We start from the raw sequence: 108895 nt of genomic DNA, 5'->3' as shown, positions 1-108895 counted from the left end.
GCGCGGTCCGCTTAGACGCAACGATAGGTCATGTCGTTCCTGCTCTCGCTGCTGCTTCTCCAGGCCGCCGTCCCCCAGACGCCGCCGCTTACCCCCGCGGTCAAAACCGCTCCGTCCACGTCGAAATGGCCGGCACGCGACGCGCGGTTCACGGTTCGCCGCTTTCGCTTCCGCTCGGGCGAGACGCTGCCGGAACTGCGCCTCAACTATACGATGCTGGGGCAGCCGCACCGGAATGCCCGGGGTGAAATCGACAACGCGGTGATGGTCCTGCACGGTACGGGTGGCACCGGCCGCCAGTTCCTCAGCCCGCAGTTCGCCGACGAACTCTACGGCCCGAGTCAGCCACTGGATATCACGCGCTACTGGATCATCCTTCCCGACGGGATCGGCCACGGCAAATCCTCCAAGCCATCCGACGGGCTGCACATGCGCTTCCCGCACTATGATTATGACGACATGGTCGAGGCGCAGTACCGGCTGCTCCATGACGGTCTGGGCATCCGCCGCATGCGGCTGATCGTGGGAACGTCGATGGGCTGCATGCACAGCCTGGTATGGGGCGAGACGCACCCCGAGTTCGCCCGTGCGCTCATGCCGCTCGCCTGCGAACCTGTCGAGATAGCCGGGCTGAACCGCATGTGGCGCAAGCTCGCGATCGACGGGATCAAGGCCGATCCGGCGTGGGCGGGCGGCGAGTACCGGACGCCACCGGTACAGGGCCTGCGCACGGCCGCCAGCCTGCTGTTCGTCGCTGGTGGTGCGCCGCTATTTTTCCAGCAACAATATCCCGGGCGCGATGCCGCCGAGGCCTTTGCCGAGCAGCGGGTCGGAGCCTCGATCGACGGGACGGATGCCAATGACCTGGTGTATCAACTCGATGCCTCGCGGACCTATGCGCCATGGTCGCGGCTGGAGGCGATCACCGCGCCGACGACCTGGATCAACTCGGCCGACGATTTCATCAACCCGCGCAATCTCGATTACCCGCAACGCGCCGTTGCTCGCATGAAGAACGCGCGATTCCGGATGATTCCGGAGAGCACCGACACGCGCGGCCACGGCACCCACACCGCGGCGCGGTTCTGGAAGCAGGATCTGGCCGACCTGCTGCAACGCACCGAATAGATGCCGGAGGACGCAGAGACAAAAATTGCGTAGTTCAGCCGTGCGTTATCGCCTGCGTGGCAATCGAGCCGTCAGACGCAAGATGGGAAATGACATGCGATTTGTTCAGATCGAGATCCTGCCGCAGGGCAAGGCGCTGGTAGATATCGACAAGCTGACCCACGCGGTACCCGAGGGTAATGGGTCACGCCTGTTCCTGGGGGCGCAGCATATCGATGTGCCGCATTCACTCGCCGAACTCGAGAACGTCCTGGCCGGTCGCGAGCGAACCGACGATGGCGCGAACAGCACGGCGGGGTTCGGCATCCGGTAGGCTGACGCGACGGCGCGCGCTGGTGCAGATTTGATCTGCCGCCGCCGTCGTCATCGGTCGCGTTACGACCAGATGGTTGCGTATCAGGCCGTCGCCCGACGCATCAGGCCTCGTCGGTGGAGATCGGCTTCCTCGCCGCCAACTGGACCGGCTTGCCGATGACGGGACGGCCAGATGGCCATCGTCGCGCGATGCAGCGGTCCTTGGCGATCCGGGCTACGCTGACGGTATCGCCCTGGTTGCCGCCGAGGACGTGATACGCGGTTGCGTCTTCGCCGACATAGAACCCGACATGCCCACCCCCCGGACGCTCGAACACCAGCACCGCGCCGGGAGCCAACCGCTCCGGCCGCAGTGACGAGCCCCATGTCGACCATGACGTTGCGCGCACCGCGATAGCGACCGGCTCGATACCGTCTTCCTGAAGACAATAGGCGACGAACACCCCGCACCACGGGACGCTGTCGGCATTATAGACCATCCCCAGGACCTTCGTCCCCAGCCGCTTCGCCCAACCCAGGATCGTCGCGCTGTTGGCCGATCCGGCAGCTTCCTTCGTGCCCAGCTTCGCGCGCGCGGCTTTCAACCATTCGGGCTCCGTCACCATGACTCACTCGGCCTCAAATCTGAAATCCGGGAACGCCCGTGGTTGCGCTCGAACACGGGCACTACAGCATCCGCTCCACGGTCGGCAGGATCGCCGCGACCACCGCTGCGATCGCCGCGGCGTTGGGATGCACCCGATCCGCCAGTACCATATCGGAATGTCCCAACACGCCGGGGGGAAAGAATGGCCAGACGGTCGCGCCATGCTCGGCAGCCAACCCCGCATGGATACCCAGATACGCCGCAGCGCGGTCACGGATGAACGCCGGGGGATCGACGGTGGTCAGCAACACGGGAATGCCACAGCTACCCAGGCTCAGCAGGATCTGCTCGAGGTTCGCCCGCGTACGCGCCACCGGAATCTGCCGCAGGACATCGTTCGGTCCCACCTGAACGATCGCGAGTACGGGCCGCTGGTCGAGCGCGGATAACAGGCGAGGCAGGCGCTGCAGGACGTCGGCGGTGGTATCGCCCGACACCCCGGCGTTCACCACGCGGGCGCCGGGACATGCCGTCTGCAGAGCTGCCTGCAACCGTGCGGGAAAACTATCGGCAGCCTGCAGGCCGTAACCGGCAATCAGGCTGTCACCTATTGCCAGGATCAAGGGTCGGTCGGTCGTCATGCGTTGCCGCGAGATAGTTCACGTTCGACGCATTGTAAGACGTTCGGGTAAGATGCCCAGGGTCGGGCGTCGGATCGCTATCGCGCCGAACCTTTGACGCTGGTGCTCGTTCCTACGTGATGACAGACGAACGGACGTCGCGGCACTCATGAGCGTATTCTTCACGGCCGACACGCATTTCGGCGATCATCGCACGATCAACATCTCGCGACGACCGTTTGCCAACACCGCCGAAATGGATGCGGCGTTGGTCGAGCGCTGGAACGCCGTCGTCGGCCCCGATGACGTGGTGTGGCACCTGGGCGACGTGGCACGTCGCCCGACGGATGTCGCCGAACTGCTCGCCCGACTGAACGGGAGCAAGCATTTGCTGCGTGGCAATAACGATCCGGATGCGACGCTGGCGGCTGACGGATGGGCGAGCGTCGGCGACTATGCGGAAATCGAGCTGGATGGCCGACGGCTTGTCCTGTGTCATTATCCGTTCCGAAGCTGGAACGGGCAGCACCGTGGTGCGCTGAACCTGCACGGGCACAGCCACGGCCGGCTGAAACCGATGCCGCGCCAGTTCGACGTCGGCGTCGATGGCCACGACTTCGCACCGATCCTGCTCGACAGCCTGATCGACGCACGCTGATACACGTGCATCTGACATCGCGTCGCTCCGGGAGCCGACCTCGGCATGCGCGCGATCAGGCGCGCATTGCCGTCACGAAGGCCTGGAAGGCGGCGGTGGGTTGGCGTCGGCTAGGATAATAGAGATGGTTCGGTGCCAGGGTCGGTGCCCAGCCGGCCAGCACCTCGACCAGGCTGCCTTCAGCCAGTTGCAGCGCGGCGTGCGGCAGCGGCAGGCAGGTTACGCCTAGCCCCGACACCGCGGCGTCGCGCATCACGTCGATGTCGTTGGTCGTGAAGTCGCCGCGGACCGATCGCTCCAACGTCCGGCCATCCCGTTCGAATTCCCAACGGTGGACGATACCCGACGACGTGTACCTGTAACACAGGCAACGATGCGCCGAGAGATCGTCGGGATCGACCGGTGCAGCACGCCCGGCGAGATAGGATGGGGCGGCGACGAAGACGAGCGGCACCGGCGCGCTGATCCGGACCGATATCATGTCGGCTTGCAAACTCTGCGCGTGGCGGACTCCGCAATCGAAGCGGTCCGCGACGATGTCGACGAACCCGTCGTCGACCACCAGTTCGACGGCGATGTCGGGATAGGCGCGCGCAAAGTCAGCCAGCCGCGGAAGGATGGCGTAGATCGCCGCGACCCGGTGCGCGCTGACCCGGATCCGTCCTGCCGGTCGTTCGCGGGCATTGTCGAGATCGGCCAGCGCGCCCGCGACCGAGGCGATCGCCGGCCTCAACCGCGCCAGCAGTTCCTCGCCTGCGGGCGTCGGCGCCAGCGACCGGGTGGTACGGTCGAGCAGTCGAACGCCCAGTTTCGTCTCCAGCGATCGCATCGCATGGCTCAAGGCAGAGGCCGACAGTCCAAGCCGCGTCGCCGCCCGTGCGAAACTGCCAGCCTCGACGATCGTCTCGAACACCGCGAGACCGGACCAGAGATCGCGATCCATTCGTGAACATCCTTCAGCAACCCATGCGCCCCAGACGACCTAATCCTCGGGCGGTCCGGCGTCCATCTGGAGGCGACACAGTGCAGGATGCCATCATGAACCTCGACACCTATCGTCCGCTCGGCCGCTCCGGCCTGCTCGTCAGCCCGCTGGCGCTCGGCACGATGACCTTCGGCACGCCGCGCTGGGGGTTGGACGAGCGCGGCAGCCGCGCGGTGTTCGATCGCTACACCGATCTCGGCGGCAATTTCGTGGATACCGCCGACGTCTATGCGGGGGGCCGATCCGAAGAGATGGTCGGCGCGTTCGTCGCCGCGCAATCGTCGCGCAACCGGATCGTCATCGCGACGAAATCTGGGTTCGCTACCGGCCGCGGCTATCATGCGGGCGGCAATGGCGCGCGCCACATTATGGCCTCGGTCGAGGGTTCGCTCCGCCGGCTCAAGACGGACTTCATCGACCTGTACTGGGTGCATGTCTGGGACGGCGTCACCCCTGCCGACGAATTGCTGCGGACGATGACCGCGCTCGTCGCAGCGGGCAAGATCCGCTATTGGGGCATATCCAATACGCCTGCGTGGTATGTCGCCGAACTCGCCACCCTGGCCCGCGTCCAGGGTCATCCGGCGCCGATCGGCCTGCAATATTTCTACTCGCTGGTCGAGCGTGGGGTCGAGGCCGAGCACCTGCCGCTCGCGCGGTCGGCGGGCATGGGCCTCGTTCCCTGGAGCCCCCTCGCCTATGGCTTGCTGACCGGCAAGTACGACCGTGCCACCGTCGAGGCGGGTCCGAAGCGGGCGGGTGGCGTCCCCAACCAGGCCGGCGCGGACGACACCGCGCGGCCCGCGGACGACAAGCGGCTCGACGGCGACAATCCGTTCGGCGACACGCTGTTCACCGAACGCAACTGGCAGATTCTCGAAATACTCAAGCGCATCGCAGGCGAAATCGGCGAAACGCCGGCACGTGTCGCACTGTCCTGGGTGGTCGGACAGCCGGGGGTCGCATCGACGTTGATGGGCGTGAGCCGGCCCGAACAGGTGACCGACAATGTCGCCGCACTCGCCCTTCGCCTGCCGCCGGAACACCGGGCGGCGCTCGATGCGGTGAGCGGCGGCAACCTGCCGTTCCTCTACGGCCTGTTCCAACCTGCCGTGCGCAACCAGGTCGTCTTCGGTGGCGGAGATGTCCGAAGCTGAAGCTTCATCCTGGAGCCGGCAACGTGGGACGAAATCTGCGCCCGTCCGGCTCCAATCGACAATCTTCGCGTTTGAGGATGTCCGGTCCGCTGCACGCTGGGATGTTGCGCGCCGGCACGGGGGTATCATGCGGATTGGGATCATCGGCGCGGGAATGGCGGGCCTGTCTTGTGCGCATGCGCTACGCGACCAGGGTCATCGCCCGGTCCTGTTCGACAAGGGTCGCGGGCCCGGCGGCAGGATGTCGACGCGCCGGATCGACACGCCGCTGGGCGAGGCCGCGTTCGATCACGGCGCGCAATATCTCACGGCGCGCGATCCCGCCTTCGTCGCGCAGGTCGATCGTTGGGCGCAGGCGGGCCACGTCGCCCGCTGGTCGCCGGCGGGGCCCGATGCCTGGGTCGGGACGCCGGCGATGAATGCGCCGGTCCGCGCGATGGCGGGCGACCTGGATGTTCGATGGAGCACGGCGATCGACAGCGTCTCGCATGACGGCGAATGGTGGATCGGCAGCGAGCGGTTCGACGTGGCGATCGTCGCGGTACCTGCAGAACAGGTCGCGCCCCTGATCGCGGCTCACGACGGTGCGCTCGCCGATGCGGCCCGCTCCGCGGTGTCCGATCCCTGCTGGACCGTCATGGCGGCGTTCGATGGTCCGGTGCCGCTCGCGTGCGACCGGGTGACGGACCTGGGGGCCATCGGATCCGCCGTCCGCAACTCGGCCAAACCCGGGCGGACCGGACCGGAGGCGTGGGTGCTTCAGGCCAGCGCAGACTGGTCGCGCGCGCATCTCGAAGATACGCCGGACGTCGTCGAACAGGCATTGCTCGCAGCCTTCGCCGACCACATCGGTGCCGCGTCGCCTGCCGTCGTAGCGACCAGCGCGCATCGCTGGCGGTATGCAAAGACCAACGCGCTGGACCGCGGTGCGTTCTGGAATGCGGACATACAACTGGGTGCATGCGGCGACTGGCTCCTCGGCCCCCGGATCGAAGCCGCTTGGCTATCCGGGCAGCGGCTCGCGTCGCTCGTTGGTCCAACCGGATCAACTGCCGCTGAAGGATGTCAATGAGACCTACCTTGCGCTGTTGAAGCGCCCTTCCCCGCCTGAACCATGTCGATCGGTGCGGGCTGGAGAAGCCGACCGAAATCGCGGCACTGCCGCCACTATCGGTGTTCACGAACTACGACCTGTGATCTTTACCTCGGTATGCCGGGTATTGGATCCGGGTCGCCGCAGCTATGCCGCAACCGCAGATTGGTCACATGCGCTAGCGCCACGAAGATGCCGCCAGTCACCGTGACGGCAATTTCGACGCCGCCTTCCCGCAGTGCGAAGGCCCCTATCGTCATCAGACCCAGCCCGGCGGCGCCAAGGAACAGCGGCCACGATGCCGCGTGGCGCGCGCGTCCGCCGACCAGTGCGATCACCGCCATCGGTGCCGCGAACAGCAGCACCCAGCGGTGGAAGCTCTCGGGTATGACGATGAACGCGGACACGGCCGGTAGTGCTGCCAACAGGAGCGGCAACGCGAGGCAGTGAACCATGCACGCCGCCGATCCCGCCATGGCCGCACGATCGAGCCAATCCATTCCGTACGTCCGCATCGTTCTCATCTTGCCACAACCACCATCACCATCGTAATGATACATCATATCATAACATATGAGGTTGGTCGATGGTGCAAGATGCAAAGCTGCTGTTACCGGTGACGGTCCTGTCCGGGTTCCTGGGTGCCGGCAAGACGACGCTCCTCAATCACATCCTCGCCAACCGGGAAGGTCGGCGCGTGGCGGTGATCGTAAACGACATGTCGGAGGTGAACATAGACGCCGACCTGGTACGCAGCGGCGATACGGCCTTGTCGCGCGGCGAGGACACGCTAATCGAGATGACCAATGGCTGCATCTGCTGCACGCTGCGCGAGGATCTGCTGGTCGAGGTGCGCGCGCTGGCCGATGCCGGGCGGTTCGACTGCCTGGTGATCGAGAGCACCGGTATCTCCGAGCCGTTGCCGGTCGCTGCGACCTTCTCGTTCGAGGACGAGCAGGGTGAAAGCCTGTCGGACGTCGCGCGGCTCGACACGATGGTGACGGTGGTCGACGCCGCCAATTTGCTGCGCGACTATGCGAGCACCGACTTCCTTGCCGACCGAGGCGAGGCACTTGGCGACGACGATCGCCGCAGCCTGGTCGGGCTGCTCGTCGAGCAGATCGAGTTCGCGGACGTGATCGTCATCACCAAGGCCGATCTCGTCGATGCCGCGCAACTGGCGACCGTCCGCAAGCTGGTGGCGTCGCTCAACGCCGATGCGCGCATCGTCGAGGCACGCCACGGACACGTACCGCTCGACTCGGTGATCGAGACCGGCCTGTTCGACGACGAGAAGGCGGAACTGCACCCGCTCTGGGCCAAGGAACTCTACGGCCATGCCGATCATCGTCCCGAGAGCGAGGAATACGGCGTCGAGAGCTTCGTCTACCGGGCGCGCGCGCCGTTCGATCCGGTCAAGTTCCACGCGTTCGCACGCGGCGGCTGGCCGGGTGTGGTCCGCGCCAAGGGACATTTCTGGCTCGCGACACGCCCCGACTGGTGCGGCGAACTCGCGCAGGCCGGAGCGCAATCGGTGACGGAGGCGCTGGGCCGCTGGTGGGCATGCGTACCGGAAACGAAGCGCCCGAGCGGCGACACGTGGGACCGGATGGTGGCGGCGAAATGGTCGCCGATCTGGGGTGACCGGCGGCAGGAACTGGTCTTCATAGGCATCGACATGGACGAGGCCGAGATCAGGCGTCGCCTCGATGCGTGCCTCGTGCCCGCCGCCGCGTTCACGCCCCGGCTGTGGGAGGGGCTGCCCGATCCGTTCCCCGCCTGGGGCGTGCGGGAGATGGCGTGATGAACGGCGCAACGATACTCGCGCCAGTCCGATCGCACGTTCACCGCGCGCGGACCGTCGAGGCTTTCGCGGCGATCCTCGACCCCGACGTGAATCTCGCGATCTGGGAGCGCCCTTCGATGCCGTCGGTCGCATCGCTGGACGGTTTCGGCACGATCCAGATGACGGCAACGGTCGATCGCGCGCATGCCGCACTGATCGATGCGTTCGCGCAGCAGCCGCCCGCCGCCTGGCATGCGGACATCGCCGCGGACATCGCTGCGTTGGCTCAGTCCTTCGCTGCGATCATGAACCTGTCGCACGTCGTGATCCGGCTGGAGCGCGTGGTGAGCGACGCCTGCAAACGCTGGCACGCGGATTACGTGTCCGTCCGGCTGATCTGCACCTATCGCGGGTCGGGGACGCAGTGGATCGAACGGTCGGCAGAGACCGCCGATGCGCCGGCGGTCGAGACACTGCGATCGCTCGCTCTCGGTGCGGTCGGCCTGTTCAAGGGCCGTATCCTCGCCGGCGAACAGGCGATCGTCCACCGTTCGCCGCCGATCGCGGGTACCGGCGAGGAGCAGTTGCTGTTCGTGATCGACGGTCCGCCGCCAGCGGAGACTGCTGCGCTGTGGGAGCGGGCGATGCAACGTGGCTGACATATTCGCGGCCCATCATCGTCACGCGATCGGTGGGTACCCTCTCACGTCTCCCATGATCCAAGCCATCAGGATGCCGACCGCATGACCCGTTTGCCGCTTATCCTCGCCGTCACGCTTGCAAGCCTCGGTGCGGTCGCCGGTGCGCAGCAGGTACTCGGGCCGTCGGGGTATCTAAAGCCGGACGCGTTCGATGTGCTGGCCGTCCTGCCGCCTGCGCCGAAGTCGACCGATCCTCGCGGTATCGCCGACCGCGCGATCTTCAAGGCGACGCGGGCTTTGCAGGGCAGTCCGCGCTGGGCGATGGCCACGAGCGATGTGAAGTCCGCGCCCGCCGACCTGTTCCGCGACTTCAGTTGTGCCATGGGGATCGCAATGACGCCTGAAAATGCGCCGCGGACCGCCGCGCTGCTGCGGCGCGCCATGTTCGACACCGGGCGCCAGACCGGCATCGCCAAGACCTTCTACAAGCGGCAGCGGCCGTTCCTGATCGACCGCGGACCGATCTGCCAGCCCGCCGACGAGGTTGCGGACAGCTATGATTATCCGTCGGGCCATACGACCGCCGGCTGGACGATGGCGACCTTGCTCGCGCAGATCGCGCCCGATCGTGCAACCGCGCTTCTCGCGCGCGGTCGGGCGTACGGCGAAAGCCGGATCGTGTGCGGCGTCCACAATGCCAGCGCGGTCGATGCGGGGCGGCTGTCGGCCTCGTCCACGCTGACCGCCATCCAGGGCGATCCGGCCTTCACCGCCGATCTCGCTGCGGCCGGACAGGAGATCGCGACGCTCCGACAGACCGGCGGCGCGCCGAAACCCGATACCGCCCAGTGCACACGCGAAGCGGCACTCGTCGCCCAGCCCCTCTACTGACGAGACACTCATGACCGACACGACCGGCTCGCGCCTGCTGCTCAATCGCCGCACCATGATCGGGGCCACTGCCGCGATGATCGGCGCCCCCGCGATCCTGCGCGCGCAGCAGCTGTTCTCCGCCTACCCGTTTCGACTCGGTATCGCGGCGGGCGATCCGGCTGCGGACGGCTTCGTCATCTGGACCCGGCTCGCCCCCGATCCGCTGGCCGAGCATGGCGGCATGCCGATGCAGCCGGTCGAGGTGGAGTGGCAGGTTGCGACCGATCCGCGCTTTGCGACCCCGGTGGCCGGCGGCAAAGCGCTGGCGCGTCCCGAACTCGCGCACTCGGTCCATGTCGAGGTTGCCGGACTGCAGCCGGATCGCCCTTATTGGTACCGTTTCACGGTCGGCAACGAGCGTTCGACCGCAGGATGCGCGCGCACCCTGCCGATCGCCGGCGCGTCGCTCGACCGGCTGCGTTTCGCGGTCGCCGGCTGCCAGAATTACGAAGACGGGCTCTATACCGCCTATCGTCACCTGGCGGCTGAGGAGCCGGCGTTCGTCTTCCACTATGGCGACTATATCTACGAGGGCCGGAGCGCGCCGATGCCGGTCGGCTATGACGGCAAGCCCCGCCGCTTCGTCCGCGAGCATGCCGGGCAAAAGCTGTTCGATCTCGCCGATTATCGCCGCCGCTACGCCCAGTACAAGACCGACCCCGACTTGCAGGCTGCGCATGCCGCAGCCGCATGGTTCGTGACGTTCGACGACCACGAGATCGAGAACAACTGGGTCGGCGAGATCGACCAGGAGAAAGATCCGCCCGAAGTGTTCGCGCTGCGCCGGGCCGCCGCGTTCCAGGCCTATTACGAGCACATGCCGCTACGCCACTCGGCCTTTCCGGGCCCCGCTGGCATGCAGATCTATCGCCGGGCGACGATCGGCAATCTGCTCGACCTGCATCTGCTCGACACGCGGCAGTTCCGGACCGACCAGCCGTGCGACGATGGCTTCAAGACCCGCTGTGCCGGCTGGGCCGATCCCGCCGCCCAGGTGATGGGACGGACCCAGGAGGCATGGCTCGCCACCGCCGTGAAGCAGAAGAAGGCCCGCTGGAACGCGCTGGCGCAACAGGTGATGATGATGCCGCTCGACCGGCGGACCGGCGACGAACCCGCACCGATACGCAACATGGACAGTTGGGGCGGCTACGACGCGCCGCGCGAACGCGTGCTGAAGATGGTCGAAGGGCTCGGCAACATGGTCGTGCTGACCGGCGACGAGCATCAGAATTATGCAGGCGTGCTGCGTACCGAAGGCGGCCAGGGGGATGCCGTCGCGGTCGAGTTCGTCGGCACGTCGATCACTTCAGGCGGCGACGGCGCGGACCGGCGGGTGGGCGAGGATCGCATCCGCGCGCGCAACCCGTTCCTCGCCTGGACCAACGACCGGCGCGGATATCTGCTGTGCGATGTGAATGCCGACCAGTGGAAGACAAACTTCCGTACCGTCGATACCGTCACGCGGCCCGACGGCGTGATCAAGACGTCCGGTACGGCGATCGTCGAGCACGGCCGTGCCGCCGTGACGATGACCTGAACGCACCTCGATAGCATAACCTGAACCTCGGTCCGCGGCGCGGAGTGGGGCAAAGATGTCGCGGTGTCCGGCAAAAACGCATCGGGCTTAACCCCGCCTATTGCCGCGCGTTACAGCGGTGTTACCGATTGGCGACGGATCCGGGTCACACGGATCGACGCAGGAGGATGTTCGAAACCCAAGGGGGGACCATCCATGATTCGCTTGCCCGTTCGTACGTCTGCCATCGCCCGCCTGCTCGCCGCCAGCGCGCCGCTGCTCGTTTTCGCCGTGCCCGCCATCGCACAGGAACAAGTGCCGGCTGCACAAGCGGTGAGCGATCCGGCGAGCGACCAAGGCGTCGGTGAGATCGTCGTCACCGCGACCCGCCGCCGGGAATCGTCGAAGGACGTGCCGCTCGCGGTCACCGCGATCAGCGGCGAGAAGCTCGACGTGCTCAATTCGAGCGGCCTCGATATCCGGTTCCTCGCCGGGCGCACGCCGAGCCTCCAGGTCGAGTCGTCGTTTGGTCGCACCTTCCCGCGCTTCTACATCCGCGGTCTCGGCAATACCGACTTCGACCCCAACGCCGCACAGCCGGTGTCGGTGGTGTACGACGACGTCGCGCTCGAGAACCCGATGCTGAAGTCGTTCCCGGTCTTCGATCTGCAAAGCGTCGAAGTGCTGCGTGGTCCGCAGGGCACGCTGTTCGGGCGCAACACGCCCGCGGGCGTCGTGAAGATCGACTCCGCCAAGCCGAACCCGGACAAGGTCTCGGGCTATGCGACCGGATCCTGGGCGACCTACAACACGATCAACGGCGAGGCGGCGCTGAACCTGCCGATCGGCAACGGCTTCGCCTTCCGCGCGTCGGGCATCATCCAGTCGCGCGACGATTGGGTGAAGAACGATTCCACGACGGGCAATGCGGACCGCAAGCTGGAGGGCTATCGCGACGTCGCCGGCCGCTTCCAGCTCGGCTATACCAGCAGCGATTTCAATGCGTTGCTGAACGTCCACGTCCGCGACCTGACAGGCTCGCCGCGCATCTTCCGCGCCGGTTTGTTCAAGCCGGGCACCAACGACTTCAACACCGGCTTCGACCCCAAGCACGTCACGCTCGACGGTTACACCAGCCAGAGCCTCACGCAGTGGGGTACCAACCTCCGGCTCGACTATCACCTCGACGGCATCGGCACCTTCTACTCGGTCACCGGATACGAGCAGGCCAAGGTCGAGAGCACCGGCGATGTCGACGGTGGCAACAACTACACGTTCCTCGGCGGAACGATCGGCACGATCGGCGTCGGACTGTTCCCGTCGAACACCGGCGGCCTGACCAAGCCCAAGGAGTTCAGCCAGGAGCTTCGTTACGCCAGCGAGGACATGAACGGCATCCGCCTGCAGGGCGGCCTGTATTATTTCCACCAGACGCTGCGCTACCACCAGTATGACTATGCGTTCGGCGGTACCGGATCGCGCGCGACCGATCTCGACCAGGATATCTACCACGACAACCGCAACGAGAATTACGGCGCGTTCGCCTCGATCGAGACCAAGCCCATCGACCTGCTGACGTTGCGCGCGGGCGTCCGCTATTCGCACGACTATCGCAACGACCTCGTCACTGCGCCGATCCCCGGCACCGGGATCAGCGACACGTTGCCGGCGCGCGCGGTCGTCCGCGGTTCGAACGTCACCTGGGACGCGAGCGCGACCTATGAACTGACGCCCGCGATCAACGTCTATTCGCGGCTCGCGACCGGCTATCAGGGCCCGGCGATCCAGGACCGCGTGACCTTCGGCAGCGTCCAGAGCACGGCGCCCAAGCAGACCACCTTCTCGGGCGAGAGCGGCTTCAAGGGGACGCTGCTCGATCGGAAAGTGAACTTCTCGCTCGATGCCTATTGGTACAGCACCAAGGACCTGCAGATCACCGCGGTCGGCGGCAGCAGCAATTCGGCACGGCTGATCAGCGCGAACAAGGCGATCGGCTACGGCGTCGAGGGTGAATTCGAGGCGCGGCCGGTTCCCGAACTGACCCTGACCGCGAGCGGCAGTTACAACTTCACCGAGATCCGCGATCGCGGCATTGGTGTGGGCGTGTGCGCGACCTGCACCGTGCTCGATCCGATCGTGAACGGGTTCGCGGTGATCGACGGTAACGATCTTCCCCAGGCCCCGCGCTGGATCGCCAACTGGACCGCACGCTACGGCATCCCGCTCGCCAATGGCGGTGAGGTCTACGCGTACACCGACTGGGTCTATCGCAGCCGCATCAACTTCTTCCTGTACGAAGCGGTCGAGTTCACCGGCAAGTCTTCGCTCGAAGGCGGGCTCAAGGTCGGCTATAAATCGCCACAGGGGTATGAGGTCGGCGCGTTCGTCCGCAACATCACCAACCAGTATCGCAGCATCAGCGCGATCGACTTCAACAACCTGACGGGCATGATCAACGAACCGCGGATCATCGGCGGTCAGTTCAAGGTCGCATTTTGAGATAAGACGCCGGACTGAGCGCTTTACGAGCAATTTTGGTGCGCAAGCGAGCCGAGGCACCGTCGCCTGACGTACCACTATGGCGGGCCGGTGCTTTGCCTCGCGGAGGGCTCCGGAGTGGTTTCCGGCTCCCTAGGTTCTTCCATCCGTCTCGTGAGTTGGGAATGGCAGCATGACAGCTGTCACCACCTCCACCGGGATGGGTTCAGGAGGACGGGAAGTTCGAGGGCTCGATTTGCCGCGCCGAAGCGATCTGAGCCCCGTCGAGACGGTGTTCGAATTCCTCCTGTTCTTTGTTTTCAGGCATGTAGCCGCGCGGTAGACAGTCGCCATGAGCCCGCCCCCTGCGACCGATCTACGTGACCGATATGCCGACCAGGACGCGAAGCTAACCCTTCTTCGAACGGTGCTGGCTAGCGAGGGGGGTGGCCAACTCGGACCTCGCAAGGATGTCTTGTTTTCAGCCATCCAGACTTCGCAGATGCCGATGATCCTCACCGATCCGCATCAGCCCGATAACCCGATCATTTTCGCCAATCGTGCCTTTGCGTCACTGTCGGGCTACTCGGCCAACGAACTGATCGGCAAGAACTGCCGCTTTCTGCAGGGTACCAACACGAACCCGGAGAATGTCGCCAAGTTACGCGACGCCATAGCTGGGCGCGAACCGATTGCGATCGACATCGTCAATTACCGGCGGGACGGGTCTGAGTTCATCAACGAGCTGTACGTAAGCCCCATCAACGATCCTGATGGAAACCTGCTGTATTTCTTCGGCAGTCAGGTCGACGTCACGACCTTCAGGTCGGCAAGCCGGCAGCTACTGTTGAGCGGTGAGAAATATCGCTCGATCTTCGAGGCCATCGATGAAGGCTTCTGCGTCATCGAATTCATCGACGGCCCGCACGGTCCGTTGAGCGATTATGTCCATCTCGAAGCCAATGAGGCCTACGCACGCAATGCAGGCATCACGGACGTCGTAGGTCGGAACGTTCGCGATCTATTTCCGGACGAGGCGGATAGCTGGGTCGCCGTCTTTGGCGAGGTGCTGCGGACTGGTGAACCGGCTCGCTTCGAACGCGAACTCGACGCTACCGGGCGCCATCTGGAACTGTCGGCTTTCCGCATCGAGCCTGCCAGCAACAACCAGGTCGCGGTCCTGTTCAAGAACATCACCGCGCGCCGCCAGACGGAGAACGAACTCCGTGAACTGACCATACGCCTCGACGCGCTGGTCCGATCATCGACCGAGGTCCGCTATCTCATCAACGCGGACTGGACCGAGCTGGCAGAATTGTCCGGCGGCGGCTTCCTGGCGGATACGCCCGCCGCAAACGCCAACTGGCTCAACGACTATGTCCCGCCGGAAGGCCGGGATGCCGTGCGAGCCGAGTTCGAGCGTGCGATCGAGGCTCGCGATACATACAGGATCGAACATCCGGTCTACCTGGCCGACGGATCGCTCGGATGGGCCCAGGTTCAGGCCGTGCCGCTGTTCGACGATCATGGTGAAATCACCCATTGGTACGGCGCGGCATCCGACATCACCGACCGTCGCAAGGCGGAAGCCGAGCTTCATGAACTGGCGGTCGAACTCAGCCATCTCAACGGCACACTCGAAGCGCAGGTTGCCGAGCGTACAGCCGAACGCGACCGCGTCTGGCGTCTGTCGCGCGACATGCTGGGCGTTGCCGATACGCAGGGACGCTGGACGAGCATCAACCCGGCATGGTCGCGTATCCTTGGCTGGAGCGAGGACATGTTCATCGGACGGACGTCCGAGTGGCTCGAGCACCCCGACGATCATGAAAAGACTCGCGCCGAGATAGCGCGGCTCGCGGCCGGCCTGGAGACTGCAGCGTTCGAGAACCGCTTCCGGCACCGGGACGGGACCTATCTTTGGCTATCCTGGACCGCGGCGCCGGAGAACGGTCTCCTCTATTGCGCGGGGCGTGATGTCACCGCCGAAAAGGAGCGTCAGATCGAGCTCGACGCGGCGCAGGATCAGCTTCGCCAAGCGCAGAAGGTCGAGGCGGTGGGGCACCTAACGGGCGGCGTGGCGCATGACTTCAACAACCTCCTCACCGTCATCCGTGGGTCGGTCGATCTTCTGCGCCGGCCCAACCTGACGGACGAACGCCGCGAACGCTACATTCAGGCGATCGCGGAGACCGCCGATCGCGCGGCCAAATTGACGAACCAGCTGCTCGCCTTCGCGCGACGCCAGGCCCTGCTGCCTGAATCCTTCGACGCCCAGGAAAGCGTTCGGGTGCTGGCGGACATGGTGCGAACGCTTGCCGGTTCGCTCATAGAGGTCGCGTTGGAGTCGGCGTCCTGCCCCTGCCATATCCACGCCGATCGCAACCAGTTCGACACTGCGATCATCAACATGGCGGTAAACGCGCGCGATGCGATGAATGGCGACGGGCGTCTTACCATCCGTGTCGAGTCGGTCGACGGCATGCCGTCCGTGCGGTCGCACCCAGCCGTTGCCGGTGACTTCATCGCGATCTCGCTCACCGATACGGGCGAAGGCATTTCCGCCGATCGGATCGATCATATCTTCGAGCCGTTCTTCACGACCAAGGATGTCGGGAAAGGAACCGGGCTTGGCCTCAGCCAGGTGTTCGGCTTTGCCAAGCAATCGGGCGGCGAGGTCATGGTCGAAAGCGAGGTCGGCACCGGCACGACCTTCACGCTGTACCTGCCGCGCATGATGGGAGAGCAGACCGCGATCGTTCGCGACGACACTCCCCGGCAGGTCGCGTCGGGTGATGGCGCGTGCATTCTCGTCGTCGAAGACAACCCACAGGTCGGAGAGTTTGCCCGGTCGGCCTTGGCCGAACTCGGCTACACCACGGTGCTGGCCAAGGACGCCGCCCATGCGCTTGGCGAACTGGAAGCCGCGGCCGACCGGTTCGACGCCGTCTTCTCCGATGTCGTCATGCCCGGAATGTCAGGCATCGAACTGGGTCAGGCGATACGGATCCGATATCCCGACCTGCCGGTGGTACTGACCAGCGGATACAGTAACGTGCTCGCGCAGGACAGCAGCCACGGGTTCGAGCTGATCCACAAGCCCTACTCGATCGACCAGTTATCGAGTGTGCTGCACCGGGTCATCGCGATGCGGTGATACGATCATCTGACGGGGACTTGTACCGAGCGGGACGTCCCCTCGCCTGTTTCGTCGCTACCGACAGCGCGCCGTACTGCAGATATTGATCACCAAGTTGGGTCGTATAGTCGACAAGAGGTTCGGATAGCAGGCAAAATCTGCGCGTTGCCTGCCGTTAGAGAGGTGGTAGTGGACCACTGGCGCACCTCCCAAGACAGAAACCGGACCATTGGCAAACCTCGACGAGTTCAACGATTCCGAGCGGCACCGGCTGGCGGCGTTGGCATGCTACGACGTGATGGACTCGCCACGCGAACGGTCGTTCGACGAGCTGGCAGCGCTTACTGCCAAGCTCTGCGATGCCCCCATTGCCGTCGTGAACCTGGTCGGGGACGGACGGCAGTTCTTCAAGGCGGAAGTCGGCCTCGGCGTGCGCGAGACGCCGCTCGAAAGTTCGTTCTGCGTCAAGGCGCTGCTGGAAGACGATCTCCTCGTCGTTCCCGACCTGACCAAGGATCACCGGTTCGACTGCAATCCCCTGGTTACCGGGGACCCGCACATCCGTGCCTATGCCGGCGCGTTGCTCAAGACCGCGGACGGACTGGCGATCGGGACGCTCTGCGTCCTGGATCATCGTGCGCGGGAATTTACCGAACTCCAGCAGGAGACTCTGCTCGTCCTGGCGCGGCAGGTCATGGCTCAGCTCGATCTGCGGCGCACCGTCGCGGACCGTAATCGCCGCTACGACGAGCTTCAGGTCAGCCGGGAGCAATTGACCCACAGCGACGCGCGCTATCGTACGCTGTTCGATTCCATCGAATCCGGGTTCTGCATCGTCGAGGTCGACCTTGGCGATGCCGCAGCACCGATCGACTACCGCGTCATCGAGGCGAACCCGGCCTTCTATCGCCAGACCGGCTTCGTCGAGGCGGTCCGGGGCCGTTGGTTGCGCGACGCGGTCCCCGATCTGGAGGAGCATTTCTACGAGATCTACGGACGGGTCGCGCGGACCGGCGAACCGGTTCGCTTCGAGGAGGGCTCCGCGGCGCTCGGTCGCTGGTTCGATGTCTACGCCTTTCGCGTCGGCGATGCGACGGATCGTCGGGTCGCGATCCTGTTCAACGACATCTCCGCCCGCCGTGCGGCGGAGGAGGCATTGCGCGACCTCAACGAAACGCTCGAGGATCAGATCGACAAGCGAACCGCCGAACGCGATCGCATGTGGGATACCTCGCCCGACCTGATGCTGATCATCGATTTCGATGGCGTCTTTCGTCGGGTGAATCCTGCGTGGACGACGGTGCTGGGCTATAAGCACGACGAGCTGGTCGGACGTCATGTCAACGAGTTCGTCCTTCCAGACGATCACCAGGACACGGTCGACGCCTATCAGGCCGCGAAGGCTGGCGAGCAGCCCCATATCCAGAACCGCTATCGCCACAAGGACGGCTCGTTCCGATGGATCGCGTGGGTTGCCGCGCCCGCCGGCGACCTGACCTATGCGACGGGTCGGGATATCACCGCGGAGAAAGCGCGCGAGGCGGAACTCGCGCATACCCAGGATCAACTTCGCCAGGCGCAGAAGATGGAGGCGGTCGGTCAGCTTACCGGCGGGCTCGCGCATGATTTCAACAATCTGCTGACCGGCATGATGGGCAATCTCGAGTTGCTCCAGATGCGCGTCGCACGCGGGCGGCTCGACGATCTCGACCGCTTCGTGCTGGCGGCGCAGGGCGCAGGACGGCGCGCGGCGTCGCTGACACAGCGCCTGCTGGCGTTCTCGCGACGCCAGACGCTCGATCCGAAGCCCACCGAGGTGAACCGGTTGATCGCCGGCATGGAAGACCTGCTTCGCCGGACGGTCGGGCCCGCGATCGATATCGAGGTCGTCGGTGCGGGCGGTCTCTGGCCTGCCTGCATCGATGCGGGCCAGTTGGAAAACGCTCTCCTCAACCTCAGCATCAATGCCCGCGACGCGATGCCCGACGGCGGGCGGCTGACGATCGAGACCGCCAACAAATGGCTCGACGATCGTTCGGGCCGCGAACGCGATCTGCCGCCCGGCCAATATCTCTCGATCTGCGTCACCGACACCGGCACCGGAATGAGTGCGGAAACCATCGAACGCGCCTTCGAACCGTTCTTCACGACCAAGCCGCTCGGCGAGGGTACCGGTCTGGGCTTGTCGATGATCTACGGCTTTGCCCGCCAGTCCGAGGGTCAGGTCCGGATCTATTCCGAGCTGGGGATCGGAACGACGATCTGCATCTACTTGCCGCGCCACTACGGCGATGCCGGTCTGGCTGAGCAGGAAGCCGCGATCGCTACCGCGACGACCGTGGGCAGAGGAACCGTTCTGGTCGTCGACGACGAGGCGACCATCCGTCATCTGATCGACGAGGTTCTTGGCGAAGCGGGCTACACCGTGATCGGTGCGGCCGATGGTGCAGCCGGGCTCAAGATGCTGCAGGCGGGGACCCAGATCGAACTCCTCATCACCGACGTCGGGCTGCCCAACGGTATGAACGGGCGCCAGGTCGCCGATGCCGCGCGATCGTTGCGGCCGGGTCTGAAGGTGCTCTTCATCACCGGCTATGCCGAGAACGCCGCAGTCGGAAACGGCCATCTCGAACCCGGCATGGAGCTGTTGACGAAGCCGTTCACACTGGAAGCGCTGACGGCCAAGGTCGCCGGGATGATGAAAGACGCCGCACGCTCTAGCTAGGATCGTGCGGGCATGCCGCTATCGGCTAGCCGCAATCGCGTGCGCCGCCGCACCTACGTCGCGCGCAACCAGCGTCGGCTGCGGAATGCCGTCCAGAACGAGGGGCGCGTTCACGCGGCGCGTGACCAAGGCGGCCTTCCATCCGAACGCCTGCGCACCGATCGTGTCCCATGTGTGTGCCGCGATCAGCCAGGTCGTGTCTGGTGTGGCCTTCATGGTGTCCTGTACCAGTTGGTACGTTGCCGGCGTCGGCTTGAAGCGCTGCACGGTATCGACCGTAAACCGCTGGTCGAACATCGACCCCAGACCGGCCCGGTCGAGCACATCGGGCCCGGCACTGTTCGGCGAGTTGGTAAGCGTGACGATCGAGAACCCGGCGTCTTTCAACACGGCCAGACCGGCAGCGACATCGGCGTGTACCGGCATATCCGTCATCAGCGCACCAAGCTGACGCACATGATCGTCCGTCACCGCGACGCCGTGGATCTGGCCAAGCATGCGCAAGACACCGCCGCCCAGCTTGCCGAACGGAACGTAAGGCCCGGCCAGCGACAGCGCCTCCGAATACAAGATCAGCTGCGCAAACCATTCCCGCATCCGACCGGGGGCTGCGAAAATGTCGGCGAAGAGAGGCTCGAGAATGTTTATATCGAGCAACGTCTCATTGACGTCGAATACAATCAGCGGTCGATCGGTCATTTTGCGTCGGTCCCCGGGAAAGCGGTTCAGCATGTACCCTCACCCAACGATCGTCGGAAGCGTCCCGATCCATGATCTACGGTCGACCGGTATCGCAACCTCCTGATCTTGTGGCACAATCAGCAAAGTTCGGGGTTAGACCCCTGCGGGCCGAATGCATCGACCCGCCCGTTCAACACCGAACACAGGAACTGCAATGTCGGGCAAGGTCGTCATCGTCACGGGGGCATCGCAAGGGTTGGGAGAGGGCATCGCCCGCGGCTACCGCGAGCGCGGCTGGCGCGTCGTCGGCGTGTCGCGCAGCATTGCCCCCGCGGATGAGCCCGACTGGCTAACCGTGGCAGGCGACGTCGGTGATCCGGCGACTGCGGAGGCAGTAGCGGCCCGAACACTCGACCGGTTCGGCAGGATCGACACGCTGGTCAACAATGCCGGCATGTTCATCGGCGAGGCGTTCACCGACTATTCCGATGAGCAGTATCGACAGATCCTCGCGACCAACCTCGATGGCTTCTTCCACATGACGCGGCACGCTCTGCCTGCGATGGTGCGCAATGGCGGCGGTCATGTCGTCCAGATCGTTACGACGCTTGCCGAGCACGCCAACGCAGAGTTTCCTTCGGTCCTCGCCTCGTTGACCAAAGGTGGCCTTGCCGCTGCAACGCGCAGTCTGGCGATCGAATATGCAGCGCGCGGTATCCGCGCGAACGCGATTTCGCCCGGGATCATGGAGACGCCGATGCATCCAGCCGAGACGCGTGCCAAGCTCGGCGGATATCACCCGCTCGGACGCATGGGCACCGTCGCCGACGTGGTGCAGGCCATTCTCTACCTGGAGGACGCCAAGTTCGTAACTGGCGAAATCCTGCATGTGGACGGTGGGCAGGTTGCGGGCCACTAGGACGCCCGGTCGAGAGACGGTCAGGTTGCCGCTAGCTAGCACGGCCCGCGATCCTCGAAGAGGTGGCTCGGATCAAGGCGGTCGCGGATCGTCACGTGTGAGCATGAAGGCCGCCGGTCTCCGGTTCCCGCTGGCGAACCCGGCGGTGGCGGCCGTCATTCCCGGTGCCAGCCAGCCGAGCCGGCTCGCCGAGGATCGGGCAGCGCTCGCCGAGACCATACCCGGCGCGTTCTCGCATTACCTTAGTCATGCTGGTCCGGTCGCTCCTGGCTAGGAAGCGGCATTTCGCGAATCAAATCCGATCAGATCGCCTCGAACGCCAGCGTGACGGTGAAGCTGGAATACGCATCCGCCGCGCCCGGCGTGGCCGCACGGTGCCGCACGAGCATCAGGTACCGCCCGGCATCGGACGGGGTCAGCGTCACCTTGCCGGCCTTGTCGCTGTTCACCGTCGCGACCTGCTTGCGTCCGTCATAGAACCCCGCCTCGCGGAACAGCGTCACGGGTTCGCCGGCGAGCGGCTTGCCCTCGTACAGGATTTCGAACGCGGCCGCTGAACCCGGCGCGTAGCTGCTCGGATCGCCGAGCGGGTGGATCTCCAACGCTTTGCCACGCGCCGCCAGCGCCCCCGAGGCGCCCGGCTTGCCGCGCACCACATAGGCGTCGGCCAGCGTCGTGCTGCGCACGTCGACCGACGTCGCGCCGGGCGGAGGCGTCTTGCCTTCGCCGACGATCGTCCAGGCCTCGCCGATCCGGTACATCTTGCTCAGACGGCCGATCCGCTGCCCGGACGACAGCCGGTACACGCCGTCCGCCGGTAACGCCGCCTCGACGATCGCCTGGTCCGTGGTCAGCGTCGGTGCGGCCAGCTTGACGGTCTTTCCATCGGGGCCGGTGATCTCGAACGGTGCGTCCTTCATGGCGATCTCAGGCCGGAAGCGTCTTCGGTGAACGATGCTTGGAGCGTGACGCGATCACGTCCTGCCGCGTCGAATACGCTCGGCAGCACATACGGCATATGCGCCGCCGACGGCCCCGACACGAGGGCAAGTGCGGTAGCGATAGCAGGAGCCAGAGCCCCGGTCGCTCGCGCCGTCCGCCAATTTCCCCTGGTCTTCGTCATCACGATGCTCCTTTTCGATGGCACTTGATAACGAGAATGATTCTCACTAGCAAGCCGGCAGACCGTGGGGACAACGAACATGACATTGACCAAATTACTGGCGGGCATCTCGCCGATTGCCCTGATGATCGGCGCCGCCGGCCCTGCCGCTGCAGAGCCCGCTCTCGCAGAAGCTGCGCCTGCTTCGGCGGCCGATAAGCCGACTGCCACCGCGCCTGCCGCCGAGCCGGAGGGTCAGGACAAGGTCATCACCGTCACCGCGACGCGCACCGAAAAGGCGGTGGAGGACGTGCCCGCGACCGTGTCGGTGATCGACGCGAAGACGATCGAGGATCGCTTCATCTCCGACATCAAGGATCTGGTGCGCTACGAGCCGGGCGTCACCGTCCGCCGCGCACCGTCGCGCTTTACCGCCGCCGGATCCTCGACCGGGCGCGACCGCGACAGTGGGTTCAACATCCGCGGGCTCGAGGGCAACCGCGTGCTGATCACCGTCGACGGCGTCCGCGTCCCCGACGCGTTCAGCTTCGGCGCGCAATCGGTGGGTCGCGGCGATTACGTCGATCTCGACCTGCTCAAATCGGTCGAGATCCTGCGCGGCCCCGCCTCCGCGCTCTATGGCAGCGACGGCGTCGCGGGCGCGGTCAGCTTCATCACCAAGGACCCACGCGATTTCCTCGCCGATGGCAAGCTCGTCGGCGGCGGGCTTCGTTCCAGCTATGATTCCTCGGACGACAGCTGGACCAACGGCTTCGTGGTCGCGGGCAAGACCGGCGATATCGAGGCGATGGTCGCCTATACCCGCCGCGACGGTCACGAGACCGAGACCAAGGGCAGCAACGACACCGCAACCACCGACCGAACGACGGCGAACCCGCAGGACATCGAGTCCAACGCGCTGCTCGGCCGCCTCGTCTGGGCGCCGAACGATGCCAACCGGTTGCGCCTGACCTACGAGCATTTCTCCTCCGTCGTCGACACCGACGTGCTCAGCGCGATCGCGAAGCCTCCGCTCGCGGCGACGTCGGTGATCGGTCTCACCGCGCACGACACGACCGAGCGCAACCGCGGCACAATCGACTATCGCTACATCGGCGACGGCATCGTCAGCGGTATCCGCGCCGCCGGCTATTACCAGAAGAGCCTCACACTCCAGGCCGCGGCGGAGAACCGCAACACCGCTGCCGATCGCACGCGCATCAACCGCTTCGACAACGAAGTGTACGGCGGCACGCTGCAACTCGAGAGCCGCGCCGCGACCGGGCCGTTGACGCACCTGTTCGCCTATGGCGCCGACTACTCGCACACCCGCCAGACGGGTGTGCGAGACGGCACCGTCGCGCCTGCGGGCGAAATCTATCCGACCCGCGCCTTCCCGACGACCGACTACACGCTGGTCGGCGTGTTCGCACAGGACGAGATTGCCATCGCAGACGGGCTGCTGACGCTGTTCCCGTCGATCCGCTACGATCACTACAAGCTGAACCCACAGAATGATCCGCTGTTCACGACCTTCGTACCGCGCGAGCAGAGCGGATCGAAGGTGACGCCGCGGATCGGTGCGGTCGCCAAGCTCACCGAGGGCGTCCGGCTGTTCGCCAACTACGCACAAGGCTTCAAGCCGCCCGAGCCGAACCAGATCAACAACGGCTTTGCCAACATCACGCAGAATTACCGCTCGGTCCCCAATCCCGACCTCAAGCCCGAGACGAGCAACAGCGTCGAGGGTGGCATCCGGTTGAGCGGCACGGGCTGGTCGCTGAGTGGAACCGCGTTCAGCAGCCGCTTCCGCAACTTCATCGATCAGGTCCAGGTCAGCGGCGCCTTCACCGCGGCCGACCCGGCTGTGTACCAGTATATCAACCGCGGCCGCGTCAAGATCGAGGGACTGGAAGCCCGCGGCGAGGCGCGCCTGCCGATCGGGGTCGGCGTCCGCGCCGCGGCGTCCTACGCCAAGGGCACGATGCGGACGACCGGGCTCGCCGGCACGCAGCCGCTCGACAGCATCGAACCGGTCAAGGTCGTCGCAGGCATCTTCTACCAGCCTGATGCCGGGCCGTTCCGTGCCGAGGTCATCGCCACGCATTCGGCGGGCAAGAAGGTCGGCGACACCAACAACACCTGCAACACCACGGCCACCAGTTGCTTCACGCCGTCGGGGTTCTGGATTCTCGACGCCACCGCGTCGCTGCGCGTGATGGATCACGCGACGCTGCGCGCGGGGATCTTCAACATCACCGACAAGAAGTATTTCTGGTGGAGTGACGTCCGCGGACTGACCTCGACCTCGGTCGTCCGCGACGCCTATTCGCAACCCGGCCGCAACGCCGGGCTCTCCTTCTCGCTCAACCTGTGAGGCCCCTGATGTTCCGCTCCCTTCTTCTCGCGACCGGGCTGACGCTGGCCGCGGTCCCCGTCGTGCCGACGATCGCCTCCGCGCAAACGCAGGCCGTCTACGGCGACCAGGCCCGTGATCACGCGTCGATCCTGGCGATGGCCGGCACCTTCAAGGTGACGTTCGACATGCGCGAGACCACGCCGCTGGTCGCGGGCTACACGCCCTACCCCGCCAAGCTCAGCGGCGGGCACGAGGTCGTCCGCGCGATCGTCGACACGCCCGATCACGTCGTGCTCCAGCATCTGCTGGTCGTCACCGACGGCAACGCCAAGACGATGGTGATCAAGCACTGGCGACAGGACTGGACGTGGCAACCGTCGACCGTGCTCGTCTACACCGCGGCAGGCCGCTGGACGCTGAAACCGCTGTCGGAAGCCGAACGGCGCGGCGCTTGGTCGCAGACGGTGTGGCAGACCGACGATTCCCCGCGCTATGGCGGGATCGGTCGCTGGCGCTACGACGACGGCGCGACCCGCTGGACCAGTGACGAGACCCGCCGCCCGCTTGCGCGCCGCGATGCGACCCGTAACCCGCCCTACGATCACTACATCGGCAGCAACCGGCACGTGCTCACCCCTGCCGGCTGGGTCCACGAGCAGGACAATGCGAAGATCGGCATGAAGGACGGCAAACCCGCCACCTACGTCCACGAATACGTCATCAACACCTACACCCCAGCAACCGACTTCGCGGTGGTGGCGGCGGACGCGTATTGGGCGAAGACGAAGGATTATTGGGCCGCGGTCCGCACCCACTGGGACAGCGCGATCGCAAAGCGCTCGGGCGTGCATGTTGCAGAGGACGCGTCGAACGGATCGGCTACGGGTCACCAGTTGATGCTGCTCGCCGATGATATCGCCGCGGACGACACCGCTCAAGAGTCCGGAAAGGCGGAGGCCGAAGCATTGGTAAAGCGCGAGACCGGGACATAATCCAGGGCTCCAACCCCAGCCACCGATGGCGACGAAATGGGCTGTCGAAGGATTTGCGTCCCTCAGACCATTGGTTGCACCGATGGCAGACAGGGTCTCGATACGAACCGGAAGGCCGCAACGAACCTCGTCACGATGTCCGGCACCGTCTCGCTGGTGCTCGTCGGCGTGCTTCACGCGGCAAGGCTCAGACGCTGGTCGCGACTATCGCTGACGTACCAGGCCCTCCCGTTGGCACGCCAACATGTCAGTCGGCGGTCATCACGGACAGCAGGTCATCCACGTCTCCCACGGCAAACGCCGAATACTCGTCGCCGATCGCGTAGGGCAGCAAGATGCGGCGATCCCGGATCAGCGCACCGCAGCTATAGGTCACGTTCGGCACATAGCCCCCGCGTTGTTCCGCGCTGGGAAACAGCAACGGCGATGCCGTGCGGGCGAGCACCTTTGACGGATCGTCCTTGTCGAGCAGGCAAGCACCGATACAATATCCCCGGACCATGCCGACGCCGTGCGTGAACACCAGCCAGCCCTCGTCGATCTCGATCGGCGATCCGCAATTGCCCAGCTGTACGAACTCCCACGGGTATTTCGGCGCCATGATCGGCGTGCCGGTTTCCCACGTGTACAGATCGTCCGATCGCAGCAGCCAGATATTCTCGCTGTCCTGGCGGCCCAGCATCACGAACTGGTTGTCGATCCTCCGCGGGAACAGCGCCATTCCCTTGTAGCCGGTCATGGCACCGGCAAGCGCCCTCATCTCGACCCGGCGCAGGTCGACCCCGCGCAGGATTTCCTGTCGCGCATCCTTGCCGTCGAACGCGGTGTACGTGCCGATGACGCTGCGGACTCCGTCGTGATCGGTGAAGTTGACCAGCCGCAGATCCTCGATGCCCTGTCGCTGGCTCGGCAAAACCGGGAAGATGACGGTCTCGGACGCATCCCGGCTGTCTTCGCATACCAGGCGGACCCACCCGTCATCCTGCCGCTCGATGCGCGGCGGGACGCCGTGTGCGCTGGCCGGATCGATCACCAGCCGATCGCCCGGTCCCCACTCGCCGGTGCGGAACGTGATCGACGAGATATGACCCTCGCCGATGCCTCGCAGCGACATGACGAAGCGAACCGCGCCCGGCACGGACGGCTCTTCATCCGTCAGTGAAACGATGCTGGGGTTGAAGAGCGCGGCGGACTCGAACGCGTATTCCTGGCTGAAATAGGCGCCGATGATCAGCCGTTCGTCCTCGTTGAAGTCGCCATCCCCTATGTCCTGCCGTACCTCATCGAAACGACGCAGCAGGACCTGCTCGGCGTTGCGATGGCGCTCGCGCATGGGGGTCAGCAGCAGGTCGCGCATCCTTTGGCGCATCGTATCGTCCAGCGCCTGGACGCGGTCCACGACGACCTGGCTGCGGGGCGGGCGGTCCGCCTCGAACGCTTTCGGATAGCCGAAACTGAATGGCCGGATCACGGTGCGCGACGGATCGGGCTTCAACTCGACGTCCAGCGTCGTGAAGACTTCGGCAGCGTTCATCGGCATCGGCATCGGCATCGGCCCTTCAGTCATGCTCGCGAGAGGACGCTCGCGGGCATAGCTGAGGTAACGATGCCGAGCCGTACCCGATCCCAGGCGGGCCTTCATAAAGCTGGTCTTCGCCGCTGCCAGCAGAGTCAAAACGCCTTCGGCACGCCGGTTGTCGGCCCGCGAGCCAGTGCGATCAGCGCGCCTTTACGAACCGTAGCGTGAACCGGTCGCTCTCGCCGATCGCAGCATATTTGGCGTGATCGACGTCCTTCAATCGATAGCTCGGCGGCAGCGTCCAGACGCCTTCCGGATGGTCGTGGGTATCCTTGGGATTGGCGTTGATCCGCGATTCTGCGGCAAGCGCGAAGCCCGCCTCCTGCGCCAGCCGAACGACCGTCGATCGCTTGATGTAGCCGCTCGTCTTCTCACGCGCCGTGTCCATTTCCTCCGGCAGGCGATGATCGACGACGCCGAGCACGCCGCCCGGCTTGAGCGCCGCATAGAACGCCTTGAACACGCGGCCCGCGACGGCGGGGTCGTCCTGCATCAAGAGGTTGTGGACGTTACGGAACGTCAGCAGCACATCCGCGCTTCCCGCCGGGATCGAGGACGCTCCGGTCTTGAAGTCGATCGTCGCGACCTGCGTCACGCCGTACTCCGCGGTCTTCGCGGCAAAGGCGCTGCGGGTGCGCTCGGCCTGCGCGGTCGGCACCAGCGCGACATAATGCCCCCGACCCTTCACCAGCGGCGCGAGGATCTCGGCATACCAGCCGCCCGCCGGCAGGAATTCGACGATCGTCTGCGTCGGCTTGACGCCGAAAAAGGCCAATGTCTGCGCCGGGTGACGATAGCGATCGCGCGCGCGGTTCGCCGGCGTCCGCGTCGGCGATGCGAGCACGGCAGCGATGTCCTTCGAGGGGGCAACGGATTGTGCCCCCACCCCGGTAGCGCCAAACGCGACGATACAGGTCAAGGCGGCGAGCAGTCGGTTCATAGCGTTACACTCCCTGAGCGATTCTTCGGCGACAATGCCCCGCACGAGCCGATCACACAATCTCAAGGGCCTTGGCTGTGTCCGGGACACCCAGCATCGCCCAACGCCTTTTGTGAGCGACATTTTTAATGGCAGATCCAGGTAGTGGCTTATCACTTCGACGAACCCCGTCCTGGACGGCGCGAATAGGTTAGGGAACATGCCAACTGCGGACATTCGGTAAGCAGACACAAACGTACCGCTCGTCCCACAGTCATGCGAAACCGACAGAAAACCGCCCTTAATCAAGTCCGGAGGCCAGGAAAGAACGGGAAAAACGAGGGTGGTGGCGGAGCGGGTGTCTGTCTTAACAACGCCTACTTAGCGTTGTTATTTCGGCATATTTTACGAGACGCCGCCGCCGCATACCATGCAATATGCCATACGTTTGAAATCTGCCTAGTTCGGGTTCCGATATGGCGTTCTACTTGGTAGCGCGGCGGCTGCACCAATGCACTCGCATTGTTGTGCGCTGCTGTGCGCCCCGCTAGGCTCCCCGAATGGACGAGCCGACACCCAAGCCGAGCGACATGGCAGACGCCGAACTGTTGCGCGCGTACCAGCAGACGACGGGCCGCCCGAACGACATGGTAGCCAACGCGCTGCTCGCCGAGATCGAACGGCGCAACCTCGATATATGATGACCGACCGCGACGTGATGGTGAAGGCGGGCGAGATCCTCGCGGAGCATGGCGCGCTGACCTCCGACTATATCATCGAGCAGCTGGGCGACGTGCTCGGTGATCGCGTGGCGGTCGAGGACTGGCGCCGGGTTGCCGCCGCGGTAGATGCGATCAATGACGCGACGCCGCAGTAGGCTTCTTATCGTGCAGACGACATGACCAGCCGCGCCCCATCCGCTTCCCGGGTTGCGCAATACGCTGCGGAGGCCGCCGCTGCCCATGACGTTACCCCGGAGGACGTCATGGGCAGAGGACGCACTGTCGCCGTCGTCCGCGCCAGGGTCGCACTGTGGAAGCGCCTATCGGACGACGGATTCAGTATGTACGCGATCGGCCAAGCTGTCGGACGCCATCACACTACGGTCATGCATGCGCTGAGGAAGTGAGGTCACGGGGACGGCGCAGCGGTGACCTCGATTGCCGCGGTCGCCGCCTCGGCCTGCTTCAGCGCGGCAAGCTGCTCCGCTGCCGTTGCTGCATACCGCGCTGCCAGTAGACCGCGTTCAGCCAGCGACATCGCCAGGCGCACGCGCGCGGCGCGCTCTGGGGATAGGAACGGAAGCACGAGGGAGGCGGTCGCCGCGATCCGATCGTATGCAGCCTGAGCCCGATCGATCGCGGCCCCGATCTGCGCCGCCTGCCCGGTCGACGGGGTCGGCATCGTCGCGCAGCTGGCGAGCATCATCGACGCCGCGCATAGCGTAGCGGTCAGCATCTTCTTCATGGTCAGTCCTTCGCTTGAGAAATCAGGCCCAACCGCCGGCGACGAGCGCGGCTTGGAAGGACATCGCGTATCCCGCGACCTTCTCGGCGCGGTCGATCCCGTTGATGATGCGGCGCGCCGAGGCGAACTGGACGGTCGTCGCTGGCCCGTTCGCGGGCAAGTAGCTGGCAAACCGCTTCCCGGTGAACCAGCCTTCGGTCATGCCGAGCACCATGATCTGCGCGGAGATATCGGTCTCGAGTGCGCGATCATAGTTCGACGTCAGCGCGCCCTTCAGCCCGAGCTCGTCGTCTGCAGTCTCGTAGTTGTAGTCGTGGGTTAGCTGGACATCGCCCCGTCCGTAGGCGATCTGCCCGCCATGCTTGCCCGGCTTGCCATACGCCTTGCCTCTGCCGCGGCCGATCTCTGGAACCGGCTGCATGCGCTGGGCGGTTTCATGAAACGAGGTGGCGAGCCCGTACGCGACGTACGCCAGGGGCGAGGCCTGCGCGGCGAACGCGGCCAGCTTCGCCTGGATGCCCTCGACCTGCGCCTTCGTCATCGTCCCGAACAGTGGGCGAATCGACGCGAAGAATTTGTCCGGAGACGCCAGCCCGTGCGCCGGGCGCGCAGGGGCGGTCGCCGGCTTTGATGCCGTCGCCATATATATTCCCTTCGGTGTGAGACGATATTGCGGGTTAGCAGTTCAGCCGGTGCCGGGGTTTCCTCCAACGTGCTCCGGCCGGCCCGCCTCGCGCTCCCGGTGCGCTAGAGGCGGGCCGTTACGGCGCGGGCTTCTCGGGAGGCTGGAACAGGTCGCTGCCCCGCTTCACCCATGCCAGGCAGGCGCTGATCAGCAGGACGCCAGCCGAGCCCAGCCCAGTGCCGTAGACCAACGCCCAGAAGGGCTCAGGACGTAGGCGGATGATCATCCCCGCCGTGAACAGCAGGGTCAGCAGCGACACGGGAAGGTCGACGCCCCAGCGATGATCCTTGCGGTCTTCCTGGCTGACGTAGAACCGCACGGCGAGGCACGCGCAGATGCCGGCGATCATGCTGCCGGTCTCGAACGGGTACCCGACGAAGTAAGAGATCTGGGGGACGCTTTGCGCGACGACCGCGCCCTTGTCCTTCGCGATGGCGGTAGCCGCCACTGGTAGCGCCGCGCCTGCGGTCGCAATGAAGCGCCACATTAGCGCGTGCTCACAACGCCGATCGCAGCGATCAGGCTCAGGAGGGTTATGCAGGCGGGACGTCGTAGCTGCTCGCGCTTGGCCCATATCCGGAGGGGCAGGGGCTGGCGCTTCAGGTGCTCGGACATTCCCTTGCCGGAAATTTCGAACATCGCCAAGGCGAGCAGCCCCAGCGTGAACGCGATCGGGTCGGTCATGCGCTGGAACGTCAGCAGCCAGGCAGTTGCCGCGGCGTTCGTCGGATCCCAGCCCCAAAGGACCATTGCGGCTGGGCCGAACCGGATCGCCATAGCCGCGCTGACTGCCCCACCGAACATCCGCCACACCGTAACAGGGTGGCTGAGCTTGTCGGTCGACCAGTTGCGTCGGATGTCGCGGGCCATCTTCAGGGCCAGCATCGTCGCGATGATGAAGCCCGCCGTGAAGCCGGCGAGGTTCACCACGACGAGCCACCCGTGCCCGTTGAAGCTGGGCGGCGCGACCGTCATCGGGCCGCGGGCGATGGCTTGTACTGCATAACTTACATTGTCTATCGCGGTCATGCGTCATCCCTTCCCGCGACCGTATGTGTCGCGATGGTGCTGGTGATTGATGTTGGCGTTTAGTCAGAAGGAGGCGCGGCTAATCGCGCGGACGCCTGCTACTGCCCGCTACCTATGAAGATCGAGGATGGGCGGGTTCACGGGTTAGCCAGAACCGAAACGGCTGCTATTGAAGCTAGTCAGGTTCAGCGCACTGGAGAAACCATGCACGCAATGATGATCGTGATCGCGTTGAGCGCCGCAGGTTCGATCACATGGCGGCTACTCAAGGAGCGGAAGCGCTCCAGGCGCAGGCTGGCAATTCGGCAACGCCATGACGCCGATGCCCTGCGGAATCGGGAGTTAGCTCAGCAGCGCGAAGCGAAGCTAGCCGCCGATAGCGCACGGCGATAGGCAGCCCGGATCCCTCTTATGCTGGTTGGAGCGGTGGAGGGCTAAGCCGTCGCCAGAGCGACTTACCAACGCCGATCGCACTCTTTTCAATTTGGGTATAACTCACCCAGCTCAACCCGAAAGTCACCACAGCGGCGACGATTTCGGCAAAGAACAATCCGACGGACGCTCGTAAATAACAGACGGAAAGCAGCAGCACGGGGAAATGCAAAAGATAAAAACTGTACGACAATTTGCCCATCATATCGATCGGCTTAGACTGTAAAAGTGCGGTAAGCCGGTTTCGTGATGACGCTAGAACGATAGCGATTGCACTCCCTATGGCGGCAAGATGAGGGGTCCACGTAGACGCGGACTCCGGTAGGGTCATCGGCATCGAATAAAGGACTAGCGCTAGTGCCAGAAGGCCCGCGGCCTGGAACCGGCTGGCTGTCGCGCCGAACGTTGTAAGCGCCTGCCAGTGCCGCGCCATTAGCGCGCCGAGGGCAAACATCGGCAGAAAATACAGGGCATCAATCCAAGCCAAGCAGTAGCAGATTGCCAGCACCGCAATCGACATCGCGCCACGCGCGCCCTGCTGAACAAGTATCAGCGCCGGAACAACCAGCGACATGCGCATCTCAATGGTCATGCTCCACACAGGAGGATTTATAAGATGGCTGTTAAACTGAGGCACAAGCAGGACGTGGCGCACGATTTGAGTCGCGGGGATCGACGCTATACCGCCAGTCCAGAACGACGAGCCCCACTCGCTCACGCCGGCCATGCGAGCGGGATCATACAATATGATCGCCGCCAACGCGAACGCGAGTGCGGTCAGGTATGCCGGGTAGATCCGGAACACCCGCTGAACGAAGAATTTCCCATAGTTCATTGGCCTACCGCCCTGCAAAAAGGGCAGGCTCAGCACGAATCCGCTCAGCACAAAGAATAGGTAAACAGGCGCATGTCCTTGATAAAAGGCCGCGATCCATGGTGTTTGGGCTATATCGGTGAAACGGCCGGGCGGGGCGATAGCTACCGCGTGTCCGATGAAAACCATCGCAGCCGCGATGCCACGCAGCCCGTCTAACTCTTCGAGCCGCTTGCCCATCATTTACCCCCGTTGATTTAAGGCAAGCTATCATGCCTTTGCCGTGACCCTCAAGCCGCCTTAACAGTACCCGCTGATCGACTGTATATAGCAGTTACAGAAGCGCCCGCAGCAATTATGTCGCCATTCACTGACCCGGCTGACGTGGCGAGCACCAACTGTAAAGCTTGGTTAGTACCGTTGCGTATCCGACAACCGCTTCTTACCATGCCTGCGCCGACCGTGAGCTTACGTGCAGCAGTTAGGGCGCCGGTTATGTCGATAAAGCCATAATTAATAGGCTCGGTGAGAAGCGTCGTATCAGCGTCTGACAGAGACAAAGTTTTGTAATTCCCGACGATGGTAGAGGTCCCATCATCGAAGGGAGCGACCGAGTTATCAAGAGCGCTACCTTGCTGATCCGCGTATGGGCCGGTTGCAGGTTTCACTATAGTCGTGCGTCCTGAAACTGTATTCCGGATCACCGAGTCCGTGAATCGGATAGTAGCAAATGCAGAAGTGTTTGCCGAGTTGTCGAAATGGCAATCTGCGAAGTCGCAGAACTTGGCCGTTCCCGTAAGGGTCAGCGCGTATCGTCCCGCTGGATCTGCGTTGATATACGTCTCGCGAGCAAACCGAGTACCATAACACCCTTTGACATACACGGCCTCCCCTTGGTTGGCCCCGCTGTTGAGGCTGTTTGTCGTAATGAAGTAATTGTCTGAAACGGCGCAGGATGCATCCATCCCTAAGAAATAGCAGGGTACGGCGCCAGCCGGATCCCCCAGCATGCGGTTATCCCGAACCTCGACGTTCGATATCTGTACGGTCACGCTGATCGCCGTGCTGGCAACGGTTTGGGGAACGGACACGGAGTAAGTCCCTGGTCCTCCCGTAGCGCCAGTAAGCTGCTTAACGATGTACGTGTTTGCCGCGATTGTGCCCGCCGCTAAACAGCACATGGGCGCGAGCCCGCCTACGACAGAAGTGACCGTTAGCACCGTGCCCGAGATGCTGCCGACGCACGAAACCGCGCCCTGCGCCGTTGGGTCGGTCGTGTTCATGGTAAGCATACGCCAGCCGCGGCCAAATTTCGAACCGCGGTTGCCAATTACTTGGCCATGAGAAAATCCGGTGTTCTCGATGCCGATATCCCGCAGATTTTCCATGTAGTTATTGTTGACCCGGAAGATCTGACCGACACCGTCGAGGCTGATCGCAAACCCGTACTGGCTGATCAGGCCGACATTCTTGAATGTGCAACCTACGACATACGCCTTCTGGAAGGCGGTATAGCGATCTTGGGCAGTGAAGCCGCGATTCATAAGCGTTATGGCGATCCGCCCGATATCCTCAAAGATACAATCTTCAAGCCATAGCCCGTCTACCACCGACGTATCAGTAAGATTATTAATTCGGCTACGAGGGAATGCGTTAAAGCCGCTGGTGTTTGCGTTAGGGGCGCTGAATTTACAACGTCTAAATCTCACATTCCTCAGTGAGTTCAAGTTACAGTATACTACCGCGAATGTGGCGTCCTCAGTAGTGTTAGCGTAAGTTGTTCTAAATGATATGTCCTCTATGGTTGCATCACTTGAATCAATCATTCGAATGACCCTGTAATCAAAGTCACCCTCAATAGTTGTTAGGCCGGGGACACCCCGAATGACAGTTCTGTTAAATGCGCTCACGATAAGCGACTTAACCTTCCATGTGCCCGCTGGCAGGAAGGCTACCCTACCCTGCGCTCGAGCGAAAAAGTCGACGATCGTTGCGGTATCGTCCAAGCCATTCGCGGGTGCGCTGGGATAGACTACATTATTCGCCAACGCCCGAGCCACCGGATCGGGAAAGGCGACCCCGGCGGCGTAAGCCGCTGCGATGTTGGCCTGTGATAATGAGGGATTGGACTTCGCATCCGAGATCCTCTCGGAGAGACTGGCGGCACTCTGGTCAATCGCGGCCTTGCCCGACTGCGGGGTTAGGGCGACGTCGTTTCGTATACCCGCTCGCGCCTCATCCAGAGTCGATGCGGGAACGTTTAACCGGAGAAGATCACCGATTGCGCCCTCTGCATGCAGGAGGCCTTCTCCGCTGACGACCGAGGATTCAAGAGCGTCGGTGACCCCATCAAGCGCTATATGCCGCAAGCGCGCCATACAAGGGACGTATATGGTCTGCCCGCTCACGTTGACCACTGGATAGTAGCCGAGCGCCCCCGTTTTTCCGCCCGCCTCATTGAAGCTGTTCGGATCATCGGCGGCGCCCGCGAGCAGCATGATCTGCCCGTTCGCCCATTCCTCGTAAGTCGCGAAGAGGTCAGCGTTCTGCGCCAGCAGTACGGCCAGCTGATCGTCTATTGCCATAGCCGCTATTCCTCGGTCGTGATGATGGTGACGCGCTGCGAGACGGCGCCGTTCCCGGCGGTGAACCCACGCGCGAGGGTGGCGAGAAACCGGCGATCGGCGATGATCTGATCCGGGTCGGTGTAGGTTAGGCTCGCCGACCAGTTCGCCGTGAAGGTGGCTTGGCCCGGCTCCCCCTCGGCAATCGGGCGGGAGCCACTGAACGTGCCGACGCCCTTGCTGATCGTAGGTGTCGCGACGTCGATACGGGCCGAGCCCCCAATCTCGCGCGCGAGCACAAGAGTGGGATTGCCGGTCTCGACACGAGTGCCGGTGAAGAAGTTGCCGTCCTGAGAGGTCGCGCCGTACGCAGCTGCGGCATTGTCGAACGATTGCTTGCTGCTAGCAGAGCCGCTGTAAGTCACATTCAACGACCAACTGTAAGACCAGGTCATGACGACGGTGATCTTGCCCCCGTTCGAGCCGAACCCGCCGGTATCGGCGATGACGTCGGCCCCGACACTGCTGCTCTGCCCGCCGTTCGTCAGCACCCCAGCGGAGAGCGCGCCGCCGAAATAGGCATCGCCGGTGACCGTCTGCCAAACGATGCCATTCGTGCGCGAGCACTGCGCGAACGGCATCGATGGGCCGAACCAGTCAATGAACTCGTTGCCGACGCCGAACCCGGTGCCGAGCACCTTCATCACCGACCCGTTGTTGAAGATCAGCTTCGCGGTGCTGACGTTGATCGTCATGGCCGCAAAGGTGATGTCGCTGATCTTGCCGTTCGAACCATCCGCGGCCGTGACGAAGATGCCACTGACGACCCCGCCTGCAGTGACAGCGAGCCCGGCACGGGCCGACAGGTTGCCGAGCGCGTCCGCCTGCGCCGAGAACAGCTGCTCCACCGAGGCCGTGCCGCCGCCGACGTTGTTCAGGCGTGCGGTGACCAAGCCGTACTGCTCCGCCCGCGCCTCGCTTTCGTCGGCGATCGCCAGCCCGAAGTTCGTCACCGCGGCGCCGATCGCCGTGCCGAGCGCCGTCGTGAAACTGGCGCTCAGGTCGGTGATGGCCTGCGCGCGCGCCTCGGTCTCCGACGAGATGGCCTGGTTGAACGTGGTGGCCGCCGCGCCGACCGCTTCGCCGATCGAGTTGGTGAAGGACGTTGTGAGATTGGTGATCGCGGTCGCTCGGGCTGCCGTCTCATCGCTTACCGCTTCCTGCACGAGCGTTATGGCGGCAGCCGTGTCCGACAGCTTGCCGTCGAACGTCGTGCCGAGGTCGGTGATGCTTTGCGCCAGCGCGTGGTCGGCATCGCTGACGACGAGCGCCAAATCGGTGATCGACCCATTCGTCTGCACTAGTGAATCCGAGAAGCTGGTCTGCAACGCGGTGATCGCCTGAGCCCGGGCTTCGGCCTCGTCCGCATCCGCCTGGTCGAGACGGGTGATCGCCGCTGCGGTGTCGCCGCTGACGCCGTCGACCTCCGCCTCGATCGTCTCGAACTTCTGCGCGAGCGACTGGCCGGGTGCGACGAGAACCGTCCCACTATTCAGAATGAATGCCGTGCCGGTCGAGTTCTTGGCGCCGAGCAGGGCGAAGACCGTCGCCGTGGCAAGTTCGCCTTCGATCCGCTGCGTCGTCTCGTTCTGGATAGCCACCCCGACCTGCACGCCGTCGAGATGCGTCAGGAAGTCGACGCGAGCTTTCCGTCGTTGCTCCAGCAACTGGCCCGACAGTGCAGCCTGGACCGTCTGACGCGCCTGTAGCAGGACGCGGTCGAGATCACCGCGCGCGATGTCGAGCGCGGCCTTCGCCGCGGCGATCTGCTCCAGCCCCTCGGTCGCATTGCGGCGAGCCTCGGCGAGGAAGTTGAGCACCTCGCCGACGGTGTCATCCGGCCCGAGCGGCGATGCAGGATCCGCGCTATTCGTCGCGCCGTCGTCGGGCTTCGGTTTGGCGGGGTTGCTGTCCTTGATGTTCTCCCACTCGACGCTGAGCGGCTCCACCTTCGCCGCAACGCTCAGGCCTTCGATCGACAGCGACAGCTTACTGACGCCTTCGCCCGCCTCGATCGAGAAGTCCTTAAAGAACCCGTAGATCGTGAGGCTGTCGAGCCCGGCTTGCCCGATCCAGAGCGACGGCCGCGCTCGTACCGCGGTGATGCGGTTGGCGACGGCATCGATCGCGTCCGTCCGGATTAGGGCCTTCGCGGTCATCCGCTTCGCCCACGCGCGCTGAACGATCGTCACCTCGCCGAAGTCGTCGACGTCCTTGCGGCTGTAATCGGTGATGCCCGCCGTCGGCGAGGCCTCAGTAATGCCCAGCGCGACGAGGCTACCGATCAGTAGCGTGCCGACCGATACCGTGCTCGGGCCGGTGATGGTCACCGTCACCGCGCCGGTCGCCGATGGCAGGTCAAGGAAGGTGACCGCACCGGCGCCGACCGCGAGCGTGCGATCGTATCCGGTTGCGCGCACCCGTACCGCGGTTGCCACGACGTCAAGCAGCGCGACGGCCTGGACGGTCCCGGCAGTCAGGGTGACCTCGATCGATCCCGTAGCCGTCGAGGCCGTGCCGAGCGCCTGATCGAACATCGCCCAGCGCTTGGTCGGCCCGACGTCAATCCAGAGCCCAGACGCGCCTGCCGGGTCGTTGCCCACGTTCGCAGCCTTCGCGTTCTCATAGACCCGGTGCGTGGCGGCTTTGATGACGTGGGCGCCAAGCGCGTAGCTGATCCCCGCAGACCATTCCGGGTAATCGTCTTCGATCACGTTGCTGGTCGCCAACACGCTGTTGGTCATGATGACCGGCTGCAGCAGCTGGAGAGTCGAAGCGTAGCCCGTTGGTGCCGGATCCCCGCCCGCGTCGGTCAACTGGTCTGTGGCAACCATGCCCTCGACGGTGAGGGTGCAGAAGCTGAGTGGCGGAACGGCGAGATCGATCTCGAACTCTTTGTAGAACCCGCGAACCGACAGGCTGTTGAACCGCTCGTCCGCAACCCACATCGCCGACGTCGCGCGGAGGTCCGCCAGGCGACGCTGCAACCCGTCGACGTCATCGAACGGCACGCCGAGGCGGACCGACATGCGCCGCGCGAACCCGCGCTCGACGACCGTCGTCACCCCGAAGTCGTCGGTGACGCGTTTGCTATAGTCGATGATGCCGATCGTCGGCGCCGTCTCGGTCGTGCCGAGTTCAATGGTTTCACCGCCGGCGGTAACGACCTTCACGCGGCGCTCGCCACGCTGATCGCCTCGCCGCCGCTCGCTGCGGTGACGTCCTCGAACTTCCGCGCGATCTTCGCGGTATTCCCGGCAGTCGTGGCGTGCCCGGTATTATTGTCGGCACGCATCTGCACGATCTCTTCGCGGAGGGACTTCACCTCTTCGAGCAGATCGTCGTTCGCGGCTGCCGGCGATGCCTGCGCGGCCTGCGTCATGGCCGCGGTGTCCAGGAAGGTGATGTTCGACTTGCCGGTAGGCGTCGATGGCGAGACCACCCCGGCGATGCCCTTGATCGCCGCGTTCGTGGCTTCGAGGGCTGCAGCCGTCTGCGCCTGGATACGGTCGAGTTCCTGCCGGCTAGTCGCCGATGCGGCTGCTGCGGTCAGCAATGCCTGCGACAGGCCCGGCAGGCTCTTGGCTGCATCCTGATCGCCACCGCGCGCGGCCATGTTCGCCGCGTTGAACTGCCCGAGCAGCTGGGCAAAGCCGCCGCCCGTATTGGTGCCGGTGAGGCCGCGGATGCGCTCGATCTCGGTGGTGATGCTGTCGCCGACCGACGTCCAGGCATCGGCGAGCGTCTTGGCTGCCGCCGCTGCCGTCTGAGCGTCCTGCACCGCGTAGATCTGCTCCTGTAGTGCGCGGTTCGACGGATCGAGCTTGGCAAGGTCGAGGGCGCGGAGGGCTGCGGTGTCGCCGGCCAGTTCGAGCAGCTGGCGTTGCAGGTCCTGCCGCTCGCTGGCGATGTCGGCCGCGCTCTTTGCCCCCTCCAGCGAGGCTTGCAGTTCGGCGAATGCCGGTGCCAGCTTCAGCAGCGTGGCATAGGTCGACTGCCCGGCCGCGGTCGTCAGATCCTGCGCTTCGACCAGTTGACGGAACCCTGCCAACGTCGATGGCATCGCCAGACCGAGGCTAGTGAACACGCCGGTCATCTGCGCCGTCTTGGCGGCTGCCTGCTCTTCCTTCGAATAGAAGGTCTGGAAATACGCGCTCGCGGCATCGGTCAACGCCGAGACGCTGTCGAACTGGTCGGCCAGGGCAAGCTTAACGCCGATCCCCATGGCCTGTGTGTTGGTGCCGAGCAGGGAGAGCGACGTGCCGACCGCCTCGACGGTCGATGCAACGCGGACCAGCGTCTCGAACACGCCTTCGCCCACCTTCTGGAACTGCTCGATCCCGGGGAATGCAGCAGCCGCCATGCCGTCCGCAGCTGCACCGAACACCGCCGATAGCTTCTCTTCGATCTGCTCGCCGGTGAGGCCCTTCAGATCGATTTTGCCGATGTTGACGATGAAGCCGTTCAGCCGCGCCTGGACATCGCCAGTGGCAACGCCGAGCGGTCCGGCAGCTGCCGCGATCGCGTCGTTGAACGACTTCAGGATCAGCGTGAACTGATTCTCAAGGCCCGCGTCAGCCGCGCCGTACTGCGTGGAATATTTGGTGCTGGTCGTGAGGCCGAAAAGCTTCTTCTTCTTCTCGACGTCCGAATAATAGGACGCGTCGAAGCCACCGCCGAGGATACTGCCGACCGACTGCGCGCCGCCATAGAGGCCGCTTCCGATGACGCTGGTCTTAGTGCCGAACAGCGATGCGAGCGCGCCGCCGAACACGGGAACGAGCGCCTTCAGGGTCGAGCCGACCGCGTTGGTCTTGAAGCCGGTGTTGACGCCTGCCGACGCGTCGATGTTGCCCGAGCGCACCACGAGGGCCGCAACGCCGCCGATCTGACTGTCGATGGACTTCAACGAAGCCGACATTTCGCGCGCGAAGGTGTTCGTCAACGTGTCGACCTCCTTCAGCGCATCGATCGAGTTCTTGATGCTGTCGCTCTTCGCCGAGGTGTCGCCGAGAACCGTGCCGGTGCCGGTGTTAGACGTGGGCAGCGTGTTCTTGCCGCCCCCGAACGACCCGGCGACCGAGACGCCGATGCCCGCCAGCGCAGCTACAGTTGCTGCTCCAGCTGCCAAATTAAGGGGAAACGGCAGGCTCTTGATCGCGTTCACGACCGCCTCGGTCGCGCCAACGGCGATCCGTGCCGCACCGGTCGCGAGCTTCGTGCCGGTCTCGATTGCGTCCTGAGCCATCGCGCGAAGCGACAGGGCGAACTGAATTGCGCGGAAGGTCTTCTCAGCGACCTCCAGAGCCTTGTAGCCGGACGAGCCTTCCTTAAAAAATCCCTTGGCAGCCGCAGCCGCGTCGCCGAACGCCGCAACCTGAGCACCGGACGACCGGAGAGCGAAGCGCGCGTTCTCGCGTGCGATCTGGGCCTGATCGGTGCCGGCTTCCTTGATGCGCGCTAGATGCTCAGCCTCTGCGCGCGTCCGATCAGCCTGATAGGTGGCGTAGATCGATGCCATATCGCCGATCGCACGACCTGCCTCGCCGAACGCGTCAGCCATGCCTTGCCCGGCCGACTGGACCTTGCCGGCTATGATGTCCCACTTATCGGCGGTGAACGTCAGCGCATCGTTATATGACCGCTGAGCAGCGGCGAGGGTCGTGGTCTTGTCGGCGATCTCGACCTGCTTTGCGATATACGCCGCTTGGTTCGCAAGCGCGCCCGGGAACATCTCTTGGGCTTCGCGGGTGGCGCGCGTCGTCGCGAGCGCACGGGTGCGGGCAGCATCGGTTGCACCGATCAGCGAAAGCTCTTCGCGGAGGTCGGCCAGCCGGTTGTCAGCTGCGGTATCTGCTGCGACGAACCGGGCGCCCATTGCGGCCGCGTCGAGGTCCGCTTGAGCGCTACGCTGCCCCTCGAGTGCCTTGGTAGCCTTATCGACTTCCTCCTTCAGGCCACGCTGCTGCGCTGCCTCAAGCGCGGCGAGCAACGGGAGCTCCGCGATGCGCTTCTGCATCAACTCGCCCGCGAGCGCCGCGGGGAGATTGCCAGCCGCCACCTCACCATTCACTTCGGTCTGGATGCGAGCCTGATCGCGCATCGCTGCGGCCGACTTGCTGGCGTCCGACACCCGTTGTGCGATCGAGAGTCGCACCTGCCGGTCAACTGCCGCCTCGATATCCGCCTGCTGCCGGATCGCCTTGCTTTCGGCCTTCACACGAGCCTCGGCGATCAGCGCCGCAGCGCCAGAAACGCTGTACGCATCCGCCAGCTTGTACAGGTTGCGGATCTGCGCCTCGGTCGCTTCAGCGTCGCGCTCTAGCGCCTCGGCATGCTTATCGGTCTTTGGCTTCGGGAAATTATTCAACCCGATTATCTTGGCGTTGTCCTTGCGAGCGTTCTCGATCGCTTCCGCACGAACACGCCCGCCAAGGCCCGTGAGGTACTTCTTGGCGGTGTCGAAATCCTTGCCGATGGTCTTTTCGATGAGCTTCGGGTCACCCTGCCCAACAAGCATCTTCGCGACGCCGATGATGCCGCCCTTTTCAACCTCCCCGAGGTACGACTTCATTCCCGCGACCGCCGCGTACATGCCAGCAAGGGCATTTACGCCGTACGACGTGAGATCATTGAGGATCGTCTTTACGTCCTTGCCCATGCCCTTCATGTCACCGACGAAGGCTGCCGCGATGTCTTTCCCGACGACGCTAAACAGCGCCTCGCTGGTGTTGGCCCAGGTCACGGTCGCGTCTTTGAGCTTGTAGAGCTCCTGCTTGGTGGCGTCCGCGCCGCCAGTGATTTTGCCGAGGTGACCCGTAAGCTGGTCGTTGGTGACCCCTTGGTTGACCCACCGGTTGAACAGCGCGAACCCGGCGCCGATGGCCGCAAAGCCGATCAGAAGGGGCGCGAACCGAAGCGTGAGAGCGCCAACCTCCTTGCCGAACCCGCGCAATCCACCTTCGCTCATCTGCGCGACTTGGAAGATCTGCGCACCCTGCTGGATGAACACTTGGAAGGGCTTCTGACCGGTGAGCAATCCTTGCGTGATATCCGGCAGCTGGACCGCGATATTCTTCAGCGCACCACCGCTCTTGCGAGCCGATGCCGTCATCTGATCGTGTTGCTGGGCTGCCATGTTCGTGCGCTCGATGAGCGCGCTTTCCGCGCGGCCCAACTCGGCCGCAGACGCGCCGGCTGCGGTCATGACGCGCCGCGCCTCGACGAGTTCGGCATTCAAACGGTTCTGCGATGCTGCCGCCGGGTCGATCATCGCGCGCAGGCGGGCCAGCGTCGCGGCATCGCTCGCAGCAGCAGCCTCTTCTGCTCGAAGGGCGGCGGCACCGCGGCGCGCAGCAGCTTCGAACTGGTCATGAGCGAACGCCGCCGACCGCAGGCGCTGGGCCTCATCGTCCCGCGCCGTCGCCGCCTGAGCTGCCTCGAACTCGCGCTGTGCCGCCGCGCCCTTGCGCGCGGCCATCTCGAACAAGCCGTAGGCGTGTGCAGCATCACGGATCCGTGTGGCCTCAGCCGTAGATGCAGCCGCCCGTTCAGCCGCCTCCATTTCACGCATAGCCGCCACGCCACGCCGCGCCGCTGCCTCGAACAGATCATGGGCGAAGGCAGCGGAGCGCAATGCCTGTGCCTGACGCTCTGCTGAGGCGACCGCCTGGCTAGCAGCCTGTTCCTGTGCTTGCGTCAGGGCCTCGGTCTCGGCGCGCGCCTTGCGGGCGGCTGCGAAGCGCTTGTCGTATAGGGCGGACTCCGCTGCGACGAGGCGCGCGGACAGGTCCGTATTGCCCTGCTTGCTGGCAGCGAGCGCAATTTCCGCGATCCGGGTCTCGCGCATTTCTTCGCGGGTCTTGCCGAAAGCGGCGGTCTCGCGCTCAAGCTGCCGGATCAGGCCCTCGCCGGCCTTCTCGGTTGCCTTCTTCTGGTTGGCGACGTTTTGCAGGGCGCGGGTCGCAGCGATATCGAACGAGGCGAACTCTGCGGCCGACTTGCCGAGGTTGACCATGTCTGACGTTGCGCGCGTGATCTTGCCAGCCTCGGCGACGACCTTTGCTTCGGTCGTATCCATGGCGCGCTGAAGTTGCATGAGGGCATCGACCGAGCCCCCGGAATTGATCGCGAAGCCGACCTCGAGCGTAGGAGTTCCGTCGTTCATGAGCAGCCTCCCTGTGTATCGACGCCCGAGCGTCGGCTTCGTTATTGGCTGGCTATCCCAGCAACCGGTCTAGGTTCGCTTCGCTGACGTCGCGCTCGCGTTGCGTCACGATGCCGCGCCATGGGGGCGGACAGGTCCCGCTCTCCGCGACACGCCCCTCGGAGAGGTATGCCGAGGATAGCTCTCGCATAAGGCGTGATTCCCACGGGGGCAGATTGATCATCGTCCGCTCGCACCAAGCGGAAATCTCTGACCAGCTGAGTACCGTGCGGCCCATGCCGTCGCTCTGCGTCATGCCCATTTCGATGAACCGGCCGATGATGTGCGGCGCTGGGTTCGGGGGCATCTGCGGCTGAATGCCGTCTTTCTTCATCTGCTCGCGCCGACTGATCGGGGGCGGTTGGTTTTCGAGCTTGCCGCGACGCGAGTTAGGGTCAGGCTTTGGCGTGGCATGAAGCCACGCCATCTGCCGGACGAAGAGGATTAGATCCCGGCCGAGCCGGGCTTGAACTTTCCCCAGTCACCGACAAACTTCGTCACCTGCTCCTTGATCCAGCCGAGGCCGGGATCCGAATAGACAGCGGCGTGCAGCGCGGCGCCGGCGAGCGGCTTCCCATCGGCATCCTCGTGCTCGATGTGGCGGAAGTCGGCAGTGAGGGCGGCGAGGTCTTCGGTGGCCTCCGAACGACGGTCCTCGATCGGCGCAAGGCTGACCTTGTTGTCGTTGTCCTGCATGCGCTTGATGGCGCGGGCGGTCTGGCGCTCTTCGACGCGCGCGAACTCGGGCGAGCCGGGGCCGTAGAGCTCGATGCCGACCTTCTCCTTGCCGTCGTACAGCAGCGCCCCATCGGGGCCCTTGAGGTGCAGGAAGGCGGTGGCCGATACGGCGAGCATTGCGATCTTCATGGGTAGTCCTTTTCGCGGGTTGCACCGACCCGCCCGCAACCCGCGACAAGCGGAGCGGGCCGATACCAGGGAACCGGCTTATTCAGCCGGGAGGGGGTCAGGCCGCAGCGGGCGCCTTGATGATCTTCGTGCAGATCTCGACGGTCGGCGCTGCCGTCACCATCGTATCTGCGCCGTCGATCGTCTCGGGCATGCCGAACGTGCGGCCCTGGAAGTAGCGAAGCGTTCCGTCCTGGCGGGTGACTTTGAAGCTGTAGAGCTTTTGCGTCTCGTCATCGGCCGACGTCTGCAACAAGGTCTGGCCTGCGTCGGCGCTGTCGAGCGCCAGCGATGGCTGGAGTGCGCCGTAATCGGCCGAACCCTTGTATTTTTGCTTGGCGCCCTTGAGCGGCTGAAACTCAACCTTCGCGAAGCTGGCGCCGATCGGGCCGATCTTCTCGATGTTGCCGATCTCGGTGAAAGTAAGGGCAGTGAACCCGGCGATGTCGTTCGTGGCGGGGCTGGCCGCCGAAATGGCGAGCGCAGAGCCCGCCGCAGTCATGGACGTCATGGTAATACCTTTCTGGGGCGGGCCGGGCGGTGCCGGCGGTATTCAGCCCGGAACCGGGCGGAATGGATCAGGCGACGGGCGGGGGCGCGTCTGCCTGGCTGGAGGCGGGCGGTGCGGCCGGCGCGGGCGCGGCGACAGCCTTCGCCTTCTTCGCGGGCCGGGTCTTGGGCTTTGCCGGAGCCTTGGCATCGGCTGCCGTCGGCGCACGGACGAGCCCGGCCGCCTCATAGTTACCGAACGCGCCGGTCTCGATCATCGGCGTGGTGCCGGCGACGTGACGGGTATCGGTGCCAATGTCGGTAAAGTCGCTGATGACGAAGGCGCGCTTCGTCTTGGGGTCGGTGTCGGTCACTGGTCTCTCCTCAGACTGGTTCGTCGTAACTGACGCGGAAATCTTGGGTCTGCTCGAAGCTGTCGGCAGGGCCTCGCATGTCGGGCCCGGTGCCGGCGGTCAGGATCGAGACGCGCATGACAGGCGGATAATCGCCGATGACACCCGCGCTGGACCGGCGGATCGCTTTGATCGCGGCAACCTGCTCGCGGTAGCTGGGTGCGCGCACTGCAACAGACACGCGCTCGGTCACGCGGACGAAGTCTTTCCGCTTCAGCATCTGGCGATCGGCGCTTCCAACGGACCGAACGAGAACAGCCGGCAGGATGACACCGTCGGGCAGCGCGCCCGCCTTGATCGAATTGGCTGCGACGATCGCGGTCAACGGCGCGTGCCCGCGGAGTAGCGAGCCCATGATATCGACGCCGTTCATGCGTCGTCCTCGACATCGGCAGGGCCCACGATCCCGGCGCGGGTGATGCGGGAATTGATGTAATTCTGCGCGGCAGAGAAGGCCTCGCCCTCTTTGCTGTCGAGGGCGGGACGGAGGAACGGATGAGCGCCAGCGCCGGGGTGATGCACCGTCTTGCCGACGAACGCGCCGCCGATGACGAGCGAACCTTCTTTCGTCTTGTCGTTGATCCGGCGAACGCTCATGCCGCCCCCCTGGCTGGGGTCGACGCTGATGAAATGCGGGTCGGTGCCGTATTCCTCCCACGGCGCGAGATACGCACCGGGGCCTTTCAGCTGGACCGCGCCGATCATCAGATCGCCCTCGCGCTTCGTTGCGACCTTCACCGCCTCGGCGACCTCGTGCGAATTGGTGTTCGCCTTGGCTTCCTCGGCGATGACGGTTGCGCCGGCGCGCGCGGCGCCGCGGAGAACCTTGGTTTCCAGATTGGCGGGCAGCTGCGCAATGAAGCGCCGCACGTCGCTGGATCCGGTGACCGTGGTCATGCGGCGTTCCCCGCCGAAGAATAGTCCTCGACCATGAACTCGACTTCTTCACGAACACCGACTTCGGCAGGCCCTGCGATGATCTGCATCACGCGCGGGAACGGCTTGGTCATGACGAACCGCATGCTGGCGTCGAGATCGGTGCGGAACCGCATACGGACGCGGGCGGGACGGGTGGCGATGTTGATCCCGTCCGCCAGCTTCTCGCTGCGACTTGGCAGGGCATCGACTACGCTGGCGGCGATCGGACGCCCTACGGCTTCCCATTCGCCCGACCCGGCTCCATCGAATGTTGTGTCCGCGACCGGCCGCTCGATCTGGATGCGGCGATTGTACCGGCTCGACCGGCCTTTCCCGACGGTCACAGGTTGCGGGCCCGAAAGTCGCGGCAGAGAGACTTCGCAGCCGTCTCCGCTTTCTGGAAGATGTCGCCGCCTTCGCGATCGGACTCGTACGCGCTGATGAGGATCAACATGGCGCGGCGGAAGTTCCCCGGAACGATGTCGCCGGGCTCGTAGCCAGCCCGAATAGCAACCCGCAGAAGCTGATCGGTCCGAGTAAGAGGCCAGCAAGATCCTTGCGCTGCGAGAACGCGCGCTGGTCGTCCGGTTCTGTCTAGCCGCACACCCGGCACCGCGACCGTGTCGTCATAGGTAACCATGGGCACGGCATCTGGCTTGACCGGCCACGCTCGAAGCTCAACCGCGCGAGGCGGTACGCGGAACACCTCAACCACGTCGCGCGCGACGAGAATATGACCAGTATACCTTTCAACCCATGCGGCAGCGTCGACGATGGAGACGTTAAGATCCGCGTCTTGCGAATCGTCGTCTTCGTCGAGACGGACCTGTCGGCGCGCGTCTTCGATCGAGACAGGAATCGCCATAAGCCACCTCGCAAAATAGGACGGCACCGACCGGAGCCGGTGCCGCGGGCGTCAGCCCTGTGCTTCGAGGTTCTTCTTCACCGCGTCCTCGGTGCCGAGGTGCGGATCGTTGAAGTCGATCTGGTTGGCGATCGCGGGCTGACCCTTGCGCGGGTTGTTGTCGACCGCAGGGTGATCGACGTCGATGCGCGCGACGATCTCCGGTTCGATGAACGCGCCGCTGGCGGCCACGTCGGTTGCGGGCGTCAGGGTGTCTTCGTTCATGCCTTTGGTGTCGGACACCCCGAGGACGTCCGAAGGCTTGATATCGGTCGTGTCGACCGTCGATTTCGTACCACTCATCTTGGTAGCTCCCATGTTTCGGGACCGACGCGCTGGCCGGCCCCGTCAGCTTCAGGTCGCGGCGCCGATGCGCAGCGCGCGCATGGCGGTCGGGTTCTTGACGCCGCCGCCCACACGCTTGGTCGTGTAGAAGAGGACGAACGGCTTCGCGGTGTACGGATCGCGCAGGACGCGTACGCCGGTGCGGTCGATGACCTGATAGGTCTCGACCATGTCGCCATAGAGTGCGGCGACGTTACCGGCCCCGACGTTCGGCATACCCGGCATGTCGACGACCGGCTCGCCGGCGAGCGAGGGCGGGACGCCAAGCGCAAGGCTGGGCTGCCACAGGTAGGCACCATCCGCGGTCTTCAGCTTGCGGAAGGCTGCCTGCGACGCCCGGTTCATGTAGAACTTGGCGTTCGCCAGGAACTCCGCGGGGAGGTCCGCCTGCAGGTCGAACAGCGCGTCGCTCGTTACCTTCGTCGCATCGCCCGACATCAGCGCGAGAATCGCGCCATAGGGGTGCTTTGCGGCGTTCGAGCCGCCCGTGACGTAGGTGAGCACGCCATCGGGCTTGTTCGAGCCGTCACCCGACAGGAAGGCGATGCCCTCCTGCTTGTCGAACTCGCCAGTCACCTCGTCGGCGAGCCATGCCTCGATGTCGATCTCGGCATCGTCGATGAGCCCCTGCGATGCCGCCGGGTTGGCGTAGATCTCGCCCATCGTGAAGCCGAGCGACGTGAGGCCGGGCGTCGTCGTCTGCGGGCGCGCTGCCGTCTCGCCGACCCAGCCGCTGCCGACCACGCCATCGGAATAGACCTTCTTGAAGCCCGCGCCGCTGATCGTGATGACCGAACTGTTCTGGCGCATCGGCGAGACGAGTTTCTGACGCTTGCTGATCGAGCGATCCCACTCGATCGGCGCCAGATAACCGCCTTCGCCGTCCGTCTTGGTCGCGGCTGCGCGCAGTTCCTCGAGCTTCGCGGTCGGCGCACCGCCCTTGAAGTACGCCTGGAACTGGCTGGTGTACTCGGGATCGCGGACCTGTTCGCCCTCGTCGTTGCCGAGCGCTGCTTTCAGGTTGACGCTCTCGATCGCTGCCTGAAGCTTATCGAGTTCCGCCTCGACCTTGCCGAGCTTCTCGGTGGTGACGACGTCGGTCTTGCCCGCCTTGATTTCGGCAAGCTGGTCGGTGTGGGTCGTCTTGAACGCCTCGAACGCTACTGCGAGCGCTTCGATGCTGTCGGGCTTCTTGGTCTGGACCTCGGCGCGCACGGCGATGAGGCCCCGACCCAGCGCGGACGTGCCGCACAGGTTGGTCAACTTGGTCATGTCTGTTCCTTCAGACGGTAAGGGCGGCAAGGAGGCGCGAATAATCGGCCTCCGGTTCATCGCCAGCGCGGGGCGTGGCAGGTTCGGTAGCGTTACGCGTACCCATCGCGCGGTACAGGTCGCGACGCGCAGAGCGCGGCACGGCATGCTTCGCGAGAAACTTGTCGAGCGAAGGCTTGTCGCTCGGGAATTCATCAGCGGAGGCGTAGACTGGCATCTGCGCCTCACGCTCCATGAGGGAGTCTGCGAGACCCGCATCAATCGCCTCCTGGCCGCGCAGGAAGACGTCTTGCCCAGCGATCATGGCCTCGAACTCGGCGATCGGGCGTCCGGACCGGGCGGAGTAGGTCTCGCACATGGCCGTATCGATGTGAGCCAGCGTCTCCCACGCGTCGCGCATCTCCGACTTGGTGCCGAAGAACAGCCCGCGCGCTTCGTGAATCATGATTTCGGCGTTCGCGGCAATCACGATCTCGTCGCCGGCCATTGCGATGACTGACGCGGCCGACGCCGCGATGCCAACGACCTCGACACGGACTTCGGCATCATGGCGGCGCAAGAGGTTGTACGCCGCCACGCCCTCGAAATAGTTGCCGCCCGGCGAGTTGATCTCGACCGTGATAGGCTTGCCCGCAACCGAGCGCAGCGCGCCCGCGATCCGGGCAGTGGTGATGCCGCCGCCGTCGCCATCGTCGCCGATATAACCGAAAATCGAGATCGTCGGTCGATCAGACGCCAGGGCCGTGACTTCGACCTTTTCGAAACCAGCGGCGAGAGCGCGCGTCTCGAACTTCCAGTCCGACCCGGAGCCGACGTTCGCAATTTCAGGCGGACGCTGAGCCGCAAAGACGGCGCGGAGTCTACTTTTCGTCATCATCTTGGTCCTCAACGATGGCCGCGGCTGTCGTTCCTGCGCGGGGTTGGAGGCCGTAGCCGTCCGGGTGCGGGTTCATGTCGAGCGCCTCGCGGGCCTCGTTCGCTTCCATGAATGGCTTGCCGCCGCCGCGCCCGAGCGCGCTGGCGAGGAAGTCGGACTGGTTCTTCATCGACCCGCGCAGCAGTGCGCGCTCGTTGAACTTGGCGTAAAGAACGGTGCCGTCGCGCGCTTGCTTCTCTTTCCGGCTGAGCAGGCGCCAGATGGCTTCCTCCCAGATGACGAACCAGGGCAGGAGGCAATAGACGACAAAGTACAGACCAAGCTGCTCGATGCCGCTGCCCCACGCAGTTTCGTCGAACATGAGCAGAGGGCGGGGGACGCCGGTAAAACGCGACCCCTGCTCCGCTTCGAACTTGCGCAGTTCGACGAGCTGGTTTTCGCGAGCGCTGCCGGAGAATGGCTTGGGCTCCATGCCGCCTTCCAGCAGCATCCATTCGCCGGCAGCGTCCTCGCCCGAATAGTCATCGCGCAAACTTGCTTTCAGCCGGGCGAATGCCTCGTCGCTGAGCTCGTCCTTCATCTGCAGGGCGCCACCGGCCATCACGCCCTTGGTGAGCATGCGCGCGACGGCCTTCTCGGCAACGTGCGCGAGGCCGATCGTGTCGGCCGCAACGTCGAGCAGCCCGAGACCATTCAAGCCGTCCAGCGATACAGGGGCTCGAAAATGAAAGACATCTTCCGGGCCCAGGGTCTCGGGACGACCACTCTTCGGCGTATGGCGGAACCGCAGATTGCCGCCGTTCCACTCCTTCTTGACGGTCCTACGCTCAAACGGGACCAGCGCCTGGATCTCGCCGTTCAGGCGCACGACGCGCGCATAGGCATTGCCGTCGAATAGCGCCGCCAGCTGCATGAAGCTCTTGAACTCGTTCGGCGACATTGCCCCATTACCGAGCGGGTCGGTCTTCAGCACCGAATAGAGCGGGTGATCGACGGCCTTCTCGGTTGTGCCGTCCGCCTTGCGGCGCAACAGGGACAGCGGCAGCATCCCGATCGATCCGGCGATCAGCGACGTACCCCGATAATATACCGAGTTTCGCATCGCCATGCGGTCGGTGACCGCGACGCCGGTGAGAGACTCGCGCCCGCCGCGCAGGAACGCGCCGAGCACTGGATCCTGATCGCCGCTGGCAATGTCGTGGACCGAGTACGCGTAGACGCGACGCTGTTCGACCGCTTCACGGGACGATGAGAACGAACGGCGGAACTTGGCCGCTCGCTGATAATCGGTGGGCGACATTCCCGCCATACGCCCTCCTTAGACCCGACGTATGCCGCGGGATTCATAGACCGATTTCTTCTTCGGCTTCACGCTGGACACTGCAGCGCCGATCGCCATCGTGGTGGTGACCATGCCGTCGATGCGTCCGCGTGATTTCTTCTTGTTGAACATGCGGTTGCCCTGGCCGTCCGCGTCGATCGCGGCGTTGGCAGCGCAGCTGTAAGTCACCGGCGAATTGTCGATGATGATGCGCTGGTCGAGGATCGCGTCTTCAATCTTCGTGATCGAATGCGGCATGCAAAGTTGCCGGTCTTCGAACATCACGCGCGTACCCTGCGCATGCGCCACGATCTTGAGCCCTCGACCAGTCGGCTTGTCTGGTCCGCCGTAGAGCCAGACCTCGAGGCCTACCTCTGCGCAGGCATCCATGAAGCTCGAAATGAACGCCGGATCGGCGACCATTTCGAGAACTTTCTGCTCGGCGTAGAGCTTCGAAACTTGCATCGCGACGAAGGTGTAATCGATCGTCGCACCTGGCGTGGCGACCAGAAACTTGTCTTCGACCCACTCGACGTAGGGCGCGTGATCGCGCTCCCCCTTCTCCTTGAGATGGCCGGGGGTCGATCCCGCCGCGGTCCAGTACCAGCTTTTAACCGCTAGCGGCTCGTCGCCGATCGGCTCCCAGGCTGCGCTGACTGCGGTCAGATCGTTCTTCTGCGAAAGGTCGATCGCCAAACGGCAGAACCGGTGGCGCATGGTGGCCTCATCGACCGGCCCTTGCACCGCCGCCCACTTGTCCTCGTCGATCCAGAAGTCGGCCGACGCGGTATCGACGCCGAAGTACAGGCGCAAAACGCTCGACTTGGTCGACGGGCGCAGCAGTGCGGAGGCCACCGTCTCGCGGATGTTCTCGATCGGGAAGGTCTCGCCCAGCGCGGGCAGTGATTTCTGCCAGACCTTCTCGTTCTCGAACACGGTCTCGCGATCGGCCTTGTCGATCCGCGCCACGAAAGCGAACGCCGTATCGTCACGAGCCTCGCCCTTCGCGATCTGCTGGTACATCTCCGAGTACGACGTGCCGACATGCTGCGAAGTGGCGGGCGTGTTCGTGCCCATCAGCATCAGCGCGTGGCCGGCGACCTTGTCGATGCCGCGCTTCCATGTCTGCAACACGTTCTCGTCGGTGAGCTCGTGAATCTCGTCACCTGCGACATAGTTCGGTCGCGGGCCGGAAAGGCTCTCGCCGCTGGCGATCGGCTGGAAGAAAGAACCGCTGTCGGGATGCTCGATCTTCCAGGCGTTCTCCAGTTCGCCGCGGATGACGACCTCGCCAAGGCCCTCGAGGCTTTCACCTTCGTCATGCTCGGGGATGGTTGCGCGACACATGGCCGCGGCGTCCCTGAACAACACGTTCGCGGTCTTCTTGTCCTCACCGATCGCGTAGCACTGGGCGCGTTGGATATCGCACCAGCCCATGATGTAGACGCCGATCGCGCCCATCAGCGGGGACTTCGCCTGGCCCTTGCCGGTCTCAAGCCAGCCCGACCGGAACCGCCAGCGGTCGGTCGCGGTGCGCCACCCGAACAGCGAGCCCATAACGAACGTGTGCCACTCGAGCGGGTAGAACGGCTGACCTGCGGAGGGCCCGTCTGTGACTTGAAAGACCGACGGCAGGAAGTCCAGCGCGTGACCAGCAGCGTCCGGGCGCCAGTAGATCCCGCGGCGCTCGCCATCCCGCATGTCGCGCAGGTGGCGTTCTGCAGCATGCCGGACGAGCTCGCCGGCAGTGAACAACTTGCCGTCGACCGCGGCCTTCGCCCAGGCTGTGGTCGGATCCGGATCGGCGAGGAAGCGATTAGCCACGCTGTTTTAGAAACCGTGCCGAGCCCGTGGTGCGGGCCTGCTTCTTGACCACCTTCGCACCCGCGCCACGTTCCCGCGGCGAGATGCAAAGCTCCTTCTCCAGAGCCTGCGCCTGGCTCGCAGCGTTCGACATTGTCGTCCACCATGGGTTGTACGTCGGGACGCCGGTCTTCTTGGCCTTGATGACCGGGCCAGATTTGATCACCTCCTTCGCGGACTGATCGAACGTGACGTATGCGACGACTAGGCGGATAACCGCGTGCGAGTTGGCGACCGCCAGTTTCTCGGCGCCGCGCATCTCGCTGATGATGCTCTTCCAGTAGGACGATGCGGCCTCGCGGTCCGGGGCTCGGCCGAAGATGCTGCGCCAGTTCGGCTCGGGCGGAACGCCGTCACCGCCAGCGATCTCGATGACGTCGGCCATGCGGACTCCAGCGGCGGCACGGGCCGAAACCCTCCCCCCTCAGAAATTGATCGCAGCGCGCATGCACCACGTGGTCGGTACGGGTGCCGACGGCCCTCAGACTTTACACCGGGGGGTGGGGTGCGCTCGGCGTGTCGAGTGCAGCCTTGAACTCTGCGGTGACCACGCCGTGCACGGTCTCACGAGCGATCTCATCGTCCTCGGCGAAGGTGTAGCCGCGCGCGTCGAGCTTGCAGCGAGTGACCGTGCCTGCGTCGACGTCGTACGCCTCGACGCGACCATGCTGATCGACGCCATCCAGGCGCACGACGATGCTCTCACCCACAGCGGGATCATAGTCAGCGTCGTGAACCGAGAGTGCGCGCGGAGGGCTGGACATCGTCAAATCGTTTTCACGAGTTCGAGCGCTTGGGACTCAGTGAAGCCCTCGGCGACATAGGCGAGGAACAGCGCGCGCTTGGCATGAGCAATGTGTGATGCAGCCTCGCCAAGGCCCTGCCAGATCTCTACCTGCGCACGGATAGCCTCAGGCCAATCTGTGCGAGGACGCTCGCTGCGGGTGGGCTCGTCCGCCATGGTCATGCCTTCCTATTCCAAGGGTGCAACGCGCTGGTCGGTCGGCCCGAACGATCAACGCCGCCAACAGGCCGCGCCGTGGCGCCCTTGTCAGCGAGCGTCTTGAGGTCCGAGCAATCCTTGCACAGCAACTGGTAGTTGGTGCGCTCGCCAGTGCCGCCCCGCGACAGCGGGACGATGTGATCGGCGATAGTGCCCAGCGTCTCGATACCGTTGGTCTTGCACTCACCCTCGCAGGTGACGACAGTGGCAAGCAGGTGGGCCCGCATCTTGTCGTGAGCAGTGCCATAGCCGCGCTGGTGGCGGCTGATCTTGGACCAGCCCATCAGCGGCCGCGCACGGCAGCCCGCAGGTCGATTGCTGCCTGCTCTGCCTCGCCGATCAGGCGCTCGCTTCGGCCCTGATGACGCGACCCTGAGGCCATGTCCTCGGCGATACGCAGCACGCGCATGCCGATCGCCTCGACGACTTCGGCCGTCGTGCTGCGCACATGACCGGATGCGGAAGGCTGCGTCGATGCCATGGTGCCTCCGTCGGGGTCAGGCAGGATCGGGTCGGTCGAGGACGCATGGGCCTGCGCACTCGACCGGGACAGCGAGGCTTTCATCTGCGCTGTCCGACTAGACGCTTGGCGGACCGCAATGCCGATGAGCAACGGTGCCATGCGACCAGAACAGTGACGCATCCGAGGTGGTGACATATGTGCCGACCTCCCTCGAACGCTGATCTAATACCGTAGGTCAGCGCGGGTGAGCCGCAATTGCGGTGCGGGCATCACCGCCTCCAGAAGTGCAGACATGCTTACGACCACCCGCGAGGAGTGGTCGATCAGGGATGCGGAAGAGCATGTAGCTCCACTTCGTCTGTCCCGAAGCTGCTCAAGCAGCGTCCCTATGAAGGGTGTTCGCGCTATGTACACCAGATGGGCGCACTCGCCAAGCCTCTACTTCCATGGTTAGGGCCCCGCCGAAGTGGATCAGCGCGGACGTGCCCCAGCCCCTTACCACCGTGCCCACTAAACCAGCGAGAGCGGGCATATCGTCGACAGTAACCTGCTGCCCCGCACTCAACGCCTTAACCTCCTGCCGCAATGCCTTGCGCCGCGCTCGCTCGGTGCCGAGCCGAGTAGCCCGCGCGCGGCGTTCCTCCTCCCGACCCTCGGCGAGGCGCTCTTCCGTAATTGCGGCCGTGGCCTCAGCCTCCGCAGCGACCAGCCCGGCTATCTGCCGCTCCCCAACCAGCGGCACACGGTCACCGACTTGCAGGAGGGAGAAAGACGGGTGAGGGCCGAAGGGCGTCGCGCTTGCCCGAATTATATCGTCCAGGCGATCAGCGCAGGCGAACACGAAGCCCGGGATAATTGGCAGATCGATCTCGAGCATCAGTTTAGGCTGCTTCAGTGCGATCCGCCGACGCTTCCCCGGCGCGTCCCGTTTGATCGTACGGCGCGGCGACCATGCCTCGATGCCAACGGATCGCAGCGTCTCGGCAAGCTTCAGCGTTCGCGCTGACGCCACCCTCAGGATGCACCACTCGTTTCCCCGCGCCATCGCCCTACCCCCTGCTCTTCTTGTTATTCGTCATGCCGCCATCTGCTCAGGCGGCTGCTCAGTCGCGCCGAAGGCTTCGTCGACCTGATCCTGCGTGATGAACCCGGCCTTCACGCCCATGCTGATGAACTCGGGCTTCAGCGCGCGGATCTGGTCGGCGGTGATCGGCGCGGCCTCGGCGGTCACTTCTCGGCGTCCGGTCCGCATAATTGCCCGCGCGCGGCGGATGGCCGACTCTTCGGGGCTGACCCACTTCGCCATGCGCTCCTTCAACTGGTGTACGGTGGGCATCCAGTCGAGCTCGTCGAGGCAGCGGCGGCAGGCATAGGCCAAGGCACGCTCGTCGTACCCGGCGAACATCGTCATGTACGTGTTGAACTTCAGCTTCCCCGAGACCTCGTCGGTGGCCTGGCTGGGCAGTGCTGCAGACAACCCGCCCAGCGACTGACGCACGAAGCGCTCGTCGGCGGGCTTGGCGATCGCAACAGCCTTGGCGACCGGCTCGATCAACGCGATGTCCTGCGCGCTGAACACCGCGCCGCTCTCAAACGCTCTGGCGAGCACGGTCATCACGCTCGGCGTCAATGACGGCATCGAGGAACCCGTTGCCGCGGCTTCGTTGGTGATCAGGTCGTTTGCCATTGCGGTTTCCGTTCTGTGGTCGTGGATCGAAGATTGCGCCCCAGCCGCGCTCGGCGGCGTGCTGAACGATGCGACCGGGCGGCCATTCCTCGTCCGAAAGCTTCTCGAGTTCGCGGAGGATGGCCTTGTGAGCCGTCGGGGTGTTGGCGAGGCGCTTCGACTTCCGGTTGACGAGGATGTCCGCCCAATGTTCGGGATCGACGCCATCGGGGCACGGGAAGCTGCTCGGACCCGCAGGCTTGCGAGGCGCCTGCGCGTCCAACATAGTTGAGATGGTGGTTCTTGGTAGTTTGGGTGCAGGTGGTGCGGGGGTAGGCGCATCCCTTGCGGGGCGCACTTCCTGCACCGGCGCATCTTGTGCGGGGGTGCAGGTGGTGCGGGGGTGTACGGTGTAGATGACACCTTTGCCCGGACGCTCAGTTCGGGTGAGATGTCCCGCAGCTGCCAATGCCTTCACAGCATTCTGCACTGCGCGTTCGGACAGCTTCGTCTTGCCGACCAGACCGGCGGGGCCGTTGATGCCAGGCCAGCACTGCGCGACGTCGTTCGCCATGATCGCGAGCACGTTCAAAACGCTCTGTTCGGGCGCACTGATCCCGGTGACGCCCATCGCCGCCCGACAAAGATCGAAGCCCGTCAGGATCGTCACGCGGCGGCCACCTCGGCAGGCTGGCACTCAGCACGGAGTTTGGCGGCGTGATCGATCATCTGCCCTGCCCGCGCCTCAAGTGCCGCCGCCGCCGCTTCGAGATCGTCAGACGATACGCCGCGATCGGCGGTCAACTTCGCCCGCAGGCTGCGCGGGTTGATGCTCAGAGCCTCGGCGAGCGCCAAAGCGCTGCCGAGCAATGCCCCGGCCTTCATCAGCCCGGCCATGCGTGGGACGGAAAGCATATGCGACGTGTGAGCCGCTTTTGCGGCTCGCTTAGAGGTCCGCCGCTTGGCCTCGTCTTCAGCCTCTTGCTTGCGGCGCGCGTCTCCGCGCTCGCGCATCGCCGAATTTAGTTCGGCCTCGAGGCGTTCGAGGTGAGCCGGTTTAGCGGCGCAGGTAGCGGCCTCAGCCTGCATTTGCGCAAATCCCTGAGGATACGCCGCCGAGCGTGTAGGACGGCCCGGCCGTGCGGAAGTCTGGGGCGGGAACAAGGCGTGCGCCGGCGGCGATGCGAGCCATCTGGCTCTCAAAGCTTTCAGGTGGCAGCGCCGGGCGGCGCACGACGAGCGCGGGTTCGACGACGGGTGCAACTGGTTCGGGAGCGGCGGGCTCCTCGCGCAAGTGCGGGCGAGCGATATTGGTCTTGCACCGCCGCGCCCCCGCCGCGATCATCTCGCGCCGAATGGTTTTCACGACACCGAGCGACACCCAAGTGCCGGAGACGGTCCGCTGCATCATGTGAAACACGTCCGCGCGCGTATGTGTCTCGAGCAGCATGCGGATCAGTGCGCGAGTTGCTTCGCCCTCTGCCTTGTTGACTGGCGTCGCCATCTCAGGCCGCCGTCGCGAGCAGATAACGCGGTTCAGGGCGCTGCTCGCCTTTCTTCTCGTATCGCTCGAAGGGGCGATAATCAGGAAAGTCGATCATGAAGTCGCGCGCCAAGGTTTTCACCGTCGCGGGCTTGCGTTTTAACGCCGCCGCAGTGTCGGACAGGGATCGACCGGCCGATGCCAGGCCCATGACGTACACCGCCAGCTTGGCGCGATCGGCGGTAACACCAGCTTCAGCAGCAACTTGGTCGAACAGGCGTCCGATATTATCCATGAGTGCCTCCATTGCGCTTCACGATCTGGGCGACGCGCTCGGCGGGAAGCGCGTATGATCGCGCGAGCGTCTCGATGTTGAATGGGCCGGTCTTCGACTTCACGTGCGCGGCGAGGACGCCCTCACGCTGAAGCGTAGCCTGCTGGGCCTTGAGCGACGTCTTCACGACACGGCCTCGCCGAGCAGGTCTTCGATCAGGAAGTGAGCGGCGAAATAGAGTTCCTCGCCCGCCTTCACCGTCTTCTCGATCGGTCCGCCGTCGGCGTTCCATGCGCGCGACGCCTTGCGGAACGCTGCCACAAGAGCGGCGCGATCCGGCTCAGGCCGCGGACTAGCATTCGCAGAACCGGGCTTTACCGGCGCTGCGCTATCAAGCGCTGTCATCGTCAGTCTCCGTGGCGGCTAACAGCCGCCGGTTGGTCCTACTGGTTGCTAATCATGCGCAGCCGCCGCCGGTCGCGCAGTCGATCGATGTGCTTTGCGGCGGCCTCAAGCTCCGGCCACATATCTTCGAGCTCTTCGTCGTCGATCACGCCGTCGTTCTCGAGCGCCGCCGACTTCTTTGCGAGCAGGCTGCATAAGGCGGTCACGCTTGCGCGATCGCAGCCCGCCGCGGCGTCGATCGGTGCCAGACGCATGCCGACGAGGCCCAGTGCCGCATTGGCAAACCGACCGTCCCATTCACGGCAGCCGCGAAGGAAGGACACGACCGGCATTTCAGCCAGGCCGGTACGGTAGCGCGCCGCAGTGTCCTCATGCTTCCCAAGCACCGCGCCGAGGTCGGCGTCTGTCGCCTTGTCCTCGTCCTTGATCTCTTCCAGCGCGTCGCCGATCGCCTTGAGGAGTAACGACGCGGGTACGGTGCGGTAGCGCCCGTGGATTTGCGGCGTGCTCATCGTCCATTACCCTCTGCATGAAGTTCGAAGCCATCCATCTCGCCTGCGCCCATCCAAGCCAGCTCTTCGCCGTACTCGTCGCAGTTGCGGGCAACGTGTGCGGGAACGCTGGCGAACAGGGCCGACACGACCTCGGCGATGATTGCGAGAATGCGCATCACGCGGCCCTCTTCCGAACGGCAGGCGCGGGGGTCTGCGACGGTAGCCAGGACTGCATCGTGACAGCGCCGCCGGTTTCGCGCTCAATCGCGCCAGCCACATCGATACTAGGGCGCACAGTCCCGTGGCGAAGCCGGGTTACTAGAGACCGATCTTTGCCGATCGCTGCCGCTAAGGCTGCGTCCGTGACCCGCTCGCGTTTCATATAGGTTGTGAGTGCGCTTGCCATGAACTCACAATGTGAGCCTAACGCACATTCGTCAATAGAAAAGTGTGCTGAATACGCACGGGACGCGGTTGTGCGCGGCGTTCACATAGCAGGGATGGATACTGCATGGTTCAAAGCGCGAAAGAAAGAGGTGAAAACCAGCGACGAAAAGCTGGCCTTTGCCATCGGTCGCGATCGCACAACGGTCACAAAAATCATCAATGGGACGATCCGGTTCGACATCGCATTCGTCGATGGCTTCGCCTCAATCCTTCAGGTGACGCCCGAAGAGCTACTGAGCCGCGTCGGCGTCGGCATGACTTCCGAGCAGTTGCCGGAGGCGAATGCCACCGTGATGCAGTTCGAAGGCGAGAGCCTCGAGCGGCCAAATGAGAATCTACCCGTCTGGGGCTCCGGCCTGGGCGCTGCCCGATTGTTCGAGGGAGAGGCTGTGGAGCAGACGGATTTGAATAGCGGATCGGTTCTGGAATATGTCCGCCGCCCCGCGATATTGGCTGGCAAGCGTGAGGCGTACGCGCTGCATGTCCAAGGCTCGTCGATGCACCCAGCCTTACCCGACGGCGAGATCGTCGCGGTTTGCCGCAATCGCCCGCTGTCGACCGGTGACAATGTCGTCGTGTATCTCAGGGATAGCGACGATGATGACGGTCAACGCTCAAGGGGCGTGCTGGTGAAGGAGCTCGTTCGCCGATCGGCGAGCTATGTTGAACTGCGGCAGTACGAGCCACGCTTGGACTTCCGCGTACCAATGTCTGACGTGATCCGTATCGATCGCATTCTTACCCGCCGGGAGATGATGACGTAACGCGCCAAGTCCACCGTGATAAAAGTGCGCTAGACGCACAATTATGATTGACGACTATGTGAGTATAGCGCACATGTGACCCAACAGGCCATACCGGCTTGTCGGGAGGTCGGCGTGGGTTTGCCCCGTTCAGCATTTCAAACTCGGAAGCCACCGCGGGCAGGTCGCCCAGCGTGGAAGTGTGCCGAGGAATACAAGCGGTGGCTGCGCAAGGTGCCGTGCGCCAAGTGCCTTCATCCAGGCGATATGGCGAACCCGATCGTGTCGGCCCACGTCGACCACGCCGGCGGGAAAGGTATGGCATCCAAGGCTCCGGATAGCGCCTGCATTCCGCTCTGCGACGACTGCCACAAGGCTCAGCATTCCTCCGGTTGGATGACGTTCGAGAAGCTGTTGCCGCTCGGTGACGCGGTCGCCCTGTCGTCGGTCTACTGGACCGAGTGGCCCGGCCGGTCGGCATGGGAGCGCGAGCTCGCCGCTAACCCGGCACCGCAGCGGGGGCGCGCAGCGTGACCGGCCGCACCATCAAATCCCACGATCCTGACCTTGATCAGACGATCATTGATATGTCGTCGACGTGCCATCGCCTGGCACTAGCGGAAGACCGCGTCGTGCGGTTGCGTCGCGCTGAGGATCACCCCGGCTTACCGTCGGCAGTCGCCCATGCTGCTGCGATCCGTGACACGCTTTCGACGCGCGCCGGGCGGTTGGCGATCAAGCCTGCGTCAGCGCTGCGCCTGATCATCGATCAGCACGAGTATCTTCGCCAGAAGATGGGTCGGCGTCCGACGATGGATCAGCTGGAGGCTTCAGTGGCAGCCGCGGCCGACCTTCTCGCGCGGCAGGCACTGACCGATGAATCGCTAGCTGCTGAAGCCGAGACAATCGCGCGCCGCAGCCGGCACCTGGGCGGGGCCGGGGTCGCCGCTGTCTCTTACCTGAGGGCCTGCGCATGAGCGCGCCAGGTTCACGCCCTATGGGCGAGGTCATCGGCCGCCAGCCGGCAGCATGGCTCGTTACGCCGTCGAAGACGCCCTACGCCTGGTATGGCACGATTGAGGACGGCGAGAAGGTCGGCTTCGGTGGTCATAGCATCAAGGGCGGGCGTCGGTTCACGAACGAGCAGGCGCGCGAGTGCATGAGCCGCGGGCTCGACGTGTTGACCGCTCCGGCGATGACCGTGCGGCGCAACGTCGGGATCTTGGAACTGAGCCTCGGAACGTTCCGCCCCCTGCCCGTCTATGAGTTCGAGTGCCCGATCATCCGCAAGCTGGCTGACGGTCGGGTCCGCGTCATCGCGCCCAGCGGTGCAGAGAAGCTGGTCGAGGGGGACGGCTGGACCTCGCCGCGCCGCAATAGCGGCTCAGCTAGGAAGGCTCAGGCATGAGCCGCCCAGCCCCCGCGTCGCCGCCCGTTGCCGCTTGCACCGATCCTCGAGCCCTCACCGAATTAATCTTCCGCACCGCGCAGCGTGGGAACGCGCGCCAACCGATCGGACGCCGCTCATGAACTGGGATCACGCAATGTACGCCCTGGGGGTCGCGTCGCTGACGGCGATCTTCGCCATCGCGCTCCGCATCTTCCGTGACGACCTCGTGCGTCACTGGCCTCGCATCATCCGCACCCTTCGCGGGAACGATGTGCCCGGCTTCGTGCCCCTCTCCCCGACTGCCTCGGTCCTGCCCCTCAGGACGTCTGTACCTCCGCTGCGCGCTGACGAGGCCGGTGCGCAGCCAACCGTTTCGAAGCGCGCGGCATGAAGATGTACAGCCAGCGCGGCCGGGGCTCAGCAGGCCCACGCGAGAGCAAGCGATCCCTGAACCGGGAAGACGTGCTCGGCTACCGCGCCCGCCTCATGCAGCAACCCCCGTCGCCGGAGCGCAGCGCCGCCCTGAAGACGATCCGCCACCAGTTGGTGAGCATAGACCGGAGAGTGACCAGTGGCTGACGTAGCCGACATGGCGAACGACGTCGCGCAGGCCGCGCTCGATCGCAACATCCGCGCCGCGAGCGCGCCCATCGCCATCGGTGCGCCAGGTGAATGCCGGGTTTGCGGGCTCGACAGCCTGCGTCTCGTCATGGGCCGCTGCGCTCCCTGTCGTGAACCTAAGAAGGGATATGCCCGTGGTTGATCAATCGAGCCCAGTGACGACATCAGAACAGCAAGCGGCGCCGGTTGCGCAGGAACAGGAGTCCGCGCTGGCCACCGCATTTTACCTCCTCGACGCGCTGGCGGGGGAAGGTCTCTCGCAGACATGCGACGACGGTCGCACGATTGAGGCCGATGACACGGTGCATGCCTTATGCTCGGCGTTCTACATGGAGCCGGACGTCGGTTGGTATCGCGACCTTGCCGCCGAACTCGCGCCTGTCCCCCTTCCTTGCAAGTCGGGCGAAGGTGCGGGGGAGGACAAGGGCAACCACGATTGCCTCGCCAAACGCCGCCCCGGTGAGCCAATGTTCATTCTGTTAGGGCGCGATCCCGATGCGTGGCAGATTGTGCGGGCGTGGGCAGCACGTCGCCTGAACGCTGGCGGCGATCCCGAGCATAGCATGCAGGGTATGAAGACCGCCAACGCCATGCGCGAGTATGCGGCCGACCCTGCCAACCGTCCGGCGTCCGCGCCTGATGCCAGTGCGTATCCCCGGCTAGATGCCACCCAGACGCGAGAAGCGGAGTTGGTGGCGGCGTTGAGCGGTCTGGAATTGACCGAGGATGGGTATTCGCTTCGGGTCTCATACGATGGCGATGCGGCCGATGACGGGCGCGCGATCGTCGTCGGTGGCGAAACCGTCGTCACGTTCACCGATAGCGACGAAGGCGAGGCCGTTCGCGAGGCGATCCTCAAGATCATGGGGAAGTCCGCATGACGCCCTACGAGCAAGGGGCCGCGTCCTTCAAGCGCGGTGAAGCTGGCCCGCCGATCCCGAAAGGTGACGCGACGTGGTCGGAGCGGCTGTTCAATCGCGGATGGTGTGACGAACGCGCCGCCCTCAACGCCCGAGGTGGGGCATGAGCGGGGGTGATGACCGCGAGCGTTACGCGATGGGCCTGATGGTCGAAGAGATGGGCGAAACGCTCAAGCTTATCGGCAAGGCGCTGCGTTTCGGCATCGACGCGCCGGGTCCGAACAACGCGGAGTATCAGGGGCGCACGGCTCGCCAGATGATCCCGCTGGAGGTTGGCGATCTGCACGCGGCGCTCCGGTTCGCTGCAATGGTTGGCGTGTTCAGCATGGGCGATGCCAACGCGTCGGAAGCGGCCAAGATCGACAAGCTGCTGAACCCGCAATCGAAGGATGCGCAGGGCAACCGTCTCGCGCCAGATGTTGGATATTCCGCATGACCTCCAATCCCAACCCGAGCCCCGAGTTGCGGGAGGCCCTTGAGGCACTGACCGAAGTGCAGCGCAAGGCGATCATCACTGCAATATTCGTCGCTGGCGATTGGATGCTTACCACCCAGTACGAAGATCATCCCGATATTGTCGAGGGTCTGTCGGAAGGTATCGCGGACCCGGTTTCCGGCATCTTCACCGCTTTTGGAATGCGTATCCGAGACGCGCTTATCGCTGGAGGCGAGCAATGATGGATGCACTACAACTTGCCGCGAAGTTCGGCCCGGTGCTCAAGGATTATTTGCCCGACCGAACACCGATCGAGCGCATGAAGCTAGCCGACGCCCTAGCCGCACTCCCGCAGACACTGCCAGCGCCGCCACTTTCAACCGAAGTAAAAAGTGCGGCAACCGGTTTTCACGAACAGGACGTTTCGTTGAAGGTGGCACTGCCAGCGCCGGGGGAGGGCATGGACTGGAGTGAGGCGCACGACTTCACGGAAAAGTACGGCTTGCCCGCGTCCTGCGTCCCGTCTCTCGCCACCGTTGCGGCAGCGAATGACGAAGGGGTGGCGCGGGCGTTGAAGGCGGCTGCGAAGGTTGCCGATGATCTGTGCGCCGATATGACGGCTGAGGCGGACGCGGAGCCGGGTGTAATAACGAAACTGCTGCATCGAGCGTCCGCGCAAACCGCCGAGAAGATCGCATCCGCCATCCGCCTCTTGTCGCAGGGAGGGGGGAAGTGAAGCCGTTTCGCTGGGAAGCCGAGGCGCTTGCCGATGATCCGTTCGCCGGGGACTTCGGCAACGGTGAGGTCGCGCTCTCCGACAAGATGGTTACGACGCGTGGAGGCGGCACTTGCCACACCTGCGCCGGGGAATGCGAGCCGGGGACGCGCAACCGCGTACTGACCGAGCGCGGCGACGAAGGGCTCGAGACGTTCCGCTGGTGTCAACCGTGCTGCTTCGCGATGGCGGTCTATGGGATACGTCCGAGCATCGGTGACGCCCGGTTCGCTCTTGGTGAAGAACGCCGCGCCGCTCGCCGTCTCGCCACCTCACGCTCGCAACGGGTAGATGAATCATGAGCTATCGAGGCTTCACATATCCGCTCAAGCCGGCGCCGGCGCAGGAAAGCGTCATGGCGCAGACGGCAGGCGTGTGCCGTCTTGTCTGGAACCTCGCCCTAGAGCAGCGCCGCGACCACTGGCGGCGTTACCGGGCGGTTACTGGCAGCACGCTGAACTTCGTCGCTCAGTGCCGCGAACTGACTGCGCTTCGGAAGGAGGTCGAGTTCGTCAACGCTGTGAGCCAGAACGCTGCGATCTATGCGCTTCGTTCTCTGGATCGCGCCTACCTACAGGCGTTGAAGGGTGAAGCTGGATTCCCCGGCTTTCGCAAGCGGGGCGTTCACGAGTCCTTTACCTTCTACGGGCGCGAGGTCCGCGTCGAGAAGATCAACGCCCGGTGGGCCCAGGTTAAGCTGCCCAAGATCGGCTGGGTCCGCGCTCGGATGCACCGGGCGGTCGTTGGCGACATCGCTGAGGCGACTGTTAGCCGCACTGCCAAGGGCTGGCAGGTTTCCTTGTTGTGCAAGACAGGCCCGGCAGTCACCGACGTTGGCGGGGCTGTCGGGATAGACCGCGGCGTTGCAATCCCGCTGATGCTATCCGATGGCACGAGCTTCGCGCTACCGGCCAGAGTGTCGAAGATCGGCGAGCAGATCCGCAAGGCGCAACACCACTCCAGCCGTGGGCTCCGTGGATCCAAGCGTAACGCCCTGGCGAAACGGCGCGTTGCCACCCTGAGGGCTTTGCAGGCGCGTGTCCGCAAGCATTGGGCACATGAGACAACCACCTCCATCACTCGCCAGTATGGCACGGTTGTGATCGAGAGCCTGTCGACCAAGATCATGACGAAAAGCGCGGCCGGTTCGATTGAAGAGCCGGGGGTGAATGTCGCCCAAAAGCGCGGCCTCAACCGGGTTATCCTCAATGTCGGCTGGCGCCAGATCGAGACGATGCTTTCGTACAAGGCTTACCGACTAATCAAGGTGGACGCCCGCTACACTTCGCAGACCTGTTCGGCCTGCGGGACGGTCGACAAGAGGAGCCGCAAGAACCAAGCGAGCTTCGTTTGCACAGCGTGCGGGTATCGCGGCAATGCAGACCTAAACGCTGCCGTGAACATCTTACGCCGGGGGAGTGCCCCGGTCGTGGAGGCTGGCACTAGCCAGTCGTTGAAGCGAAAACCTGCTGGCCGAAAGGCTGGCGATCCTGACCCTGGTCAGGTGGACGCTAGTCGCAACACGAAGGGACGAAACCAGAAACCGCAGGAGCCACGCCCATGACCCGGAACCCGACCACCAACACCGAGGCGGGGGCTGTTGCAGGCGTGGCGGCGAAGCTGACGGAGGCGCAGCGGGAAGTGATCCTGTACGGCGAATGCGCGAAGTCAACAGGCCCATACGACTGCATCTGTGGTGCAGATTTCGAAACGCTGCCGAGTGACCTGGTGTGCGCCAGATCTCGCTTAGAAGGGGGCGACGGTGCAGTCGTCCTCACCCCGCTCGGCCTAGCAGTCCGCCAGCACCTTGAGCAGGGGACGACGGCGGGGGTTCCCGAACTCAACGAGCATATGTTTGGACAAGGATCGAACCAATGACCGATTCTGCACGCGCTACGGCTGCGCCCGACACCGATCGCCTCGTCATGCTCAAGGTCGTCGAGGACATCGTCGGACTGAAGCGGACCCGGATCTATAAGCTGATCCGCGAAACCGACTTCCCGCCGCCGTATAAGCCGGGCGGCGCGGGGTCGCGGTGGAGCGAAGCTGAGGTCCGCGCCTGGGTTGCTCGTATCAAGGAGGCTCGGGCAGCGTGAAGCCCGCCGCCGCCGCACCCCGCGCTTATTACAACGAGCACGACCCCTTCGCCGCCGCATGGCTGCGCGAGCTTATCAAGGCGGGGCACATCGCCCCCGGAGACGTAGATGAACGCTCTATCGAAGATGTCTGCCCCGACGACCTGGCCGGATATGTTCAGTGCCATTTCTTTGCGGGAATTGGCGTGTGGAGCCATGCTCTGCGTCTGGCCGGATGGCCGGATAACCGAGCGATATGGACGGGAAGTTGCCCGTGCCAGCCTTTCTCCGCGGCTGGCAAAGGCGCTGGGTTTGATGACGAGCGGCATCTATGGCCTGCGTTCTTCGACCTCATCCAGCAGTGCAATCCTTCAGTCGTCGTTGGAGAGCAGGTTGCGAGCAAAGACGGCCTCGCTTGGCTCGACCTTGTATCAGCTGACGTGGAAGGATCGGGCCGGGCCTTCGCAGCTGCCGATCTGTGCGCTGCGGGCTTCGGTGCGCCGCACATCCGCCAACGATCCTTCTGGGTGGCCCACGCCGAGGACGGTCACGGGCGGCGCGGAGAGCGCGGAACGGAAACAGGAACTGGGGCGGACGAGCAGCGGAGGCGGGGACATCCAAGCGGCCGCATTGCTGGCAGGTTGGCCTACGCCGGTCGTCCGCGATCACAGGAACTCGGCGGGCGACGGATCGAACCCGCGCGATTTACCGCGACTGGTGCCACTTGCCGGCTGGCCGACCCCGCGCGCGACGGATGGCGAGAAGGCGGTCAGGACAGCAGACGGATCGGACCGGGAGATAGCTCGGAAGGGCGGACCGCAGGATCTCTGTCAGGGCGCTCAGCTGACGGGGTGGGCTTCGCCGCTGACGTCGGAGGATCGGAAATCGACGCGAGCTCTGACGCCATCGACGAACAACGGCCGCCGATCGGGTGGCGGGCAGTCGAGTCCGCCGGGCCTGGGGCAACAGGCGGAAATGGCAGCCGGCATAGTGGCTCCGGAAATGATCGCTTCGGGATTGGCGGCAACATGGCCCCAGTGGAGCGGCCCTGCGCGACTAACGGCTTTTGGGAGGATGCTGACTGGCTCGGATGCCGGGATGGAAAGTGGCGGCCAGTTGAACCCGGCACATTCCCGCTGGCTCATGGGGCTGCCAATCGAATGGGACGTTTGCGGGGCTATGGTAACGCGATTGTCGGCCCGGTCGCGCAAGGCTTCATCGAAGCCGTGATGGCGAGCGAGACCGTCATGGAAGTCGCAGCGTGACCGCCCAGCGCTACACCGCCGCCGACGTCCGCGCCGCGTTGATGAACCGATACCGGGCTCCCGAGTGGGCGACGTTCTTCGAGGTCGCCAACTCGACCGGCGGCGGTGCGGTGCGATCGGCGGACGCCGTGGCGATGAGCCTTTATCCGTCGCGCGGCCTCCGCCTCCACGGGTTCGAGATCAAGGTGAGCCGGTCCGACTGGCTCCACGAATTGAAGCAGCCCGACAAGTCGGTCGCGGTGCAGCGGTTTTGCGATCATTGGTGGATCGTCACGCCAGCGGACATCGTCAAGGAAGGCGAGTTGCCGCCGACCTGGGGGCATCTGATCCTCAAGGGCAATGGCCTCAACTGCGCCGTGAAAGCCCCGACGCTTGAGCGAGATCAATGGGAGCCCGCTTTTCTCGCCGCACTGCTGCGCCGCGGACACGAAGCGCGCGAGAAGGCCATCCGTGACGGGGTAACCGAGGCGATGGCCACGGAGCGCGCCGAGATCGCCGCCGAGGTGAAGCGGCGCGTCGACCGCGAGATCGACTTGCGCGCGAGCCGGCATGACGAGGCGGTTCGCGCGCTCGATGCGATCCGTAAAGCCGCCGGGATCGAGCCCGAGCGCTACTTCGACGGTGAAGGCTTCGGAAAGGCAATCGCAATGGTGCATCGCGCAGGCGTGGTTGAGACCTATGGCGGGCTGAACGCCCTCGCAAACCACGCGCGCCGCCTGGTCGAGCAGATCGAGGCGGTCCGCGGTCCTATCACGCAAGGCGAGCACGCATGAGCGACCTAGCCGACACCCGCCCGCCCGCAATGGTGAAGGTCGAAGACGCATGGATCCGCGCCGCCGACGTGTCTCACATGAAGATGGATCGAGGTTACAGCTATACGAACCTGCGGATCACGATGCGAGATGGCACCCTGTTCGTCGTTAGGGATTGGCAGGGCAGTGCGTCCGATGTCGAGCGTCGCTTGCTCGAGGCCATCGAGGCCGGTTAACGTGGTAACATGAATCCTTGGATCGATCTATTCCGGCGATGGTATCAATCTATCATCGTCTGCGCCGCCGTCATCGCCTTTTCTAGCCAGCCCTTGATGCGGTTCTACTCACCGGTTCTACTGCTAGAGGTTGGCGTCACCTTCACGATTGTTGGCGTTGGCTTCGCCTTTCTACGCGGCCATTTGGAGGAAATGGATAGACCGACTGGCAGGTCGCACCCTCGTCAGGTGGTGGTGGCGGCGGTTCTAGCCACGTTGCTCGGGCTTCTCGCCGCAACCGGCTTTTTCGTGGCCGCGTCCTCGACGGCAGTCAAAGACTCGCGCGCGAATGACGCTCGATGCCTCGCAATCCAACGGGATATGCTGTCTGCCAAACCTCGACGGAATGATGATCCGGATATGTTTCAGGCTCTCGCATGCCGTCCCCAGGGGGAGGGCAGCGTTTTCGCTAAGCCTCAAACGCCGATCCCTCTGCCTCAAGATTAAGAACGTCAGATCTGACGCCGCGGCCCCTTCGGCGAGGTATCCGCCCAGCGGATCGGCTGGCCTAAATGGGCCTCGGGCGTAGTGAGATCCGCCGCGATGATCTCCGCCCACTCGCACGCGAGCTCGCGCCGCCGGGGCATGTAAGCCGCCCGATTATAGGCGCCCTCGACCTTATCCTTCGGGACGTGCGCGAGCATGAGATCGATGATCGCCCGATCCGGCGATGCCCCCTTGTGCCCCGCCTCGCGCCACTGCCGATCGGCGCGCTCGTTCATGACCGTCGAGAACGCTGCGCGGAAGCCATGCGGGACGTGGCGCGCGTGATACCCTGCGCGCTTGAGCAGCGCGTTCAGCGTGTTCTCGGACATCGGGCGATGCAGGTGACGCTCGCCGGGAAAGACGATCGGCAGGTCGCCGGATAGCCGCCGCACCACGCGGAGCAGGTCGACGGCCTCCGGAGCGAGCGGGACGAGGTGGTCACCCGCCTTGTCCGCCTTGCGGTCCTCGTCACCCTTCATGCGTGCTGCGCCGATCCGCCATAGAGCCGCCGGCGAGGGAGCGTCAGGCTTGCCCCAGTCGATCCCCTCGATCTCGTCCCAGCGCGCACCGTGAACCTCGTTCGGCCGCACCGCCGTCAGGGCGATAAATCGGAGGGCGAACTTCGTCAGCGCTCGGCAGCGCTCATTGTCGCAGTTGACCAGCACGGCGCGGACCTGAGCGATCCGCTCTTCCTGATCCTCGATCCCGTCGATGATCGACGGCTGCTTCGTGGCGCGAGGCTTCTTCTTCAGGGCCTTGCCGAGACTAGAAGCCGGGTCGGTGTCGCAGAGACCCGCGGCGATCCCATAGACGAAGACCGACGACACGCGCTGGCGCAGGCGGTGCGCGGTCTCGATCGCGCCGCGTTCCTCGACCTTGTTGAGCACGTCGAGCAGCTTCGGCGCCAGGACAAGCCGGATCGGCAAGTCACCGATCAGCGGGAAGATGTCGTTCTCGAGGCTTTCGATGACGTCCGCCGCGTGAATGGTCGACCAGTTCGCCTTGCGCAGCGCGTGCCAGCGGCGGGCGACGATCTCGAACGTGTTGCCGTCCGAGATAGCACGAGCCTTCGCGGTGATCTTGCGCTCAACCGACGGGTCGCGGCCCTCGGCGAGCGTGGCCTTCGCCTCATCCCGCTTGCGGCGTGCATCGCTCAGCGTCAGCGCCGGGTACGATCCGAGCGACAATGTCTTCTGAGGCATCCGGCCGCCGGGCTTCGTCGGCTCGCCATACGCATAATTCATCCGCCAGTGACGGCCGCCGGCAGGCGTGACGTAGAGATAGAGCTGTCCAGAATCGCCCAGCTTGTAGGCTTTCTCCTTGGCCTTCGCGGCCTTGACCTTGGCATCGTTCAGCATGGTTTCACCCCATACCATACGTTTTGAAGTTCATACCATGCGAAGTGCCATACGGGTGTATGAACGCTAGCGCACAGGTGCGCACAGGGCATGCGGCCCAAAGGCCCAAAAAACGGCGGAAAACCGTGCCCAGTGGCCGGGAAAGAACGGGAAAAACAAGGGGGGTGGCGGAGCGGGTGGGATTCGAACCCACGATACGCTTTTGACGTATACTCACTTTCCAGGCGAGCGCCTTCGACCACTCGGCCACCGCTCCGCATTGCTCTGGAAGCGGGTCTGCTAGTGCGGGTTTCGCGCGCGCGCAAGCGATTGCGTGCGGGGACGGCCTCGGGCAGTCTGCGGGGATGTTGAATATCCTTCTCGCCGCCATGCTTACGCAGGCCGTTCCGGCCGCCGCGACGCTCCCGTCCGATCCAGTTGCGGCGGACTGGGTCGCTGTGCCGGACGACGAGCTGGTGGTGTTCACGCTGGCCAATGGGCACCGGTTCACGGTGCGGCTCGCGCCTCAATATGCGCCTGTTCACGTGGCGAACATACGCAAATTGGCGCGGGCGCATTGGTGGGATGCGGGAACGAGCGTGTACCGGTTGCAGGACAATTACGTCGCGCAATGGGGTGATGCGACGGAGAAGAAGCCGTTGGTCTCAGGCGTCGTCGCCAACCCGCCGGCGGAATATCTGCATACCGGGTCGACGACGGTGGCGCGGCTTTCGCAGCGCGATCCTTATGCGGAATGGGCGGGGTATAGTCGCGACGGATGGCCGCTCGCGGGCAATGGCGCGACCGAGTGGCTGCCGCATTGCTATGGCATGGTCGGCGTCGCACGCGATCTTGCGCCGAGCACCGGAAGCGGCGCGGAACTGTATGCCGTGATCGGGCATTCGCCGCGCGCGCTGGATCGGAACATCGCGGTGGTCGGGCGCGTGATCGACGGGGTCGAGTGGCTGTCGTCGTTGCCGCGCGGGACGGGCGATTTGGGGTTCTACAAGACCGAGGGGGAGCGTAGCCCGATCGTGTCCGCACGCCTCGCGAGCGAACTGCCCGCCGGCGAGCGACCGCATTTCGAATATCGCGCGACGGACAATCCGCGGTTCGTGGCGTGGATCGCCTCGCGGGAGAACCGGGCGGGGCCGTTCTTCACGGTGCCTGCCGGGGGCGCCGACATCTGTGCCGCGCTACCCCCGGTGCGTAAAGCGCCCTAGCGGATCACGGGCGGCTTGCCGAACAGGCCGGCACTATAGTCCTCGATCGCGCGGACGATCTCTTCGCGGGTGTTCATGACGAAGGGGCCGTGTGAGACGACGGGTTCGCCGATTGGGTCGGCGTGGCCGTAGAGGATCGTGGCGGGGGCTTCGGTCGTGACGGTGATGGTGTCGCCATCGTTGTCGAACGTGGCGAGGTGATGCGGCTTGATTGGCGTGCCGTTAGCCGTGGGGGCGCCGGCGACGACGTAGAAGAAGACCGCGCGGCCGGTTGGGGCTGGCAGGTCGACCTTGGCGCCGGCTTCGAGTTGGACGGTCATCATCGCGACGTCGGTCAGGGATTCGATCGGGCCTCGCTCTTGGTCGAAGCTGCCCGAGATCAGGTTCACGGTGCCGCCGTCGACCGGGATCGCGGGAATATCCTCGCGCTGGAGGCCGGTATAGGTGGGCTTGGTCATCTTGAGCCGGCTGGGGAGGTTCACCCAGAGTTGCAGGATCTCCAGCGGACCGCCGTCACGCTTGAATGATGCGGGCGAGATCTCCGCATGGATCAGGCCCGAGCCGGCGGTCATCCACTGGACGCCGCCCGCGCGGATGACGCTTTCGTGGCCACCGCTGTCGAGATGCGCCATCTCGCTCTTGAGGATGAAGCTGACCGTCTCGAAACCGCGGTGCGGGTGCGGGCCGAACGGGAGGCCGCTGTTGCCGGGGCGATAGGTCTGCGGGCCGTGATGGTTGAGGAACAGGAACGGATCGACCTGCGGCAGGCCGGGACCCGGTAGCGGGCGGCGTGTTACCAGGTCGGCGATGTCGTCGCGCTGGGCGGGATACTGGTTGAGGATTTGGCGCATGTCAGGAGGCCTCGCGGTCGGCGGTGGTGGGCCGCGCGATGTCGGCGAGCAGGTCGTCTATGCCGGCGACGAGGAAGTCGAGCGTGCGCTGGTCGGTCAGGCGACCGTCGGCGATCTTCTCGTGCACGGCGCCGACGACGGCTTGTGGACGCAGGACGGTGCGGGCGCCGATCGAGGCCAGCGTCTCGTTCAGTTGCGCGTGCGCACGCGCGCCGCCGACTGCACCGGGCGACGAGGTGAGCGTGAAGACGGGCTTGCCCGTGAGCGTCGCCTTGCCGTGCGGGCGCGAGGCCCAGTCGAGCGCGTTCTTGAGGACGCCGGACATGCCGTGATTATATTCTGGGGACGCGATGACGATCCCGTTGGCCGCGCCGATTGCCGCGCGCAGTGCTGCGACGGCGGCGGGGGGCGTGTCGGTGTCGGCGTCCTGATCGTAGAGGGGCACGTCGTTCAGCGCGAAGACCGTCAGCGCGGCCTTGTCGGTGATCGCTTCGCCAAGCGTGGTCAGGATCGCGGTGTTGTACGAGCCGCGGCGCAGGCTGCCGGAGATCGCGAGCAGAACGGGAAGAACCATGGGAATTCCTTTAGTTGAAGCGGTAGCCGGAGATTGCGGTTTGCAGGACGTGCTCGTTGTAGACCTGCGTACCGGGGCGATCGGAGGCGCCGGCAGCGACCATCAGCGGGAGGAGATGCTCTTCGCGGGGGTGCGAGAGGCGGCCGGCGGGGGCTTCGGCCCAGCCGGCTAGCGCTTCTGCTCGGGCGGTCGGTTCGGCCTCGACCGCCGCAGTGAGCCACTGGTCGAAAGCTTCGGACGGTGCGGTGAAACGCGGGTCGCCGTAGCCGCGCATGTTGTGGAAGCTCATGCCCGAGCCGACGATCAGGACGCTGTCGTCGCGTAAGGGGGCGAGTGCGCGGCCGGCGGCGGTGTGGAGTGCCGGGTCGAGATCGCGATCGACCGACATCTCGACAACCGGGATGTCGGCGTCGGGGAACGCGACCTTCATCGGGATGAAGACGCCGTGATCGAGGCCGCGGGCCGGATCGACATTGGCGGTCAGGCCGGCTTCGCGGAGCAGGCCGGCGGCGCGGGTGGCCAAGGCGGGATCGCCGGGCGCGTCGTAGCGGATCTCGTAGGTATGCGCGGGGAAGCCGCCGTAATCGTAGATCAGCGGCGGCGTGGCTGCGCCGGTGAACGCGAAGCCACGCGTTTCCCAGTGGCCGGAGACGACCAGGATCGCCTTGGGCTTTTCGGGCAGCGAGGCGGCGATCGACCGGAGGTACGCGGCCATGCCGGTCCAATTCCCGGCGGGGTCGTCCATGAAGAAACAGGGTCCGCCACCGTGCGGGATGAAGAGCGTGGGCTGGCGGGTGTTTGTCATGGTCCCGAGGTAGGCGGCGGTGGCGGCGATCGGAAGGTCGGGAATGGCAACGCTGCGTTGCCGGCTGGCGCGGCGATCACGTCCAGTAGAGGATGCGCGCCTGCGGGAGCTTGGCGGCGATCTCGTCCTGGAAGAAGCTGCGGAGCGCGCGCATCGTGTCGGCGTCGTAGACGTATTTGACCGAGCCGAACTTGGTGCGTTTCTCGGTGCGGTTGGCCATGCTGAGGTCGAGCGACGAGCCGGGGTACCAGGTTTCGAGCACCGCCTTCGATCCGGGTGTGTAGCGGTGGGTGATCAGTTCGATCGTCACGTCGGGCACGTCGGCGAGCACCCTGCCCGCCTCCGCCAGCAATGCGCCATACGCCTCGCGCCAACCCTCGGCGGCGATGATCGGGGCGACCGTCAGGCCGATCCTGTAACCCGCGTCCGCCATTTTCCGTAGCGCGAGCAGGCGGGCTGCCACCGGGCTGGTGCCGCCTTCGAAGCGTGCATAGGCGGCGGGGTTGATCGAGGCGCGCATGCGGGTGCGGCCGCGGTGTTCGAGACCCAGCAGTGGCTCGACCGCGTCGAACTTGGTGGTGAAGCGCAACTGCACGTCCGCCTCCCACGCGCCGAAATGCGCGATCAGCGCGGAGAGTGATCCGGTGACGTGCTCAATGCCGAGCGGGTCGGTATAGCAGGACGCCTCGAACGTCGTGCCTTCATGCGCCCGGGCGGTCGAACGCGACGTGACGGTACCCTGGCCAAGGTGCGCGGGGAGTTCGGCGAGGATCTCGGGGAGGTTCGCATAGACGCGCGTTATGGGCGGCCCCTTGAGCGAGCCGGCGAGGTAGCAATAGCCGCAATGCGCGGGGCAGCCCTCGGCAAGGTCGATCCGCCAGTCGGCGCTCGGGGCGATCGGCTGGAGTTTCCGCTTCGACGGCGGCGCTACGACCAGCGCCAGCGTTGCCTTGGCTTCGGCATAGGCCCGGCGGGAGTTGTCGGGGAAGTCGAGCTTGAGCCGGTCGCTGGGTAGCGTCGTGACGGGTACGCCGAGCGCGGTCGCGCGGGCGGCAATCTCGACACCGTGCTCCCAGGTCAGCGCGGACGGGGTCGCGAGCAGTCGCTTCGGCTGCCAGAGGCGTGAGGGTTTGGGCGCTGGCATCGAATGACAACGCGCGCCTTCGGCGAAGCGTTGCGGCTATTTTACCGGGCGCTTCTCGAGCTTTCGCGCGAGCGTGCGGCGGTGCATGCCGAGGCGGCGCGCGGTCTCGGAGATGTTGAAGTCGGTTTCGGCAAGCGTGGTGTGGATGCGCTCCCATTCGAGCGTCTTGATCGAGGTCGGGCGTTCGGACAATTCGGTGTCGACGCTCCCCTCGGTACGATCGAACGCGGCCTCGATGTCGTCGGTGTTCGAGGGTTTGACGAGGTAGTGCGACGCGCCGAGCTTGATCGCCTCGACCGCGGTGGCGATGCTGGCGAAACCGGTGAGGACGACGACGAGGATCTCGGGGTCATGCGCGTGGAGCGTCTGGACGCAGACCAGGCCGGACGCGCCGCCAAGCTTGAGGTCGACGACCGCGTAACGGGGCGTGCGCTCGGCCAATTGCTCGACGAGTTCCTCGTGGCTGGCGGCCTGCATCACTTCGTAGCCGCGGCGTTCGAACGAGCGGCGCAGGGTGCGGGCGAAGGTCTCGTCGTCCTCGACGATCGCCAGGAGTTTGGGTTCGGTCATGGCCTCGGTCATGACAGGGCGATCGCGGAGAGGGGCATGGTAATCGTGACTTCGGCGCCGCCGCCTTCGCAGTTTACCACCGACACGCCGCCACCGAGCTTGCGCATGACGTTGACCGCAAGGAACAGGCCGAGGCCGTGGCCGGGCTCGCGCTTGCTCGACTGATAGGGTTTGCCGAAACTGGCGAGGCGTTCGTCGCTGAAGCCGGGGCCGCGGTCGCGGACGATCAGCGCAAGGTCGCCGTCGGTGCGTTCGCCGCGGAAGGCGACCCAGTGCGGCGAGGCTTCGGCGGCATTGTCGAGCACGTTGGCGATCACCTGTTTGAGCGCGGGGTCGGACACGACCTGCGGATCGTCGCCGACTCGGGTGGTGTAGTCGAACTCTACACCCGCGTGGACTGCGCGCCATTCGTCGACGATCGCGTCGAGGAACTGGTGGAGTGGCATGATCTCCGGCGCCTCGCCGCGCGCTTCGCCGGCCGAGAGCAATATGCCGGTGACGATCGCCTTGCAGCGCTGGACCTCGGATTGCATCTCGACGATCTCGGCTTGGAGATCGGCGTCCTGCGCGAGCGTCGGCATGCGGCGCCAGTCGGCGAGGATCACGGCTATCGATGCGAGTGGCGTGCCGAGTTCGTGTGCGGCCCCCGACGCAAGGAGGCCCATGCGGACGATGTGATCTTCCTCGGCGGCCTGCTGGCGCAGGTCGGCGAGGCGGGTGTCGCGGGCGCGCAAGTTTCCGGTGATGCGGGTCATGAAGAGCATCAACAGCGTCGCGATCAGCATGAAGCAGAGCAGCGAGCCGATCGTGTAGAGCAGGAAATACTCGCCGCTGTAATCAGGGGGCAGGATCAACGGGCGGTAATAGAGCGTGAGCACGCCGAAACAGGCGGCGGTGACGGCGACGATCGCCCAGCTAGACCAGCGATCGAGCAGCACAGCGCCGAGCACGACATGGAGCAGATAGAGCGAGATGAACGGGTTGGTCGCGCCGCCGGCGAGATAGAGTTGCGTGGTGAGCAGGCCGACGTCGAACAGCAGCGCGAGCAGCAGCTGGATGTTCGCGCCCTTGCGCCAGCCGTAGAGCGGCATGCTGGCGAGGTTGAGGCCGACCGCGGCGGCGAGCGCGGCCATCATCGGCACGAGCGGAAGGTCGAAGCCGAGGCCAAAGCGCGCGAACAAGATAGTGACGAACTGGCCGGCGACCGCGATCCAGCGCAGCGTCACGAGCTGGCGCATGTTGGCGTTGCCGGTTGCGTCGGTGCGCGCGGTGGCGAGCGCTAGCCAGCGTTGCCAGCCTTGGCGTGCCGCCTCCGAGGTCATTCCGCCCCCCGGCGTTTCCGCGCATCCTGGCGGACGAAGACGACGAACGCGCCGATCGTCATCGCGGCGAGCGCGAACCAGGTCAGCATGTAGACGAGGTGGTTGTTGGGGAAGGCGATGATCGTCAAGCCGCCGACGGGGGCGGCGGTGCCAGACTTGTCCGCGTCGACGAAATAGGGGGCGACGTTCGACACGCCGCGCGCGCTGGCGATCGCGGCGACGTCGCGCGAATACCATTTGCCGGTGGCGGGGTCGTTGTGGCGCAGGAAGCCGCCACCGGGCTCGGTGATGCGAAGATAGCCGGTGATCGTGACCGGGCCGGTGGGCTTGGTATGCGCTGCGCGTTGCTCGGGCGAGACGTAGCCGCGGTTGACGAGAACGCTAAAGCCCTGGGTCGTCCGCAGGGGCGTGACAACCCAATAGCCGCTGCCGAGCGCGGTGGCGGCGCGGACCAGCGTTTCGCGATTGTTATCGAAGGTGCCGGCGAGCCGGATGCGGCGATAGGCATCGCTGGTGGCGGTGATCGCGCCCCAGGACGCAGGCCCTGGCGGGGCGACCGGCGCGGCATGAGAGCGCGTCGCGACCTGTTCGATCAGGTTGAGCTTCCAGGCGCGGCGCTCGACCTGCCAGATGCCGAGCGCCATGAATCCGGCGAACAGCAGCAGCGCGACCAGGCCTGCGACATAGACGGCAGGGCCCGGTCGCGTCTTCATCACATGTCTGCCGCGGCCTGCATCGGCATCATGTTCGTGTTCATGTGGTACATCACCCAGATCGATCCGCTGAGCGTGATGACGACGAGGATGATCGTGAAGATCAGCGCCATCATCGTCCAGCCGCCCTCCGACTTGCCGCTCATGTGTAGGAAGTAGATCATGTGGACGACGATCTGCGCGACCGCGAACACCATCACGACGAGCGCGGCGGTCGACGGATCCTTGAACGCGTCGGTCATGACGATCCAGAACGGGATCGCGGTCAGGATGACCGAGAGGAAGAACCCCTTGAGGTAGCTGCCGCGCGTGCCGTGGGCGGCATGATCGTGGTCAGCGTGTGCGTCGTGCGCGTGGGGGTCGCTCATCGTAGGGTGCCCATCAGATAGACGAAGGTGAAGACGCCGATCCAGATGACGTCGAGGAAATGCCAGAACATGCTGAGGCACATCAGGCGGCGCTTGTTCGCGGCGATCAGGCCATGCTTCTGAACCTGCACCATCAGCGTGACGAGCCAGATGAAGCCCATCGTGACGTGAAGGCCGTGCGTGCCGACCAGCGTGAAGAACGACGACAGGAACGCGCTGCGGGTCGGGCCAGCTCCCTCATGGATGAGGGTGGCGAACTCGTACATTTCGATCGACAGGAAGCACAGGCCGAACAGGCCGGTGAACGCCAGCCACATCTGCATGACGCGCTGGCGACCTTCCTCCATCGACAGCATCGCAAAGCCGTAGGTGATCGACGAGAACAGCAGCATCGCGGTGTTCACCGCCACCAGCGGCAGCTCGAAGATCTCCTTCGGGCTGGGTCCGCCGGCATAGCTGTTGCCGAGCACGGCATAGGCCGCGAACAGCACCGCGAAGATGAGGCAATCGCTCATCAGGTACATCCAGAAGCCCAGCATCGTGCTGCTGCCTTCCGGATGCTCGTGCTCGTCCAGCTCGTAGAACGAGACCTTCTCGGTCTCGTTCAGGCCGTCCTTCATGGGTATTGCGGACATCGCGTCAGGCTCCCTGGGTCGCGAGCTGGCGGGTGCGCGCGTCCTCGCTGGCGATCACGTCCTCGACCGGGATGTGGAAGTCGCGCTTGTAGTTGAAGGTGTGGAAGATCGTCGTCGCGAAGATGCCGACCAGCGTGAGCCCGGCGAGCCACCAGATGTACCAGATCATCGCGAACCCGAACGCAACGCTGAGGCCGGCGAGCACGACGCCCGTGCCGGTGCCGCTCGGCATGTGGATCGACTTGAAGCCGGTCACAGGCCGCTCGTGCTTGCGCTCCTTCATGTCGTACCAGGCGTCCAGGTCGTGGACGATCGGCGTGAACGCGAAGTTGTACTCCGGCGGCGGCGACGAGGTCGCCCACTCCAGCGTACGGCCACCCCAGGGATCACCGCTGTGATCGGCCAGCGCCTCGCGGTTGCGGATGCTGACGAAGATCTGGAGCAGGAAGGCACCGATGCCGGCTGCGATCAGCGCTGCACCGAAGGCGGCGATGACGAACCAGATCTGCAGGTTCGGATCGTCGAAATAGCGCATCCGGCGGGTCACGCCCATCAGGCCGAGCACGTATAGCGGCATGAACGCGAAGTAGAAGCCGACCACCCAGCACCAGAACGATACCGTGCCCCACTTCTTGTCCAGCTTGAAGCCGAACGCCTTTGGGAACCAGTAGTTGATGCCGGCGAACATGCCGAACAGCGTGCCGCCGATGATCACGTTATGGAAATGCGCGACCAGGAACAGCGAGTTGTGCAGCACGAAATCGGCGGGCGGCACCGCGAGCAGGACGCCGGTCATGCCGCCGATCGTGAAGGTCACCATGAAGGCGATCGTCCACATCATCGGCAGTTCGAACCGGATCCGGCCCTTGTACATCGTGAACAGCCAGTTGAAGATCTTGGCCCCTGTCGGGATCGAGATGATCATCGTGGTGATGCCGAAGAACGAGTTCACGCTCGCGCCCGACCCCATCGTGAAGAAGTGGTGCAGCCAGACGAGGTAGGCGAGGATCGTGATGACGAGCGTCGCATAGACCATCGAGCTGTAGCCGAAGAGGCGCTTGCCCGAGAAGGTCGAGGTGACCTCCGAGAAGATGCCGAATGCCGGCAAGACCAGGATGTAGACCTCGGGGTGACCCCAGATCCAGATCAGGTTGACGTACATCATCGGGTTGCCGCCCGAGTCGTTCGTGAAGAACGCGGTGCCGATGTAACGGTCGAGCGACAGCATCGCGAGAACCGCGGTCAGGACCGGGAAGGCGGCAACGATCAGGATGTTGGTGCAAAGCGACGTCCAGGTGAAGATCGGCATCTTCATCATGGTCATGCCTGGTGCGCGCATCTTGACGATGGTCGCGACCAGATTGACGCCGGACAACAGCGTCCCGATGCCCGCGATCTGCAACGCCCAGATATAGTAGTCGACACCGACATCGGGCGAATATGCGAGGCCCGAGAGGGGCGGCATCGCGAGCCAGCCGGTCCGCGCGAACTCACCGATGAACAGCGACATCATGACGATCACGGCACCGGCCGTGGTCATCCAGAAGCTGAAATTGTTGAGGAACGGGAACGAGACGTCGCGCGCGCCGATCTGGAGCGGGACGACATAGTTCATCAGACCCGTGACCATCGGCATCGCCACGAAGAAGATCATGATCACGCCGTGCGCGGTGAAGACCTGGTCGTAGTGATGCGCGGTCAGGTATCCTTCGGAACCGTTGAACGCCATCGCCTGCTGTGCGCGCATCATGATCGCGTCGGAGAAGCCGCGCAGCAGCATGACGATCGCCAGGATCATGTACATGATCCCGATCTTCTTGTGGTCCACGCTCGTGAACCACTCATTCCAGAGATAGCCCCAGACCTTGAAATAGGTCAGCGCGGCGACGAGCCCGAGCCCGCCGATCGCCACCATCGCGAAGGTGGCGACGACGATCGGTTCATGCAGCGGCAGCGACTCCAAGGTCAGGCGGCCGAAGATAGTCTTCAACAGTGTGTCGTTCATGATGGTTCTCTAGCCGTTCGCGACGGGGCGCGTGCCCGGCATGGTGGAGGGGGTCAGCATCGTGTGATTGCGGTTGGACTGCGAGCCGGGGGCGCTGTTTGCGCCATCCTTTTTGATGTCGGCCGGCGCGGTCCAGTGGTTGCCGCTTCCCTTTTCGTCCGCGTCCTTCATCAACGCGCCTTCGGGATGACCGGTGTCCTGCGGGCCCTTGCCGCCATTGACTCCGGGCATCGCCATGCCGGCGTGCGAGTCCCCCCCGCCTTTGCCGCCGTGCATCATCTGCGACATGCAGATTTTGCCGGGCTGGACGCACTGCTCGACGACCAGCTTGAACATGTTCGCCTCGACCGCATTGTAATAGCGGACCGGGACCTTCTCGCTCGGCTTCTCCAGCTGGAGATAGCTCGCGCGATTGAGGCCGCCCCCACGCTGCTTGACCTGGTTGATCCAGGCATCGAAGCCCGCGTCGCTGACGCCGTGGAAGCGGAACCGCATCCCCGAGAAGCCCGCGCCGCTATAGTTGGACGAGAAACCCTCATAGTTGCCGGGCTTGTTGATCACCGCGTTCAGCGTCGTCTGCATGCCGGGCATCGTGTAGATCATGCCGGCAAGCGCAGGGATGTAGAACGCATTCATCACCGACGACGAAGTCATCTGGAAACGGATCGGGCGATCGACCGGCGCGGCCAGTTCGTTGACCGTGGCAATGCCGTATTCCGGATAGATGAAAAGCCACTTCCAATCGAGCGCGACGACCTGAACCTCGAGCGGCTTGCCGGCGCCATTGGCGCCGTTGCCGGCCTGCTGCTTGTCGACCAGGTTGCCGACCGGCACGTTGTTCGCGAGCGTCGGCGCATCGGGCTTGATCCGGCCGAGCGGACGGTACGGATCGAGCAGATGCGTGCTGGTCCACGTCAGCGCGCCGAGCGCGATGATGATCAGCAGCGGAATGCCCCAGATCAGCAGCTCGAGGCCGACGGAGTGATCCCAGTTGGGCTCGTACTTGGCGGTCTTGTTCGACTGGCGATACCGGAACGCGAACAGCAGCGTGAGGATGATCACCGGCACGATGATCAGCAGCATCAACCCGGTCGCGATCAGCACGAGATCGCGCTGTTGCACTGCGATATCGCCCGAAGGCGACATCACGACCCAGTTGCAGCCGCTGGTGAGCAGCGCAAGCGGCAGCACGGCCAGCCATTTTTTCGCGCGGGAAACGGTTTTCTCAACGATCATGCGGATCCCCTACGCCTCGCTTTCGCCGCGCTACAGTGGACAATTTGTCCAATGGGCGCTGCACTGCAACATCGGCATGGCTTTATCGTCGCCCGGAGTAGCATAGATCACCCCTGCCCGCATTGGGCGCGGGAGATTGGCGCGGAATATATCTGCCCGCATCCGCCGGAACAGCGTATCATCGGGTTCGCGCCCTGAAGAGCGAGTTGAAGAATGAGTGCAAATACAGTCCCCGAGACGAGCTTCGAAGCCGATGCTCGCAGTATCCACAGCGACGGCGAGCACGTCACGCCGGGCGTGATCGCGATCGGCGTGGTGATCGGCCGCACCTCGGAATTCTTCGACTTCTTCGTGTTCGCGATCGCGTCGGTGCTGGTGTTCCCGACGCTCGTCTTCCCGTACGTCGACCGGTTGCAGGGCACGCTGTATTCGTTCGCAGTGTTCGCGCTGGCATTCTTCGCCCGGCCGATCGGCACGGTCATCTTCATCGCAGTCGATCGCGCCTATGGCCGCAGCGTCAAACTGACGATCTCGATCTTCCTGCTCGGCACGTCGACGGTCGCGATGGGCTTCATCCCGAGCTATGATTCGGTCGGCAACTGGTCGGTCGCGATCCTCGCCATACTCCGTATCGGCCAGGGCATTGCGCTCGGCGGCGCCTGGGATGGTCTCGCCTCACTGCTGTCGCTGAACTCGCCGGAAAAGCATCGCGGCTGGTACGCGATGTTGCCGCAGCTGGGTGCGCCGATCGGCCTGCTGGTCGCCAGCGGTCTGTTCGCGTTCTTCGTTGCCGCACTGCCGACCGAGGACTTCTTCGCCTGGGGCTGGCGCTATCCGTTCTTCGTGGCGTTCGCGATCAACGTCGTCGCACTGTTCGCCCGCCTTCGCCTGGTGGTGACGCCCGAATTCGAAGAGATGTACGCCAAGCGCGAGCTAGAGCCCGCCCCGGTCGTCGAGACCGTGCAGTCGCAGTGGAAGGCGATCTGGCTAGGCTCGTTCGTGCCGCTCGCGAGCTTCGCGCTGTTCCACATGGTCACGGTGTTCCCGCTGTCGTGGGTCGTGCTGTTCACGCGTGAATCGGCAGGTCGCTTCCTCGTGGTCGAGGTGATCGGCGCGATCATCGGGATCGGCGCGATGCTGGTGTCGGGGCTGCTCGCAGACCGGTTCGGACGTCGCACGATGCTCGGCACGATCGCAGTGCTGATCGCGCTGTTCGCGATCGCCGCCCCGTCGCTGCTCGATGGCGGCGAGATCGGCGAGCGCCTGTTCATGGGCATCGGCTTCCTGCTGTTCGGCCTCTCGTTCGGCCAGTCCTCAGGCGCGATCGCCTCGAGCCTGTCGCCGCAGCACCGCTACACCGGCTCGGCGCTGACGACCGATCTGGCGTGGCTGTTCGGTGCCGGGTTCGCTCCGCTGGCGGCGCTGCTGCTGACGAGCAAGCTGGGGCTGGCGGCAAGCGGCGCGTATCTGTTCTCGGGCGCGGTGTTCACGCTGATCGCACTGGGGCTGAACAAGCAGCTCGCCAAGCGCGACATCGCGCGGTGATTGGCCGGGGCTGACGGACTTACCGAACGGCCCCTCTCCGCACCCACGAACATCACACGAACTGAAGAGCACCACCCCGGCGAAGGCCGGGGCCCAATTGGCAAGGCTGCAGTAACGGAGCGCTGCCGCTAGTTAGCACCGTCCCCCAATTGGGCCCCGGCCTCCGCCGGGGTGGTGGTAATTGGGATAAGCCGGGCGCCCGACCAGAACCGTTCCCCCGCGAAGGCGGGGGTCCAGGAGTCACCAGCGCCACCGCCTGTAACCCTGGACTCCTGCCTTCGCGGGAGAACAGTAGTTAGCGGGTCATCACTGAAACCCGCCGGCGATCCAATCCCCAGGACACCGCCCAGATCGCAAACCCGCCAAGCGCCAGCGCGGTCCCGACCCAGCCGGTCGACGGCAACCCATACCCACCCGCAATCGCCAGCCCACCAAGCCAAGGCCCAAGCGCATTGGCCGTATTGAACGCGGAATGGTTGAGCGCCGCGGCCAACGTCTGCGCCTCCTCCGCGACATCCATCAGCCGCGTCTGGAGGATCGTCGACAACCCGCCGCCACACCCGATCAACACCACCACCGGCAACATCGCCCACAGATGCGGCGTCGCCGGCGCGTAGAGCGCGAGCGCGCCTGCCCCGAACAGCAACGTAATCCCCGCCGCCTGCATCAGCGCCACGTCCGCCGCCTTCGCGCAGACCAAAGTCCCGATCGTCATGCCGACGCCGAACAAAGCGAAGGCCACCGGCGTGAAGGCGGACGATACGCCCGTCACTTCGGTCAGCGTCGAGGCGAGATAGGTGTAGACGCAGAAAATCCCGCCGAACCCGACCGCGCCGATCGCCAGCGTCAGCCACACCTGCCCGTTACGCAACGCCGCCAGTTCGCCCAGCGGGCTCGCATCTTTCGCAGGGCGCAACACCGGCGCGAACCGAAACAACATCGCTACCGTCGCGGCCGCGATGATCGCGACGATCCCGAAACCCCAGCGCCAGCCGAACCACTGGCCGATGCCATTCGCCAACGGCACGCCTGCAATCGTCGCGATCGTCAGCCCGAGCATCATCCGCGACACCGCCCGCGACCGCTTCTCACGCGGCACCATCGACGCCGCGACCAGCGATCCGACCCCGAAATACGCGCCATGCGGCAGACCACTCAGGAACCGGGCGAGCAGCATCAGGTGATAGGTCGGCGCCAGCGCGGACAGGCCGTTGGCGATCCCCAAGAACGTCATCAACCCGATCAGCAGCACCCGTCGCTCGATCTTCGCCGCCAGCACCGCGATCATCGGCGCACCCACGACCACGCCCAGCGCATAGGCACTGATGACGTGCCCCGCGGTCGGCTCGTCGATCCCGAGCCCGCGCGCGAACTGCGGCAACAGGCTCATCGCCGCGAACTCGGTCGTCCCGATCGCGAACCCGCCGACGGCGAGCGCGAGCAGCGCCATGCGCGTATCGACAGGGTTCATAGGGTATCGCTTTCGTAAGGCCAGAGCCGCCGCAGAATGCTGCGTCGCAGCAAATGCCTCTATCAGCCCGGGCGACGCATCTTGAACAAGGAATCCTCCGTGATCGCAAAGTAATCCGCGGGGCCGCCGCCGCGCAGGATCGGGTTCGCGCGGGCGGTCTGATAGACACCGTCCTCCAGCATCGCGGAATCGATGTGGATCGCGACCGCCTCGCCGAGCACCAGCCACTGGTCCAGCTCTTTGCCCTCCTTGGTCTCCAATCGGATCAGCTGAGTCAGCTCGCACTCGAACTGCGCGCGCGAAGCGGCGACCCGTGCCGGCTTGACCTTCGTCGAGGCCGCCATCTCAAGCCCTGCCAGCGCGAACTCGTCGACGTCCGCCGGCACGCCCGCAGACGTCGCGTTCATCGCCTCGCCGAGATCACGCGTGACGAGGTTCCAGACGAACTCGCCGGTCGCCTCGATATTGGCGACGCTGTCCTTCCAGCCCATCGACGAAAAGCCGATGATCGGCGGGGTGTAGTTGAACAGGTTGAAGAAACTGTACGGCGCGAGATTCGCTACGCCGTCTGCGGACACCGTGCTGACCCAGCCGATCGGGCGCGGCGCGACGATCGCGTTGAGGGGGTCATGTGGCAGGCGATGGCCGTTTATGGGCTCGTAAGAATGCCATTCGGTCATACATGTATTCCTGCTAGGTCACGGTCAGACTGCCTATAGCGAAGGTCGAGCATGAACGATCCCACTGCCCCGATTGTCATCAAGCGCCACCGGATGGCGACGCGCGTCTGGCACTGGGTGACGGTGGTGACGATGTTCATTATGATCGGCAGCGGCATCGGCATCCTCAAGGCCCATCCGCGGCTGTATTGGGGACGGTATGGCGCGAATTTCGATACCGCGTGGACGACGCTCGACCAGTGGCCGAGCTGGCTGGTGTCGCTGCTCAACCTGCTGACGATCCCGACGGGCTACAACCTCGCGCTGTCGCGGCGCTGGCATCTGCTGTTCGCGCTGGTGCTCGCCTTCGCGCTGCTCGGGTTCATGATCGTCAGCCTGATGAACAAGCATTTCCAGCGCGATCTGCGCGTGCGTGCCGCCGAGCTTTCGCCGCGCGAAGTGGTGCATGACGTGAAGGAGCATCTGGCGTTCCGCTTTCACGATCCCAGGAAGCCGGGAGCGTATAATATCCTCCAGAAGCTATCCTACGTCGCGACGATCTTCGTGCTGATCCCGGTGATGATCCTGACCGGGCTGACGATGTCGCCGGGGATGGATGCGGCGTGGCCGTGGCTACTGGAGGTGTTCGGCGGCCGGCAGTCGGCGCGGTCGATCCACTTCATCGCCGCGACCGGGCTGGTGCTGTTCATCATCGCGCATCTGGCGCTGGTGATCCTGGCGGGGACGTGGAACGAGGTGCGGTCGATGATTACCGGGCGTTGGAAGGTTCCGGGGCACGTCCCCGCCCACACGTCGGAGGACGTCGCATGAGTTCGCTGATTACCCGCCGGTCGCTCGTCATGGGCGCGACCATCGGTGCAGGCGCGCTGCTGACCGGTTGCGACAAGATCGCCGCGAACCCGGAGGCGCGGAAAATCCTGTTCATGGGCGAGGACATGAACCGCGGGCTGCAACGCGCGCTGACCAACCGCAACGCGCTGGCGCCCGAGTTCAGCCCTGCGCAGATGTCGCCGATCTTCCGCTCCAATGGGACGAGCAATCCGGGGACGGCGGAGTATACCGCGATGGTCGCCAATAATTTCGCGGATTACCAGCTCAAGGTCGGCGGGCTGGTCGATCGGCCGCTGTCGGTCTCGCTCCCGCAAATCCGCCAGATGCCGTCGCGTGCGCAGATCACGCGGCACGATTGTGTCGAGGGCTGGAGCGCGATCGGCAAATGGCAGGGGCCGAAGCTCGGCGCGCTGCTGACCGCTGCGGGATTGCAGAAGTCCGCGCGTTACATCGTGTTCACCTGCGCTGACCTGTTCGGTGGCGCGAATTATTACGAGTCGGTCGATCTGGTCGATGCATTCCATCCGCAGACGATTCTGGCCTGGGCGCTGAACGATCAAGTGCTCGACGTCGCGCACGGCGCACCCGTCCGGCTGCGCGTCGAGCGGCAACTCGGGTACAAGCACGCCAAATACGTCATGGCAATCGACGCGGTCGCCAGCCTTGCCGGGATCGGCAAGGGCAAGGGCGGCTATTGGGAAGATAACGTGGATTATGACTGGTACGCAGGCATCTGAGCCGCCCCGAGGGGTAGCGCAATTCCGTACCAGTCATTAGCTAACCCCGCATGGCCCTATTCGATCGTTTCCTGGCGCGGCAGGTTAAAACCGGCGAACTCACGCTCATCCATGCGGACGGGAAGACCAGGCATTTCGGCAAGCCAGATGCCGCGTATAATCCGGTCACGATCCGGCTGACGCAGCCGGGCGTCGCCGGAGCGATCGTCCGCCACCCGGCGCTCGGCGCGGCGGAGGCGTTCATGGACGGCCGCCTCGTGATCGAGCGCGGCGACATTCGCGACCTGGTCAATCTGCTCAAGGGCAACAGCCCGTGGGAGCGGGGCGGCGGGCTCAATCCGTCGCTGCCGATCAAGCTGCTCGACAAGGTGGTGCACCGCGTCGACCGCGTGAACATGGCGCGCCGGTCGAAGAAGAACGTCGCGCATCACTATGATCTGTCCGATCGTCTGTACGACCTGTTCCTCGACGCGGACCGGCAATATTCGTGCGCGTACTTCACTGACGCTGGCAATAGCCTGGAGCAGGCGCAGAACGACAAGAAGGCGCATATCGCTGCCAAGCTTGCGATCCAGCCGGGCATGCGCGTGCTCGACATCGGCTGCGGTTGGGGCGGGATGGCGCTGTACCTGCACGCGAAGACCGGCGCCGAAGTGCTGGGCGTGACGCTGAGCGAGGAGCAGTTGAAGGTCGCGCGGCGGCGGGCCGAGGAAGCGGGCGTCGCCGACAAGGTAAAGTTCGAGCTGATCGACTATCGCGCGCTGACGGGGAGTTTCGACCGGATCGTCTCTGTCGGGATGTTCGAGCATGTCGGCCCCGCGCACTACAAGGCGTTCTTCCGAAAATGCCGTGACCTGCTGACCGCGGACGGCGTGATGCTGCTCCACACGATCGGCCGGATGGGCGGGCCGGGCGTGACCGACACGTTCACGACCAAGTACATCTTTCCGGGCGGGTACAACCCTGCCCTGTCGGAAATCGTGAAGGGGTATGAGGGGCTGCGAATGTTCCCGACCGACATTGAGGTGCTGCGCGTGCATTACGCGCTGACGATCGACCTCTGGTATGACCGGACGGTGGCCGCGAAGGACGCGATCGTAGCGTTATACGACGAGCGGTTCTACCGGATGTGGACGTTCTATCTGGCGGGCGCCGCGGCGGCGTTCCGGACCGGGGGGATGGTCAATTACCAGATCCAGCTGTCGAAGAGCCGGATGACGCTGCCGCTGACGCGCGACTATATGCTCGAGGGTGAGCGGGCGTTGCGCGAGGAGTAACCCGCTCCGTCACCCCAGACTTGTTCCGGGGTTCACAGTTCCGCGTAATCTAAGCTTGCCGAGGCTGTGGAACAGTTGATGCCGGAACAAGCCCGGCATGACGGAGAAACTCTGGATTCCACCAACACTTGTTCCCCCGCGTAGGCGGGGGCCCAGGACCAAGCAGGGATACGGTACTTAGCTGGGCTCCCGCGTCCGCGGGAGAACAACGGTGTTAGCCGAATGGAGTTAGCGCGGGCCCTGAACGTCGGCCTTCGCCGCAGCGCGTTCGTCGCCGCCGATCTTGCCGTCGTGGTTTGCATCATACTTCGCGAAGGTCGCCGCGAGCAGCGCCTGCGCTTCGGCCTGCGTGACCTTGCCGTCCTTGTTCTTGTCCGCGCTGGTGAACCACAGGTCGGCGAGACGCTTGGCGTGGACCGGATCCGGGCGGCCCGGCCCGACCTTCATGTTGCCGATCCGCGCCTGGACCTCGGCGCGCGTGAGCACGCCGTCCTTGTTGGTGTCCGATGCCGCGAACTCGGCCTTGAACTTGGCCGAAGCGGACGCGCGGGTTTCCTGCGCGAGCGCCGGAGTCGCAAGGCCAGCGAGAACGAGAAGGGTGAGGCTTTGGCGTAGCACGGTGGGTTAACTCCAGAGGATTTACGGCGCGAATAGACCGGTTCGGTTGTACGCGCCATTAACGCGCGCGGTTGCATGCACAGGTTGCATGAGGGGCCCCCAGCGCATAGGGGCGCGGGCATTGGATATTGCCCGAAGGATTCTGCCCGTGACCGATCAGATCAACCGCGTCGTGCTCGCCTATTCCGGTGGCCTGGACACGAGCGTGATCCTGAAATGGCTCCAGCAGACGTATAACTGCGAAGTCGTGACGTTCACCGCCGATCTTGGCCAGGGCGAGGAACTCGAGCCGGCGCGCGCCAAGGCCGAGATGATGGGCGTCAAGCCCGAGCACATCTTCGTCGACGATCTGCGCGAGGAATTCGTGCGGGATTACGTGTTCCCGATGATGCGCTCGAACGCACTGTACGAGGGGCTGTACCTGCTCGGCACGTCGATCGCGCGGCCGCTGATCGCCAAGCGGCAGATCGAGATCGCCAAGATGGTCGGCGCCGACGCGGTCAGCCACGGCGCGACCGGCAAGGGCAACGACCAGGTCCGTTTCGAGCTCGGCTATTACGCGCTGTCGCCCGACATCAAGGTCATCGCGCCGTGGCGCGAATGGGATCTCACCAGCCGCACGCGCCTGATCGAGTTCGCCGAGCAGCATCAGATTCCGGTCGGCAAGGACAAGCGCGGCCAGGCGCCGTTCTCGACCGATGCGAACATGCTGCACACATCGAGCGAAGGCCTCGTGCTCGAGAACCCGTGGGACGAGGTTCCCGACTATGTCTACTCGCGCACCGTGAACCCCGAGGACGCGCCCGACCTCCCTGAGTACATCACGATCGATTTCGAGCGCGGCGACGGTGTCGCGATCAATGGCGAGGGCATGAGCCCGGCCACCCTGCTGTCGACGCTCAACGAATACGGCCGCCGCCACGGCATCGGCCGTCTCGATCTCGTCGAGAACCGCTTCGTCGGCATGAAGAGCCGCGGCATGTACGAGACCCCCGGTGGCACGATCTATCACCTCGCGCATCGTGGCATCGAGCAGCTGACGCTCGATCGCGGCGCCGCGCATCTGAAGGACGAGCTGGCGCCGCGCTATGCCGAGCTGATCTACAACGGCTTCTGGTTCAGCCCCGAGCGCGAGATGCTGCAGGCGGCGATCGATCACAGCCAGGAGAAGGTGTCGGGCACGGTTCGCCTGAAGCTCTACAAGGGCGGCGTGTACGTGGTCGGGCGGAAATCGCCGAATTCGCTCTATTCGGAGAAGGTCGTGACGTTCGAGGACGACCAGGGCGCCTACGACCAGCGCGACGCAGCCGGCTTCATCAAGCTGAACGCACTGCGCCTGCGCCTGCTCGGACGGCGTGATCAGTAATCCGCCACACACTGGACCGCGGTTCGATGCCGAAGTTTGCGGGGAAGATCGTCAACTCGTCGTGCGCGCACTTGTCTAGTGCGCCCACCCGCCCCTAGGGTTCGACGATATGATTACTCAGGGGGAAAAGCTGCATTGGTGGCAGACGCGCGCATTCGTTGCCGCGGTTGCGATCGCATCGATCATACCGTTGCTGTGGCCGGAAATACCGCCGCTGGTCGACCTGCCCGGACATATGGGCCGGTACCGCGTCCAGCTGGCGATCGCCGATAATCCCTGGTTGAATCAATGGTATAACTTCCGCTGGCAGATGATCGGCAACCTCGGCATCGACCTGCTGATCGTGCCGCTCGCGCCGATCTTCGGGTTGCAGCTTGCGGTGAAGCTGATCGTGATGGCGATCCCGGCGCTCACCGTGACCGGGCTGCTCTGGATCGCGCGCGAGGTGCACGGGCGAATCCCCGCGACCGCGCTGTTCGCGCTGCCGCTCGCCTACAGCTATCCGTTCCAGTTCGGATTCGTGAATTTCGCGCTCGGCATGGCACTCGCGCTCAACCTGTTCGCGCTGTGGCTTCGAATGGGGCGGCTCGACCGGCGGCAACTGCGGACCCTTATCTTCGTGCCCGTCTCGTGCCTGTTGTGGCTGTGCCATACGTTCGGCTGGGGCGTGCTGGGCGTGCTGGCCTTCTCCGCCGAGCTGATCCGCCAGCACGACATCCGCCGTGACAGCGATCCCAAGAGCTGGGCGCATGGCTGGTTCAAAGCCTGCATCCAGGCCGGGCTGAACTGCCTGCCGCTGGCGCTGCCGATGGTGATGATGATCGTCTGGCGCTCGGGTGATCATGTCGGCGGCAAGACGCAGGACTGGTTCAACTGGCGCTGGAAGATGAACTGGATCACGATGGTCCTGCGCGATCGGTGGATGACGTTCGACATAGCGTCGGTCACCGTGCTGTTCGTGATCCTGTTCCGCGGCGTGCGCGACCAGACGATCGAGTATTCGCGCAACCTGAGCCTGTCAGCGCTGTTCCTCGCGATCGTGTATATCCTGTTGCCGCGGATCGTCTTCGGGTCGGCCTATGCCGACATGCGGCTCGCGCCGTTCATGCTCGGGATCGCGGTGATCGCGCTGCGGCCGCGGCACGGGCTGTCATTGCGCGGCGCGGCGGTGCTCGCGGTGCTGGGCTTTGCGTTCTTTGGCGTGCGGCTGGCGGGGACGACGGTCAGCTACCTGATGTACGATCGCAGCTACGACCAGGCGATCGCAGCGATCGATACGGTGCCCGAGCGGTCGCGCGTCGTGTCGTTCGTCGGGCGGCGCTGTCGCGACGACTGGGCCTATTCGCGGCTCGAGCATGTGCCCGCGCTGCTGCTGGAGCGGCGGCTGGCGTTCACCAACGATCAATGGTCGATGGCGGGCGCGCAGTTGATGACGACGCAGTATCCGGCGGCGAAGGGCTTTGCGCATGACCCGTCGGAGATCGTCAGCGACATCAAGTGCCGTGGCCAGTTCTGGCGGCCGATCTCGATGGCGCTGGAAAAATTCCCGCGCGATGCGTTCGATTACGTGTGGCTGATCCACCCGCCGAAGTTCGATTCGAAGCTGGTCCGCGACCTGACGCTGATCCGGCGCGATGGCACCAGCCTGCTGTACCGCGTCAACCGGGCTGCTGCTGCTCGCCCCGCCGGAACGGAGTAAGCTCGCCGAGATACTCCTGCTGCTCGGCGACGGCTTCGCGTTCACGGACGAGATAGTCGGCGATCGCGCGGCGGAAGCTCGGGTCGGGGATATAGTGCGCGGAATAGGTCGCGACCGGGGCATAGCCGCGCGCGAGCTTGTGTTCCCCCTGTGCGCCCGCCTCGACGGTCTGCAATCCCCGCGCGATGGCCGCGTCGATCGCCTGGTAATAGCAGAGTTCGAAATGGAGGAACGGCACCTCCTCCGTCGCCCCCCAATAACGACCGTAGAGCGTGTCGTCGCCGATCAGGTTGAGTGCGCCGGCGATCGGTACGCCATCACGCTCGGCGAGGATGAGCAGTACGCGGTCGGCCATCGTCTTGCCGATCTGGTCGAAGAACGCGCGCGTGAGGTAGGGTTGGCCCCATTTGCGGCTGCCGGTGTCCTGGTAGAAGACCCAGAACGCGTCCCAGTGCTCGCGCGTAATCTCGGTACCGACGAGGTGGCGGATCGTCAGGCCTTCGACGGCGGCGGCGCGCTCCTTGCGGATCGCTTTCCGCTTGCGGCTGGCGAGGACGGCGAGGAAGTCGTCGAAGCTGGCGTAACCCTCGTTCTTCCAGTGGAATTGCGTGCCCTGGCGGATCAGCCAGCCCGCCGCCTCAAACAGCGCCACTTCGTCGGGATCGATGAAAGTGGCGTGCGCGGAGGATAGGCCGCTCTGGTCGGTCACCGCCTCCAGCGCGGCGATCAGCGCGGGGGCTTGCTCGCGGTCGCGAAGGAGCAGGCGTGGGCCGGGTACAGGGCTGAACGGCGCGGCGATCTGGAGCTTGGGGTAATATTGCCCCCCTGCCCGCTCCCAGGCGTCCGCCCAGCCCTGGTCGAAGACGTATTCGCCCTGGCTGTGGCTTTTGGCATAGGCGGGCGCGATTGCCGCCGGTTTGCCGTCGGGGTCGTCGACCACGATCGGCAGCGCCTGCCAACCGGAGCGGCCGCCGACGCTCTTCGACGCTTCGAGCGCGGAGAGGAAGGCGTGGCCGACAAACGGGTTGGCGGTGCCGGAGCATGCCTCCCAATCCTCAGCCGCGATCGAGGTGACGCCTTGGGCGATGCGGGCTGTGACGGCGTTCATCCGCGACATTTGGGGTAGCGGGGTGCCGATAGCAAAGGGCGCGTCCGCTTATCTCGAAGGAAAACAGCCGTCCGTCCCATACGCCGTTCTCCCGCAAAGGCGGGAGCCCAGGACCACATGGGCTGCGCTTGGTAACCCTGGGCTCCCGCTTTCGCGGGCGAACAAGTGTTAGGCGGAAACTTGAACGATCGCGTCGATCTCGACAGCGGCGCCGAGCGGGAGGACGGGAACGCCGACAGCTGCGCGCGCATGCTTCCCGGCATCGCCGAACAGCGCAACCATCAAGTCCGATGCGCCGTTAGCGACCTTCGCCTGATCGGTGAAATCGCCGGTCGAGTTGACGAATACGCCAAGCTTCACGATCCGCTCGACGCGACCGAGCGTGCCGAGGGCGGCCTTCATCTGTGCGACGAGCATGAGCGCACAGAGCTTGGCGGCCTCCTGCGCGTCTTCGAGCGACACGCCGTCTCCGACGCGTCCGGTGACGAGCTTGCCGTCCTTGAACGGCAACTGGCCCGAGATGTGGAGCATGCCGTTCGCCAGCACGGTCGGGACATAGGACGCCACGGGTGCGGCAGCCTGCGGGAGGGTGAGGCCCAGCTCTTCGAGCTTGCGGTCGATACGATCGGTCATGGGGGAGGTATCACCACAGCGGTGGGGGATGGGTCAAGTGGGGGCGGACCCCGACCGTCGATCGCCCCTTCCGCTCCCCTCCCTGGAAGGGAGGGGCCGGGGGTGGGTCGGCTTCCGCATTGCGCGGAACGGTTGCGATCAAAGCTGGCCTACCCACCCCCCAACCCCTCCCTTTCAGGGAGGGGGGAACGGTGTGTTCGCGGTGACGTGGGCGGCTTAGGCGTCCGCCGGCAAGCCCGCTTCGAATCGTGCGGCGATCCAGTCCGCCGCCTCGCGCCAGTCGTCGATCCGCGCGTGGGCCTCTGGCGCCTTCGGCACACTCACCGCCAGCGTCGGCTCAGAGACCATGTGCAACCGGTGCACCCCCGGCGCGTGCTTGGCGACCGACTCGTGATGCACCGCGAGATCGTCGACGAACACCGTGACCGGTGCGCCATATTCCTCGACCAGCCGCGACACCGGCGTGCCCTTGCCGCCCTGGTTGCACTCGACGCGGTGGGCGATGCCGAACTTGGCGAGCTGCTCGATCCGCGGCTGGCGGCATTCGTCCTGGAGGTTGGTGAGGATGACGATGTCCGCCACCTGGGCCAGCCGCTCCAGCGCCTCGACCGCATGCGGCACCAATGTCTGGCGGTGCATCTCGGCGGGGAAGAACTCGCCGAGCATCGCCCACATATCCTCGCGCGACGGCGGCGGGCCGCCATCGCGGCGCGTCATCGCGGTCGAGAAATCGCCGTGCTGGATCGCGAAGTCGATGTCGTGGCGCTCGTCGAGCCAGACGCCGAAATGCTTGACCATGTGCAGCAGCACTTCGTCGCAATCGCTGATCAGCAACGGCCTCATGCTTCAAATTCTCCCTGGTCCAGCTTGGCGTGTGCGCGGACGAGTGCCTCTGGCTTCACACCCAGCGACTCGGCGCAGGCAATCAGGTCCGGCTCGTGGTTTTCGAGGAAGCCGAGCGCCGCGGACAGCACCGTCGGGTCGCTCGCCCGAGCACGGAGGTCATGCGGCTCAAGGCCGGTCACCGACAGCAATCGCATAGCGCGATCGGGCTCGACCAGCGTCCATACCAACGCGCGCAGGGCGAGCGCTTCGGCGTCTTCGTTTGAATCACGGTCGCGCATTGCCTATCGTGCCTTCTTTCCGGATAAGGTGCGGCGGTGACAAAGAAGGTGCTCGTTGTCGAGGACAACGAACTCAACCTCAAACTATTCTGCGACCTGTTGCGCGCGCATCAGTTTGCCGTAGAGCCTGTGCGCGACGGCCGCGAAGCCGTTGCGAAAGCGCGGGAATTCGTGCCCGACCTGATCATCATGGACATCCAGATGCCACACGTCACCGGCTACGAGATCATCCTCGAACTGAAGGCGGACGAGGAGTTGAAGGCGATCCCGGTGATGGCGGTGACCGCGTATGCGGGGCGCGAGGACGAGGAGCGGATCCGGGCTGCGGGCGCGGACTCGTATGTGTCCAAGCCGATCAGCCTGGCGCGGTTCATGGATGCGGTGGGGGCGCTGATTTAAGGTGGAAGCGCGCGGATACCCATCTGCTCCGCCTGCCCGTTGCTTCCACCTGAAATTCGCTGCCTACCCGAACCCCCACCCCCGTTCGTGCTGAGTAGAGACCGAGTAGCTTCGTCAGAAGCGTATCGAGGGCTCGTATCGAAGCATGGGTTCCGCGCGCCAACCTGTCCTTCGATACGCCATCTCGATACGCCACCTACGGCGACCACTCGATGGCTGCTCAGGACGAACGGGAGAGGGGGCAAACGGAAGGGGGAGGGACGAACGGAAGGGAATCACAAACGCCAAAAGCCGCGAGGGGATACCCCGCGGCTTTTCGGATCTTCGCAATCAGACGGCGGTTCGCACCGCCGACCGGATTACTTGATCTTGGCTTCCTTGAACTCGACATGCTTGCGCACGACGGGATCGTACTTCGAGAAGGAGAGCTTCTCCGTCTTGGTACGGGGATTCTTCTTGGTGACGTAGAAGAAGCCGGTGTCAGCGGTGCTGAGCAGCTTGATCTTTACGGTGGTCGGCTTGGCCATGAGCCCAATTCCTATGGCTTGAAAATGCGAAAGCGGCGAACTGACGCCGCCGCTCCATCAGGGGCGGCGCATGGCGGACGTAGGGAACGAAGTCAAGCTTTACCCCGTCGCTGCGCGCTAGGACCGTTCATTTAACCCGCTATTCACTACCGCGAGCGCATCATATCATCAAATAAAGACAGGAGCGGGATCGTGGGGCAGGCGCTGGTTCGAATCGACGACATGATGGCGGTGAAGGCCGATCTCGCGGCGCGAATCGCGGCGATCGATGTCCGAGCGCCCTATTCCCGACCATGCGACATCGCCACCGAGATCGATGCGATCCGCGTGATCGCTCATACCAACGGCCTCAATCCCGCGGTCACGGTCGCGCACTTCGTCGATTCGGCCCTGTCACGCGGCGAGCATGGCGCGCTGGAGCATGGCTGGCTGTCGATCCTGCGCGATGCGGTCGGGTGCGAACGGCAGGACGTCCAGGCGTGCCACGCGTTCGCCGCGGCGTGTTCGGTGCGCCTTGCGGGATAATCCATGGACGCCTTGATGGCGGCACTCGTCGCGGCCGCGCTGGCGCAAGTCGGCGATCGAACGGCGTGGCTCGCGGCGATCCTGTCGGACCGGTACGCCAAGCCGGGACTGGTGATCGCGGTGGCGGCGCTGGCGTTGCTCGCGGCAAGCGGCCTGGCGGCGGCGCTCGGTGCGGTAATCGGTCCGAAGCTTGCTCCCAATGCGCAACAACTGATGCTCGCGCTCGCACTGCTGTTGCAGGCCGGCGGATCGTTCTTCCCTGCCAAGGCACCCGACCGGCTCGACCGCTGGAAGATCGGCGCGATCGCAACCACCGCGCTCGGCCTGTTCATCCTGGCCTTTGGCGACGGCGTTCAGTTCATCGTCCTGACGCTTGCCGCGCGGACGCCCGTCCCCGCGCTCGCCGCGATCGGCGCGACGATCGGCTCGCTGGTCGTGATCGTCCCCGCCGCGCTGATGGGCGAGGCCGCGTGGCTGAAACTGCCGCTCAAGCCGCTGCGCATCGCGATCGGGATCGTATTCCTGATCTTCGGTATCGTTCTCGCGCTCGGCGCCTTGCGATTGGTCTAGCAATCGGGAGCAATTCGGTGTTCGAATCGTTCACGCAACGACTTTCAAACCGGAGCTAAACATGGCCGACATCAACCCCGCCCTCGACACGCCGACCGACCTGCCGAGCAACAGCACCAAGTCGGTCGCCGACGCGCTGAACGCCGCGCTCGCCGATTGCTACGCGCTGTATCTCAAGACCAAGAACTTCCACTGGCACATGTCTGGGCCGCATTTCCGCGACTATCACCTGTTGCTCGACGACCAGTCCGCGCAGATCATCGGCGTGACCGACGCGATCGCCGAGCGCGTGCGCAAGACCGGCAACACCACGCTGCGCTCGATCGGCGACATCTCGCGGCATCAGACGATCGCCGACAACGACATGGCGTTCGTCGGCCCGACCGAGATGCTCGCCGAACTGCGCGAGGACAATCTGAAGCTCGTCGAGCAGTTCCGCATCGTCAAGGACGCCGCCGACGCCGCCAAGGACAACGCTACCAGTGGCATCGTCGACGAGTGGACGGATCACGCCGAGGAGCGTGCGTGGTTCCTGTTCGAGGCGAGCCGCAAGGCCTGATCGTTACGCCCGAGGAACAAATCGGACGCCAAGCCGGTTGAGCGACCTTACCAAACAGGAGGCCGATATGTTGAAGCTTGCAATTACCTTTCTCGTCATCGGCGCAGTTCTCGCGCTGCTCGGCTTCGGCGGAATCGGCGGGGCGTTCATCGGTATTGCCAAGATCCTGTTCTTCATCGCGATCGCACTGTTCGTGATCTTCCTCGTGCTTGGCCTTCTCGCGGGCAAGGGCATTAAGAACGCGGTCGACTGACACCGATCCGCTGGATCGATCGACAACGACCGTCGTCGGAACCATCCGGCGGCGGTCGTTTCGCGTCTGCATCCCTTCGGGCAGCAGGTGCGTTTACCGATGATGCACGCTTTTGCCGCCCTGCTCGATTCGCTCACCTACACACGATCGCGCAACGCCAAGTTGAAGCTGATCGCGGATTATCTGCGCGCGACGCCCGATCCGGATCGCGGCTGGGCGATGGCGGCGCTGACCGGCGATCTCGATCTCAAGGGCGTGAAGTCGGCGGTGATCCGTGGTTTGATCGAGGAGCGCGTCGATCCGGTACTGTTCCGGATGAGTCGCGATTATGTCGGCGATACCGCGGAAACGGTGGCACTGCTGTGGCCTGAGCCGACGGTTCCGGTCGATCCGACGCCGCTGTCGATCTCCGATGTCGTCGAGCGGCTGGCGGCGCTGTCGCGTGCCGACGCGCCCGGTGCGCTGGCAGACATGCTCGACCGGTCGGATGCGGAGGAGCGGTTCGCGCTGTTGAAGATGGCGACTGGCGCGCTGCGGATCGGCGTGTCGGCGCGCTTGGCGAAGACCGCGCTGGCCGATGCGTTCGGGCTTGATGTCGATGCGGTCGAGGAGGTCTGGCACGGCCTCGATGCACCGTATCCGAGCCTGTTCGCCTGGGCGGAGGGCACGGGCGCGCAGCCTACGCCCGCCGACGTGCCCGTGTTTCGGCCGTTCATGCTGGCACATGGCCTCGAAGATCTCCGCGTCGATCTCGTCGACTATGCCGCCGAGTGGAAATGGGACGGCATCCGCGTGCAGATCGTCCATGTCGCGGGCGAGACGCGGCTCTACAGCCGCACCGGCGACGACGTGACGGGCAGCTTCCCCGAGATCGCGGCTGCGTTCCGGACGCCGGGGACGGTCGATGGCGAACTGCTGGTGAAGGGCGAGCATCAGGGCGGGACGCTGGAGGATGGCGGCGGTGCTGCGAGCTTCAACGCGTTGCAGCAGAGGCTTGGCCGCAAGACCGTGTCGGCGAAGATGCTGGCGGACTATCCCGCGTTCGTGCGGCTGTATGATCTGCTGATCGATGGCGACGAGGATTTGCGTTCGCTACCCTGGACCGAGCGGCGCAAGCGGCTCGAGGCATTCGTGCCGCAACTCGATCCCGAGCGGTTCGATCTCAGCGTCGTGATCGAGGCGGACGACTTCACCGCGCTGGAGGCGATTCGCGCGACCTCACGCGACGCGGCGATCGAGGGCGTGATGCTGAAGCGCCGCGACTCGCCGTACGTCGGTGGGCGACGCGCCGGGCTCTGGTATAAATGGAAGCGTGATCCGCTGACCGCCGACTGCGTGATGATGTACGCACAACGGGGGTCGGGGCGGCGGTCGTCTTATTATTCGGACTACACCTTCGGGTGCTGGACCGAGGAGGGCGAGTTGCTTCCTGTGGGGAAGGCATATTCCGGGATTACCGACGAAGAGCTCAAGATGCTCGACAGCTTCGTGCGCAACCATACGCAGAACCGGTTCGGGCCGGTGCGCGAGGTGGAGAAGACGCTGGTGCTGGAGATCGCGTTCGATTCGCTCCACGATTCGAAACGGCACAAATCGGGCGTGGCGATGCGCTTTCCGCGGATCGCGCGGATCCGGACGGACAAGCCTGCGGCGGAGGCGGACCGGATCGAGACGCTCAAGCGGATGATCACGTAATCCGCGCGTCATCGAAGCTGGTGGCGGTGCAGGCTATCGTGCCCGATCTTGATACGCGTAAGGATCGTCCGGTGAAAAGTTCGAAACACCCTCGCACGGTAGCGGCACGGCGCTGGCGGCGCGGCGCGTGGGTGACTGCCATAATATCCGCGATCGTCGTGCTGTTCGTCTACCTCGCCGGCTATTTCGACCGCGATCCGGTGCATGTGTACCCGGCGATCGGCGTTCAGGCTTCGGGACCGCCGCCGATTGTGGTGGTGAACTTCTCGGGCGACATGGGGCTGCGGTTCCTGCTGGGCGCGTCGACCTCGCGGGGACTGACCGAGCACGGCATTCCGGTCGTCGGGATCACTACGCCGGCGCTGTTCGCGCATCATCGGACGCGGACGGAACTCGATGCGATCATCGCGGATGGCGTGCGGACGGCTCTGGCACGCACGGGTGCGAAGCGGATCGTGGTGATGGGGCAGTCCTATGGCGCGGATATCGTCCAGACCGGACTCGCCAACCTGCCGGCGGACTTGCGGCCACGCGTTGCCACGATCGTGCTGATCCTGCCGGGTGACACGGTGTTCTATCGCGCGGATCCGTCCAGCCTGCTCTACGATCACGGCACGCCCGACAGCATGGGCGCGACTACCGGCAACCAGCTGACCTGGGCGCCACTCACCTGCATCTATGGGGTGGAGGAAACGGATAGCCTGTGCCCGCTGCTGGCGACGGCGAACGCGCGCAAGGTTGGGATGCCGGGGGGGCATAACATCCATCACGATGCAGATGGCCTGCTGCGGCATGTACTGGCCGCGATCAGATCGGTCGCGCCGGGTGCGGGGCATGGGTTTTAGGGCTGGGCGATAGGTGAAGTTGTGACCTCGGTACGACTTCCGCCTAGGTCCTGACACTGCCCTGAGCTTCCCTTCCCCCAACCGTTTGAACCGCTCAACCGACCAACCGTCATCTCAGCAGAAGCTGGGATCTCATCGTGTGAGGCTTGGCGCCCGCCAAACCGGGATACCCCAGCTTTCGCTGGGGTGACGGGTGGGGGGTGGCGACGCACGAGGAGTTGGGGCGGGCATGCGGTGAGTCGCCATGTTCCGCAGGGACCGTCCCTGTATCCTTGTTCTCCCGCGAAGGCGGGAGTCCAGTCTGGGCTCCCGCCTTCGCGGGAGAACAAGCAGAGGAGCGTTGGCAGGGACCCGAACCGCGCAACTATTGCGGCGTGGCGGCGATCTTTATCTCGAACAGCGTCGGCCAGTATTTGCCCGTCACGAACAGTCGGTCCGCCTTCGCGTCCCAGGCGATGCCGTTGAGCACCGCCTCGCGGTCCGTCGCTGCGATCTCGGCGACGATCGGGCGGAGGTCGATCACCGCACCGACCTTGCCGGTTGCGGGATCGATACGGACGAGGAAGCCGGTATGCCAGACGTTGGCGAGCAGCGCGCCCTGGACATATTCGAGCTCGTTGATGTCGCGCAACGGGCGGCCGTCGATCGTTACGGCGACACGCTTGCGTTCGGCCAGAGTGAGCGGATCGCGGACGATGATGTCGGAACTGCCGTCGGACTGGAGCAGCGAGACGCCGTCGCTGGTCAGGCCCCAGCCTTCGCCGGTGTAGCGGTTCTGCCCTTTGGGCTTGAGTGTGCGGACGTCCCAGCGGTGCGCGATGCCGTCGTGCCAGGTGAGGCTGACGAGTTGGTCTTTCCACAGCGCAAGGCCTTCGCCGAACTGCGCAGGATCGATTCGCGCCTTGGCGAGGATCTTGCCGTCCTTGAGCGAGACGCGGCGGACGTCGGATTGCCGCTCCTGCCCCGTGCTCTCGTACAGCGCACCGTCGTGCCAGAGCAGGCCTTCGGTGAACGCAATGCGGTCATGCGGATAGCGCGCGACGATCGTCGCCGAGAACACCGGCACGCGGGTCGGCTCACGCGGAGCTGCGACAGCGCCCTGCCCGGCCTGCGCCGCGGACGACAGCGAAGACGATGAAACGAGAACGGCCGGTCCCGCCAAAGCGAAACCGGCCGCAATCATTATCCTACCGAACATGGTACGATCAGCGTTCTGAGTCAGACAGCTATCAGCCGCCTGCGCTCAGGTTCACTGCTGCGTACTTGCCGCGACGATCGACCTCGAGCTCGAACTCGAGCTTGTCGCCCTCGTTCAGCGTCGACATGCCGGCGCGCTCGACGGCCGAGATGTGGACGAATGCGTCAGGCTGTCCGTCGTCGCGCTGGATAAAGCCGAAGCCCTTCATCGCGTTGAAGAACTTGACCGTACCAGTCGCCTTCTCGCCGGTGAGCTGACGCTGTGCGCCACCTGCACCACCGTCACGGTCGCGATCGCGATCGCCACCACGGGGCGCGCCCGGGCCGGCATCACGGTCACGCGGCGGGCCGCGATCGGTAACGGCCATCGGCTCGCCATCGATCTTCAGGTCGGTTGCCGAGATACGGCCACCGCGGTCGACGAGCGTGAAGCCGAGCGGCTGACCCTCGGCGAGAGCGACCATGCCGGCCTGCTCGACGGCGCTGATGTGAACGAAAACGTCCTCGCCGCCGTCATCGCGAACGACGAAGCCGAAGCCCTTCTGCGCGTTGAAGAACTTTACGACGCCCGTGCCTTCGCCGACGACCTGGGGAGGCATGCCGCGACCACCGCCGCCGCCGCCACCGCCCGAGAAGCCGCCGCCACCGCCGCCGCCGCGGTAACCACCGCCGCCGCCGCCGCTGCCGCCACCGAAGCTGCTGCCGCCGCCGTAGCTGCTGCCACCGCCGCCACCGTAGCTCGAGCCACCGCCGCCGCCATAGCTGCTACCGCCACCGCCGCCGAACCGATCGCCGCCACCGCCAAAGCTGCTGCCGCCGCCGAACTCGTTGTCGCCGCCGCCGAAGCTGTCGCGCTTGTCGCGGCCACGCCCGCCACGGTTCCCGCGGCCACCTTTATCGAAACCCATAAGCTCTGTTCGTCTTCCCGGTTCGCCCGCAAATTTCTCAAAACCCTTGTGCCGGACGACGAACGCAGGTTTTCCAGCGCGAAACCTTTTGCGCCTTGAGGGGACCCTTAGCGCAAAATACAAGCCGTCGCGAATAGATTCTGATCCGAGGGCGCTCGATTTGGATCGATACTGGCGCAAGTGTCGCGCGCCAGCCACGACTCGTCGCATCAACGATCGCAAAGCCTTCTTGTCGCCTGATTTGGATCGGTGACGCATATAGAGGCATTGAGCGTTAAGCTTCGGGCGGCTACGGCCGGCGCATGACAGTTCATCTCCACGAAGGCGACATTCCCGCCGACCTGTTCGCGGCCGGCGCCGCGATCGCCGTCGATACCGAGACGATGGGGCTGATCACGCCCCGCGACCGGTTGTGCCTCGTCCAGCTTTCCGATGGCGGCCCCGACGAGCACCTCGTCCGATTCGCCGCAGGTGCCGGCTACGACGCACCGAACCTGAAGGCCCTGCTGGCCGATCCGGCGCGCGTGAAGCTCTATCATTTCGGCCGGTTCGATATCGCGGCGGTCCAATATTATCTCGGGGTGGTCGCGGCACCGGTATATTGCACCAAGATCGCATCGCGGCTGGTGCGGACCTACACCGATCGTCACGGTCTCAAGGAAATCGTCCGCGAACTGCTCGGCCAGGACATCTCGAAGCAGCAGCAGTCGTCCGACTGGGGCAGCCCCGAACTGTCCGAGGCGCAGAAGGATTACGCGGCGTCGGACGTCCGCTTTCTCCACCGGTTGCGGACCGAACTCGACAAGCGGCTGATTCGCGAAGGCCGGATGGAGCTCGCGCAGGCCTGCTTCAACTTCCTGCCGACTCGTGCCGCGCTCGATATCGCCGGCTGGCCCGAAATCGACATTTTCGCACACGCTTGATGGACGTTCCGCCCCCCTCACCCGTCGCCCGTCGCGTCCGTAGCGCGCGACAGGACTGGGCCGCGCCCGGTGGCAGCCACGATCGGTTCGTGGCGATCGCCCGCGTCGGCCTGCCAACCGCGATCGGCGTGCTGGCGGCGTTCCTGGTGATGGCGCCGCTGACCGCGGGGGGCGACGTGTCGTTCCTGCTCGACAAGAACAAGGTCGACGTCGCGCAGGAGCGGATGAAGACGCAGGTGGCGCGCTATCGCGGCGAGGATACCAAGGGCCAGGCGTTCACGCTCGACGCGGCCTCGGCGATCCAGAAGAGCTCGGCCGAGCCGATCGTCCAGCTCAACCAGCTCGCCGCACAGATCCAGCTGACCGACGGCCCCGCCAACATCAAGGCGAACACTGGTCGCTACGACATGGACACCGAGAAGGTGCAGCTGTTCGGTCCGCTGAACGCCACCGCAGCGGGTGGGTACGACCTGAAGACCACTAACGCGACGATCGACATGAAGGCGCGTACGCTCGAAAGCGGCGGGGCTGCGACCGGCACCGTCCAGCAGGGGACGTTCAGCGCGAACAAGCTGCGCGCGAACCTGGAAGAGCGGACCGTGACGCTCGATGGCAATGCGCGCTTGCGGATCATCCCCAGAGGGCCGAAATAGCCGCCATGCGCGCCACTCACATCTTTGCAGCCCTGTCCGCCGTTCTGCTCTCCACGACCGCGGTCGCGCAGCAGGCGCACAATTCCAACGCCCCGATCGATTTCGGCGCGGATCATATCGAATTGCAGGACAAGGCGAACCGCGCGATCCTGTCGGGCAACGTCGCCGTCAAGCAGGCCGAGATGACGCTGAACTCGGCGCGGATGACGGTGGCGTACACCGGCCAGGTGATCGGCGGAAACCCGCAGGTGTCGCGCCTAGACGCGTCGGGCGGGGTGGTCGTCAAGCGTCCGGACCAGACGGCGCGAAGCCAGTATGCGATCTACGATCTCAACCGGCGCGTCATCACGATGCTCGGTGCGGTCACGCTGACACAGGCGGGCAACACGGTGAACGGTGGCCGCCTGACGATGAACCTCGACACCGGGCGTTCGGTGATCGACGGGTCGTCGGTCGCAGGCGGCAGCGCTGGCGGATCGGCAGCGAGTGGAGGCACCGTCACGCAGACCGGCGGCCGCGTGACCGGTACGTTCTCGGTCCCCAAGCGCAACTGAGCGGGTGAGCATGTCGCGAGGGCTTCCTTCGAACGGCGCGCTCCTGCATGTTTCCTGCCAATCGTCTGCCGAGCGTTCGGCGGCACCATTCATGCCGAGTGTTCGGCGACTGATTATTGCGAGGGCCTGATCCCATGGACGCCACCACGCTGCCCCCGATCGAGGACGTCGCCCCGATTTCCGAGCCTCCGGTGAACAACGGGCTGCAGGTCGTCTCGATCGCGAAGTCCTACGACAAGCGCGTCGTGCTGACCGACGTGTCGGTGTCGGTCGGTCGCGGTGAAGTCGTCGGGCTGCTCGGGCCCAACGGCGCGGGCAAGACGACGTGCTTCTACTCGGTGATGGGCCTCGTGAAGCCGGATTCGGGCCGCATCATGCTCGACGGCGAGGACATCACGAAGCTGCCGATGTACCGGCGCGCGATCCTGGGCCTGGGCTATCTGCCGCAGGAGACGTCGATCTTTCGCGGGCTGACGATCGAGAAGAACATCCTGACCGTGCTGGAGCTGTCCGAGCCGGACAAGGCGGCGCGGCAACGCAAACTCGATACGCTGCTCGAGGAATTCGGGCTGACCCGCCTCCGCGCGGCACCGGCGATGGCGCTGTCGGGTGGCGAGCGGCGACGGGCGGAAATCGCTCGCGCGCTGGCCGCGGACCCGTCGATCATGCTGCTCGACGAGCCGTTCGCGGGCATCGATCCGATCTCGATCGCCGACATCCGCGACCTGGTGAAAGACCTCAAGCGCCGCGATATTGGCGTGCTGATCACCGATCACAACGTCCGCGAGACGCTCGAGATCGTCGACCGCGCCTACATCATCTATGACGGCCGGGTGTTGTTCTCCGGCTCGCCCGAGGAACTGGTCGCCGATGCGAACGTGCGCCGCCTGTATCTCGGCGAAGGCTTCTCGCTTTAAGCCGATGGATACGCCCCTTTCTCCGTTCGCCCTGAGCGAAGTCGAAGGGCTGCCGCGCGAGCCGGTGCTTCGACTTCGCTCAGCACGAACGGACGGGGTGGCATGAGCCTCGCCCCTCGCCTGGACATCCGCCAGTCGCAGTCGCTGGTGATGACCCCGCAGCTCCAGCAGGCCATCAAGCTGCTGGCGCTGTCGAACCTGGAGATCGAGGGGTTCATCGCCGAGGAAGTCGAGCGCAATCCCCTCCTCGAAGCCAGCGCCGCCGAGGATAGCGACGCACCCGACCGCGAGCCCGTCCCCGAAGTCCGCGACGAACGCGTCGCCGCCGACGAACTCGTCGCGGGCACTGGCGCAGGCGACGAACCGACGCTCGACGTCGACTACGCCACCGAAAGCCACCAGCAGGACAGCGTCGCAGATGGCGGCAGCGGGATGGATGGCGCGCTGTCGATGACCGGCGCGAGCGCGGGGGGAGCGGGCGGTGAAGACGGCCCCGATCTCGACGCGTTCGCGGATACCAGCCTCAGCCTCGCGGATCACCTGCTCGCCCAAGCCGGCCCAGCAATCCCCCGTGAAGACGCGTTCATCGCCGCGCATCTGATCGACCAGATCGACGAGGCGGGATACCTGACCGTGTCGCTGCTCGACATCGCCAACCGGCTCGGCGTGCCGCTGGTCCGCGTCGAGCGCGTGCTGGCGACGATCCAGACGTTCGACCCGACCGGCGTCGGTGCGCGCGATCTATCAGAATGCCTCGCATTGCAGGCGCGCGAGGCGGACCGTTACGACCCTTGCATGGCGCGGTTGATCGACAACCTCGACCTGCTCGCGCGTGGTGAACTGACGCGGTTGAAGCGGATGTGCGATGTCGACGACGAGGACATGGCGGACATGATCCGCGAATTGCGCGGTTATGATCCGAAGCCGGGGTGCCGCTATGGCGGCGAGCCGGCGCAGTCGGTGACGCCGGACCTGTTCGTGGCGCGGACCAAGGCCGGCTGGGCGATCGAGATCAACGCCTCCACGCTGCCCCGCGTGCTGGTCAACCGGAGTTACTATACCGAACTATCGAGCGGGCAGCAGGACAAGGCGTCGAAGGCGTGGCTGTCGGACTGCCTCGCCGGCGCGAACTGGCTGGTGAAGGCGCTCGACCAGCGCCAGCGGACGATCATCAAGGTCGCGACCGAGATCGTGAAGCAGCAGGAAGCGTTCTTCCTGAAGGGCGTCGCGCATCTGCGACCCCTGACGCTGCGCCAGGTCGCGGACGCGATCGAGATGCACGAATCGACCGTCAGCCGGGTCACGAGCAACAAATACGTCTCCTGCGCACGCGGGCTGTACGAGCTGAAATACTTCTTCACGAGCGCGATCCAGTCGGCGGACGGCGGCGAGGCGGTGTCGGCACAAGCGGTGAAGTCGGCGATTCGGGCGCTGATCGATACCGAGGGTGCGAAGATCTTGTCGGATGACACGCTAGTGGAGTTACTTAACGGCAAAGGCTTCGACATCGCGCGCAGGACCGTCGCCAAGTACCGCGAAGCCTTGGGCATCGGAAGCTCCGTACAACGCCGCCGGGCCCGTACATTAGAGGGCGCCGGCTAGACTTGCCTTTCCTTGAGATGGGCCTAGCGTCGGGTTTGTCATCTCGGGGGGGCCCAAAACGATGTACGACCAAGCCATACGCGACGTAGGCGCTATAGACGCTGAGCCAACGATACTTCAGGCGACGGAGCCCGATGGCGCGCCGCGTATCGCGGTTCTCGACATCCTCCGGGGGATCGCGATCCTGGGCATCTTGTTCATGAACATCAACGACATGGGCGGCTCGCTCTGGGCGATGTTCGGCGATTTTCGGAATCTTGGCTGGACCCACGCCGACCAGGTCGCGTGGTGGCTCCGCGAAGTGATCGCGAACGGCACCGCGCGCTGCATGCTCGAACTGCTGTTCGGCGCGGGGATGGTGATCCTCACCGATCGCGCCGCACTCAGCCTCGGCAAGCGAGTCGTGATGAAGCGCTATTATCTCCGCAACGTGCTGCTGCTCGGGTTCGGCGTCGTCCACCTCTTCATCCTGTTGTGGCCCGGCGACATCCTCCACAGCTATGCGATCGCCGCGTTGGCCGCGTTCCTGTTCCGGCGCATGCGCCCGCGCTGGCTGATCACGATCGGTCTGGTCGCCGCCGTCGCGCAATTCGGTGGCGCAGGATATTTCGCCTATTACCAGCCGCTCCAGGAGCGATCGCAGGTCGCTGCGGTCAACAAGGCGCTTGCGGCAGGTCGCCCCGTAACCGCGGACGATCGAAAACTGCTCGCCAAGGCCGCAACCGACGACGCCAAGCGCGCGAAGAGCAAGACCGAAAGCCATGCGAGGATCGTCGCGGAGGACAAGGCGCGGACCGACAGCTTTGCGACATGGGCGGCAATGCAGTGGAGCGTCACGGTCACGCTCCAGTCGCAGGGGTTCGAGCTGATCATCTTCTGGGAAGCCGTCAGCGTCATGCTGATCGGGGCCGCACTCTACAAGCTCGGCATCCTGCAAGGCTTGCGATCGCGCAGCTTCTACCTGCGCATGACGCTGATCGCCTATGCCGTCGCCATCCCGCTGCGGATCGTCGGCGCGATCGAACAGACGCGGTTCGACGATGCGCCGAAGACGATGTGGGCAACCGTTGAAGTCGCGCGCGAGGCGATGACGCTCGGCCATGTCGGTGCAGTATGCCTGCTGCTCGGCACGGGTTTTGGTGCCAGGCTGTTGCGGCCGTTCATCGCGGCCGGGCGGACCGCGCTGTCGATCTATATTCTCCAGACGATCGTGTGCCTGTGGATCCTGTTCCCGCCGTTCGGCCTTGCCCTGTACGGCACGCTCGGCTGGGCCGGGCTCATGGCGACCGCGCTGGCGATCAACATCGCGTTGCTGCTGCTCGCCAACGCCTATGTGCGGCGGTTCGATATCGCCCCGGTGGAGTGGGCGTGGCGCTCGCTGGTGGAGGGACGCGCGCTGCCGTGGCGCAAGGCGACGTTGCCGCCTTTCTCCGGAGAATTGCGTCCGGCGTGAGGCAGGAGGGCTCAGTCGTCCTCGTCCTCGAACCCCACCAGCGCGAGCGCGCGTGCCTTGATCTGGCGGGTCATGCACCAGTGGACCAGCGCGTCCTCGCGGCCGTGCGTGACCCAGACCTCCTTTGGGGCGATCTCGGTCAGCGTGGAGGTGAGTTCGTCCCAGTCGGCATGATCGCTGAGGATCAGCGGGAGTTCGACGTTCTTCTGGCGCGCACGGCCCCGGACACGCATCCAGCCGCTCGCCATCGCGGTGATCGGATCGGGCAGCCGCCGCGACCAGCGATCGTTGAGCGCGCCGGGCGGGCACATCACGACATGCCCCGCCATGTCCGCCTTCTTCGCATCCGCCACGGGGAGCAATTCGCCCAGCCTGACGCCGTGCTCGGCATACAGGTCGCACAGCTTTTGCAGCGCGCCGTGGATGTAGATCGGTGCCTCGTGGCCACGTTCGCGCAATTCGGCGATCACGCGCTGCGCCTTGCCGAGCGCGTAGGCGCCAACGACGACGCAGCGATCGGGGTTGGCGTGGAGGGCCGCGATCAGCTTGTCGATCTCGTCGCCGGTGTCGGGGTGGCGGAACACCGGCAGA

Annotated in this window: 124 protein-coding genes and 1 tRNA gene (1 of these 125 cut by a window edge); 56 read left to right on the top strand and 69 right to left on the bottom strand. The window is 64.8% G+C overall.

Translation table 11 applies throughout. From position 1 onward, the window contains the following. Nucleotides 1-30 precede the first annotated feature (30 nt). Together C8J42_RS13270 and C8J42_RS13265 are read left to right on the top strand one after the other, a co-directional pair. Nucleotides 31-1128, top strand: a complete 1098-nt coding sequence (locus tag C8J42_RS13270) for an alpha/beta fold hydrolase (protein ID WP_133020394.1) — start codon at nt 31-33, stop codon at nt 1126-1128. Nucleotides 1129-1222: 94 nt separating this feature from the next. After that, nucleotides 1223-1441, top strand: coding sequence for a hypothetical protein (locus tag C8J42_RS13265; protein WP_133020393.1), 219 nt, complete (start codon nt 1223-1225; stop codon nt 1439-1441). A 103-nt stretch (nt 1442-1544) separates the two neighbouring features. Here C8J42_RS13265 and C8J42_RS13260 read toward each other — a convergent pair whose 3' ends face one another. Further along, a complete protein-coding gene (locus C8J42_RS13260) occupies nt 1545-2048 on the bottom strand; it encodes a TIGR02594 family protein (RefSeq protein WP_133020392.1) in 504 nt (167 codons plus the stop codon). A gap of 61 nt (nt 2049-2109) precedes the next feature. After that, nucleotides 2110-2670 (bottom strand): GDSL-type esterase/lipase family protein, encoded by a 561-nt coding sequence (locus C8J42_RS13255; protein WP_133020391.1) that lies wholly within the window; start codon nt 2668-2670, stop codon nt 2110-2112. Between the two features lie 148 nt (nt 2671-2818). Between C8J42_RS13255 and C8J42_RS13250 the strand changes: the two genes are divergently transcribed. Then, nucleotides 2819-3307: a metallophosphoesterase family protein gene (locus tag C8J42_RS13250; protein ID WP_133020390.1), complete on the top strand. Its 489-nt coding sequence runs from the start codon at nt 2819-2821 to the stop codon at nt 3305-3307. Nucleotides 3308-3362: 55 nt separating this feature from the next. On the opposite strand, the gene C8J42_RS13245 is transcribed toward C8J42_RS13250, so the two are convergent. After that, the gene (locus C8J42_RS13245) at nt 3363-4250 is read right to left on the bottom strand and encodes a LysR family transcriptional regulator (RefSeq protein WP_133020389.1); all 888 of its coding nucleotides are present in this window, start codon (nt 4248-4250) and stop codon (nt 3363-3365) included. 95 nt (nt 4251-4345) lie between these two features. On the opposite strand from C8J42_RS13245, the gene C8J42_RS13240 reads away from it, so the two are divergent. Then, on the top strand, nt 4346-5449 hold the full coding sequence (locus C8J42_RS13240; protein ID WP_133020388.1) for an aldo/keto reductase: 1104 nt from the start codon (nt 4346-4348) through the stop codon (nt 5447-5449). A gap of 127 nt (nt 5450-5576) precedes the next feature. Further along, nucleotides 5577-6521, top strand: a complete 945-nt coding sequence (locus tag C8J42_RS13235; protein WP_133020387.1) for an NAD(P)-binding protein — start codon at nt 5577-5579, stop codon at nt 6519-6521. Between the two features lie 128 nt (nt 6522-6649). Here C8J42_RS13235 and C8J42_RS13230 read toward each other — a convergent pair whose 3' ends face one another. Continuing rightward, nucleotides 6650-7057, bottom strand: coding sequence for a MerC domain-containing protein (locus C8J42_RS13230; protein WP_165895494.1), 408 nt, complete (start codon nt 7055-7057; stop codon nt 6650-6652). Between the two features lie 71 nt (nt 7058-7128). Between C8J42_RS13230 and C8J42_RS13225 the strand changes: the two genes are divergently transcribed. The 7 genes from C8J42_RS13225 (at nt 7129) to C8J42_RS13195 (ending at nt 19763) form a co-directional block, all read left to right on the top strand. Next, nucleotides 7129-8346 (top strand): GTP-binding protein, encoded by a 1218-nt coding sequence (locus C8J42_RS13225; RefSeq protein WP_207897125.1) that lies wholly within the window; start codon nt 7129-7131, stop codon nt 8344-8346. Further along, nucleotides 8346-8987 carry a DUF1826 domain-containing protein gene (locus C8J42_RS13220; protein WP_133020385.1) on the top strand — a complete coding sequence of 214 codons (642 nt, stop codon included), beginning with the start codon at nt 8346-8348 and terminating at the stop codon, nt 8985-8987. The genes C8J42_RS13225 and C8J42_RS13220 overlap by 1 nt, the downstream gene beginning before the upstream one ends. Nucleotides 8988-9071: 84 nt before the next feature. Beyond that, nucleotides 9072-9860 (top strand): phosphatase PAP2 family protein, encoded by a 789-nt coding sequence (locus C8J42_RS13215; RefSeq protein WP_133020384.1) that lies wholly within the window; start codon nt 9072-9074, stop codon nt 9858-9860. Between the two features lie 55 nt (nt 9861-9915). Further along, entirely contained in the window at nt 9916-11442 is a 1527-nt protein-coding gene (locus C8J42_RS13210) for an alkaline phosphatase D family protein (protein ID WP_133020493.1), read from the top strand. A gap of 195 nt (nt 11443-11637) precedes the next feature. Continuing rightward, nucleotides 11638-13920, top strand: a complete 2283-nt coding sequence (locus C8J42_RS13205) for a TonB-dependent receptor (protein ID WP_243644373.1) — start codon at nt 11638-11640, stop codon at nt 13918-13920. Nucleotides 13921-14251: 331 nt separating this feature from the next. Continuing rightward, entirely contained in the window at nt 14252-17056 is a 2805-nt protein-coding gene (locus tag C8J42_RS20645) for a PAS domain S-box protein (RefSeq protein ID WP_133020383.1), read from the top strand. 280 nt (nt 17057-17336) lie between these two features. Continuing rightward, complete coding sequence (locus C8J42_RS13195; protein WP_133020491.1) at nt 17337-19763, top strand: PAS domain S-box protein; 2427 nt, start codon at nt 17337-17339, stop codon at nt 19761-19763. Between the two features lie 18 nt (nt 19764-19781). Here the strand turns inward: C8J42_RS13195 and C8J42_RS13190 are convergent, their stop codons facing one another. After that, nucleotides 19782-20462: a haloacid dehalogenase type II gene (locus C8J42_RS13190; RefSeq protein ID WP_133020382.1), complete on the bottom strand. Its 681-nt coding sequence runs from the start codon at nt 20460-20462 to the stop codon at nt 19782-19784. A gap of 196 nt (nt 20463-20658) precedes the next feature. Here C8J42_RS13190 and C8J42_RS13185 point away from each other — a divergent pair, with 196 nt between their 5' ends. After that, nucleotides 20659-21363, top strand: coding sequence for an SDR family oxidoreductase (locus C8J42_RS13185; RefSeq protein ID WP_133020381.1), 705 nt, complete (start codon nt 20659-20661; stop codon nt 21361-21363). Nucleotides 21364-21460: 97 nt separating this feature from the next. After that, a complete protein-coding gene (locus tag C8J42_RS13180; RefSeq protein ID WP_243644371.1) occupies nt 21461-21637 on the top strand; it encodes a hypothetical protein in 177 nt (58 codons plus the stop codon). Between the two features lie 28 nt (nt 21638-21665). Here the strand turns inward: C8J42_RS13180 and C8J42_RS13175 are convergent, their stop codons facing one another. Both C8J42_RS13175 and C8J42_RS20475 read right to left on the bottom strand, forming a co-directional pair. After that, a complete protein-coding gene (locus tag C8J42_RS13175; protein WP_243644369.1) occupies nt 21666-22283 on the bottom strand; it encodes a DUF4198 domain-containing protein in 618 nt (205 codons plus the stop codon). Continuing rightward, on the bottom strand, nt 22280-22486 hold the full coding sequence (locus C8J42_RS20475) for a hypothetical protein (protein WP_243644368.1): 207 nt from the start codon (nt 22484-22486) through the stop codon (nt 22280-22282). The genes C8J42_RS13175 and C8J42_RS20475 overlap by 4 nt, the downstream gene beginning before the upstream one ends. Before the next feature lie 79 nt (nt 22487-22565). On the opposite strand from C8J42_RS20475, the gene C8J42_RS13170 reads away from it, so the two are divergent. Further along, nucleotides 22566-24842 carry a TonB-dependent hemoglobin/transferrin/lactoferrin family receptor gene (locus C8J42_RS13170; protein WP_243644366.1) on the top strand — a complete coding sequence of 759 codons (2277 nt, stop codon included), beginning with the start codon at nt 22566-22568 and terminating at the stop codon, nt 24840-24842. An 8-nt stretch (nt 24843-24850) separates the two neighbouring features. Then, the gene (locus C8J42_RS13165) at nt 24851-25816 is read left to right on the top strand and encodes a DUF6607 family protein (RefSeq protein WP_133020380.1); all 966 of its coding nucleotides are present in this window, start codon (nt 24851-24853) and stop codon (nt 25814-25816) included. 247 nt (nt 25817-26063) lie between these two features. Here the strand turns inward: C8J42_RS13165 and C8J42_RS13160 are convergent, their stop codons facing one another. Continuing rightward, entirely contained in the window at nt 26064-27350 is a 1287-nt protein-coding gene (locus tag C8J42_RS13160) for a glycoside hydrolase family 130 protein (protein WP_133020489.1), read from the bottom strand. 184 nt (nt 27351-27534) lie between these two features. After that, nucleotides 27535-28335: a class I SAM-dependent methyltransferase gene (locus tag C8J42_RS13155; protein ID WP_133020379.1), complete on the bottom strand. Its 801-nt coding sequence runs from the start codon at nt 28333-28335 to the stop codon at nt 27535-27537. Between the two features lie 539 nt (nt 28336-28874). On the opposite strand from C8J42_RS13155, the gene C8J42_RS20155 reads away from it, so the two are divergent. Together C8J42_RS20155 and C8J42_RS13150 are read left to right on the top strand one after the other, a co-directional pair. Further along, nucleotides 28875-29015 carry a hypothetical protein gene (locus C8J42_RS20155; RefSeq protein WP_165895492.1) on the top strand — a complete coding sequence of 47 codons (141 nt, stop codon included), beginning with the start codon at nt 28875-28877 and terminating at the stop codon, nt 29013-29015. After that, a complete protein-coding gene (locus C8J42_RS13150; RefSeq protein WP_165895491.1) occupies nt 29015-29191 on the top strand; it encodes a hypothetical protein in 177 nt (58 codons plus the stop codon). Before C8J42_RS20155 ends, C8J42_RS13150 begins: the two co-directional genes overlap by 1 nt. Before the next feature lie 254 nt (nt 29192-29445). On the opposite strand, the gene C8J42_RS13140 is transcribed toward C8J42_RS13150, so the two are convergent. The 36 genes from C8J42_RS13140 to C8J42_RS20145 all read right to left on the bottom strand — a co-directional run bounded on the left by C8J42_RS13140 (nt 29446) and on the right by C8J42_RS20145 (nt 58846). Further along, nucleotides 29446-29781: a hypothetical protein gene (locus tag C8J42_RS13140; protein WP_133020376.1), complete on the bottom strand. Its 336-nt coding sequence runs from the start codon at nt 29779-29781 to the stop codon at nt 29446-29448. A 22-nt stretch (nt 29782-29803) separates the two neighbouring features. After that, nucleotides 29804-30424, bottom strand: coding sequence for a hypothetical protein (locus C8J42_RS13135; protein WP_207897123.1), 621 nt, complete (start codon nt 30422-30424; stop codon nt 29804-29806). 118 nt (nt 30425-30542) lie between these two features. Then, complete coding sequence (locus C8J42_RS13130; RefSeq protein ID WP_133020375.1) at nt 30543-30953, bottom strand: hypothetical protein; 411 nt, start codon at nt 30951-30953, stop codon at nt 30543-30545. After that, nucleotides 30953-31495, bottom strand: a complete 543-nt coding sequence (locus tag C8J42_RS13125; protein ID WP_133020374.1) for a hypothetical protein — start codon at nt 31493-31495, stop codon at nt 30953-30955. The genes C8J42_RS13130 and C8J42_RS13125 overlap by 1 nt, the downstream gene beginning before the upstream one ends. A gap of 409 nt (nt 31496-31904) precedes the next feature. Further along, a complete protein-coding gene (locus C8J42_RS13115) occupies nt 31905-32981 on the bottom strand; it encodes an acyltransferase (protein WP_165895490.1) in 1077 nt (358 codons plus the stop codon). Nucleotides 32982-33031: 50 nt separating this feature from the next. Then, complete coding sequence (locus tag C8J42_RS13110; RefSeq protein WP_133020371.1) at nt 33032-35326, bottom strand: hypothetical protein; 2295 nt, start codon at nt 35324-35326, stop codon at nt 33032-33034. A 5-nt stretch (nt 35327-35331) separates the two neighbouring features. After that, the gene (locus C8J42_RS13105; RefSeq protein WP_133020370.1) at nt 35332-38538 is read right to left on the bottom strand and encodes a hypothetical protein; all 3207 of its coding nucleotides are present in this window, start codon (nt 38536-38538) and stop codon (nt 35332-35334) included. Continuing rightward, nucleotides 38535-43532 (bottom strand): hypothetical protein, encoded by a 4998-nt coding sequence (locus C8J42_RS13100; RefSeq protein ID WP_133020369.1) that lies wholly within the window; start codon nt 43530-43532, stop codon nt 38535-38537. Before C8J42_RS13100 ends, C8J42_RS13105 begins: the two co-directional genes overlap by 4 nt. A 52-nt stretch (nt 43533-43584) precedes the next feature. Next, entirely contained in the window at nt 43585-43905 is a 321-nt protein-coding gene (locus C8J42_RS13095; protein WP_243644364.1) for a hypothetical protein, read from the bottom strand. Nucleotides 43906-44015: 110 nt separating this feature from the next. Then, entirely contained in the window at nt 44016-44438 is a 423-nt protein-coding gene (locus tag C8J42_RS13090; protein WP_133020367.1) for a hypothetical protein, read from the bottom strand. Nucleotides 44439-44535: 97 nt separating this feature from the next. Continuing rightward, entirely contained in the window at nt 44536-44988 is a 453-nt protein-coding gene (locus tag C8J42_RS13085; protein ID WP_133020366.1) for a hypothetical protein, read from the bottom strand. A 67-nt stretch (nt 44989-45055) separates the two neighbouring features. After that, on the bottom strand, nt 45056-45340 hold the full coding sequence (locus C8J42_RS13080; protein ID WP_133020365.1) for a hypothetical protein: 285 nt from the start codon (nt 45338-45340) through the stop codon (nt 45056-45058). A 10-nt stretch (nt 45341-45350) separates the two neighbouring features. Then, a complete protein-coding gene (locus C8J42_RS13075) occupies nt 45351-45752 on the bottom strand; it encodes a hypothetical protein (protein ID WP_133020364.1) in 402 nt (133 codons plus the stop codon). Next, nucleotides 45749-46276: an HK97 gp10 family phage protein gene (locus C8J42_RS13070; protein WP_133020363.1), complete on the bottom strand. Its 528-nt coding sequence runs from the start codon at nt 46274-46276 to the stop codon at nt 45749-45751. Before C8J42_RS13070 ends, C8J42_RS13075 begins: the two co-directional genes overlap by 4 nt. Beyond that, nucleotides 46273-46641: a head-tail adaptor protein gene (locus C8J42_RS13065; RefSeq protein ID WP_133020362.1), complete on the bottom strand. Its 369-nt coding sequence runs from the start codon at nt 46639-46641 to the stop codon at nt 46273-46275. The genes C8J42_RS13070 and C8J42_RS13065 overlap by 4 nt, the downstream gene beginning before the upstream one ends. Further along, the gene (locus tag C8J42_RS13060; protein WP_133020361.1) at nt 46638-47162 is read right to left on the bottom strand and encodes a phage gp6-like head-tail connector protein; all 525 of its coding nucleotides are present in this window, start codon (nt 47160-47162) and stop codon (nt 46638-46640) included. Before C8J42_RS13060 ends, C8J42_RS13065 begins: the two co-directional genes overlap by 4 nt. Nucleotides 47163-47213: 51 nt before the next feature. Continuing rightward, the gene (locus tag C8J42_RS13055; protein ID WP_133020360.1) at nt 47214-47504 is read right to left on the bottom strand and encodes a hypothetical protein; all 291 of its coding nucleotides are present in this window, start codon (nt 47502-47504) and stop codon (nt 47214-47216) included. A 51-nt stretch (nt 47505-47555) separates the two neighbouring features. Then, a complete protein-coding gene (locus C8J42_RS13050; protein WP_133020359.1) occupies nt 47556-48818 on the bottom strand; it encodes a phage major capsid protein in 1263 nt (420 codons plus the stop codon). Between the two features lie 10 nt (nt 48819-48828). After that, nucleotides 48829-49692, bottom strand: coding sequence for a head maturation protease, ClpP-related (locus C8J42_RS13045; RefSeq protein WP_165895489.1), 864 nt, complete (start codon nt 49690-49692; stop codon nt 48829-48831). Continuing rightward, nucleotides 49679-51004, bottom strand: coding sequence for a phage portal protein (locus C8J42_RS13040; protein WP_133020357.1), 1326 nt, complete (start codon nt 51002-51004; stop codon nt 49679-49681). The genes C8J42_RS13045 and C8J42_RS13040 overlap by 14 nt, the downstream gene beginning before the upstream one ends. Before the next feature lie 9 nt (nt 51005-51013). Then, nucleotides 51014-52840: a terminase TerL endonuclease subunit gene (locus C8J42_RS13035; RefSeq protein WP_243644362.1), complete on the bottom strand. Its 1827-nt coding sequence runs from the start codon at nt 52838-52840 to the stop codon at nt 51014-51016. Then, nucleotides 52833-53264, bottom strand: a complete 432-nt coding sequence (locus tag C8J42_RS13030; protein WP_133020356.1) for a P27 family phage terminase small subunit — start codon at nt 53262-53264, stop codon at nt 52833-52835. The genes C8J42_RS13035 and C8J42_RS13030 overlap by 8 nt, the downstream gene beginning before the upstream one ends. Before the next feature lie 103 nt (nt 53265-53367). Further along, entirely contained in the window at nt 53368-53643 is a 276-nt protein-coding gene (locus tag C8J42_RS13025) for a hypothetical protein (RefSeq protein WP_133020355.1), read from the bottom strand. Nucleotides 53644-53645: 2 nt separating this feature from the next. Further along, on the bottom strand, nt 53646-53846 hold the full coding sequence (locus C8J42_RS13020) for a hypothetical protein (RefSeq protein ID WP_133020354.1): 201 nt from the start codon (nt 53844-53846) through the stop codon (nt 53646-53648). After that, nucleotides 53843-54166, bottom strand: coding sequence for an HNH endonuclease signature motif containing protein (locus C8J42_RS13015; protein WP_133020353.1), 324 nt, complete (start codon nt 54164-54166; stop codon nt 53843-53845). Before C8J42_RS13015 ends, C8J42_RS13020 begins: the two co-directional genes overlap by 4 nt. After that, nucleotides 54166-54504 (bottom strand): hypothetical protein, encoded by a 339-nt coding sequence (locus tag C8J42_RS13010; protein ID WP_133020352.1) that lies wholly within the window; start codon nt 54502-54504, stop codon nt 54166-54168. Before C8J42_RS13010 ends, C8J42_RS13015 begins: the two co-directional genes overlap by 1 nt. Nucleotides 54505-54718: 214 nt before the next feature. After that, nucleotides 54719-55390 (bottom strand): hypothetical protein, encoded by a 672-nt coding sequence (locus tag C8J42_RS13005; protein ID WP_133020351.1) that lies wholly within the window; start codon nt 55388-55390, stop codon nt 54719-54721. Nucleotides 55391-55420: 30 nt separating this feature from the next. Continuing rightward, on the bottom strand, nt 55421-55984 hold the full coding sequence (locus C8J42_RS13000) for a hypothetical protein (protein WP_243644361.1): 564 nt from the start codon (nt 55982-55984) through the stop codon (nt 55421-55423). Next, nucleotides 55935-56681: a hypothetical protein gene (locus tag C8J42_RS12995; protein WP_133020350.1), complete on the bottom strand. Its 747-nt coding sequence runs from the start codon at nt 56679-56681 to the stop codon at nt 55935-55937. Before C8J42_RS12995 ends, C8J42_RS13000 begins: the two co-directional genes overlap by 50 nt. After that, nucleotides 56678-56926, bottom strand: a complete 249-nt coding sequence (locus tag C8J42_RS12990) for a hypothetical protein (RefSeq protein ID WP_133020349.1) — start codon at nt 56924-56926, stop codon at nt 56678-56680. The genes C8J42_RS12995 and C8J42_RS12990 overlap by 4 nt, the downstream gene beginning before the upstream one ends. Nucleotides 56927-57089: 163 nt before the next feature. Then, a complete protein-coding gene (locus C8J42_RS12985) occupies nt 57090-57515 on the bottom strand; it encodes a hypothetical protein (RefSeq protein ID WP_133020348.1) in 426 nt (141 codons plus the stop codon). 1 nt (nt 57516) lies between these two features. Continuing rightward, the gene (locus C8J42_RS12980) at nt 57517-57789 is read right to left on the bottom strand and encodes a hypothetical protein (RefSeq protein ID WP_133020347.1); all 273 of its coding nucleotides are present in this window, start codon (nt 57787-57789) and stop codon (nt 57517-57519) included. Next, on the bottom strand, nt 57782-57955 hold the full coding sequence (locus C8J42_RS20150; protein ID WP_165895487.1) for a hypothetical protein: 174 nt from the start codon (nt 57953-57955) through the stop codon (nt 57782-57784). Before C8J42_RS20150 ends, C8J42_RS12980 begins: the two co-directional genes overlap by 8 nt. After that, the gene (locus C8J42_RS12975; RefSeq protein WP_133020346.1) at nt 57952-58173 is read right to left on the bottom strand and encodes a hypothetical protein; all 222 of its coding nucleotides are present in this window, start codon (nt 58171-58173) and stop codon (nt 57952-57954) included. Before C8J42_RS12975 ends, C8J42_RS20150 begins: the two co-directional genes overlap by 4 nt. Nucleotides 58174-58211: 38 nt before the next feature. Next, entirely contained in the window at nt 58212-58685 is a 474-nt protein-coding gene (locus C8J42_RS12970; RefSeq protein WP_133020345.1) for a hypothetical protein, read from the bottom strand. Beyond that, the gene (locus C8J42_RS20145) at nt 58682-58846 is read right to left on the bottom strand and encodes a hypothetical protein (protein ID WP_165895486.1); all 165 of its coding nucleotides are present in this window, start codon (nt 58844-58846) and stop codon (nt 58682-58684) included. Before C8J42_RS20145 ends, C8J42_RS12970 begins: the two co-directional genes overlap by 4 nt. Before the next feature lie 357 nt (nt 58847-59203). Here C8J42_RS20145 and C8J42_RS12965 point away from each other — a divergent pair, with 357 nt between their 5' ends. The 18 genes from C8J42_RS12965 (at nt 59204) to C8J42_RS20140 (ending at nt 68813) form a co-directional block, all read left to right on the top strand. Beyond that, on the top strand, nt 59204-59878 hold the full coding sequence (locus C8J42_RS12965) for a LexA family transcriptional regulator (protein WP_207897122.1): 675 nt from the start codon (nt 59204-59206) through the stop codon (nt 59876-59878). A 297-nt stretch (nt 59879-60175) separates the two neighbouring features. Beyond that, on the top strand, nt 60176-60391 hold the full coding sequence (locus C8J42_RS12960; RefSeq protein ID WP_133020343.1) for a hypothetical protein: 216 nt from the start codon (nt 60176-60178) through the stop codon (nt 60389-60391). After that, nucleotides 60388-60834 carry a hypothetical protein gene (locus tag C8J42_RS12955; protein WP_133020342.1) on the top strand — a complete coding sequence of 149 codons (447 nt, stop codon included), beginning with the start codon at nt 60388-60390 and terminating at the stop codon, nt 60832-60834. Before C8J42_RS12960 ends, C8J42_RS12955 begins: the two co-directional genes overlap by 4 nt. A 20-nt stretch (nt 60835-60854) precedes the next feature. Continuing rightward, a complete protein-coding gene (locus C8J42_RS12950; protein ID WP_133020341.1) occupies nt 60855-61265 on the top strand; it encodes a hypothetical protein in 411 nt (136 codons plus the stop codon). A 136-nt stretch (nt 61266-61401) separates the two neighbouring features. Further along, a complete protein-coding gene (locus C8J42_RS12945; RefSeq protein ID WP_165895484.1) occupies nt 61402-61638 on the top strand; it encodes a hypothetical protein in 237 nt (78 codons plus the stop codon). Further along, nucleotides 61635-61826 (top strand): hypothetical protein, encoded by a 192-nt coding sequence (locus tag C8J42_RS12940; RefSeq protein WP_133020339.1) that lies wholly within the window; start codon nt 61635-61637, stop codon nt 61824-61826. Before C8J42_RS12945 ends, C8J42_RS12940 begins: the two co-directional genes overlap by 4 nt. Next, on the top strand, nt 61819-62010 hold the full coding sequence (locus C8J42_RS12935) for a conjugal transfer protein TraR (RefSeq protein ID WP_120300185.1): 192 nt from the start codon (nt 61819-61821) through the stop codon (nt 62008-62010). Before C8J42_RS12940 ends, C8J42_RS12935 begins: the two co-directional genes overlap by 8 nt. Nucleotides 62011-62023: 13 nt before the next feature. Further along, complete coding sequence (locus C8J42_RS12930; protein WP_133020338.1) at nt 62024-62749, top strand: hypothetical protein; 726 nt, start codon at nt 62024-62026, stop codon at nt 62747-62749. Nucleotides 62750-62891: 142 nt separating this feature from the next. After that, nucleotides 62892-63224, top strand: coding sequence for a hypothetical protein (locus tag C8J42_RS12925; protein WP_133020337.1), 333 nt, complete (start codon nt 62892-62894; stop codon nt 63222-63224). Beyond that, on the top strand, nt 63221-63466 hold the full coding sequence (locus C8J42_RS12920) for a hypothetical protein (RefSeq protein WP_133020336.1): 246 nt from the start codon (nt 63221-63223) through the stop codon (nt 63464-63466). The genes C8J42_RS12925 and C8J42_RS12920 overlap by 4 nt, the downstream gene beginning before the upstream one ends. Then, nucleotides 63466-63960 carry a hypothetical protein gene (locus C8J42_RS12915; protein WP_165895483.1) on the top strand — a complete coding sequence of 165 codons (495 nt, stop codon included), beginning with the start codon at nt 63466-63468 and terminating at the stop codon, nt 63958-63960. Before C8J42_RS12920 ends, C8J42_RS12915 begins: the two co-directional genes overlap by 1 nt. Next, nucleotides 63957-64301 carry a hypothetical protein gene (locus C8J42_RS12910; protein WP_133020334.1) on the top strand — a complete coding sequence of 115 codons (345 nt, stop codon included), beginning with the start codon at nt 63957-63959 and terminating at the stop codon, nt 64299-64301. The genes C8J42_RS12915 and C8J42_RS12910 overlap by 4 nt, the downstream gene beginning before the upstream one ends. Then, nucleotides 64298-65563, top strand: coding sequence for an RNA-guided endonuclease TnpB family protein (locus tag C8J42_RS12905; protein ID WP_207897121.1), 1266 nt, complete (start codon nt 64298-64300; stop codon nt 65561-65563). The genes C8J42_RS12910 and C8J42_RS12905 overlap by 4 nt, the downstream gene beginning before the upstream one ends. Further along, nucleotides 65560-65877, top strand: a complete 318-nt coding sequence (locus C8J42_RS12900; protein WP_133020333.1) for a hypothetical protein — start codon at nt 65560-65562, stop codon at nt 65875-65877. Before C8J42_RS12905 ends, C8J42_RS12900 begins: the two co-directional genes overlap by 4 nt. After that, nucleotides 65874-66095, top strand: coding sequence for an AlpA family phage regulatory protein (locus C8J42_RS12895; protein ID WP_133020332.1), 222 nt, complete (start codon nt 65874-65876; stop codon nt 66093-66095). The genes C8J42_RS12900 and C8J42_RS12895 overlap by 4 nt, the downstream gene beginning before the upstream one ends. Before the next feature lie 1240 nt (nt 66096-67335). Beyond that, nucleotides 67336-68112 (top strand): hypothetical protein, encoded by a 777-nt coding sequence (locus tag C8J42_RS12885; protein WP_133020330.1) that lies wholly within the window; start codon nt 67336-67338, stop codon nt 68110-68112. Then, on the top strand, nt 68109-68327 hold the full coding sequence (locus C8J42_RS12880) for a hypothetical protein (protein ID WP_133020329.1): 219 nt from the start codon (nt 68109-68111) through the stop codon (nt 68325-68327). The genes C8J42_RS12885 and C8J42_RS12880 overlap by 4 nt, the downstream gene beginning before the upstream one ends. A gap of 9 nt (nt 68328-68336) precedes the next feature. Beyond that, complete coding sequence (locus C8J42_RS20140; RefSeq protein ID WP_165895482.1) at nt 68337-68813, top strand: hypothetical protein; 477 nt, start codon at nt 68337-68339, stop codon at nt 68811-68813. Nucleotides 68814-68818: 5 nt separating this feature from the next. Here the strand turns inward: C8J42_RS20140 and C8J42_RS12875 are convergent, their stop codons facing one another. Then, on the bottom strand, nt 68819-70210 hold the full coding sequence (locus C8J42_RS12875; RefSeq protein WP_133020328.1) for an integrase arm-type DNA-binding domain-containing protein: 1392 nt from the start codon (nt 70208-70210) through the stop codon (nt 68819-68821). Between the two features lie 165 nt (nt 70211-70375). After that, a tRNA-Ser gene (locus C8J42_RS12870) sits at nt 70376-70466 on the bottom strand. Between the two features lie 88 nt (nt 70467-70554). On the opposite strand from C8J42_RS12870, the gene C8J42_RS12865 reads away from it, so the two are divergent. Beyond that, nucleotides 70555-71412: a peptidylprolyl isomerase gene (locus C8J42_RS12865; protein WP_133020327.1), complete on the top strand. Its 858-nt coding sequence runs from the start codon at nt 70555-70557 to the stop codon at nt 71410-71412. On the opposite strand, the gene C8J42_RS12860 is transcribed toward C8J42_RS12865, so the two are convergent. The 11 genes from C8J42_RS12860 to C8J42_RS12810 form a co-directional block, all read right to left on the bottom strand. After that, nucleotides 71409-72263: a pirin family protein gene (locus C8J42_RS12860; RefSeq protein ID WP_133020326.1), complete on the bottom strand. Its 855-nt coding sequence runs from the start codon at nt 72261-72263 to the stop codon at nt 71409-71411. The two genes, C8J42_RS12865 and C8J42_RS12860, sit on opposite strands and share 4 nt — an antisense overlap. A gap of 1 nt (nt 72264) precedes the next feature. Next, nucleotides 72265-72837 (bottom strand): NADPH-dependent FMN reductase, encoded by a 573-nt coding sequence (locus C8J42_RS12855; RefSeq protein WP_133020325.1) that lies wholly within the window; start codon nt 72835-72837, stop codon nt 72265-72267. A gap of 10 nt (nt 72838-72847) precedes the next feature. Beyond that, nucleotides 72848-73642, bottom strand: a complete 795-nt coding sequence (locus C8J42_RS12850; protein WP_133020324.1) for a class III extradiol ring-cleavage dioxygenase — start codon at nt 73640-73642, stop codon at nt 72848-72850. A 76-nt stretch (nt 73643-73718) separates the two neighbouring features. Then, entirely contained in the window at nt 73719-74786 is a 1068-nt protein-coding gene (locus C8J42_RS12845) for a spore photoproduct lyase family protein (protein WP_133020323.1), read from the bottom strand. A gap of 36 nt (nt 74787-74822) precedes the next feature. Next, nucleotides 74823-75356: a response regulator transcription factor gene (locus tag C8J42_RS12840; RefSeq protein WP_056490014.1), complete on the bottom strand. Its 534-nt coding sequence runs from the start codon at nt 75354-75356 to the stop codon at nt 74823-74825. Between the two features lie 8 nt (nt 75357-75364). Next, on the bottom strand, nt 75365-76594 hold the full coding sequence (locus tag C8J42_RS12835; RefSeq protein ID WP_207897130.1) for an ATP-binding protein: 1230 nt from the start codon (nt 76592-76594) through the stop codon (nt 75365-75367). 80 nt (nt 76595-76674) lie between these two features. Next, nucleotides 76675-77391, bottom strand: coding sequence for an SURF1 family protein (locus C8J42_RS12830; RefSeq protein ID WP_133020321.1), 717 nt, complete (start codon nt 77389-77391; stop codon nt 76675-76677). Further along, complete coding sequence (gene cyoD, locus C8J42_RS12825) at nt 77391-77759, bottom strand: cytochrome o ubiquinol oxidase subunit IV (protein WP_133020320.1); 369 nt, start codon at nt 77757-77759, stop codon at nt 77391-77393. The genes C8J42_RS12830 and cyoD overlap by 1 nt, the downstream gene beginning before the upstream one ends. Further along, nucleotides 77756-78394 carry a cytochrome o ubiquinol oxidase subunit III gene (gene cyoC, locus C8J42_RS12820; protein WP_056054578.1) on the bottom strand — a complete coding sequence of 213 codons (639 nt, stop codon included), beginning with the start codon at nt 78392-78394 and terminating at the stop codon, nt 77756-77758. The genes cyoD and cyoC overlap by 4 nt, the downstream gene beginning before the upstream one ends. A gap of 4 nt (nt 78395-78398) precedes the next feature. Beyond that, a complete protein-coding gene (gene cyoB / locus C8J42_RS12815) occupies nt 78399-80399 on the bottom strand; it encodes a cytochrome o ubiquinol oxidase subunit I (protein WP_133020319.1) in 2001 nt (666 codons plus the stop codon). Between the two features lie 9 nt (nt 80400-80408). Continuing rightward, nucleotides 80409-81635 (bottom strand): ubiquinol oxidase subunit II, encoded by a 1227-nt coding sequence (locus C8J42_RS12810; protein ID WP_133020318.1) that lies wholly within the window; start codon nt 81633-81635, stop codon nt 80409-80411. Between the two features lie 213 nt (nt 81636-81848). Here C8J42_RS12810 and C8J42_RS12805 point away from each other — a divergent pair, with 213 nt between their 5' ends. Beyond that, nucleotides 81849-83180 (top strand): MFS transporter, encoded by a 1332-nt coding sequence (locus C8J42_RS12805; RefSeq protein ID WP_133020317.1) that lies wholly within the window; start codon nt 81849-81851, stop codon nt 83178-83180. A gap of 295 nt (nt 83181-83475) precedes the next feature. On the opposite strand, the gene C8J42_RS12800 is transcribed toward C8J42_RS12805, so the two are convergent. After that, a complete protein-coding gene (locus tag C8J42_RS12800) occupies nt 83476-84651 on the bottom strand; it encodes an MFS transporter (protein ID WP_133020316.1) in 1176 nt (391 codons plus the stop codon). A 62-nt stretch (nt 84652-84713) separates the two neighbouring features. Then, on the bottom strand, nt 84714-85331 hold the full coding sequence (locus C8J42_RS12795; protein ID WP_133020315.1) for a flavin reductase family protein: 618 nt from the start codon (nt 85329-85331) through the stop codon (nt 84714-84716). A gap of 51 nt (nt 85332-85382) precedes the next feature. Between C8J42_RS12795 and C8J42_RS12790 the strand changes: the two genes are divergently transcribed. Genes C8J42_RS12790 through C8J42_RS12780 form a run of 3 tightly spaced genes read left to right on the top strand, consistent with a single transcriptional unit; the run spans nt 85383 to nt 88176 of the window. Then, the gene (locus C8J42_RS12790) at nt 85383-86141 is read left to right on the top strand and encodes a cytochrome b/b6 domain-containing protein (protein WP_243644358.1); all 759 of its coding nucleotides are present in this window, start codon (nt 85383-85385) and stop codon (nt 86139-86141) included. Next, nucleotides 86138-86899, top strand: a complete 762-nt coding sequence (locus C8J42_RS12785; protein WP_133020314.1) for a molybdopterin-dependent oxidoreductase — start codon at nt 86138-86140, stop codon at nt 86897-86899. The genes C8J42_RS12790 and C8J42_RS12785 overlap by 4 nt, the downstream gene beginning before the upstream one ends. Nucleotides 86900-86949: 50 nt before the next feature. Further along, entirely contained in the window at nt 86950-88176 is a 1227-nt protein-coding gene (locus C8J42_RS12780; RefSeq protein WP_133020313.1) for a cyclopropane-fatty-acyl-phospholipid synthase family protein, read from the top strand. Between the two features lie 228 nt (nt 88177-88404). On the opposite strand, the gene C8J42_RS12775 is transcribed toward C8J42_RS12780, so the two are convergent. Next, nucleotides 88405-88794, bottom strand: a complete 390-nt coding sequence (locus C8J42_RS12775; protein ID WP_133020312.1) for an EF-hand domain-containing protein — start codon at nt 88792-88794, stop codon at nt 88405-88407. A 148-nt stretch (nt 88795-88942) separates the two neighbouring features. Here C8J42_RS12775 and C8J42_RS12770 point away from each other — a divergent pair, with 148 nt between their 5' ends. Both C8J42_RS12770 and C8J42_RS12765 read left to right on the top strand, forming a co-directional pair. Further along, nucleotides 88943-90160 (top strand): argininosuccinate synthase, encoded by a 1218-nt coding sequence (locus tag C8J42_RS12770; RefSeq protein WP_133020311.1) that lies wholly within the window; start codon nt 88943-88945, stop codon nt 90158-90160. 109 nt (nt 90161-90269) lie between these two features. Continuing rightward, nucleotides 90270-91859 carry a hypothetical protein gene (locus C8J42_RS12765; RefSeq protein WP_207897120.1) on the top strand — a complete coding sequence of 530 codons (1590 nt, stop codon included), beginning with the start codon at nt 90270-90272 and terminating at the stop codon, nt 91857-91859. On the opposite strand, the gene C8J42_RS12760 is transcribed toward C8J42_RS12765, so the two are convergent. The 4 genes from C8J42_RS12760 to C8J42_RS12745 form a co-directional block, all read right to left on the bottom strand. Beyond that, entirely contained in the window at nt 91819-92967 is a 1149-nt protein-coding gene (locus C8J42_RS12760) for a GNAT family N-acetyltransferase (protein ID WP_133020310.1), read from the bottom strand. The two genes, C8J42_RS12765 and C8J42_RS12760, sit on opposite strands and share 41 nt — an antisense overlap. A 168-nt stretch (nt 92968-93135) precedes the next feature. Beyond that, the gene (locus tag C8J42_RS12755) at nt 93136-93600 is read right to left on the bottom strand and encodes a RidA family protein (protein WP_133020309.1); all 465 of its coding nucleotides are present in this window, start codon (nt 93598-93600) and stop codon (nt 93136-93138) included. Nucleotides 93601-93816: 216 nt separating this feature from the next. Next, nucleotides 93817-94443 carry an HAD family hydrolase gene (locus C8J42_RS12750; RefSeq protein ID WP_133020308.1) on the bottom strand — a complete coding sequence of 209 codons (627 nt, stop codon included), beginning with the start codon at nt 94441-94443 and terminating at the stop codon, nt 93817-93819. Continuing rightward, complete coding sequence (locus C8J42_RS12745) at nt 94440-94724, bottom strand: DUF3572 domain-containing protein (RefSeq protein ID WP_056054478.1); 285 nt, start codon at nt 94722-94724, stop codon at nt 94440-94442. The genes C8J42_RS12750 and C8J42_RS12745 overlap by 4 nt, the downstream gene beginning before the upstream one ends. 36 nt (nt 94725-94760) lie before the next feature. Here C8J42_RS12745 and C8J42_RS12740 point away from each other — a divergent pair, with 36 nt between their 5' ends. Next, nucleotides 94761-95123: a response regulator gene (locus tag C8J42_RS12740; RefSeq protein ID WP_133020307.1), complete on the top strand. Its 363-nt coding sequence runs from the start codon at nt 94761-94763 to the stop codon at nt 95121-95123. Nucleotides 95124-95482: 359 nt separating this feature from the next. Here the strand turns inward: C8J42_RS12740 and rpmG are convergent, their stop codons facing one another. Then, a complete protein-coding gene (gene rpmG / locus C8J42_RS12735) occupies nt 95483-95650 on the bottom strand; it encodes a 50S ribosomal protein L33 (protein ID WP_055881863.1) in 168 nt (55 codons plus the stop codon). 192 nt (nt 95651-95842) lie between these two features. On the opposite strand from rpmG, the gene C8J42_RS12730 reads away from it, so the two are divergent. The 6 genes from C8J42_RS12730 (at nt 95843) to C8J42_RS12705 (ending at nt 100097) form a co-directional block, all read left to right on the top strand. Further along, nucleotides 95843-96175 (top strand): hypothetical protein, encoded by a 333-nt coding sequence (locus C8J42_RS12730; protein ID WP_243644356.1) that lies wholly within the window; start codon nt 95843-95845, stop codon nt 96173-96175. Nucleotides 96176-96178: 3 nt separating this feature from the next. Beyond that, nucleotides 96179-96745, top strand: a complete 567-nt coding sequence (locus C8J42_RS12725) for a TMEM165/GDT1 family protein (RefSeq protein ID WP_133020306.1) — start codon at nt 96179-96181, stop codon at nt 96743-96745. A 61-nt stretch (nt 96746-96806) separates the two neighbouring features. After that, nucleotides 96807-97304, top strand: a complete 498-nt coding sequence (locus C8J42_RS12720; protein WP_093398573.1) for a DNA starvation/stationary phase protection protein — start codon at nt 96807-96809, stop codon at nt 97302-97304. A gap of 67 nt (nt 97305-97371) precedes the next feature. Beyond that, nucleotides 97372-97557 (top strand): DUF1328 family protein, encoded by a 186-nt coding sequence (locus tag C8J42_RS12715; RefSeq protein ID WP_107955576.1) that lies wholly within the window; start codon nt 97372-97374, stop codon nt 97555-97557. 102 nt (nt 97558-97659) lie between these two features. After that, nucleotides 97660-99252, top strand: a complete 1593-nt coding sequence (locus C8J42_RS12710) for a cisplatin damage response ATP-dependent DNA ligase (protein ID WP_133020483.1) — start codon at nt 97660-97662, stop codon at nt 99250-99252. A gap of 71 nt (nt 99253-99323) precedes the next feature. Beyond that, nucleotides 99324-100097: an AcvB/VirJ family lysyl-phosphatidylglycerol hydrolase gene (locus C8J42_RS12705; protein ID WP_133020305.1), complete on the top strand. Its 774-nt coding sequence runs from the start codon at nt 99324-99326 to the stop codon at nt 100095-100097. A gap of 364 nt (nt 100098-100461) precedes the next feature. On the opposite strand, the gene C8J42_RS12700 is transcribed toward C8J42_RS12705, so the two are convergent. Continuing rightward, nucleotides 100462-101295 carry a glutaminyl-peptide cyclotransferase gene (locus tag C8J42_RS12700; RefSeq protein ID WP_207897119.1) on the bottom strand — a complete coding sequence of 278 codons (834 nt, stop codon included), beginning with the start codon at nt 101293-101295 and terminating at the stop codon, nt 100462-100464. A 31-nt stretch (nt 101296-101326) separates the two neighbouring features. Continuing rightward, nucleotides 101327-102202, bottom strand: a complete 876-nt coding sequence (locus tag C8J42_RS20640; protein WP_133020304.1) for a cold-shock protein — start codon at nt 102200-102202, stop codon at nt 101327-101329. 302 nt (nt 102203-102504) lie between these two features. On the opposite strand from C8J42_RS20640, the gene C8J42_RS12690 reads away from it, so the two are divergent. The 6 genes from C8J42_RS12690 to C8J42_RS12665 all read left to right on the top strand — a co-directional run bounded on the left by C8J42_RS12690 (nt 102505) and on the right by C8J42_RS12665 (nt 108304). Continuing rightward, the gene (locus C8J42_RS12690) at nt 102505-103125 is read left to right on the top strand and encodes a ribonuclease D (RefSeq protein WP_133020303.1); all 621 of its coding nucleotides are present in this window, start codon (nt 102505-102507) and stop codon (nt 103123-103125) included. Then, nucleotides 103125-103778, top strand: coding sequence for an LPS export ABC transporter periplasmic protein LptC (gene lptC / locus C8J42_RS12685; protein WP_056063592.1), 654 nt, complete (start codon nt 103125-103127; stop codon nt 103776-103778). Before C8J42_RS12690 ends, lptC begins: the two co-directional genes overlap by 1 nt. A gap of 5 nt (nt 103779-103783) precedes the next feature. Continuing rightward, nucleotides 103784-104332 (top strand): LptA/OstA family protein, encoded by a 549-nt coding sequence (locus C8J42_RS12680; RefSeq protein WP_133020302.1) that lies wholly within the window; start codon nt 103784-103786, stop codon nt 104330-104332. 134 nt (nt 104333-104466) lie between these two features. Next, on the top strand, nt 104467-105249 hold the full coding sequence (gene lptB / locus C8J42_RS12675; RefSeq protein WP_056063598.1) for an LPS export ABC transporter ATP-binding protein: 783 nt from the start codon (nt 104467-104469) through the stop codon (nt 105247-105249). A 102-nt stretch (nt 105250-105351) separates the two neighbouring features. Next, the gene (gene rpoN / locus C8J42_RS12670; RefSeq protein WP_133020301.1) at nt 105352-106851 is read left to right on the top strand and encodes an RNA polymerase factor sigma-54; all 1500 of its coding nucleotides are present in this window, start codon (nt 105352-105354) and stop codon (nt 106849-106851) included. Nucleotides 106852-106912: 61 nt separating this feature from the next. Further along, the gene (locus tag C8J42_RS12665; RefSeq protein WP_133020300.1) at nt 106913-108304 is read left to right on the top strand and encodes a DUF418 domain-containing protein; all 1392 of its coding nucleotides are present in this window, start codon (nt 106913-106915) and stop codon (nt 108302-108304) included. An 11-nt stretch (nt 108305-108315) separates the two neighbouring features. Here C8J42_RS12665 and C8J42_RS12660 read toward each other — a convergent pair whose 3' ends face one another. After that, nucleotides 108316-108895, bottom strand: partial view of a ligase-associated DNA damage response exonuclease gene (locus C8J42_RS12660; RefSeq protein WP_133020299.1) — the 3' portion only. Its footprint extends 419 nt past the window's final position; only the last 580 of its 999 coding nucleotides appear in the window; its start codon lies off the right edge, out of view; its stop codon occupies nt 108316-108318.

Source organism: Sphingomonas sp. PP-CE-1A-559 (genome assembly GCF_004340965.1).
Lineage (GTDB): Bacteria > Pseudomonadota > Alphaproteobacteria > Sphingomonadales > Sphingomonadaceae > Sphingomonas.
This window is presented reverse-complemented; position numbering and strand designations above follow the sequence as displayed.

What these genes read in the sequence shown, in the direction of transcription:
- C8J42_RS13230 (WP_165895494.1), bottom strand. Translation starts at nt 7,057, where the DNA reads ATGCGGACGTACGGAATGGATTGGCTCGATCGTGCGGCCATGGCGGGA.
- C8J42_RS13025 (WP_133020355.1), bottom strand. Translation starts at nt 53,643, where the DNA reads ATGTCCAGCCCTCCGCGCGCACTCTCGGTTCACGACGCTGACTATGAT.
- C8J42_RS12755 (WP_133020309.1), bottom strand. Translation starts at nt 93,600, where the DNA reads ATGACCGATCGTATCGACCGCAAGCTCGAAGAGCTGGGCCTCACCCTC.
- C8J42_RS13160 (WP_133020489.1), bottom strand. Translation starts at nt 27,350, where the DNA reads ATGAACGCTGCCGAAGTCTTCACGACGCTGGACGTCGAGTTGAAGCCC.
- C8J42_RS12710 (WP_133020483.1), top strand. Translation starts at nt 97,660, where the DNA reads ATGCACGCTTTTGCCGCCCTGCTCGATTCGCTCACCTACACACGATCG.
- C8J42_RS20155 (WP_165895492.1), top strand. Translation starts at nt 28,875, where the DNA reads ATGGACGAGCCGACACCCAAGCCGAGCGACATGGCAGACGCCGAACTG.
- C8J42_RS13240 (WP_133020388.1), top strand. Translation starts at nt 4,346, where the DNA reads ATGAACCTCGACACCTATCGTCCGCTCGGCCGCTCCGGCCTGCTCGTC.
- C8J42_RS12715 (WP_107955576.1), top strand. Translation starts at nt 97,372, where the DNA reads ATGTTGAAGCTTGCAATTACCTTTCTCGTCATCGGCGCAGTTCTCGCG.
- C8J42_RS12725 (WP_133020306.1), top strand. Translation starts at nt 96,179, where the DNA reads ATGGACGCCTTGATGGCGGCACTCGTCGCGGCCGCGCTGGCGCAAGTC.
- lptC (WP_056063592.1), top strand. Translation starts at nt 103,125, where the DNA reads ATGGACGTTCCGCCCCCCTCACCCGTCGCCCGTCGCGTCCGTAGCGCG.
- C8J42_RS13250 (WP_133020390.1), top strand. Translation starts at nt 2,819, where the DNA reads ATGAGCGTATTCTTCACGGCCGACACGCATTTCGGCGATCATCGCACG.
- C8J42_RS13010 (WP_133020352.1), bottom strand. Translation starts at nt 54,504, where the DNA reads ATGGCACCGTTGCTCATCGGCATTGCGGTCCGCCAAGCGTCTAGTCGG.
- C8J42_RS12720 (WP_093398573.1), top strand. Translation starts at nt 96,807, where the DNA reads ATGGCCGACATCAACCCCGCCCTCGACACGCCGACCGACCTGCCGAGC.
- C8J42_RS13095 (WP_243644364.1), bottom strand. Translation starts at nt 43,905, where the DNA reads ATGAAGAAAGACGGCATTCAGCCGCAGATGCCCCCGAACCCAGCGCCG.
- C8J42_RS12990 (WP_133020349.1), bottom strand. Translation starts at nt 56,926, where the DNA reads ATGCTTTCCGTCCCACGCATGGCCGGGCTGATGAAGGCCGGGGCATTG.
- C8J42_RS13125 (WP_133020374.1), bottom strand. Translation starts at nt 31,495, where the DNA reads ATGACCGCGATAGACAATGTAAGTTATGCAGTACAAGCCATCGCCCGC.
- C8J42_RS20640 (WP_133020304.1), bottom strand. Translation starts at nt 102,202, where the DNA reads ATGGGTTTCGATAAAGGTGGCCGCGGGAACCGTGGCGGGCGTGGCCGC.
- C8J42_RS13015 (WP_133020353.1), bottom strand. Translation starts at nt 54,166, where the DNA reads ATGGGCTGGTCCAAGATCAGCCGCCACCAGCGCGGCTATGGCACTGCT.
- C8J42_RS12855 (WP_133020325.1), bottom strand. Translation starts at nt 72,837, where the DNA reads ATGGTTCTTCCCGTTCTGCTCGCGATCTCCGGCAGCCTGCGCCGCGGC.
- C8J42_RS13265 (WP_133020393.1), top strand. Translation starts at nt 1,223, where the DNA reads ATGCGATTTGTTCAGATCGAGATCCTGCCGCAGGGCAAGGCGCTGGTA.
- C8J42_RS13045 (WP_165895489.1), bottom strand. Translation starts at nt 49,692, where the DNA reads ATGACGAAAAGTAGACTCCGCGCCGTCTTTGCGGCTCAGCGTCCGCCT.
- C8J42_RS20140 (WP_165895482.1), top strand. Translation starts at nt 68,337, where the DNA reads ATGAATCCTTGGATCGATCTATTCCGGCGATGGTATCAATCTATCATC.
- C8J42_RS13020 (WP_133020354.1), bottom strand. Translation starts at nt 53,846, where the DNA reads ATGACCATGGCGGACGAGCCCACCCGCAGCGAGCGTCCTCGCACAGAT.
- C8J42_RS12905 (WP_207897121.1), top strand. Translation starts at nt 64,298, where the DNA reads ATGAGCTATCGAGGCTTCACATATCCGCTCAAGCCGGCGCCGGCGCAG.
- C8J42_RS12785 (WP_133020314.1), top strand. Translation starts at nt 86,138, where the DNA reads ATGAGTTCGCTGATTACCCGCCGGTCGCTCGTCATGGGCGCGACCATC.
- rpmG (WP_055881863.1), bottom strand. Translation starts at nt 95,650, where the DNA reads ATGGCCAAGCCGACCACCGTAAAGATCAAGCTGCTCAGCACCGCTGAC.
- C8J42_RS12880 (WP_133020329.1), top strand. Translation starts at nt 68,109, where the DNA reads ATGAGCGACCTAGCCGACACCCGCCCGCCCGCAATGGTGAAGGTCGAA.
- C8J42_RS13135 (WP_207897123.1), bottom strand. Translation starts at nt 30,424, where the DNA reads ATGGCGACGGCATCAAAGCCGGCGACCGCCCCTGCGCGCCCGGCGCAC.
- C8J42_RS12915 (WP_165895483.1), top strand. Translation starts at nt 63,466, where the DNA reads ATGGATGCACTACAACTTGCCGCGAAGTTCGGCCCGGTGCTCAAGGAT.
- C8J42_RS12810 (WP_133020318.1), bottom strand. Translation starts at nt 81,635, where the DNA reads ATGATCGTTGAGAAAACCGTTTCCCGCGCGAAAAAATGGCTGGCCGTG.
- C8J42_RS13220 (WP_133020385.1), top strand. Translation starts at nt 8,346, where the DNA reads ATGAACGGCGCAACGATACTCGCGCCAGTCCGATCGCACGTTCACCGC.
- C8J42_RS12875 (WP_133020328.1), bottom strand. Translation starts at nt 70,210, where the DNA reads ATGCTGAACGATGCCAAGGTCAAGGCCGCGAAGGCCAAGGAGAAAGCC.
- C8J42_RS13205 (WP_243644373.1), top strand. Translation starts at nt 11,638, where the DNA reads ATGATTCGCTTGCCCGTTCGTACGTCTGCCATCGCCCGCCTGCTCGCC.
- C8J42_RS13100 (WP_133020369.1), bottom strand. Translation starts at nt 43,532, where the DNA reads ATGAACGACGGAACTCCTACGCTCGAGGTCGGCTTCGCGATCAATTCC.
- C8J42_RS12700 (WP_207897119.1), bottom strand. Translation starts at nt 101,295, where the DNA reads ATGTTCGGTAGGATAATGATTGCGGCCGGTTTCGCTTTGGCGGGACCG.
- C8J42_RS13165 (WP_133020380.1), top strand. Translation starts at nt 24,851, where the DNA reads ATGTTCCGCTCCCTTCTTCTCGCGACCGGGCTGACGCTGGCCGCGGTC.
- C8J42_RS13235 (WP_133020387.1), top strand. Translation starts at nt 5,577, where the DNA reads ATGCGGATTGGGATCATCGGCGCGGGAATGGCGGGCCTGTCTTGTGCG.
- C8J42_RS12960 (WP_133020343.1), top strand. Translation starts at nt 60,176, where the DNA reads ATGGCATCCAAGGCTCCGGATAGCGCCTGCATTCCGCTCTGCGACGAC.
- C8J42_RS12830 (WP_133020321.1), bottom strand. Translation starts at nt 77,391, where the DNA reads ATGAAGACGCGACCGGGCCCTGCCGTCTATGTCGCAGGCCTGGTCGCG.
- C8J42_RS12860 (WP_133020326.1), bottom strand. Translation starts at nt 72,263, where the DNA reads ATGCGCCAAATCCTCAACCAGTATCCCGCCCAGCGCGACGACATCGCC.
- C8J42_RS13060 (WP_133020361.1), bottom strand. Translation starts at nt 47,162, where the DNA reads ATGGCGATTCCTGTCTCGATCGAAGACGCGCGCCGACAGGTCCGTCTC.
- C8J42_RS12780 (WP_133020313.1), top strand. Translation starts at nt 86,950, where the DNA reads ATGGCCCTATTCGATCGTTTCCTGGCGCGGCAGGTTAAAACCGGCGAA.
- C8J42_RS13245 (WP_133020389.1), bottom strand. Translation starts at nt 4,250, where the DNA reads ATGGATCGCGATCTCTGGTCCGGTCTCGCGGTGTTCGAGACGATCGTC.
- lptB (WP_056063598.1), top strand. Translation starts at nt 104,467, where the DNA reads ATGGACGCCACCACGCTGCCCCCGATCGAGGACGTCGCCCCGATTTCC.
- C8J42_RS12865 (WP_133020327.1), top strand. Translation starts at nt 70,555, where the DNA reads ATGTTGAATATCCTTCTCGCCGCCATGCTTACGCAGGCCGTTCCGGCC.
- C8J42_RS13225 (WP_207897125.1), top strand. Translation starts at nt 7,129, where the DNA reads ATGGTGCAAGATGCAAAGCTGCTGTTACCGGTGACGGTCCTGTCCGGG.
- C8J42_RS12895 (WP_133020332.1), top strand. Translation starts at nt 65,874, where the DNA reads ATGACCGATTCTGCACGCGCTACGGCTGCGCCCGACACCGATCGCCTC.
- C8J42_RS13130 (WP_133020375.1), bottom strand. Translation starts at nt 30,953, where the DNA reads ATGTGGCGCTTCATTGCGACCGCAGGCGCGGCGCTACCAGTGGCGGCT.
- C8J42_RS12985 (WP_133020348.1), bottom strand. Translation starts at nt 57,515, where the DNA reads ATGGCGACGCCAGTCAACAAGGCAGAGGGCGAAGCAACTCGCGCACTG.
- C8J42_RS12795 (WP_133020315.1), bottom strand. Translation starts at nt 85,331, where the DNA reads ATGACCGAATGGCATTCTTACGAGCCCATAAACGGCCATCGCCTGCCA.
- C8J42_RS12745 (WP_056054478.1), bottom strand. Translation starts at nt 94,724, where the DNA reads ATGCGCGACCGTGATTCAAACGAAGACGCCGAAGCGCTCGCCCTGCGC.
- C8J42_RS12760 (WP_133020310.1), bottom strand. Translation starts at nt 92,967, where the DNA reads ATGAACGCCGTCACAGCCCGCATCGCCCAAGGCGTCACCTCGATCGCG.
- C8J42_RS13190 (WP_133020382.1), bottom strand. Translation starts at nt 20,462, where the DNA reads ATGACCGATCGACCGCTGATTGTATTCGACGTCAATGAGACGTTGCTC.
- C8J42_RS13215 (WP_133020384.1), top strand. Translation starts at nt 9,072, where the DNA reads ATGACCCGTTTGCCGCTTATCCTCGCCGTCACGCTTGCAAGCCTCGGT.
- C8J42_RS12945 (WP_165895484.1), top strand. Translation starts at nt 61,402, where the DNA reads ATGTACGCCCTGGGGGTCGCGTCGCTGACGGCGATCTTCGCCATCGCG.
- C8J42_RS13040 (WP_133020357.1), bottom strand. Translation starts at nt 51,004, where the DNA reads ATGGCGGGAATGTCGCCCACCGATTATCAGCGAGCGGCCAAGTTCCGC.
- C8J42_RS13150 (WP_165895491.1), top strand. Translation starts at nt 29,015, where the DNA reads ATGACCGACCGCGACGTGATGGTGAAGGCGGGCGAGATCCTCGCGGAG.
- C8J42_RS12975 (WP_133020346.1), bottom strand. Translation starts at nt 58,173, where the DNA reads ATGACAGCGCTTGATAGCGCAGCGCCGGTAAAGCCCGGTTCTGCGAAT.
- C8J42_RS13085 (WP_133020366.1), bottom strand. Translation starts at nt 44,988, where the DNA reads ATGACGTCCATGACTGCGGCGGGCTCTGCGCTCGCCATTTCGGCGGCC.
- rpoN (WP_133020301.1), top strand. Translation starts at nt 105,352, where the DNA reads ATGAGCCTCGCCCCTCGCCTGGACATCCGCCAGTCGCAGTCGCTGGTG.
- cyoD (WP_133020320.1), bottom strand. Translation starts at nt 77,759, where the DNA reads ATGAGCGACCCCCACGCGCACGACGCACACGCTGACCACGATCATGCC.
- C8J42_RS12805 (WP_133020317.1), top strand. Translation starts at nt 81,849, where the DNA reads ATGAGTGCAAATACAGTCCCCGAGACGAGCTTCGAAGCCGATGCTCGC.
- C8J42_RS20645 (WP_133020383.1), top strand. Translation starts at nt 14,252, where the DNA reads ATGAGCCCGCCCCCTGCGACCGATCTACGTGACCGATATGCCGACCAG.
- C8J42_RS13155 (WP_133020379.1), bottom strand. Translation starts at nt 28,335, where the DNA reads ATGAACCGACTGCTCGCCGCCTTGACCTGTATCGTCGCGTTTGGCGCT.
- C8J42_RS13055 (WP_133020360.1), bottom strand. Translation starts at nt 47,504, where the DNA reads ATGAGTGGTACGAAATCGACGGTCGACACGACCGATATCAAGCCTTCG.
- C8J42_RS12900 (WP_133020333.1), top strand. Translation starts at nt 65,560, where the DNA reads ATGACCCGGAACCCGACCACCAACACCGAGGCGGGGGCTGTTGCAGGC.
- C8J42_RS13255 (WP_133020391.1), bottom strand. Translation starts at nt 2,670, where the DNA reads ATGACGACCGACCGACCCTTGATCCTGGCAATAGGTGACAGCCTGATT.
- C8J42_RS13030 (WP_133020356.1), bottom strand. Translation starts at nt 53,264, where the DNA reads ATGGCCGACGTCATCGAGATCGCTGGCGGTGACGGCGTTCCGCCCGAG.
- C8J42_RS12950 (WP_133020341.1), top strand. Translation starts at nt 60,855, where the DNA reads ATGGGCGAGGTCATCGGCCGCCAGCCGGCAGCATGGCTCGTTACGCCG.
- C8J42_RS12980 (WP_133020347.1), bottom strand. Translation starts at nt 57,789, where the DNA reads ATGGATAATATCGGACGCCTGTTCGACCAAGTTGCTGCTGAAGCTGGT.
- C8J42_RS13170 (WP_243644366.1), top strand. Translation starts at nt 22,566, where the DNA reads ATGACATTGACCAAATTACTGGCGGGCATCTCGCCGATTGCCCTGATG.
- C8J42_RS12845 (WP_133020323.1), bottom strand. Translation starts at nt 74,786, where the DNA reads ATGCCAGCGCCCAAACCCTCACGCCTCTGGCAGCCGAAGCGACTGCTC.
- C8J42_RS12665 (WP_133020300.1), top strand. Translation starts at nt 106,913, where the DNA reads ATGTACGACCAAGCCATACGCGACGTAGGCGCTATAGACGCTGAGCCA.
- C8J42_RS12840 (WP_056490014.1), bottom strand. Translation starts at nt 75,356, where the DNA reads ATGACCGAACCCAAACTCCTGGCGATCGTCGAGGACGACGAGACCTTC.
- cyoC (WP_056054578.1), bottom strand. Translation starts at nt 78,394, where the DNA reads ATGTCCGCAATACCCATGAAGGACGGCCTGAACGAGACCGAGAAGGTC.
- C8J42_RS12800 (WP_133020316.1), bottom strand. Translation starts at nt 84,651, where the DNA reads ATGAACCCTGTCGATACGCGCATGGCGCTGCTCGCGCTCGCCGTCGGC.
- C8J42_RS12850 (WP_133020324.1), bottom strand. Translation starts at nt 73,642, where the DNA reads ATGACAAACACCCGCCAGCCCACGCTCTTCATCCCGCACGGTGGCGGA.
- cyoB (WP_133020319.1), bottom strand. Translation starts at nt 80,399, where the DNA reads ATGAACGACACACTGTTGAAGACTATCTTCGGCCGCCTGACCTTGGAG.
- C8J42_RS12925 (WP_133020337.1), top strand. Translation starts at nt 62,892, where the DNA reads ATGAGCGGGGGTGATGACCGCGAGCGTTACGCGATGGGCCTGATGGTC.
- C8J42_RS12680 (WP_133020302.1), top strand. Translation starts at nt 103,784, where the DNA reads ATGCGCGCCACTCACATCTTTGCAGCCCTGTCCGCCGTTCTGCTCTCC.
- C8J42_RS13195 (WP_133020491.1), top strand. Translation starts at nt 17,337, where the DNA reads ATGGACTCGCCACGCGAACGGTCGTTCGACGAGCTGGCAGCGCTTACT.
- C8J42_RS13210 (WP_133020493.1), top strand. Translation starts at nt 9,916, where the DNA reads ATGATCGGGGCCACTGCCGCGATGATCGGCGCCCCCGCGATCCTGCGC.
- C8J42_RS13140 (WP_133020376.1), bottom strand. Translation starts at nt 29,781, where the DNA reads ATGAAGAAGATGCTGACCGCTACGCTATGCGCGGCGTCGATGATGCTC.
- C8J42_RS13110 (WP_133020371.1), bottom strand. Translation starts at nt 35,326, where the DNA reads ATGGCAATAGACGATCAGCTGGCCGTACTGCTGGCGCAGAACGCTGAC.
- C8J42_RS13260 (WP_133020392.1), bottom strand. Translation starts at nt 2,048, where the DNA reads ATGGTGACGGAGCCCGAATGGTTGAAAGCCGCGCGCGCGAAGCTGGGC.
- C8J42_RS12750 (WP_133020308.1), bottom strand. Translation starts at nt 94,443, where the DNA reads ATGAGGCCGTTGCTGATCAGCGATTGCGACGAAGTGCTGCTGCACATG.
- C8J42_RS12940 (WP_133020339.1), top strand. Translation starts at nt 61,635, where the DNA reads ATGAAGATGTACAGCCAGCGCGGCCGGGGCTCAGCAGGCCCACGCGAG.
- C8J42_RS13075 (WP_133020364.1), bottom strand. Translation starts at nt 45,752, where the DNA reads ATGAACGGCGTCGATATCATGGGCTCGCTACTCCGCGGGCACGCGCCG.
- C8J42_RS13175 (WP_243644369.1), bottom strand. Translation starts at nt 22,283, where the DNA reads ATGAAGGACGCACCGTTCGAGATCACCGGCCCCGATGGAAAGACCGTC.
- C8J42_RS13050 (WP_133020359.1), bottom strand. Translation starts at nt 48,818, where the DNA reads ATGACCAAGTTGACCAACCTGTGCGGCACGTCCGCGCTGGGTCGGGGC.
- C8J42_RS13000 (WP_243644361.1), bottom strand. Translation starts at nt 55,984, where the DNA reads ATGCCGTCATTGACGCCGAGCGTGATGACCGTGCTCGCCAGAGCGTTT.
- C8J42_RS13185 (WP_133020381.1), top strand. Translation starts at nt 20,659, where the DNA reads ATGTCGGGCAAGGTCGTCATCGTCACGGGGGCATCGCAAGGGTTGGGA.
- C8J42_RS20475 (WP_243644368.1), bottom strand. Translation starts at nt 22,486, where the DNA reads ATGACGAAGACCAGGGGAAATTGGCGGACGGCGCGAGCGACCGGGGCT.
- C8J42_RS12790 (WP_243644358.1), top strand. Translation starts at nt 85,383, where the DNA reads ATGAACGATCCCACTGCCCCGATTGTCATCAAGCGCCACCGGATGGCG.
- C8J42_RS13270 (WP_133020394.1), top strand. Translation starts at nt 31, where the DNA reads ATGTCGTTCCTGCTCTCGCTGCTGCTTCTCCAGGCCGCCGTCCCCCAG.
- C8J42_RS12835 (WP_207897130.1), bottom strand. Translation starts at nt 76,594, where the DNA reads ATGCGCCAGCTCGTGACGCTGCGCTGGATCGCGGTCGCCGGCCAGTTC.
- C8J42_RS12920 (WP_133020336.1), top strand. Translation starts at nt 63,221, where the DNA reads ATGACCTCCAATCCCAACCCGAGCCCCGAGTTGCGGGAGGCCCTTGAG.
- C8J42_RS12970 (WP_133020345.1), bottom strand. Translation starts at nt 58,685, where the DNA reads ATGAGCACGCCGCAAATCCACGGGCGCTACCGCACCGTACCCGCGTCG.
- C8J42_RS13070 (WP_133020363.1), bottom strand. Translation starts at nt 46,276, where the DNA reads ATGACCACGGTCACCGGATCCAGCGACGTGCGGCGCTTCATTGCGCAG.
- C8J42_RS12765 (WP_207897120.1), top strand. Translation starts at nt 90,270, where the DNA reads ATGATTACTCAGGGGGAAAAGCTGCATTGGTGGCAGACGCGCGCATTC.
- C8J42_RS13090 (WP_133020367.1), bottom strand. Translation starts at nt 44,438, where the DNA reads ATGAAGATCGCAATGCTCGCCGTATCGGCCACCGCCTTCCTGCACCTC.
- C8J42_RS13115 (WP_165895490.1), bottom strand. Translation starts at nt 32,981, where the DNA reads ATGGGCAAGCGGCTCGAAGAGTTAGACGGGCTGCGTGGCATCGCGGCT.
- C8J42_RS13005 (WP_133020351.1), bottom strand. Translation starts at nt 55,390, where the DNA reads ATGGCGCGGGGAAACGAGTGGTGCATCCTGAGGGTGGCGTCAGCGCGA.
- C8J42_RS12690 (WP_133020303.1), top strand. Translation starts at nt 102,505, where the DNA reads ATGACAGTTCATCTCCACGAAGGCGACATTCCCGCCGACCTGTTCGCG.